Source organism: Salmonella sp. 3C (genome assembly GCF_025426275.1).
Classification (GTDB): domain Bacteria; phylum Pseudomonadota; class Gammaproteobacteria; order Enterobacterales; family Enterobacteriaceae; genus Salmonella; species Salmonella enterica.
On the sequence record NZ_CP104858.1, the window covers coordinates 2,248,270 to 2,362,202 of the forward strand.

General features: G+C 52.9%; 113 protein-coding genes, 3 tRNA genes and 1 pseudogene. 76 read left to right on the plus strand and 41 right to left on the minus strand.

The features are described 5' to 3' along the window. Nucleotides 1–62: 62 nt before the first annotated feature. Both dcuA and aspA read right to left on the minus strand, forming a co-directional pair. Nucleotides 63–1,364, minus strand: a complete 1,302-nt coding sequence (gene dcuA, locus N7E69_RS10600; protein ID WP_000637595.1) for an anaerobic C4-dicarboxylate transporter DcuA — start codon at nt 1,362–1,364, stop codon at nt 63–65. Nucleotides 1,365–1,478: 114 nt separating this feature from the next. Continuing rightward, nucleotides 1,479–2,915: an aspartate ammonia-lyase gene (gene aspA / locus N7E69_RS10605; RefSeq protein WP_000069440.1), complete on the minus strand. Its 1,437-nt coding sequence runs from the start codon at nt 2,913–2,915 to the stop codon at nt 1,479–1,481. A gap of 340 nt (nt 2,916–3,255) precedes the next feature. On the opposite strand from aspA, the gene N7E69_RS10610 reads away from it, so the two are divergent. Then, nucleotides 3,256–3,732 (plus strand): FxsA family protein, encoded by a 477-nt coding sequence (locus N7E69_RS10610; protein WP_001267291.1) that lies wholly within the window; start codon nt 3,256–3,258, stop codon nt 3,730–3,732. Between the two features lie 58 nt (nt 3,733–3,790). On the opposite strand, the gene yjeH is transcribed toward N7E69_RS10610, so the two are convergent. After that, complete coding sequence (yjeH, locus tag N7E69_RS10615; RefSeq protein WP_001670701.1) at nt 3,791–5,032, minus strand: L-methionine/branched-chain amino acid transporter; 1,242 nt, start codon at nt 5,030–5,032, stop codon at nt 3,791–3,793. Between the two features lie 275 nt (nt 5,033–5,307). Between yjeH and N7E69_RS10620 the strand changes: the two genes are divergently transcribed. The 3 genes from N7E69_RS10620 to N7E69_RS10630 all read left to right on the plus strand — a co-directional run bounded on the left by N7E69_RS10620 (nt 5,308) and on the right by N7E69_RS10630 (nt 7,888). Then, on the plus strand, nt 5,308–5,601 hold the full coding sequence (locus tag N7E69_RS10620; RefSeq protein WP_024139196.1) for a co-chaperone GroES: 294 nt from the start codon (nt 5,308–5,310) through the stop codon (nt 5,599–5,601). Nucleotides 5,602–5,644: 43 nt separating this feature from the next. Next, nucleotides 5,645–7,291, plus strand: a complete 1,647-nt coding sequence (gene groL / locus N7E69_RS10625; RefSeq protein ID WP_000729126.1) for a chaperonin GroEL — start codon at nt 5,645–5,647, stop codon at nt 7,289–7,291. Nucleotides 7,292–7,534: 243 nt separating this feature from the next. After that, the gene (locus N7E69_RS10630) at nt 7,535–7,888 is read left to right on the plus strand and encodes a DUF4156 domain-containing protein (protein ID WP_000558210.1); all 354 of its coding nucleotides are present in this window, start codon (nt 7,535–7,537) and stop codon (nt 7,886–7,888) included. Nucleotides 7,889–7,935: 47 nt separating this feature from the next. On the opposite strand, the gene N7E69_RS10635 is transcribed toward N7E69_RS10630, so the two are convergent. Together N7E69_RS10635 and epmB are read right to left on the minus strand one after the other, a co-directional pair. Then, nucleotides 7,936–8,793: a YjeJ family protein gene (locus N7E69_RS10635; RefSeq protein WP_001229230.1), complete on the minus strand. Its 858-nt coding sequence runs from the start codon at nt 8,791–8,793 to the stop codon at nt 7,936–7,938. A gap of 281 nt (nt 8,794–9,074) precedes the next feature. After that, the gene (epmB, locus tag N7E69_RS10640; RefSeq protein WP_000940471.1) at nt 9,075–10,103 is read right to left on the minus strand and encodes an EF-P beta-lysylation protein EpmB; all 1,029 of its coding nucleotides are present in this window, start codon (nt 10,101–10,103) and stop codon (nt 9,075–9,077) included. A gap of 40 nt (nt 10,104–10,143) precedes the next feature. Between epmB and efp the strand changes: the two genes are divergently transcribed. From efp to ecnB, 3 genes are all read left to right on the plus strand, one after another. Next, nucleotides 10,144–10,710 carry an elongation factor P gene (gene efp / locus N7E69_RS10645; protein WP_000257282.1) on the plus strand — a complete coding sequence of 189 codons (567 nt, stop codon included), beginning with the start codon at nt 10,144–10,146 and terminating at the stop codon, nt 10,708–10,710. A 60-nt stretch (nt 10,711–10,770) separates the two neighbouring features. Beyond that, the gene (locus N7E69_RS10650; RefSeq protein ID WP_001595192.1) at nt 10,771–10,905 is read left to right on the plus strand and encodes an entericidin A/B family lipoprotein; all 135 of its coding nucleotides are present in this window, start codon (nt 10,771–10,773) and stop codon (nt 10,903–10,905) included. A 107-nt stretch (nt 10,906–11,012) separates the two neighbouring features. Next, the gene (ecnB, locus tag N7E69_RS10655; protein WP_000239598.1) at nt 11,013–11,159 is read left to right on the plus strand and encodes a lipoprotein toxin entericidin B; all 147 of its coding nucleotides are present in this window, start codon (nt 11,013–11,015) and stop codon (nt 11,157–11,159) included. Between the two features lie 30 nt (nt 11,160–11,189). Here ecnB and N7E69_RS10660 read toward each other — a convergent pair whose 3' ends face one another. Next, nucleotides 11,190–11,777 carry a helix-turn-helix transcriptional regulator gene (locus N7E69_RS10660; protein ID WP_000912957.1) on the minus strand — a complete coding sequence of 196 codons (588 nt, stop codon included), beginning with the start codon at nt 11,775–11,777 and terminating at the stop codon, nt 11,190–11,192. Between the two features lie 256 nt (nt 11,778–12,033). Here N7E69_RS10660 and sugE point away from each other — a divergent pair, with 256 nt between their 5' ends. After that, entirely contained in the window at nt 12,034–12,351 is a 318-nt protein-coding gene (gene sugE / locus N7E69_RS10665) for a quaternary ammonium compound efflux SMR transporter SugE (protein WP_000118469.1), read from the plus strand. Nucleotides 12,352–12,367: 16 nt separating this feature from the next. Here the strand turns inward: sugE and N7E69_RS10670 are convergent, their stop codons facing one another. The 5 genes from N7E69_RS10670 to frdA all read right to left on the minus strand — a co-directional run bounded on the left by N7E69_RS10670 (nt 12,368) and on the right by frdA (nt 16,306). Continuing rightward, nucleotides 12,368–12,901 carry a lipocalin family protein gene (locus N7E69_RS10670; protein WP_001221671.1) on the minus strand — a complete coding sequence of 178 codons (534 nt, stop codon included), beginning with the start codon at nt 12,899–12,901 and terminating at the stop codon, nt 12,368–12,370. Nucleotides 12,902–13,012: 111 nt separating this feature from the next. Next, the gene (frdD, locus tag N7E69_RS10675; RefSeq protein ID WP_000609650.1) at nt 13,013–13,372 is read right to left on the minus strand and encodes a fumarate reductase subunit FrdD; all 360 of its coding nucleotides are present in this window, start codon (nt 13,370–13,372) and stop codon (nt 13,013–13,015) included. Nucleotides 13,373–13,382: 10 nt separating this feature from the next. Continuing rightward, entirely contained in the window at nt 13,383–13,778 is a 396-nt protein-coding gene (gene frdC / locus N7E69_RS10680; protein WP_000208766.1) for a fumarate reductase subunit FrdC, read from the minus strand. 10 nt (nt 13,779–13,788) lie between these two features. Beyond that, nucleotides 13,789–14,523 carry a fumarate reductase iron-sulfur protein gene (frdB, locus tag N7E69_RS10685; RefSeq protein WP_000829509.1) on the minus strand — a complete coding sequence of 245 codons (735 nt, stop codon included), beginning with the start codon at nt 14,521–14,523 and terminating at the stop codon, nt 13,789–13,791. Then, nucleotides 14,516–16,306 carry a fumarate reductase (quinol) flavoprotein subunit gene (gene frdA / locus N7E69_RS10690; protein ID WP_001192957.1) on the minus strand — a complete coding sequence of 597 codons (1,791 nt, stop codon included), beginning with the start codon at nt 16,304–16,306 and terminating at the stop codon, nt 14,516–14,518. Before frdA ends, frdB begins: the two co-directional genes overlap by 8 nt. A gap of 322 nt (nt 16,307–16,628) precedes the next feature. Between frdA and epmA the strand changes: the two genes are divergently transcribed. The 3 genes from epmA (at nt 16,629) to N7E69_RS10705 (ending at nt 19,700) form a co-directional block, all read left to right on the plus strand. Continuing rightward, nucleotides 16,629–17,606 (plus strand): elongation factor P--(R)-beta-lysine ligase, encoded by a 978-nt coding sequence (epmA, locus tag N7E69_RS10695; RefSeq protein WP_000004793.1) that lies wholly within the window; start codon nt 16,629–16,631, stop codon nt 17,604–17,606. A 225-nt stretch (nt 17,607–17,831) separates the two neighbouring features. Next, nucleotides 17,832–19,334: a glutamate/gamma-aminobutyrate family transporter YjeM gene (yjeM, locus tag N7E69_RS10700; protein WP_000149872.1), complete on the plus strand. Its 1,503-nt coding sequence runs from the start codon at nt 17,832–17,834 to the stop codon at nt 19,332–19,334. A gap of 51 nt (nt 19,335–19,385) precedes the next feature. After that, nucleotides 19,386–19,700, plus strand: a complete 315-nt coding sequence (locus N7E69_RS10705) for a YjeO family protein (RefSeq protein WP_000074660.1) — start codon at nt 19,386–19,388, stop codon at nt 19,698–19,700. A gap of 66 nt (nt 19,701–19,766) precedes the next feature. On the opposite strand, the gene mscM is transcribed toward N7E69_RS10705, so the two are convergent. From mscM to rsgA, 3 genes are all read right to left on the minus strand, one after another. After that, nucleotides 19,767–23,093, minus strand: a complete 3,327-nt coding sequence (gene mscM / locus N7E69_RS10710; RefSeq protein WP_001236755.1) for a miniconductance mechanosensitive channel MscM — start codon at nt 23,091–23,093, stop codon at nt 19,767–19,769. An 18-nt stretch (nt 23,094–23,111) separates the two neighbouring features. Next, nucleotides 23,112–24,080, minus strand: coding sequence for an archaetidylserine decarboxylase (gene asd / locus N7E69_RS10715; RefSeq protein ID WP_000934949.1), 969 nt, complete (start codon nt 24,078–24,080; stop codon nt 23,112–23,114). Nucleotides 24,081–24,171: 91 nt separating this feature from the next. Beyond that, nucleotides 24,172–25,224 (minus strand): small ribosomal subunit biogenesis GTPase RsgA, encoded by a 1,053-nt coding sequence (gene rsgA / locus N7E69_RS10720; RefSeq protein WP_000041953.1) that lies wholly within the window; start codon nt 25,222–25,224, stop codon nt 24,172–24,174. Nucleotides 25,225–25,330: 106 nt separating this feature from the next. Between rsgA and orn the strand changes: the two genes are divergently transcribed. After that, entirely contained in the window at nt 25,331–25,876 is a 546-nt protein-coding gene (gene orn / locus N7E69_RS10725) for an oligoribonuclease (protein ID WP_001271546.1), read from the plus strand. 61 nt (nt 25,877–25,937) lie between these two features. Here orn and N7E69_RS10730 read toward each other — a convergent pair whose 3' ends face one another. Further along, nucleotides 25,938–26,678, minus strand: a complete 741-nt coding sequence (locus N7E69_RS10730; protein ID WP_000727897.1) for an arginine ABC transporter substrate-binding protein — start codon at nt 26,676–26,678, stop codon at nt 25,938–25,940. A gap of 275 nt (nt 26,679–26,953) precedes the next feature. Here N7E69_RS10730 and N7E69_RS10735 point away from each other — a divergent pair. The 3 genes from N7E69_RS10735 (at nt 26,954) to N7E69_RS10745 (ending at nt 27,493) form a co-directional block, all read left to right on the plus strand. Continuing rightward, nucleotides 26,954–27,029, plus strand: a tRNA-Gly gene (locus tag N7E69_RS10735). Between the two features lie 156 nt (nt 27,030–27,185). After that, a tRNA-Gly gene (locus tag N7E69_RS10740) sits at nt 27,186–27,261 on the plus strand. Between the two features lie 156 nt (nt 27,262–27,417). After that, nucleotides 27,418–27,493, plus strand: a tRNA-Gly gene (locus N7E69_RS10745). 269 nt (nt 27,494–27,762) lie between these two features. On the opposite strand, the gene queG is transcribed toward N7E69_RS10745, so the two are convergent. Next, nucleotides 27,763–28,902 (minus strand): tRNA epoxyqueuosine(34) reductase QueG, encoded by a 1,140-nt coding sequence (gene queG, locus N7E69_RS10750; RefSeq protein WP_001615111.1) that lies wholly within the window; start codon nt 28,900–28,902, stop codon nt 27,763–27,765. Here queG and nnr point away from each other — a divergent pair. From nnr to N7E69_RS10860, 22 genes are all read left to right on the plus strand, one after another. After that, nucleotides 28,901–30,448, plus strand: coding sequence for a bifunctional ADP-dependent NAD(P)H-hydrate dehydratase/NAD(P)H-hydrate epimerase (nnr, locus tag N7E69_RS10755; protein ID WP_000968672.1), 1,548 nt, complete (start codon nt 28,901–28,903; stop codon nt 30,446–30,448). The genes queG and nnr overlap by 2 nt on opposite strands. Next, entirely contained in the window at nt 30,420–30,881 is a 462-nt protein-coding gene (gene tsaE, locus N7E69_RS10760; RefSeq protein ID WP_000981984.1) for a tRNA (adenosine(37)-N6)-threonylcarbamoyltransferase complex ATPase subunit type 1 TsaE, read from the plus strand. Before nnr ends, tsaE begins: the two co-directional genes overlap by 29 nt. 16 nt (nt 30,882–30,897) lie before the next feature. Beyond that, nucleotides 30,898–32,220 carry an N-acetylmuramoyl-L-alanine amidase AmiB gene (gene amiB / locus N7E69_RS10765; protein ID WP_000640354.1) on the plus strand — a complete coding sequence of 441 codons (1,323 nt, stop codon included), beginning with the start codon at nt 30,898–30,900 and terminating at the stop codon, nt 32,218–32,220. 9 nt (nt 32,221–32,229) lie between these two features. Continuing rightward, nucleotides 32,230–34,086, plus strand: coding sequence for a DNA mismatch repair endonuclease MutL (gene mutL, locus N7E69_RS10770; protein ID WP_001122550.1), 1,857 nt, complete (start codon nt 32,230–32,232; stop codon nt 34,084–34,086). Next, nucleotides 34,079–35,029, plus strand: a complete 951-nt coding sequence (miaA, locus tag N7E69_RS10775; protein ID WP_001000734.1) for a tRNA (adenosine(37)-N6)-dimethylallyltransferase MiaA — start codon at nt 34,079–34,081, stop codon at nt 35,027–35,029. Before mutL ends, miaA begins: the two co-directional genes overlap by 8 nt. A gap of 82 nt (nt 35,030–35,111) precedes the next feature. After that, on the plus strand, nt 35,112–35,420 hold the full coding sequence (hfq, locus tag N7E69_RS10780; RefSeq protein WP_001051875.1) for an RNA chaperone Hfq: 309 nt from the start codon (nt 35,112–35,114) through the stop codon (nt 35,418–35,420). 71 nt (nt 35,421–35,491) lie between these two features. Next, nucleotides 35,492–36,772, plus strand: coding sequence for a ribosome rescue GTPase HflX (gene hflX, locus N7E69_RS10785; protein WP_000460340.1), 1,281 nt, complete (start codon nt 35,492–35,494; stop codon nt 36,770–36,772). 214 nt (nt 36,773–36,986) lie between these two features. Further along, nucleotides 36,987–38,246, plus strand: coding sequence for an FtsH protease activity modulator HflK (hflK, locus tag N7E69_RS10790; protein ID WP_000312508.1), 1,260 nt, complete (start codon nt 36,987–36,989; stop codon nt 38,244–38,246). 2 nt (nt 38,247–38,248) lie between these two features. After that, nucleotides 38,249–39,253 carry a protease modulator HflC gene (hflC, locus tag N7E69_RS10795; RefSeq protein ID WP_001232417.1) on the plus strand — a complete coding sequence of 335 codons (1,005 nt, stop codon included), beginning with the start codon at nt 38,249–38,251 and terminating at the stop codon, nt 39,251–39,253. 78 nt (nt 39,254–39,331) lie between these two features. After that, nucleotides 39,332–39,529, plus strand: a complete 198-nt coding sequence (locus N7E69_RS10800) for a DUF2065 domain-containing protein (RefSeq protein WP_001089290.1) — start codon at nt 39,332–39,334, stop codon at nt 39,527–39,529. 102 nt (nt 39,530–39,631) lie between these two features. Continuing rightward, on the plus strand, nt 39,632–40,930 hold the full coding sequence (purA, locus tag N7E69_RS10805; RefSeq protein ID WP_000527976.1) for an adenylosuccinate synthase: 1,299 nt from the start codon (nt 39,632–39,634) through the stop codon (nt 40,928–40,930). A gap of 206 nt (nt 40,931–41,136) precedes the next feature. Next, nucleotides 41,137–41,562: a nitric oxide-sensing transcriptional repressor NsrR gene (gene nsrR, locus N7E69_RS10810; protein ID WP_001177632.1), complete on the plus strand. Its 426-nt coding sequence runs from the start codon at nt 41,137–41,139 to the stop codon at nt 41,560–41,562. 37 nt (nt 41,563–41,599) lie between these two features. Beyond that, nucleotides 41,600–44,038 (plus strand): ribonuclease R, encoded by a 2,439-nt coding sequence (rnr, locus tag N7E69_RS10815; RefSeq protein WP_000076361.1) that lies wholly within the window; start codon nt 41,600–41,602, stop codon nt 44,036–44,038. Nucleotides 44,039–44,128: 90 nt separating this feature from the next. After that, nucleotides 44,129–44,860, plus strand: coding sequence for a 23S rRNA (guanosine(2251)-2'-O)-methyltransferase RlmB (gene rlmB / locus N7E69_RS10820; protein WP_001293277.1), 732 nt, complete (start codon nt 44,129–44,131; stop codon nt 44,858–44,860). A 132-nt stretch (nt 44,861–44,992) separates the two neighbouring features. After that, on the plus strand, nt 44,993–45,397 hold the full coding sequence (locus tag N7E69_RS10825; protein ID WP_000312605.1) for a YjfI family protein: 405 nt from the start codon (nt 44,993–44,995) through the stop codon (nt 45,395–45,397). Nucleotides 45,398–45,411: 14 nt separating this feature from the next. Next, on the plus strand, nt 45,412–46,110 hold the full coding sequence (locus N7E69_RS10830; RefSeq protein WP_000511974.1) for a PspA/IM30 family protein: 699 nt from the start codon (nt 45,412–45,414) through the stop codon (nt 46,108–46,110). Then, nucleotides 46,110–47,180 (plus strand): potassium channel family protein, encoded by a 1,071-nt coding sequence (locus N7E69_RS10835; RefSeq protein ID WP_000899676.1) that lies wholly within the window; start codon nt 46,110–46,112, stop codon nt 47,178–47,180. Before N7E69_RS10830 ends, N7E69_RS10835 begins: the two co-directional genes overlap by 1 nt. Next, nucleotides 47,153–47,836: a YjfK family protein gene (locus tag N7E69_RS10840; protein WP_000090288.1), complete on the plus strand. Its 684-nt coding sequence runs from the start codon at nt 47,153–47,155 to the stop codon at nt 47,834–47,836. Before N7E69_RS10835 ends, N7E69_RS10840 begins: the two co-directional genes overlap by 28 nt. Before the next feature lie 17 nt (nt 47,837–47,853). Further along, nucleotides 47,854–48,252 carry a DUF350 domain-containing protein gene (locus tag N7E69_RS10845; protein WP_000547737.1) on the plus strand — a complete coding sequence of 133 codons (399 nt, stop codon included), beginning with the start codon at nt 47,854–47,856 and terminating at the stop codon, nt 48,250–48,252. A gap of 9 nt (nt 48,253–48,261) precedes the next feature. Then, nucleotides 48,262–48,900 (plus strand): DUF1190 domain-containing protein, encoded by a 639-nt coding sequence (locus N7E69_RS10850; protein ID WP_001085596.1) that lies wholly within the window; start codon nt 48,262–48,264, stop codon nt 48,898–48,900. A 2-nt stretch (nt 48,901–48,902) separates the two neighbouring features. Continuing rightward, nucleotides 48,903–50,066, plus strand: coding sequence for a glutathionylspermidine synthase family protein (locus N7E69_RS10855; RefSeq protein ID WP_000943931.1), 1,164 nt, complete (start codon nt 48,903–48,905; stop codon nt 50,064–50,066). A gap of 84 nt (nt 50,067–50,150) precedes the next feature. Next, nucleotides 50,151–51,773: an isovaleryl-CoA dehydrogenase gene (locus N7E69_RS10860; RefSeq protein ID WP_000118973.1), complete on the plus strand. Its 1,623-nt coding sequence runs from the start codon at nt 50,151–50,153 to the stop codon at nt 51,771–51,773. Between the two features lie 77 nt (nt 51,774–51,850). On the opposite strand, the gene yjfN is transcribed toward N7E69_RS10860, so the two are convergent. Next, nucleotides 51,851–52,126, minus strand: coding sequence for a DUF1471 family protease activator YjfN (gene yjfN / locus N7E69_RS10865; RefSeq protein WP_001518964.1), 276 nt, complete (start codon nt 52,124–52,126; stop codon nt 51,851–51,853). A gap of 130 nt (nt 52,127–52,256) precedes the next feature. Then, on the minus strand, nt 52,257–52,586 hold the full coding sequence (gene bsmA, locus N7E69_RS10870; RefSeq protein WP_000586835.1) for a biofilm peroxide resistance protein BsmA: 330 nt from the start codon (nt 52,584–52,586) through the stop codon (nt 52,257–52,259). A 183-nt stretch (nt 52,587–52,769) separates the two neighbouring features. Between bsmA and yjfP the strand changes: the two genes are divergently transcribed. Next, nucleotides 52,770–53,519: an esterase gene (gene yjfP / locus N7E69_RS10875; protein WP_000560304.1), complete on the plus strand. Its 750-nt coding sequence runs from the start codon at nt 52,770–52,772 to the stop codon at nt 53,517–53,519. On the opposite strand, the gene ulaR is transcribed toward yjfP, so the two are convergent. Together ulaR and ulaG are read right to left on the minus strand one after the other, a co-directional pair. After that, nucleotides 53,516–54,271 (minus strand): HTH-type transcriptional regulator UlaR, encoded by a 756-nt coding sequence (ulaR, locus tag N7E69_RS10880; protein ID WP_000133618.1) that lies wholly within the window; start codon nt 54,269–54,271, stop codon nt 53,516–53,518. The genes yjfP and ulaR overlap by 4 nt on opposite strands. Before the next feature lie 104 nt (nt 54,272–54,375). After that, nucleotides 54,376–55,440 carry an L-ascorbate 6-phosphate lactonase gene (ulaG, locus tag N7E69_RS10885; protein WP_000049161.1) on the minus strand — a complete coding sequence of 355 codons (1,065 nt, stop codon included), beginning with the start codon at nt 55,438–55,440 and terminating at the stop codon, nt 54,376–54,378. A 362-nt stretch (nt 55,441–55,802) separates the two neighbouring features. On the opposite strand from ulaG, the gene ulaA reads away from it, so the two are divergent. Genes ulaA through N7E69_RS10915 form a run of 6 tightly spaced genes read left to right on the plus strand, consistent with a single transcriptional unit; the run spans nt 55,803 to nt 60,209 of the window. After that, the gene (gene ulaA / locus N7E69_RS10890) at nt 55,803–57,200 is read left to right on the plus strand and encodes a PTS ascorbate transporter subunit IIC (protein WP_000404873.1); all 1,398 of its coding nucleotides are present in this window, start codon (nt 55,803–55,805) and stop codon (nt 57,198–57,200) included. Nucleotides 57,201–57,215: 15 nt separating this feature from the next. Next, a complete protein-coding gene (ulaB, locus tag N7E69_RS10895) occupies nt 57,216–57,521 on the plus strand; it encodes a PTS ascorbate transporter subunit IIB (protein WP_000218362.1) in 306 nt (101 codons plus the stop codon). 9 nt (nt 57,522–57,530) lie between these two features. Further along, nucleotides 57,531–57,995, plus strand: a complete 465-nt coding sequence (gene ulaC, locus N7E69_RS10900; RefSeq protein WP_000776531.1) for a PTS ascorbate transporter subunit IIA — start codon at nt 57,531–57,533, stop codon at nt 57,993–57,995. 13 nt (nt 57,996–58,008) lie between these two features. Further along, nucleotides 58,009–58,659, plus strand: coding sequence for a 3-keto-L-gulonate-6-phosphate decarboxylase UlaD (ulaD, locus tag N7E69_RS10905; RefSeq protein ID WP_000056761.1), 651 nt, complete (start codon nt 58,009–58,011; stop codon nt 58,657–58,659). A 9-nt stretch (nt 58,660–58,668) separates the two neighbouring features. Beyond that, complete coding sequence (gene ulaE / locus N7E69_RS10910; RefSeq protein WP_000949530.1) at nt 58,669–59,523, plus strand: L-ribulose-5-phosphate 3-epimerase UlaE; 855 nt, start codon at nt 58,669–58,671, stop codon at nt 59,521–59,523. Continuing rightward, a complete protein-coding gene (locus N7E69_RS10915; protein ID WP_001170769.1) occupies nt 59,523–60,209 on the plus strand; it encodes an L-ribulose-5-phosphate 4-epimerase in 687 nt (228 codons plus the stop codon). The genes ulaE and N7E69_RS10915 overlap by 1 nt, the downstream gene beginning before the upstream one ends. A gap of 128 nt (nt 60,210–60,337) precedes the next feature. Here the strand turns inward: N7E69_RS10915 and yjfY are convergent, their stop codons facing one another. Further along, the gene (gene yjfY, locus N7E69_RS10920; protein ID WP_001675399.1) at nt 60,338–60,613 is read right to left on the minus strand and encodes a DUF1471 family protein YjfY; all 276 of its coding nucleotides are present in this window, start codon (nt 60,611–60,613) and stop codon (nt 60,338–60,340) included. A 193-nt stretch (nt 60,614–60,806) separates the two neighbouring features. Here yjfY and N7E69_RS10925 point away from each other — a divergent pair. From N7E69_RS10925 to N7E69_RS10950, 6 genes and pseudogenes are all read left to right on the plus strand, one after another. Continuing rightward, nucleotides 60,807–61,012 (plus strand): annotated as a pseudogene (locus N7E69_RS10925) (hypothetical protein). Nucleotides 61,013–61,082: 70 nt separating this feature from the next. Continuing rightward, the gene (gene rpsF / locus N7E69_RS10930; RefSeq protein WP_001216671.1) at nt 61,083–61,478 is read left to right on the plus strand and encodes a 30S ribosomal protein S6; all 396 of its coding nucleotides are present in this window, start codon (nt 61,083–61,085) and stop codon (nt 61,476–61,478) included. Nucleotides 61,479–61,484: 6 nt separating this feature from the next. Continuing rightward, the gene (gene priB, locus N7E69_RS10935; protein ID WP_001519453.1) at nt 61,485–61,799 is read left to right on the plus strand and encodes a primosomal replication protein N; all 315 of its coding nucleotides are present in this window, start codon (nt 61,485–61,487) and stop codon (nt 61,797–61,799) included. A 4-nt stretch (nt 61,800–61,803) separates the two neighbouring features. Beyond that, complete coding sequence (gene rpsR, locus N7E69_RS10940) at nt 61,804–62,031, plus strand: 30S ribosomal protein S18 (protein WP_000135199.1); 228 nt, start codon at nt 61,804–61,806, stop codon at nt 62,029–62,031. A gap of 41 nt (nt 62,032–62,072) precedes the next feature. Further along, nucleotides 62,073–62,522 carry a 50S ribosomal protein L9 gene (gene rplI / locus N7E69_RS10945; protein WP_108610912.1) on the plus strand — a complete coding sequence of 150 codons (450 nt, stop codon included), beginning with the start codon at nt 62,073–62,075 and terminating at the stop codon, nt 62,520–62,522. Between the two features lie 147 nt (nt 62,523–62,669). Next, the gene (locus N7E69_RS10950; RefSeq protein WP_000381075.1) at nt 62,670–63,596 is read left to right on the plus strand and encodes a DMT family transporter; all 927 of its coding nucleotides are present in this window, start codon (nt 62,670–62,672) and stop codon (nt 63,594–63,596) included. A 49-nt stretch (nt 63,597–63,645) separates the two neighbouring features. Here N7E69_RS10950 and N7E69_RS10955 read toward each other — a convergent pair whose 3' ends face one another. After that, entirely contained in the window at nt 63,646–64,281 is a 636-nt protein-coding gene (locus N7E69_RS10955) for an OapA family protein (RefSeq protein WP_001119448.1), read from the minus strand. Between the two features lie 219 nt (nt 64,282–64,500). On the opposite strand from N7E69_RS10955, the gene fklB reads away from it, so the two are divergent. The 4 genes from fklB to N7E69_RS10975 all read left to right on the plus strand — a co-directional run bounded on the left by fklB (nt 64,501) and on the right by N7E69_RS10975 (nt 69,700). After that, nucleotides 64,501–65,121 (plus strand): FKBP-type peptidyl-prolyl cis-trans isomerase, encoded by a 621-nt coding sequence (gene fklB, locus N7E69_RS10960; protein ID WP_000235161.1) that lies wholly within the window; start codon nt 64,501–64,503, stop codon nt 65,119–65,121. A gap of 295 nt (nt 65,122–65,416) precedes the next feature. Continuing rightward, nucleotides 65,417–66,820, plus strand: coding sequence for a D-serine/D-alanine/glycine transporter (cycA, locus tag N7E69_RS10965; protein WP_000228321.1), 1,404 nt, complete (start codon nt 65,417–65,419; stop codon nt 66,818–66,820). Between the two features lie 337 nt (nt 66,821–67,157). Continuing rightward, nucleotides 67,158–68,297 (plus strand): DKNYY domain-containing protein, encoded by a 1,140-nt coding sequence (locus tag N7E69_RS10970; protein ID WP_000155543.1) that lies wholly within the window; start codon nt 67,158–67,160, stop codon nt 68,295–68,297. Nucleotides 68,298–68,311: 14 nt separating this feature from the next. After that, nucleotides 68,312–69,700, plus strand: a complete 1,389-nt coding sequence (locus N7E69_RS10975; RefSeq protein ID WP_000944340.1) for a hypothetical protein — start codon at nt 68,312–68,314, stop codon at nt 69,698–69,700. Between the two features lie 66 nt (nt 69,701–69,766). Here N7E69_RS10975 and ytfE read toward each other — a convergent pair whose 3' ends face one another. The 3 genes from ytfE to N7E69_RS10990 all read right to left on the minus strand — a co-directional run bounded on the left by ytfE (nt 69,767) and on the right by N7E69_RS10990 (nt 72,426). Then, on the minus strand, nt 69,767–70,429 hold the full coding sequence (gene ytfE / locus N7E69_RS10980) for an iron-sulfur cluster repair protein YtfE (RefSeq protein WP_000331471.1): 663 nt from the start codon (nt 70,427–70,429) through the stop codon (nt 69,767–69,769). 102 nt (nt 70,430–70,531) lie between these two features. Further along, the gene (locus N7E69_RS10985) at nt 70,532–71,497 is read right to left on the minus strand and encodes a DMT family transporter (RefSeq protein ID WP_000623274.1); all 966 of its coding nucleotides are present in this window, start codon (nt 71,495–71,497) and stop codon (nt 70,532–70,534) included. 80 nt (nt 71,498–71,577) lie between these two features. Further along, nucleotides 71,578–72,426, minus strand: coding sequence for an SDR family oxidoreductase (locus N7E69_RS10990; protein ID WP_261743245.1), 849 nt, complete (start codon nt 72,424–72,426; stop codon nt 71,578–71,580). Between the two features lie 87 nt (nt 72,427–72,513). On the opposite strand from N7E69_RS10990, the gene N7E69_RS10995 reads away from it, so the two are divergent. After that, the gene (locus N7E69_RS10995) at nt 72,514–72,900 is read left to right on the plus strand and encodes a winged helix-turn-helix transcriptional regulator (RefSeq protein ID WP_001201297.1); all 387 of its coding nucleotides are present in this window, start codon (nt 72,514–72,516) and stop codon (nt 72,898–72,900) included. A gap of 57 nt (nt 72,901–72,957) precedes the next feature. On the opposite strand, the gene N7E69_RS11000 is transcribed toward N7E69_RS10995, so the two are convergent. Then, nucleotides 72,958–74,901, minus strand: coding sequence for a bifunctional 2',3'-cyclic-nucleotide 2'-phosphodiesterase/3'-nucleotidase (locus tag N7E69_RS11000; RefSeq protein WP_000589384.1), 1,944 nt, complete (start codon nt 74,899–74,901; stop codon nt 72,958–72,960). 267 nt (nt 74,902–75,168) lie between these two features. On the opposite strand from N7E69_RS11000, the gene cysQ reads away from it, so the two are divergent. Next, a complete protein-coding gene (cysQ, locus tag N7E69_RS11005; RefSeq protein WP_000893398.1) occupies nt 75,169–75,909 on the plus strand; it encodes a 3'(2'),5'-bisphosphate nucleotidase CysQ in 741 nt (246 codons plus the stop codon). On the opposite strand, the gene N7E69_RS11010 is transcribed toward cysQ, so the two are convergent. Next, a complete protein-coding gene (locus N7E69_RS11010; RefSeq protein WP_000175300.1) occupies nt 75,899–76,456 on the minus strand; it encodes a YtfJ family protein in 558 nt (185 codons plus the stop codon). The genes cysQ and N7E69_RS11010 overlap by 11 nt on opposite strands. A gap of 326 nt (nt 76,457–76,782) precedes the next feature. On the opposite strand from N7E69_RS11010, the gene N7E69_RS11015 reads away from it, so the two are divergent. Continuing rightward, nucleotides 76,783–76,989 (plus strand): DUF1107 domain-containing protein, encoded by a 207-nt coding sequence (locus tag N7E69_RS11015; RefSeq protein WP_000689229.1) that lies wholly within the window; start codon nt 76,783–76,785, stop codon nt 76,987–76,989. Nucleotides 76,990–77,074: 85 nt separating this feature from the next. On the opposite strand, the gene N7E69_RS11020 is transcribed toward N7E69_RS11015, so the two are convergent. Then, nucleotides 77,075–78,418, minus strand: coding sequence for a hemolysin family protein (locus N7E69_RS11020; protein ID WP_000934974.1), 1,344 nt, complete (start codon nt 78,416–78,418; stop codon nt 77,075–77,077). 182 nt (nt 78,419–78,600) lie between these two features. Continuing rightward, entirely contained in the window at nt 78,601–79,239 is a 639-nt protein-coding gene (msrA, locus tag N7E69_RS11025) for a peptide-methionine (S)-S-oxide reductase MsrA (RefSeq protein ID WP_000051467.1), read from the minus strand. Between the two features lie 212 nt (nt 79,240–79,451). On the opposite strand from msrA, the gene tamA reads away from it, so the two are divergent. Genes tamA through N7E69_RS11040 form a run of 3 tightly spaced genes read left to right on the plus strand, consistent with a single transcriptional unit; the run spans nt 79,452 to nt 85,308 of the window. Then, entirely contained in the window at nt 79,452–81,185 is a 1,734-nt protein-coding gene (gene tamA, locus N7E69_RS11030; protein WP_001120230.1) for an autotransporter assembly complex protein TamA, read from the plus strand. Next, complete coding sequence (gene tamB / locus N7E69_RS11035) at nt 81,182–84,961, plus strand: autotransporter assembly complex protein TamB (RefSeq protein ID WP_000060818.1); 3,780 nt, start codon at nt 81,182–81,184, stop codon at nt 84,959–84,961. Before tamA ends, tamB begins: the two co-directional genes overlap by 4 nt. Before the next feature lie 2 nt (nt 84,962–84,963). Beyond that, nucleotides 84,964–85,308: a gamma-glutamylcyclotransferase gene (locus N7E69_RS11040; protein WP_001219167.1), complete on the plus strand. Its 345-nt coding sequence runs from the start codon at nt 84,964–84,966 to the stop codon at nt 85,306–85,308. 53 nt (nt 85,309–85,361) lie between these two features. On the opposite strand, the gene N7E69_RS11045 is transcribed toward N7E69_RS11040, so the two are convergent. The 4 genes from N7E69_RS11045 to fbp all read right to left on the minus strand — a co-directional run bounded on the left by N7E69_RS11045 (nt 85,362) and on the right by fbp (nt 89,889). After that, nucleotides 85,362–86,564, minus strand: coding sequence for an MFS transporter (locus tag N7E69_RS11045; protein ID WP_108610911.1), 1,203 nt, complete (start codon nt 86,562–86,564; stop codon nt 85,362–85,364). Continuing rightward, entirely contained in the window at nt 86,561–87,724 is a 1,164-nt protein-coding gene (locus tag N7E69_RS11050; protein ID WP_000977207.1) for a metallo-dependent hydrolase, read from the minus strand. The genes N7E69_RS11045 and N7E69_RS11050 overlap by 4 nt, the downstream gene beginning before the upstream one ends. Before the next feature lie 409 nt (nt 87,725–88,133). Next, a complete protein-coding gene (ppa, locus tag N7E69_RS11055; RefSeq protein ID WP_000055079.1) occupies nt 88,134–88,664 on the minus strand; it encodes an inorganic diphosphatase in 531 nt (176 codons plus the stop codon). 226 nt (nt 88,665–88,890) lie between these two features. Further along, a complete protein-coding gene (fbp, locus tag N7E69_RS11060) occupies nt 88,891–89,889 on the minus strand; it encodes a class 1 fructose-bisphosphatase (RefSeq protein WP_000853764.1) in 999 nt (332 codons plus the stop codon). A gap of 174 nt (nt 89,890–90,063) precedes the next feature. Between fbp and mpl the strand changes: the two genes are divergently transcribed. Then, the gene (mpl, locus tag N7E69_RS11065; protein ID WP_001219850.1) at nt 90,064–91,437 is read left to right on the plus strand and encodes a UDP-N-acetylmuramate:L-alanyl-gamma-D-glutamyl-meso-diaminopimelate ligase; all 1,374 of its coding nucleotides are present in this window, start codon (nt 90,064–90,066) and stop codon (nt 91,435–91,437) included. Between the two features lie 106 nt (nt 91,438–91,543). Here the strand turns inward: mpl and yjgA are convergent, their stop codons facing one another. Next, entirely contained in the window at nt 91,544–92,095 is a 552-nt protein-coding gene (gene yjgA, locus N7E69_RS11070; RefSeq protein WP_000166287.1) for a ribosome biogenesis factor YjgA, read from the minus strand. Between the two features lie 95 nt (nt 92,096–92,190). On the opposite strand from yjgA, the gene pmbA reads away from it, so the two are divergent. The 13 genes from pmbA to N7E69_RS11135 all read left to right on the plus strand — a co-directional run bounded on the left by pmbA (nt 92,191) and on the right by N7E69_RS11135 (nt 102,329). Further along, nucleotides 92,191–93,543, plus strand: a complete 1,353-nt coding sequence (pmbA, locus tag N7E69_RS11075; RefSeq protein WP_000852994.1) for a metalloprotease PmbA — start codon at nt 92,191–92,193, stop codon at nt 93,541–93,543. 98 nt (nt 93,544–93,641) lie between these two features. Further along, complete coding sequence (cybC, locus tag N7E69_RS11080) at nt 93,642–94,028, plus strand: cytochrome b562 (RefSeq protein ID WP_001232231.1); 387 nt, start codon at nt 93,642–93,644, stop codon at nt 94,026–94,028. A gap of 277 nt (nt 94,029–94,305) precedes the next feature. After that, the gene (locus N7E69_RS11085; RefSeq protein ID WP_001255104.1) at nt 94,306–94,644 is read left to right on the plus strand and encodes a glycine dehydrogenase; all 339 of its coding nucleotides are present in this window, start codon (nt 94,306–94,308) and stop codon (nt 94,642–94,644) included. 10 nt (nt 94,645–94,654) lie between these two features. Then, nucleotides 94,655–95,017, plus strand: a complete 363-nt coding sequence (locus N7E69_RS11090) for an SFCGS family glycine-rich protein (RefSeq protein ID WP_000435389.1) — start codon at nt 94,655–94,657, stop codon at nt 95,015–95,017. Next, complete coding sequence (locus N7E69_RS11095; RefSeq protein ID WP_000975187.1) at nt 95,017–95,319, plus strand: DUF4312 family protein; 303 nt, start codon at nt 95,017–95,019, stop codon at nt 95,317–95,319. The genes N7E69_RS11090 and N7E69_RS11095 overlap by 1 nt, the downstream gene beginning before the upstream one ends. Before the next feature lie 22 nt (nt 95,320–95,341). After that, nucleotides 95,342–96,118, plus strand: coding sequence for a DUF4311 domain-containing protein (locus N7E69_RS11100; RefSeq protein ID WP_000478578.1), 777 nt, complete (start codon nt 95,342–95,344; stop codon nt 96,116–96,118). Nucleotides 96,119–96,129: 11 nt separating this feature from the next. After that, entirely contained in the window at nt 96,130–96,774 is a 645-nt protein-coding gene (locus tag N7E69_RS11105; protein WP_000392127.1) for a DUF4310 family protein, read from the plus strand. Between the two features lie 58 nt (nt 96,775–96,832). Next, nucleotides 96,833–97,966 carry an amidohydrolase/deacetylase family metallohydrolase gene (locus N7E69_RS11110; RefSeq protein ID WP_000459958.1) on the plus strand — a complete coding sequence of 378 codons (1,134 nt, stop codon included), beginning with the start codon at nt 96,833–96,835 and terminating at the stop codon, nt 97,964–97,966. Beyond that, complete coding sequence (locus N7E69_RS11115; protein ID WP_001139169.1) at nt 97,950–99,068, plus strand: DgaE family pyridoxal phosphate-dependent ammonia lyase; 1,119 nt, start codon at nt 97,950–97,952, stop codon at nt 99,066–99,068. Before N7E69_RS11110 ends, N7E69_RS11115 begins: the two co-directional genes overlap by 17 nt. Further along, nucleotides 99,065–99,805, plus strand: coding sequence for a 2-dehydro-3-deoxy-phosphogluconate aldolase (dagF, locus tag N7E69_RS11120; RefSeq protein ID WP_261743246.1), 741 nt, complete (start codon nt 99,065–99,067; stop codon nt 99,803–99,805). Before N7E69_RS11115 ends, dagF begins: the two co-directional genes overlap by 4 nt. Before the next feature lie 16 nt (nt 99,806–99,821). Next, a complete protein-coding gene (locus tag N7E69_RS11125; protein ID WP_001212138.1) occupies nt 99,822–101,735 on the plus strand; it encodes a BglG family transcription antiterminator in 1,914 nt (637 codons plus the stop codon). 77 nt (nt 101,736–101,812) lie between these two features. After that, nucleotides 101,813–102,055, plus strand: coding sequence for a type II toxin-antitoxin system RelB/DinJ family antitoxin (locus N7E69_RS11130; protein WP_000212724.1), 243 nt, complete (start codon nt 101,813–101,815; stop codon nt 102,053–102,055). Further along, on the plus strand, nt 102,045–102,329 hold the full coding sequence (locus N7E69_RS11135; RefSeq protein WP_000220574.1) for a type II toxin-antitoxin system RelE family toxin: 285 nt from the start codon (nt 102,045–102,047) through the stop codon (nt 102,327–102,329). Before N7E69_RS11130 ends, N7E69_RS11135 begins: the two co-directional genes overlap by 11 nt. Before the next feature lie 3 nt (nt 102,330–102,332). Here N7E69_RS11135 and nrdG read toward each other — a convergent pair whose 3' ends face one another. From nrdG to treR, 5 genes are all read right to left on the minus strand, one after another. Beyond that, nucleotides 102,333–102,797: an anaerobic ribonucleoside-triphosphate reductase-activating protein gene (gene nrdG / locus N7E69_RS11140; RefSeq protein WP_001009173.1), complete on the minus strand. Its 465-nt coding sequence runs from the start codon at nt 102,795–102,797 to the stop codon at nt 102,333–102,335. Nucleotides 102,798–103,013: 216 nt separating this feature from the next. Then, entirely contained in the window at nt 103,014–105,152 is a 2,139-nt protein-coding gene (gene nrdD / locus N7E69_RS11145; protein ID WP_000187818.1) for an anaerobic ribonucleoside-triphosphate reductase, read from the minus strand. A gap of 408 nt (nt 105,153–105,560) precedes the next feature. Further along, nucleotides 105,561–107,213, minus strand: a complete 1,653-nt coding sequence (treC, locus tag N7E69_RS11150; RefSeq protein ID WP_000155053.1) for an alpha,alpha-phosphotrehalase — start codon at nt 107,211–107,213, stop codon at nt 105,561–105,563. 49 nt (nt 107,214–107,262) lie between these two features. Then, nucleotides 107,263–108,681, minus strand: a complete 1,419-nt coding sequence (treB, locus tag N7E69_RS11155; RefSeq protein ID WP_000048833.1) for a PTS trehalose transporter subunit IIBC — start codon at nt 108,679–108,681, stop codon at nt 107,263–107,265. A gap of 137 nt (nt 108,682–108,818) precedes the next feature. Continuing rightward, nucleotides 108,819–109,766 (minus strand): trehalose operon repressor TreR, encoded by a 948-nt coding sequence (gene treR, locus N7E69_RS11160; RefSeq protein ID WP_001181297.1) that lies wholly within the window; start codon nt 109,764–109,766, stop codon nt 108,819–108,821. Between the two features lie 189 nt (nt 109,767–109,955). Between treR and mgtL the strand changes: the two genes are divergently transcribed. Then, nucleotides 109,956–110,009 carry a mgtA regulatory leader peptide MgtL gene (gene mgtL / locus N7E69_RS24545; RefSeq protein WP_099374030.1) on the plus strand — a complete coding sequence of 18 codons (54 nt, stop codon included), beginning with the start codon at nt 109,956–109,958 and terminating at the stop codon, nt 110,007–110,009. Nucleotides 110,010–110,149: 140 nt separating this feature from the next. Continuing rightward, nucleotides 110,150–112,858: a magnesium-translocating P-type ATPase gene (mgtA, locus tag N7E69_RS11165; RefSeq protein WP_000920870.1), complete on the plus strand. Its 2,709-nt coding sequence runs from the start codon at nt 110,150–110,152 to the stop codon at nt 112,856–112,858. Nucleotides 112,859–112,973: 115 nt separating this feature from the next. Here mgtA and N7E69_RS11170 read toward each other — a convergent pair whose 3' ends face one another. Then, complete coding sequence (locus N7E69_RS11170; RefSeq protein ID WP_000252560.1) at nt 112,974–113,420, minus strand: transposase; 447 nt, start codon at nt 113,418–113,420, stop codon at nt 112,974–112,976. A 74-nt stretch (nt 113,421–113,494) separates the two neighbouring features. Beyond that, nucleotides 113,495–113,881, minus strand: a complete 387-nt coding sequence (gene ridA, locus N7E69_RS11175; RefSeq protein ID WP_000047544.1) for a 2-iminobutanoate/2-iminopropanoate deaminase — start codon at nt 113,879–113,881, stop codon at nt 113,495–113,497. Between the last annotated feature and the right edge of the window lie 52 nt (nt 113,882–113,933).

Here is a 113,933-nt window from a genome sequence, read left to right on the forward strand (position 1 = left end):
GGCAGGATGTTAGTCAAAGGGCGGGAGAATGCGGGGCGTGATACGCCCCGCGGGTGAAACACTTACAGCATAAAGCTGCCCAGCAGGAAGCCGAAGCAGACAGCCAGAACGACGCCCAGGGTGCCTGGGATGAAGAACGGGTGGTTAAAGACGAATTTACCGATACGGGTTGTACCGGTGTCATCCATCTGTACCGCCGCAACCAGAGTCGGGTAGGTCGGCAAAATGAACAGGCCGGAAACGGCGGCGAAGGAAGCGACTGCCGTCAGCGGAGAGACGTTCAGCGCCAGCGCCATCGGCATCAGCGCTTTCGCCGTTGCCGCCTGAGAGTAGAGCAGCGCGGAAGCAAAGAAGAAGATGACGGCCAGCAGCCACGGATGCCCCTGGATGACGCTACCCGCAGTGTCTTTGATCCAGTCGATGTTAGCGGATACGAAAGTATCGCCCAGCCACGCCACGCCCAGAATACAGATACAGGCGCTCATCCCTGCTTTAAAGGTACTGGAGTTGAGGATGGCGTCAGTTTCCACTTTACACAGGATGGTGGTCAGCGTTGCGACGCTCAACATGATGATCAAAATAGCGTTGGTGGTGTTCATCAGCGGTTTCTCAACCAGGCCGAGGCTCGGACTGTTAACAATCGCATAAACAACCACGCAAATAACGCCCAGCAGGAACAGCCAGACGGAATTTTTTGCCATCGGTTTGATTTCAATCTGCTTTTCACCACGCAGTTCAATCAGCCCTTCTTCCAGACGCTTGCGGTAAATCGGGTCGTCCGACAGTTTGGAGTTGAACAGCATCGTGACCAGGAAGGACATCACCAGCACCGCCAGCAGCGTAGAGGGGATAACCACGGACAGCAGGTGAATGTAGCTAATGCCATGACCTTCCATAACAGAAGACATATACACCACGGCCGCAGAAATCGGCGAGGCGGTAATCGCAATCTGCGCGGATACCACGGCGGTCGAGAGCGGACGGCAAGGTTTGATTCCCTGCTCCTTCGCGACTTCAGCAATAACCGGCAGCGTTGCCAGGGAAATGTTCCCGGTACCAGCAAAAATAGTCAGGAAATAGGTCACAATCGGTGCGAGGATAGTGATGTATTTCGGGTTCTTACGCAGCAGTTTTTCCGTCTGGTTTACCAAATAATCCAGACCGCCCGCGACCTGCATAGCAGAGATCGCGGCGATAACCGCCATGATGATGGAAATGACATCGAATGGAATTGTCCCTGGCTTCACGCCGATGGCGGCAAGTACCAGAACACCCAGCCCACCTGCGAATCCAATACCGATGCCCCCAAGTCTGGCGCCTAAAAAGATTGCCAGCAAAACAATGATAAGTTCGACAACTATCATATTAGCCTTCCTTGTTGTTTAACAAGTTGATATTAAATTGTTGTTATTTGGTAACTTCTTGTAAGAAAAAAGGCACGTCATCGTGACGTGCCTCTTTGGTACTACCCTGTACGATTACTGTTCGCTTTCATCAGTATAACGTTTAGCTTTATAAGCCGGGTGCATCAAGTTCTGTACGGAGAAAATATCGTCCAGCTCGGCTTCCGTTAACAGGCCGCGCTCCAGCACAACTTCACGTACGCTCTTACCGGTTTCAGCACAGATTTTACCGACGATGTCGCCGTTGTGGTGGCCGATGAACGGGTTGAGGTAAGTGACGATACCGATGGAGTTATAAACGTACCCTTCGCACACTTCTTTATTCGCGGTAATGCCGTTAACGCATTTTTCCAGCAGGTTGTAGCACGCGTTGCTCAGAATGTGGATGGATTCGAACATCGCCTGACCGATAACCGGCTCCATAACGTTCAACTGCAACTGACCGGCTTCCGCCGCCATCGTAACGGTGGTGTCGTTACCGATGACTTTAAAGCATACCTGGTTTACGACTTCCGGTACAACCGGGTTCACTTTGGCTGGCATGATGGAAGAGCCCGCCTGCAGTTCCGGCAGGTTGATCTCGTTCAGGCCGGCACGAGGACCAGAAGAGAGCAAGCGCAGGTCGTTACAGATTTTGGACATCTTCACTGCCAGACGTTTCAGCGCGCTGTGAACCATAACATACGCGCCACAGTCAGATGTCGCCTCAATCAGATCTTCAGCCGGAACACAGGCGAAACCAGTGACTTCAGCCAGTTTTTTCACCGCCAGCGGAGAGTATTCTTTCGGCGTGTTCAGACCAGTACCGATTGCCGTTGCGCCAAGGTTGACTTCCAGCAGCAGCTCAGCAGTACGCTCGATGCTTTTCACTTCTTCTTTCAGCAGGATGCTGAACGCACGGAATTCTTGACCAAGCGTCATCGGTACGGCGTCCTGCAACTGGGTACGACCCATTTTCAGGATGTCCTGGAATTCAACCGCTTTACGTTCGAAACCTTCACGCAACTGGTTGATGGCATCGATCAGTTTGACGATAGAGGCGTAAACCGCTACACGGAAGCCTGTCGGATAGGCGTCGTTAGTGGATTGACATTTATTCACGTGGTCGTTCGGGTTCAGGTACTGATATTCACCTTTCTGATGACCCATCAGTTCCAGCCCGATGTTGGCCAGCACTTCGTTGGTATTCATGTTGACGGAAGTGCCCGCGCCGCCCTGGTAGACATCTACCGGGAACTGGTCCATGCACTTACCGTTGTTAAGGACTTCATCACATGCGGCAATGATGGCATTCGCCACACTCTTAGGAATGGTTTGCAGCTCTTTGTTGGCCAGCGCCGCCGCTTTTTTTACCATAACCATGCCACGCACAAATTCAGGGATGTCGCTGATTTTGTTATTGCTAATGTAGAAGTTTTCAATCGCTCTCAGAGTGTGAACACCATAGTAGGCTTCAGCTGGAACTTCCCTGGTACCCAACAGATCTTCTTCGATACGAATGTTGTTTGACATGTGAACCTTCTTTTTCAAGCTGCCAATGATTTTTACTTTAAAACACACAGGATATATGTGATTTCGAATGTTTTCTGACCGACGATTATCCCCTCCATCGGCCTGATAAACGAGATCATATGCTGGTTCAGAATTCCTACCGTAATCTGGATCACTTAAAGTGTGGGAATTTACCCCTTATTTATTATTTTGTGAAATAGGTCACCGCTTTAGTATTACTACCTAAAATAGGTGTACAAACCACTTGAAATTTTGCTACGCACCACCATATCGAATCGATGCGAATCGCAACCCCATTCAAATGGTCGTCGCAGACGGCCATGACTTACAGGAGAGTCCTTTGCGCTGGATACCCTTTTTAGCTGTCTTTCTCTATGTTTACATTGAGATTTCTATCTTTATCCAGGTCGCCCATGTGCTTGGCGTCCTGATGACGTTAATCTTGGTGATTTTTACGTCTGTTATCGGTATGTCGCTGGTACGTAACCAGGGTTTTAAAAACTTTTTGCTGATGCAACAAAAAATGGCGGCCGGTGAGAGCCCGGCGGCAGAAATGATTAAGAGTGTATCGCTGATCATCGCTGGCTTACTGCTCCTGTTGCCGGGATTTTTCACCGATTTTCTCGGCCTTCTCCTTTTGTTACCGCCAGTGCAAAAACATTTGACGCTGAAGTTGCTGCCGCATTTACGTTTTTCCCGGATGCCGGGCGGCGGGTTTAGCGCGGGTACTGGCGGTGGCGAAACATTTGACGGCGAGTATCAGCGTAAAGATGACGATCGCGATCGTATTGAACATAAAGACGATCGTCGGGATTAAAGGTAGAGATGCTGGCCGGATAAGTCGCGTGAGGCGTTATCCGGCCAACAGATACGTCTTACGCCATGCGTTTTCGCTTCGGTAAAAACAGCCATAATGCTGCCAGCATGATAATGGCATATAAGCTTTTCCACCCCAGCATTACCAGCAATAACAGGCACAGTAGACAACCCGTCACCGCCAGTGCATAGCAGCGCCCTTTCAATAGTCGACAGCCCGCCAGCATACAAAGCAGATAGAGCATAATAAAAATACCGTTAGCATAGACGATCAGCGCATTGAGGTTAATCTTCAGGGCGTAGACGACCAGGGAACTCACGCAACAACAGGCCAGAATAACGTTTAACGCGTGCAAGGGAAGGCGCCCGGGAGAGAGTTGAGCCAGATAGTGATCGGGCTGATATTGCATTTGCGTCCATATCAGACGCGCAAAACTCTGAGCATACACATTCAGGCTGGCAAAGCAGGTGAGATAACCAATAATGCAGGCTATCCACAACGCCTGGATACCGAAGAGATGAACAATAATAAGCGGTAGCGATGCTGTTGCCGCTATCTTGTCGCTATAGACGCCAAAATGCAGCACCACGGCGGTACAGGTCCAATAAATGGAGCCGGCCAGCATCAGGCCAATGATCAATGCGCGCGGAAAATCACGTTCAGGATTTTTAAATTCAGACGACAAATGCGTAAACGCCTCAATTCCCACAAATCCCCAGAACATGATCGCCAGGGCGGTACACAGCCGGGAAAAGGTGATTTCGTTTGCGGCTGGGAAGGTGATATCCGCAGGTTTAATCGCGCCTTTCCACAGAATGGCGGCAATAAGCGCGATAATTAATCCAGCGATAATGGCTTGCAGGTTGGCGCTGGAGCTGGCGCCGCGCGATCCCATAAACCATAGCAAACCTAGAGTACCCAGCTCCCCAAATAAGAGCTGTTCGCTTTGCCAGCCAAACAGCGCCTGGCCGAAACCCACCGCAATATGCAAGGCTGCGGGAAAACTAACAGGAATGACTGATAAAAACAGCCAACTGATCACCCGTTGCAGACGCGGGCCAAATGCCATCCCGACAAAATGCGCTACGCCGCCAGCGTGTGGAAAATGGCGCCCCAGCACAGCAAAGACAATCGCAATAGGGAAAATCAAAATAATGAGCAGCGGCCATGCCCAAAGGCTGATGTCGCCTGCCGCCAGCGCAGCCAGCTCCGGAAGCGCAAAAACGCCAGTCCCTAATAATGATGTGGTTAACAAGATAACGCCCTGAACCAACCCAAGCTCTTTTTTTAGTTCATTCATCAGCTCATTATCCGGCGGCATTGTAACGTCAGGTGACGACAGGCATTTTTAAGCGTATCACACACGCCTTTTCTTATAGCAGGATGTTCTAAACCTTGGGTAAACGTGAGATAAGTAGCGTTTTTACCGCTTTTTTCGCTCAGAAGAATTTTTTTTCATCTCCCCCCTTGAAGGGGCAAAACCCCATCCCCATCTCTCTGGTCACCAGCCGGGAAACCGTTTACGGGCCGGCGTCACCCATAACTGATAATGACTTTCTCAAAGGAGAGCTATCAATGAGTATTCGTCCGTTACATGATCGTGTGATCATCAAACGTAAAGAAGTTGAGTCCAAATCTGCTGGCGGCATCGTACTGACCGGTTCCGCAGCGGGTAAATCAACTCGTGGCGAAATCATCGCTGTCGGTAAGGGTCGCATCCTGGACAACGGTACTGTACAGCCGCTGGACGTGAAAGTTGGCGACATCGTTATTTTTAACGATGGCTACGGTGTGAAATCTGAAAAGATCGACAATGAAGAAGTGTTGATCATGTCTGAAAGCGACATTCTGGCAATTGTTGAAGCGTAATCCGCGAACGACACTGAACATACGAATTTAAGGGAAAGAGAAAATGGCAGCTAAAGACGTAAAATTCGGTAACGACGCTCGTGTGAAAATGCTGCGCGGCGTAAACGTACTGGCAGATGCAGTGAAAGTAACCCTCGGTCCGAAAGGCCGTAACGTGGTTCTGGATAAATCTTTCGGTGCGCCGACTATCACTAAAGATGGTGTTTCCGTAGCGCGTGAAATCGAACTGGAAGACAAGTTTGAAAACATGGGCGCGCAGATGGTGAAAGAAGTTGCCTCTAAAGCGAACGACGCTGCAGGCGACGGTACCACCACCGCGACCGTACTGGCGCAGTCCATCATTACCGAAGGCCTGAAAGCCGTTGCTGCGGGCATGAACCCGATGGACCTGAAACGTGGTATCGACAAAGCGGTTGCTGCTGCGGTTGAAGAGCTGAAGGCGCTGTCCGTACCGTGCTCCGACTCTAAAGCGATTGCTCAGGTAGGTACTATCTCCGCTAACTCCGACGAAACCGTAGGTAAACTGATCGCGGAAGCGATGGATAAAGTCGGTAAAGAAGGCGTCATCACCGTTGAAGACGGTACCGGTCTGCAGGATGAACTGGACGTGGTTGAAGGTATGCAGTTTGACCGCGGCTACCTGTCTCCTTACTTCATCAACAAGCCGGAAACTGGCGCAGTAGAGCTGGAAAGCCCGTTCATCCTGCTGGCTGATAAGAAAATCTCCAACATCCGCGAAATGCTGCCGGTTCTGGAAGCCGTTGCAAAAGCAGGCAAACCGCTGCTGATCATCGCTGAAGATGTTGAAGGCGAAGCGCTGGCTACCCTGGTTGTTAACACCATGCGTGGCATCGTGAAAGTGGCTGCTGTTAAGGCACCGGGCTTCGGCGATCGTCGTAAGGCGATGCTGCAGGATATCGCTACCCTGACCGGCGGTACCGTAATCTCTGAAGAGATCGGTATGGAGCTGGAAAAAGCAACCCTGGAAGACCTGGGTCAGGCGAAACGCGTTGTGATCAACAAAGACACCACCACCATCATTGATGGCGTGGGTGAAGAAGCTGCCATCCAGGGCCGTGTTGCTCAGATTCGTCAGCAGATTGAAGAAGCGACCTCCGACTACGATCGTGAAAAACTGCAGGAGCGCGTAGCGAAACTGGCAGGCGGCGTTGCGGTTATCAAAGTTGGCGCTGCGACCGAAGTTGAAATGAAAGAGAAGAAAGCCCGCGTTGAAGATGCCCTGCACGCGACCCGTGCTGCGGTAGAAGAAGGCGTGGTTGCTGGTGGTGGCGTTGCGCTGATCCGCGTTGCTTCTAAAATTGCTGACCTGAAAGGCCAGAACGAAGACCAGAACGTGGGTATCAAAGTTGCGCTGCGCGCAATGGAAGCTCCGCTGCGTCAGATCGTGCTGAACTGCGGCGAAGAGCCGTCTGTTGTCGCTAACACCGTTAAAGGCGGCGACGGTAACTACGGTTACAACGCAGCAACTGAAGAATACGGCAACATGATCGATATGGGTATCCTGGACCCAACCAAAGTTACCCGTTCTGCGCTGCAGTACGCGGCTTCTGTGGCTGGTCTGATGATCACTACCGAGTGCATGGTGACCGACCTGCCGAAAAGCGATGCTCCTGATTTAGGCGCTGCTGGTGGCATGGGTGGTATGGGTGGTATGGGCGGCATGATGTAATTGCCCACACCCTGCATCCTTCAGGCTGCAGATGCGTTGGCTAACCCCAGTCACTTACTTGAGTAAGTGACTGGGGATTAACAAACTGGCCGCCTTCCTGCAACCAGAATGATTTGGATGTTTATCTCCCAGAATTGAGAAACCCCCGGGCAGAAATGACCGGGGGTTTTTCTTTTAGTCATCTTTTTAGTATAAGATTCAGATACGGACAAAACGTCCAGCTCATTGATTATGGGGAATAACATGCACGTGAAATATTTAGCAGGGATCGTTGGCGCCGCGCTGCTGATGGCGGGTTGTAGCTCCAGCAACGAACTCACCGCTGCCGGCCAAAATGTACGCTTTGTCGAAGATAAGCCAGGCGCGGAATGCCAGCTAATTGGTACGGCAACCGGTAAACAGAGTAACTGGTTTTCAGGCCAGCACGGCGAAGAGGGTGGCTCAATGCGTGGCGCAGCGAACGATCTGCGTAATCAGGCAGCCGCGATGGGTGGAAACGTGCTGTATGGCGTAAGTAGTCCGTCACAGGGCATGTTGTCCAGTTTTGTCCCGACGGCCAGCGAGATGAACGGCCAGGTTTATAAATGTCCGAATTGATATGTCTGGATCGTAACGCCCTCTGAAAGATTCAGAGGGCGATATGGTTAGCGTTTTCCCTGCGATGATGCCATGCGTAGATTATGCAACGCGCGCATGCATTGATCTTGCGTCAGACGCGCTGCTTTACCGGTTCCAGGCGTTCTGACAAAAACCTTACACGGTTTTCCTTCCAGCTTTTTAAGACGCGGGCTGAAATTCAGCAAGCGGCGTGATATTGCTTCAGCTTCTTTAGAGCCTGACTGACTACGGGTCTTAATGATGGTGCCGCAATCATGCGATTGTCCTGCCTCATCCGTATAACGATAAACGAGCGCTAAATAATGGTTATACAGATTATGTTTCCAGTCAGGCTGGTTATAGGTATCGAATTCGATATTACCGTTTTCCAGGCAGTCAGCATCGTATAATGGTAAAAAGTCCAGCATTGAAGAAATACGCAATGCGAGCTCACGCATTTCGGCATTATTAATGGCGTGAATAATAGCCATCACCAGAACTTCAACCTGCCACTCACCGACCTGTAAATCAAGATGGCTACCATTGTGCAGCTTTAACGTAAAAGTTAATACTTTTTCTGTATTATCGCTCAACGCTAAAGATTCAACACGCTGATTAACATCGGCGTTTTCCAGCTCTTCACGGAGTATTGCCGGAATATTCTCATGCATTTTAAGCACATGACTGCTTTTGGCTTTCTGGCGTTTTTCCTGCTCTTGTTCCGGAAGCGAGTGTTGTAAATAAAGCCGGTGTTCAAGGCCGATCAACAAGTCTCGCAGCGCGAGTACAGGAAAGAAAAGCAGTGTTTCTTTATTTCTCAGTGACTTCACCTTAAGCGCCAGCGCGATAAACTTATCATTGTGACGAATAACGCCGGTATTTAGTCCCTTAATCGTTAAGGCCATGTCAATTCTCCACAAATATAAAATAATTAAATGTTTTACTGCAATGTATTTGATATATAAATTGTTTATGCCGTCCTATAAAAAGGAGAACCAGTATAATTCGAAAATGCAGTACACGCTAAGCGAGTCCTAAAACGGACTTTATTGAAAAGAGAGGACCGGAAAGGTGTATTTAACGAAGGTTAGTTTATCCTCGCCAGAGGGTGAGGAGAATCGCGGGGGAATCTCCTCGTAATATTGCGCGCTAATATTTTTCGTCGTCCCTGACGCGCCCGCGAGGATTAGCACTGCCGAAGCTGTAAATCCAGCGGTGTTTTGCTCGGTTCGCCGCCGATTTCACGCGCCAGTCTTGGCACCATATAGCCGGATACCAGCGTGAGCAGTTCGCGCATGATTTGCCGGGCTTCGTCATCGGTGACCATAAAATGCGCGGCGCCCTGCACTTTATCCAGCACATGCAGGTAATAGGGCATCACGCCAGCGTCAAATAGCGCGTTGCTCAGATTCGCCAGCGTTCGCGCGTTATCATTCACGCCACGCAGCAGGACACTCTGGTTGAGAAGCGTGACGCCCACGTGGCGCAGTTTCTTCATCGCCAGGCAGAACGCCTCGTCCACTTCATTAGCGTGGTTGATATGGTTCACCAACAAAATTTGCAGACGTGACTGGTCAAAGCGGGCGACCAGTTCGTCAGTAATGCGTGCCGGGATGACGATAGGCAACCGACTGTGGATGCGTAGCCGCTTGACGTGCTTAATGGCTTCCAGTTGCGTGAGCAGCCAGTCCAGCTCATGATCTTTCGCCATCAGCGGATCGCCGCCGGAAAAGATGATCTCATCCAGTTCCGGGTGTGCGGCGATATACTCCAGCGCGACTGTCCAGTTGCGCTTATTGCCTTGATTCTCCGCATACGGGAAGTGACGACGGAAACAGTAGCGGCAATTTACCGCACATCCGCCTTTTACCAGCAATAGCGCCCGGTTTTGGTATTTATGCAATAATCCTGGCACCACGCTGTGTTGCTCTTCCAGCGGGTCGGTGGAGAAACCGGGGGCGACAATAAATTCATCCCGGGACGTCAGTACTTGACGTAAAAGAGGATCGTCAGGGTTGCCCTTCTCCATGCGCGCAATAAAAGCGCGCGGCACGCGGAGGGCAAACAAGCGCCTGGCGTCCTGTCCTGCCCGGAGGTTTTCATCAGCTTCAATCTGTAAAAGATGCAGCAGTTCGTCGGGATTGGTCACAACATCGGCAAGTTGCGCTAACCAATCTTCTCGCAATGGGATATTTAGGGTTACAATATGCGCCATTTTGTGGCTTAGCTACCAGTTAACAATTTCAGAGGGCCTTATGGCGACTTACTATAGCAACGATTTTCGTTCCGGTCTTAAAATCATGTTGGATGGCGAACCTTATGCGGTTGAATCCAGTGAATTCGTGAAACCGGGTAAAGGCCAGGCGTTTGCCCGCGTTAAGCTGCGCCGTCTGCTGACCGGCACGCGCGTTGAGAAAACCTTCAAATCGACCGATTCCGCTGAAGGCGCGGATGTAGTCGATATGAACCTGACTTACCTGTACAACGACGGTGAGTTCTGGCATTTCATGAACAACGAAACCTTCGAGCAGCTGTCTGCAGATGCCAAGGCTATCGGCGACAACGCAAAATGGCTGTTGGATCAGGCGGAATGCATCGTAACCCTGTGGAACGGTCAGCCTATCTCTGTCACTCCGCCGAACTTTGTTGAACTGGAAATTGTTGATACCGACCCAGGTCTGAAGGGCGATACCGCAGGTACTGGCGGCAAACCAGCCACGCTGTCTACTGGCGCAGTGGTTAAAGTTCCGCTGTTCGTGCAGATTGGCGAAGTGATCAAAGTCGATACCCGTTCCGGCGAATACGTATCCCGCGTAAAATAATTTACGTTATCGGGAAAAATGGTGCAGCGTATGCTGCGCCATCCTTTTTTTCGCGCCTCAATGATGAAACGCTTTATCAGCCTTGTCGCGCTGGTTCTTCTTACCAGCACATTATTAACGGCATGTAATACCGCCCGCGGCTTCGGCGAAGATATTCAGCATCTTGGCCACGCCATCTCCCGCGCAGCCAGCTAATCGCTTCTCGTCTTCCTAAAATTAGTCGATCGCCCGTCATTTTCTGGGATGTTGTCTATTATTAAGTTGCTATACACAAACAACATTGGCTAGAAAAGGAAGACATTATGGTTAAAAAGACAATTGCAGCGATCTTTTCTGTTTTGGTACTTTCCACTGTATTAACTGCTTGTAATACCACGCGCGGCGTGGGCGAGGACATCTCGGACGGTGGTAGTGCGATCTCTGGCGCTGCAACCAGAGCTCAGCAGTAATCATCAACGGTACGGCATGGCGTCGTACCGTTAATCGATTTTCTCCGGAAGCATAAGAAAGGGAGAATACCGATTATCCATATGAAGTTTCATACGGATATTACGCTTATAGGTGTAAACCGTTTTCCCGTGAATGCCAAGCGCATACGCAATCTCTTTATTGCTGGTGCCTTCCGTCCACATCGCGAGCACTTTTTCCTCCTGCGGAGAGAGCAATGGCGTGGCGCTTTCCGGCGCTTCCTGCAGTGGATGAGTATGTAGCGCTCCTTTAATTCGTTGTGCAAGCTCATGTAAAGGCGTGTGTTTAGATAACACCGCATGACTGGCATATTGCGGTCTGTACGGCATATTCCCTGACTGTAATAATACCAACGGCGTCATCCTGCAGGCGGCAAAAAATGCATTGATAGGCTGTTCGGGTAAGGCATCGTTGAGAAAACCATATAAATCAGCGATAACCAGGTGGGGCTTCCATTGCAGAATATGTTCTTTCGCCAGTATAAGGTTATTCATCCCGGATACCAGCAGTGAAGAACTGAGCACATCAGTGTGATTAAGCCAGGCCTCCATGCCCGTACGGGTAAAGTGGCATCGGTCTATCACTAAAATTTTCAACATAGTTTTTTGCACCCGGAAGTAGATAAAGCACTTTCTTTCCCAGAAGGCGTTCCATCATAGAGAACTCCTGTGGGCGCTAAATGCGAAAACTACGCGTCTTAAAAGGGCCAATTCCCGCCTTTAGACGGAAAAAAATAAAAAGGTTGAAATTCATTTTCTCTCAGGCAAGAATGGCTTTTCATCCGTATACGTTACAGGACGACCTGTAAACGCTATTCTCACCGGGGACGGCCCCATTAATTATCTGGAGCCTGCTATGTCCTGGATCATTCTATTAATCGCTGGTTTACTTGAAGTGGTATGGGCTGTCGGCCTGAAGTATACCCACGGTTTTTCTCGTCTGACCCCCAGTATTATCACCATTACGGCCATGGTTATCAGTATGGCGTTACTTTCCTGGGCAATGAAAACGCTGCCTGTTGGAACGGCGTACGCCATCTGGACCGGCATCGGCGCCGTTGGGGCGGCAATCACCGGTATCCTTCTGCTGGGCGAGTCTGCCTCACCGGCGCGTTTGCTCAGTCTTGGCTTGATCGTCGCGGGTATCATTGGGCTAAAACTCAGTGCGCATTAATTCGTCGCTGATATTGCTACGAACCTGATTGTTTTACCCAAATTAATTTATTGACGTCAAACCCCTCCCGGGTCGCGACGGCCAGCATTTGCTGTTTTATTTCCTCAGAAAGCGTTGGCGTGCGAGAGAGTATCCACAGATAGTCGCGATTCGGGCCGCACACCAGCGCATGACGGTATTCCCGGTCAAGCGCAATCACGTTATAGCCGCCGTAGAACGGGCCGAAAAAAGAGACCTTGAGCGCGGCGCGGTTTGGACTACCGGTAAAATACGCTTTGCCTTCTGTTTTTTGCCACATTCCCCGATCCGGGTTATAGCCTTTATTGATGACATTAATCCCGCCATCGTCACGCAGACTATAGGTGGCCGTGACTTGTTCCAGCCCACGTTCAAATCGATGATCGAGGCGTGCGATCTCATACCAGGTGCCGAGGTAACGTTTGGCATCAAAGTTATTTACCACGGTAACGCCTTTAGGCGGAGTAGGCGAACTACAGGCGACAACCAGAAATGCAGCCGTAACTGCAGCAACGACGGGCAGAATGCGCATAAAATTTTCCTTCCAGTGTTTTTTTCTAAGTGTAGAACCTGGCGGGAAAATGAGAGGCAGGAAAAGAAAAAACGCCCTCTTATCGGGTAGATAAGAGGGCGTCGTGGCAACTTAGAGAGTGATAACGCCAATCGCCGTCACAACGGTCAGGATTGCCGCCAGACCGTAAAAGACCCATTTGCCCGCAGGCACGTGGATTTTCAGGTCATGCATCGCGTGGTGCATACGGTGTAGGCCACACCATAGCGGCAGCACGATCATCAGGAACAGAAAAACGCGACCAATAAAGCTTTGGGCGAACGTCAGTACGCGCTCAAAACTCAGGGCATCGCCCGGAAATAGCCCCAGCGGCAGCATGATGCCAACCAGTAGCACGATCACCGGCGCGATGATCGCGCCCCACATACCGCCTGCGCCAAACAGTCCCCAGAATACGGGTTCATCAGAACGTTTTGGGTTTGGATTAATCATCCGGGACTCCTTACCAGAACAGGGCAACATACAGAATGACTACGGTGACTACCGCAGTGACCACCCAAAGCCCTTTGATGATTGGCTCTGGCCCCATTTTTTCGTCTTTTACAATGATATTGGCCGCCTTCGGCGCCAGTTCAAACCAGGTTTTGGTGTGCAGCAGCGCGGCCGCCAGGGTGATCAGGTTTAAGATCACTACCACCGGGTTTTGTAAAAAGCCGACGAATCCCATCCAGGATTCCGCGCCGTGTTTGAGCGCAAACAGACCGAAAATCAGTTCAATACTGAACCAGACTGTCGGCACCGCTGTGCCTTCGCGCAGCATATAAAAGCGATAAAACGGCAGTTTTTTCCACCAGGTGGACGTCATCGGCCGCACATAGGGTTTGCGTTTAGTCGTCATGTTGCACTCCTTAGCGTGGTTTCAGGGTAGCGATAAGAAAGTCTTTCGAGCTTTCCACTTTACCCTGCTGAATGGCCGCAGCCGGATCGACATGTTTTGGACAGACTTCGGAGCAGTAGCCCACGAAAGTACAGGTCCATACGCCGTTCGGACTGTTCAACTGCGCCATACGCTCCTTCTTACCGTGATCGCGGCTATCTTCGTTATAGCGATGCGCCAGCGTAATCGCAGCCGGTCCGATAAATTCAGGATTCAGACCGAACTGCGGGCACGCGGCGTAGCACAGACCACAGTTGATGCAACCGGAGAACTGGTGATACTTCGCCATTTGCGCCGGGGTCTGGACATTCGGCCCCTGATCTGGCGTGCGAGAGTTGCCAATAATGTACGGTTTGATCGCTTCCAGGCTTTCGATAAAGTGCGTCATATCGACAACCAGATCGCGCTCAATCGGGAAATTCGCCAGCGCTTCCACCTTCATACCATTGGTGTAATCGCGCAGGAAGGTTTTACACGCCAGTTTAGGGACGTTGTTGACCATCATGCCGCAAGAGCCGCAGATCGCCATACGGCAGGACCAGCGGTAGCTCAGGTCTGGCGACAGGTTATCTTTGATGTAGCCCAACGCGTCCAGTAGCGATGTTGTTTCATCATAAGGAACTTCATAGAAAGCACTGTGCGGCGCGGTATCGGTTTCCGGGTTATAGCGCACCACCTCAACTTTCAGGTTTTTCATCTCAGCCATTCGCCTTCTCCTTCTTATCGGCTGCTTCCGCTTCACCGCCGTAAACACGTTTGGCTGGCGGCAGGGTGGTGATTTTCACGTCGCTGTATTCCAGACGGGTCGTGCCATCAGCATCGCGGAAGGCGAGGGTGTGCTTGAGGAAGCTCACATCGTCGCGCTCGGTACAGCCTTCATCCAGACGCTGATGCGCGCCGCGGGACTCTTTACGCGCCAGCGCAGAGTGCGCCATACATTCCGCCACGTTCAGACCATGACCCAGTTCGATGGTATACAGCAGGTCAGTGTTGAACACGCTGGAAGTATCGGAGATACGTACGCGCTTGAAACGTTCCTGAAGCTCGGCCAGTTTATCAACGGTTTTCTGCATCAGTTCCGGGGTACGGTAAATACCGCAACCTTCTTCCATAGACAGACCCATCTCATCGCGGATCTTCGACCAGTTTTCGTTGCCTTCCTGGTTCACCAGATTTTTCAGACGCTGTTCAATATCGGCAACCTGGGCGTCGAGCGCGGCGCTATTTGCGGCGCCTGCCGTAGCAGCGCGTTCCATTGCTTGTTCGCCAGCCAGACGACCAAACACCACCAGTTCCGCCAGCGAGTTGGAACCGAGGCGGTTCGCGCCATGCAGGCCAACAGAGGAGCATTCGCCAACGGCAAACAGCCCTTTGACACGGCTTTCACAGTTCTGGTCGGTTTCAATGCCGCCCATGGTGTAGTGCGCGGTCGGACGTACTGGAATCGGTTCTTTAACCGGATCGACGCCGACATAGGCTTTCGCCAGTTCGCAAATGAACGGCAGACGTTCATGCAGTTTCTTCTCGCCGAGATGACGCAGATCGAGGTGAACCACATCGCCGCGCGGCGTGGAGATGGTGTTGCCTTTACGCCATTCGTGCCAGAAAGCCTGGGATACTTTGTCGCGCGGCCCCAGTTCCATATATTTGTTTTTCGGCTCGCCCAGCGGCGTTTCGGGGCCCATGCCGTAGTCTTGCAGGTAACGGTAGCCATTTTTATTGACCAGAATACCGCCTTCGCCGCGGCAACCTTCAGTCATCAGGATACCGGAACCTGGCAGGCCGGTCGGGTGATACTGAACGAATTCCATATCACGCAGCGGAACGCCGTGGCTCAGCGCCATGCCCATCCCGTCGCCGGTGACGATGCCGCCGTTGGTGTTATAGCGGTATACGCGGCCTGCGCCGCCTGTCGCCATGACCACGGCGTTGGCGCGGATTTGCACCAGCGTGCCTTCCATCATGTTCATTGCCACCAGGCCGCGCGCATGGTTGTCATCAACCAGAATATCCAGCACGAAATGTTCGTCAAAGCGCTGGATTTGTGGGAACTGCAGGGAAGTCTGGAACAGGGTATGCAGCATATGGAAGCCGGTTTTATCCGCGGCGAACCAGGTACGCTCGATTTTCATACCACCGAAGCGACGCACGTTAACGCTACCGTCCGGACGGCGGCTCCACGGGCAGCCCCATTGCTCCAGCTGCGTCATCTCAGTGGGACAATGGTGGACAAAGTAATCCACGACATCCTGCTCACACAGCCAGTCTCCGCCTGCTACCGTATCGTGAAAATGGTAGTCAAAGCTGTCATGATCCTGGGCGACAGCGGCTGAACCCCCTTCGGCAGCGACGGTGTGGCTGCGCATCGGGTACACTTTTGAGATCAGTGCGATTTTAGCATTGGGATTCGCCTGTGCGGCAGCAATTGCAGCACGTAATCCCGCGCCACCGGCGCCTATAATGGCAAGATCGGCTTGAAAGGTTTGCACGACATTCCTCCAGATTATTGTAATTTCACCCTCGCGCAGCCAGATAAAGCCTCTGGGTTCTGCGAAGTATGAATGCGTTTCCACTGCTCCTTTATGGGTACAACAGTATAGTCTCAGGGATGTGAGGGAAATTTGACGTGTTCGATTTTTTTAGCGTATCAGAGGGATGAATTATCATTGATTTTGATTAATTTAATTACTAAACCATCTGAAATCACTTTTTTTACCCTCCAGAAGGCGCCCGATACGCCAGTGCAAAATTTGTTTCGCCCGCGCGTTGCGAGTAGACTTCGTGACCTTGTCTTAAACTGGAGAAAGAATCATGAGCGAAACGGCAACCTGGCAGCCGAGCGCGTCCATCCCCAATTTATTAAAACGTGCGGCGATTATGGCGGAAATCCGTCGTTTCTTTGCCGATCGTGGAGTGCTTGAGGTTGAGACGCCCTGCATGAGTCAGGCGACGGTCACAGACATTCATCTGTTCCCGTTCGAAACGCGTTTCGTCGGACCTGGCCATTCCCAGGGGATCAACCTCTATTTAATGACCAGTCCGGAATACCATATGAAACGCCTGCTGGCGGCAGGGTGCGGCCCGGTTTTCCAGCTATGCCGCAGTTTCCGTAATGAAGAGATGGGACGACATCATAATCCGGAATTCACTATGCTGGAGTGGTATCGCCCGCATTACGATATGTACCGCCTGATGAATGAAGTGGATGATTTGCTTCAGCAAGTGCTGGATTGTCAACCTGCGGAAAGTCTCTCCTATCAACAGGCGTTTCAGCGCCATCTGGAGATTGACCCGTTATCAGCAGATAAAACGCAACTGCGTGAGGCGGCGGCAAAGCTTGATTTAAGCAATATCGCCGATACGGAAGAAGACCGTGATACGTTGCTGCAACTGTTGTTCACGATGGGGGTTGAGCCGCATATAGGTAAAGAAAAGCCGACCTTTATTTATCACTTTCCGGCAAGTCAGGCATCGCTGGCACAAATCAGTACCGAGGATCATCGCGTCGCCGAGCGCTTTGAGGTGTACTACAAAGGTATTGAGCTGGCGAATGGTTTCCACGAACTGACGGACGCACGTGAGCAACAACAGCGCTTTGAACAGGACAATCGTAAGCGCGCCGCTCGCGGTCTGCCGCAGCAGCCGATTGACCAAAATCTACTGGATGCGCTGGCCGCCGGTCTACCGGATTGTTCCGGCGTGGCGCTGGGTATTGATCGTCTGGTGATGCTGGCGCTGGGAGCAGAAAGCCTGGCGGACGTGATTGCTTTTACGGTCGATCGGGCGTAAATCTGAAATTCACTCTTTCGCGAGATAAAATGGCGCAATAAGCGCCATTTTATAGCATATTTTTTCAATTATCCTCTGTTTGCCACAACATAAGGCTGGAACTTTGATGCCATTTAGGTATCAATCCTGTGTTGATTTTTTTATCGCTGACCTTCGTAAAAAAGAAGGCGGCGTCAATCGGTGAGCGGCGTCTGGCAAACGCGCTCGAGCGTAAGGGATGGTTGAATGACCCACACGATAAAAAAGATGAGCCTTATTGGGCTTATCCTGATGATTTTTACTTCTGTTTTTGGTTTTGCGAATAGCCCGTCGGCGTTTTATTTAATGGGGTATAGCGCAATCCCGTGGTATATATTTTCTGCCTTGCTGTTTTTTATTCCATTCGCCTTAATGATGGCTGAAATGGGTTCCGCTTATCGCAAAGAAGAGGGCGGGATCTATTCGTGGATGAATAATAGCGTGGGGCCACGTTACGCGTTTATTGGCACGTTTATGTGGTTTTCATCGTATGTCATATGGATGGTAAGTACGGCGGCAAAAATTTGGGTACCGTTTTCTACTTTTGTTTTTGGCGCCGATATGACGCAGCACTGGCGTATTGCAGGGCTTGAGCCTACGCAGGTTGTCGGGCTGCTCGCCGTCGGCTGGATGATTCTGGTGACGTGTGTCGCCGCCAGAGGGATCAATAAAATTGCGCGAATTACGGCGGTCGGAGGTATTGCCGTAATGTGTCTTAATTTAGTTTTATTGTTAGTGAGTGTCGCTATTTTGTTATTAAATGGTGGGCATTTTGCACAAGAAATTAATTTTACCTCGTCACCGAATCCGGGTTATCACTCCGGCCTGGCAATGTTGTCATTTGTGGTATTTGCTATTTTTGCGTACGGCGGTATTGAGGCTGTCGGCGGACTGGTGGATAAAACCGAGAAACCGGAAAAGAATTTTGCGAAAGGTATTGTTTTCGCGGCTATTGTGATTTCAATTGGTTATTCTTTGGCGATCTTTTTATGGGGCGTCAGCACTAACTGGCAACAGATATTAAGTAATAGCGCCGTTAACTTAGGGAATATTACCTACATTTTGATGTCGAGTTTAGGCACGACATTAGGTAACGCGTTAAACCTTTCTCCGGACGCAGCGATGACGGTGGGCGTCTGGTTTGCGCGTATCACCGGCCTTTCTATGTTTCTGGCTTATACCGGCGCGTTTTTTACGTTGAGCTATTCACCGCTGAAAGCCATTATTCAGGGGACGCCAAAAGCGTTGTGGCCCGCGCCGATGACGACACTGAACGCTAACGGTATGCCGGCGACCGCTATGTGGCTACAGTGCGTGCTGGTGAGTCTGTTTATTTTGCTGGTCTCTTTTGGCGGTGACACCGCATCGGCGTTTTATAACAAACTCACGCTGATGGCGAACGTCTCAATGACCTTGCCATACCTGTTCCTTGCGCTGGCATTTCCCTTCTTTAAAGCGCGTCAGGATCTGGAGCGGCCATTTGTTCTCTTTAAAACCAAAGCCTCTACCCTGGTCGCGACGGGTGTTGTGGTGCTGGTGGTGACGTTTGCCAACGTCTTTACCATCATCCAGCCGGTGATTGAAGCTGGGGATTGGGACAGCGCCTTGTGGATGATCGGTGGGCCGATCTTCTTCTCGCTGCTGGCGATGGCGATTTATCAGAATTACAGCAGCCGCATGAGCGCTGATCCGGAGTGGGCGGCGGAGTAATCTTTGTCCGGATAGCGTTAGCTCATCGGCTTTATGAAAAGGATATTTATAATGAGTCCGAAAATGTTTGCATTGTGCGCTATCTGGCTTTTACTGGCTATCCCACTCATCGCTGTATTTTCAGTCCTGGATAAAGAGTGGATGATTGGCGAGAGTGGGATAAACAACATTTGTGATGTGATGAGAACTGTCGAAAATGATGATTCCAGAGGTTTTGGCGCGATGATGACGCTGCCCCTGTTTTTCCCGTTTTTTTACGTTATTGTGTATAAGAAAATACGTAGTTGGTTTTTGTACTGTGTCGCGTTGGTGATATTTGCTTACTGGTCCTGGCAATTCTTCCTGCGCTATCAGTTTTGTGTGTGATCTATGCTAAAAGACCTGATAAGCCTATGTCATCGAGTCTTTTAGCGTCATCCGGCGCCATTGCGTTTACAAACTCCCCGCCGGGCGGCTGGTTTTACCCGCTGACGTTAACGTTCTCCCCGTTTGTTTACCGCCGAGGCTCTCCAGACGCATCTGGAACGGCGGGAACGGCATATCAATACCGTGCTCGCGGAAGCCCGCCAGAATCAATTGGTGGATCTCATGGCGTAATGGCATACGGTGTCCCATTTCCGCGGCATAGATACGCAGTTCGAAAATCTGAATACCCTGCTGGAGATCCACCAGAAAGATTTCAGGCGGCGGGTTATCAAGCACCAAAGAACAGCGCTGCGCCGCCGTCAGCAGAATTTGCGTCACCTCTTCGCTATTGGCATCTGCTGGCGCCGGGATGGTTAACACCACGCGCGTAACGGAGTCAGACAGCGACCAGTTGATAAACTGTTCGGTGATAAAGGCTTTATTCGGCACGATAATCTCTTTACGATCCCAGTCACTGATAGTGGTGGCGCGGGTATTGATTTTGGTCACGCTGCCGGTGAGATCGCGAATGGTCACCGTATCGCCGATACGAATCGGCTTTTCAAACAAAATAATCAGGCCGGAGATAAAGTTAGCGAAAATTTCTTGCAGGCCAAAACCAAGCCCAACGCCGAGCGCGGCCACCAGCCATTGTAGCTTCGACCACTCAATGCCGATCATCGAGAAACCGACCAGCCCGCCAATCAGCATTAACAGATATTTGGTGATGGTCGTGATGGCGTAACCGGTACCAGGCGTTAAATCGAGATGCTGTAATAACGCCAGTTCCAGCAGCGCAGGCAGATTACGCACCAACTGCGTGGTGATGATAAAGACCAGAATCGCAATGAGCACCGCCCCCAGAGTAATCGGCTCCAGGCTTTCCACGCCTTGCACCGTAGAGGTGACATCCCACAGCGAAATATTCTCCAGGAAGCCGAATGCCGAGTGGATTTCCGACCACAGTACAATTACCGATAGCAGGGCGATAAGCATCAGAATTGAGCGGACCAGACGCAGCGACTGAGCGCTAATAGCGTCAAGATCGATTTCACTTTCATCGATGTCGACCGCGCCTTCCAGGCTGGAGGAGTGCGCCGGCTCTTCTTCGCCGCGCGCGCGCTGCGCCAGCATTTCCGCCCGACGATGTTTGGCGCGGTCAAAAGCCAGTCGGCGTCGTTGGATCAGCATCCAGCGGCGAATGACGTGATAGATGACCAGCAACAGGAACCAGATGGCGACCGAGGTTTCCAGTCTCGCCAGTAGCGCCTGCGCCGTGGCCAGATAACCCACCGCCGCCGCCAGAATCGCGATAAGCGGCGCGCCCATCAGCATATTCCACAGCAGGCTGTTGACCATGTTGTCGCCGTTGCCTTCTTTATCAAGATAGAGCGGGATGCCCGCTTTTTTCAGACTCAGCGTGACCAGCGCCAGCGCGCCGCATATCAGGATGAAGCAAAGGCGGCCCAACGAGCCGGAAAACTCCCGATCGTTAAGATTATCAAACATGATCACTGCCATGATGAGCGGCACGATCAGCCCAATGCTCATCAGGTAGTAGCGCATCGCTTTCGCTACCCGGTTTCGCGGCCAGCCGAAATGCGCCACAAACAGACCATTAGGACGGGCAAAAGCGGCGCAAATCATGACTACCCACAACAGCGGTACTGTCGCCGTCACGCCATCACCGATGGCGACGGCCAGCGGATACGGCCAGGCTTCCTGTAGACCATAGCCGAGCGTCGCCCACAAGACCGGCAGCGGCGAGGCGACCAGAATCGACCAGAACACCGTTCGCAGCGTCAGCGAGAAGTGATCCTGGGTGACTTTCCCGACGCGCGAGGCCGAGCGCTCAAGGAACCGGTTGAAGTGTTGACGTGAATAGAGGCTAAACCCGACCAGCGCCAGCGCGCCGAATAACGGCAGTAGCGTCTCTTTGCTGGTCAGCATCATGATGCTGGCTTTACCTAACTGATTAAACGTATCTAATGAGATAAGCCGGCGTAAATCCTGAACCAAATCAACAGGCCAGGAGAGCGATAGCGGGCTAACGTCAGCGGTCCAGAACAGATAACGGTGGGTCGCTTCATTAACCTCTTTAAGCGCATCCTCCAGTTGGCTGTTGGAGACTTTCAGTTTGGTCAGCTCCAGGATCAGCGTATCGCCGCCCTGTAACAAAGAGTTGAGCAGCTCGCGCTGAGTGCGAAGCTGGGCGTCAAGAATCTGGTTTTGCTCGGCGGTCAGCGGCTGTCCATTGGCCTGACGTATTTGCCGTAGCTGCGGCTGTTTATTGAGTAATTCTTCATAGCGCATACGGTGAACGCGTAGCTGCGCCATTTCCGTATCAAGCTGCTGCGGTTTAGGCATCTCTGGCAGACGGGCGACCTGCGCGCGCAGCGCTTCGCCAAGCATGTTGGACACGCCAAGCCATTGCGACTGCTCCCGCAGCGTATTGAGCGCCTGACGCACCTGTAACGTTTGGCTGGTGGCCTGTCGCTGCTGCGAGGCGACCAGATCCATCCGCTGCGCTTGTTGATTAAGCGCCTGTGACAGCTCGCGGTTGACTTTAAATTGTTCGACGATACCTTCCGGCAAACCGGCGCTGTTTTCCGCCAGCAGCTCAGTGCTTTCCAGCGCGCGTTCCGCTTCACGTTGACGCAGGCTGTTGAGCTGATTGCGCAGCGCCTGAAGATACGCATCCAATTGCTGACTCTGTTTTTCCGCCAGCTCGGAACGCAGACGAGCCAGTTCCTGCCGGTTGTTGGCGGACAGTTGCGCCAACTCCAGTTCGTCGACTAACGCTTTTAGTTTGGCGGACTCCGCCTGCATACTGAGACTTTGCGCCTGGCTAAGCGCGGCACTTCCGCCTGCGGCGCCGAGTCGTCGCTCAATCTCATTAAGCTGGCGGCGGGCGTCGTTTTGCTGTTGGGGAAGCTGGCTGAGCGAGTCGGCGATCTCCCTGACGCGCTCCTGCTCCTGTTGCGCCTCGCGGGTTTTATCCAGTAGCTGGCTGCTAACCTGCAAGATCTCCTGATTTAACGCTTCGGTGGACATCTCTGGCGGTACGCTGCGAGGTTCATCGCGCAGATTATTCAACTGGGCGCGCAAGGTGGCGGATAGCTTAGGGAAATTATCAATAACGTGTTGATATTGTTTCGCGCGCTCAAGCGAGCCTTTTCGCTCTTCAAGCGCGTTTAACGCAGTCTGGAGCGCCTCAACGGCTTCCGGCTGAGCGGGCTTCGCCGCTTTTGCCTGCTCCAGTTCCTGCGTGATTTGTTTGGCGTCGGGGGCCGTTGCGGCAAACGCCCCCGTGCTGAGGCACCAGGCCATCAGAAAAGCGATAATCAGGCGCACGTCAGCATTCTCTCTTGATTAGGTGTCGTCTTTTTTATTGTCAACCAGCGGGCTGGCGTCGTGTTCGGCTTTAATTTCTTCTGCCGGCAGCGGAGCAGGTTCTACCTCCGGCGCGACGAATGTTTCGGTCGACGTCGCCAGCGGTTGGCCAATTTTGGTAACGGACAGGCTTGCCAGCGACGCGATCAGATTCACTTTCCCCGGCGCAAATAAGTTGATAACCGTGGAACCCAGTTTAAAGCGCCCCATCTCCTGGCCTTTCAACAAGGCGACAGACCCTTCATGTTCGCCTTCTGGCCAGGTCCAGCGCTTGATGATGCCTTCGCGCGGCGGGGTAATGGTCCCCGCCCAGACGGTTTCGATACTGCCGACAATAGTTGCGCCGACCAGAATCTGCGCCATAGGGCCGAACTCGGTATCAAACAGACAGATAACGCGCTCGTTGCGGGCAAACAGGTTGGGGACGTTTTGCGCGGTCAGATGGTTAACGGAGAACAGATCGCCCGGTACGTAGATCATTTCGCGCAGGATGCCGTTGCATGGCATATGCACGCGATGGTAGTCGCGAGGGGAGAGGTAAGTGGTCACAAACGTGCCGTTGCGGAACTTATCCGCCATCAGGTAGTTACCCGCCAGCAACGCTTCAAGGCTGTAATTATGGCCTTTGGCCTGCAAAATTTTATCTTCTTCGATACGACCCAACTGGCTTATCACGCCGTCGGCAGGCATAACCAGGATGTTAGGATCGGTATTGAGCGGACGCACGTCATCACGCAGCGGACGAACAAAGAAATCATTGAACGTACGATAGCTGGCGGTATCCGGTTTTTGCGCCTCGGTCATATCGACTTTGTAATACTTTACGAAGAGATCGATAACCAGTTTTGTCAGCCATCCTGCTCGTTTGCTTGCGCCCCAGCCCGCCAGGCGAGTGAGCCATAGTTTCGGCAGAATGTATTGTAGCGAAAGTTTAAATGAGTTTAACAAGGTAGCCTCCAGGCCATTGTTGTTCCTGAACCGGCAGTTATACCGGTATCCTGAAAAAAGGGGACGATTCTAACGACGCCTAGCGTATCTGTCAGTCGTCCGTATCAGAAAAGTTTTTACGCGTTTTTACCTGCGCCATACTTTCAAGAATTCGGTGATAATTTTCGAAACGGGTTTCCGCAATAGCGCCGTTCTCTACCGCCTCGCGAATGGCGCAGCCTGGATCGGCGTCATGCTTGCAGTCCCGGTATTTACAATGTCCCAAATAGTCATGAAATTCGACAAAGCCCTGGGTGATTTGTTCCGGCTCCAGATGCCATAAGCCGAACTCGCGCACGCCGGGGGAATCAATGACATCGCCGCCATGCGGGAAATGATACAGACGAGCAGCGGTAGTGGTATGTTGACCCAGACCGGAGACATTCGACACATCGTTCGTCAGAATCTCGTTCTGTAAGCCGAGCAGAGCGTTTAGCAGACTGGATTTTCCGACGCCGGACTGCCCGGCAAAAATACTGATGCGACCGGTTAACGCTTCTTCCAGCGGTTTCAGACCATCCTGCGTATGGCTGGAGACCATCAGCACGCGATAGCCGATATTGCGGTAGATATCCATCTGCTCATTAACGAAGTCCATACCTTCGTCGTCCAGCAGATCAATTTTATTGAGTACGATAAGCGGCTCAACCTGTAGGGTTTCACAGCCGACCAGATAGCGATCGATGATATTCAGCGACAGCTCCGGCAAAATCGCGGAGACGATAACGATTTGGTCAATGTTGGCGGCAATAGGCTTCACGCCGTCGTAGAAGTCCGGGCGCGTCAATACCGAGGTGCGCTCATGCACCGCTTCAACGATGCCTTTTACGTTGACGCCCTCTGCGGCGGCTTTGCCCGGACGCCAGACGACGCGATCGCCCGTCACCAGCGAACGGATAGTGCGGCGGATATTGCAACGGTGAACCTCGCCGTCAGCAGACTCCACATCGGCATGCATACCAAGACGGCTAATGACGATACCTTCTGCAGGCTCGCCAAACAGGTTGTCATCGTAGTCGGCTTTCTCCGCGGACGTTTTTAAACGACGCTGGTGATTGGCGTTCACACGGCGCTGCTGGCCTTTGGAGAGTTTATTTTTGCTCAATCGTACTGGCTCCTGGTCGCCCATAGTGGGCAAAACATCTATGATACACGCAATTGTAGATGAATATAGTCACAGTGAATGTGACCTCTGAAGGGTGGAAAATAGCATGAGTGCCGATGAAAACAACCTGATTTGGATCGATCTGGAGATGACAGGTCTGGACCCCGAGCGCGATCGCATTATTGAGATAGCCACGCTGGTAACGGATGCCAGCCTGAATATTCTGGCGGAAGGGCCGACGATTGCGGTACATCAATCCGATGCGCAACTGGCGTTAATGGATGACTGGAACGTGCGCACCCATACCGGCAGCGGCCTGGTAGATCGCGTTAAGGCAAGTACGATGGGCGAACGAGACGCTGAACTGGCGACGATTGAATTTCTGAAAACGTGGGTGCCTGCGGGTAAGTCGCCGATTTGCGGTAACAGCATCGGTCAGGATCGTCGTTTTCTGTTTAAATATATGCCGGAACTGGAGGCCTACTTCCACTATCGCTATCTGGATGTCAGTACGCTCAAGGAACTGGCGCGCCGCTGGAAGCCGGAGATTCTGGCCGGCTTTACCAAGCAGGGCACGCACCAAGCGATGGATGATATTCGCGAGTCGGTGGCGGAGCTGGCTTACTACCGCGAGCATTTCATTAAGCTGTGAGGCGTAACATGCCGGATGGCAACGCCAGAGCGTCTCATCCGGCAGCTCTCCCGCCACTGAATTACTGCGTAAACCATTTCTCCTGCATCTGCGCATATTCCGGCGACGCTTTCACCTTGTCGAGCGCGGCATTAATTTCTTGCAATAGCGCGTCGTTGCCTTTGCGTACCGCAATGCCTAACCCTTTTCCGTAGTAGTCAGGATCGCTGGCGCGTTCATCCATGATGGCGTAATCCGGATTGTTTTTTAGCCACTTACCAATCGCGGCGACATCGCCAAACACGCCCTCAAGACGGTTATTTTTCAGATCGGTAAAAGCGTTTAGATAGCTGTCATAGGCGACAGGCGTGATGGCTTGTTGTTTATCCTGCAAATAGCGCTGATGCGTTGTACCGTTTTCCAGACCGACTTTTTTGCCTTTCAGATCGGCAAAAGTGTGATAAGCCCCTTTACGCGTGACGACTACCGCCGATAGACCTTCGTAATAGGGTTGGCTAAAGGAGACCTGCTGCTCACGTTTGGGCGTCATATCCATACCGGCGATCACCGCATCAAACTTTTTGAAGCGTAGGCTGGGGATCAGACTATCAAAGCTCTGGTTAGTGAATGAGCACTCCGCTTGCATCTCTTTGCAGACCGCGTTGGCGACATCAATATCGAAACCAACAATTTTATTATCGGCATCGACAAACTCATAGGGCGCATAGGTGGCGGAGGTGCCAAAATGTAATGTTCTGGCGGAAACGGAAGCGGCGTGAACGGAGAGGCTGGCTAACAGCATGACAATAAGTTTTTTTTTCATCTTGATCCCTGATATCAATTGGATGTTGTGGTCACCGTGCTATTCTTTTTTTGGCGCAGGGTGCTATTCTGATTCTGTGCCTTTAGGCGTGGCGTGAAAAGTTTTTTGTTGCATAGCGCACGCTTTGCTCGTTTTTTGTCTTGTTTGGTGATTTAATCAGCATTCAAACAAAAATCGCGAAAAAATGCGTTCAGGGGCTTGCAGCTAAATGGATTTCTCGTATAATACGCCTCCCGTAACGACGCAGAAATGCGAATTACGACAGCAACAAATTTGCGGGAATAGCTCAGTTGGTAGAGCACGACCTTGCCAAGGTCGGGGTCGCGAGTTCGAGTCTCGTTTCCCGCTCCAAAATTTGAAAGTACTTGTTAAGTACAGACCACCAATCGCAGGATTTCGAGTTGCGACAAGGCGGCAACTGAATGAGTCCTCAGGAGCTTACTGAAGTAAGTGACTGAGGCGAATGAAGGCAGCCAACGCAGTAGCGGTTCGAAAGACGAAGATTATGCGGGAATAGCTCAGTTGGTAGAGCACGACCTTGCCAAGGTCGGGGTCGCGAGTTCGAGTCTCGTTTCCCGCTCCAAAATTTGAAAGTGCTTGTTAAGCACAGACCACCAATCGCAGGATTTCGAATTGCGACAAGGCGGCAACTGAATGAGTTCTCAGGAGCTTACTGAAGTAAGTGACTCAGGCGAGTGAAGGCAGCCAACGCAGTAGCGGTTCGAAAGACGAAGATTATGCGGGAATAGCTCAGTTGGTAGAGCACGACCTTGCCAAGGTCGGGGTCGCGAGTTCGAGTCTCGTTTCCCGCTCCAATTCTTATCTACAGTAAAATTATCCACAACGAATATCGCGTTGGGGCACGTTTTGTTCCGCTTTCGTCAGATCCTTGTAAACAGACTTATCCACAGGGCGGCCCATTACTCTTGGAATGCAAAAAATTATACCTGACGCGTAGAATTTCTATAATTTACTGAAAAATATAGAAAAAATAAGATTTCAAAACGTTAGCTTTATTGACTATTCCTTTTTTCCCTCTTGAATCGCAATGTGTTTTTATTTTTATACACAGCCTGTGAATAATTCAGGCATCGCGCACCAGCCCTTTTTCAATCACCCTGACCAGACGCTGTTTTTTCGGTAGCTGCACTTCAATGATGCAGGCGTTGCGCTTTTCAATTTGTTGCGCAATCGCCCATTCGATATGCTCATCGAGAAGTGGATGCTCACCCTTGCGGCTTTCCAGCGCCGTAATGACGGCATTACTCCACGGCGCATTCCCCAGCGCGACGGCAACATTGCGCAGCCAGCGTAAATGACCAATGCGCCGAATCGCAGAACCTTCAGTGACTTTCAGAAACTGCGCTTCGCTCCAGCTAAACAACTCAACCAAATCTGGGTTATGCAGCGCCTTGCGTGGGCTAAAATCTGCTTCGTCGGTCAACTGAGAGTAACGATTCCACGGACAGATAAGCTGGCAGTCATCGCAGCCGTAAATACGGTTGCCTATCAGTGGGCGAAATGCTTCCGGAATAGCGCCTTCCAGCTCAATGGTGAGATAAGAAATACAGCGCCGCGCGTCCACCGTATACGGTTCGACAATCGCCCCGGTCGGGCAAATGGTCATACAGGCGACGCATTTGCCGCAACCTTCCTCGACCGGCTGGTCGACCGGCAGCGGTAAATCAATCAGCAATTCCCCTAGGAAAAAGAATGAGCCCGCCTCCCGATTAAGGATAAGTGAGTGCTTACCCGTCCAGCCAAGTCCGGCTTTTTCCGCTAATGGGCGTTCAAGAATAGGCGCAGAGTCGACAAACGGTCTAAAATTCAGCGAACCGCAGTACTGCTGGATCTGCTCGCCCAGTTTTTTAAGGCGGCTGCGTAATAGCTTGTGATAATCACGCCCCAGCGCATATCGGCTAACGTAGCCCAGCGTGGGATCCTTCAACGTACTGGCAAACGCGGCGTTGGCGGGCAGATAGTTCATGCGCACGCTGATGACACGTAGCGTACCGGGTAAGAGTTCATGAGGCCGGGCGCGCATCATACCGTGGCGCGCCATCCATGCCATCTCGCCGTGGTATTGTTTGTCCAGCCACGCCTGCAGCGCAGGTTCGGATGCGCGCAGATCGGTATCAGTAATACCGACCTGCTGAAAGCCCAGCTCCAGCCCCCACTGCTTAATATTTTGCGCTAACTGATTGAGATCGAGGGGCTTTGACATGATGGACCATAACATGAAGAAAAACCCTGTAAGTATACCACACTCCATTTGGCCCGCCGATGACATCAAACGGCTGGAACGCGATGCGGCGGATGCCTTCGGACTCACACTCTATGAATTGATGCTGCGCGCTGGCGACGCGGCATTTCGGGTAGCCCGTGACAGTTATCCTGACACCCGACACTGGCTGGTGTTGTGTGGTCATGGCAACAACGGCGGCGATGGTTACGTTGTGGCGCGACTAGCGCAAGCGGCGGGCATTAGCGTAACGTTGCTGGCGCAGGAGAGCGACAAACCGTTGCCTGAAGAAGCGGCGCAGGCGCGCGATGCCTGGCTGAATGCTGGCGGCATTATCCATGCTGCCGATATTATCTGGCCGGAAGCGACGGATCTGATTATCGACGCGCTGCTTGGCACCGGCATAGCCCAGGCGCCGCGCGACCCGGTAGCCGGTCTGATTGAACAGGCGAACGCTCATCCTGCGCCGGTTGTCGCCGTCGATATCCCGTCAGGTCTGCTGGCGCAAACGGGCGCCACGCCTGGCGCGGTGATAAGCGCCGCGCATACGGTCACGTTTATCGCCCTGAAACCAGGCCTGCTGACCGGCAAAGCGCGTGACGTTATCGGCATACTGCATTATGACGCGTTGGGACTGGAAGGCTGGCTGGCAAGCCAGACGCCGCCGCTCCGGCGTTTTGACGCGACGCAGTTGGGGCAATGGTTAACGCCGCGTCGACCGACCTCGCATAAGGGCGATCATGGTCGTCTGGCGATCATCGGCGGCGACCAGGGAACAGCGGGCGCAATTCGGATGGCTGGCGAGGCGGCGCTGCGTACGGGGGCTGGGTTGGTCAGAGTACTGACCCGCGGTGAAAACATCGCGCCGTTGCTGACGGCCCGCCCGGAACTGATGGTACATGAACTCACGCCTCAGTCGCTGGAAGAGAGCCTGACCTGGGCTGACGTTGTGGTGATCGGCCCGGGGCTTGGGCAGCAGGAATGGGGCAAAAAAGCCTTACAGAAAGTAGAAAACGTCCGTAAACCTATGCTGTGGGATGCGGATGCGTTGAACCTACTGGCAATCAATCCTGATAAACGTCACAATCGCGTGATTACGCCGCATCCGGGAGAAGCTGCCCGCCTGTTAGGATGTTCTGTGGCAGAAATTGAAAGTGATCGCTTACTTTCAGCACAGCGTCTGGTAAAACGGTACGGAGGCGTGGTCGTGTTAAAAGGCGCAGGAACGATTATCGCCGCTGAACACCACCCTCTGGCTATCATTGACGCTGGTAATGCAGGGATGGCGAGCGGCGGGATGGGCGATGTCCTGTCCGGCATCATCGGCGCATTGCTCGGACAGAAGTTTACCCCGTATGATGCGGCATGTGTGGGATGTGTGGCTCACGGCGCGGCGGCGGACTTACTGGCAGCGCGTTATGGCGCTCGCGGCATGTTGGCGACCGATCTTTTTACTACGCTGCGGCGTATTGTTAACCCTGATGTGATTGACGTAAACCATGATGAATCGAGTAATTCCGCTACCTGACGAACAGGCGACGCTAGACCTGGGGCAACGGGTAGCCAACGCCTGCGATGGCGCGACCGTTATTTATCTGTATGGCGATTTAGGTGCCGGTAAAACGACGTTTAGCCGGGGATTTTTACAGGCGTTAGGCCATAACGGTAATGTAAAAAGCCCCACCTATACGCTGGTAGAGCCTTATGCGCTTGATAACATGATGGTATATCACTTCGACTTATACCGTCTTGCGGACCCGGAGGAGCTGGAGTTTATGGGCATTCGCGATTATTTCGCCAACGACGCCATTTGTCTGGTGGAGTGGCCGCAACAAGGTAAAGGCGTTCTCCCCGACCCGGACGTCGAAATCCATATTGATTACCAGGCGCAGGGGCGTGAGGCTCGCGTAAGCGCGGTATCCTCATCGGGTCATTCGTTACTGGCGCGTTTAGCCGATTAGCTATAAAGGTGGCGGGATGATTTATCGCATCAAAAATGCCGTAATAGCAGCCTTAATCCTGCTGTGCGCGCAGGCGGGCGCCGCCAGTCTCTCTGATATTCAGGTGTCCAACGGCGAGCAGCAGGCGCGCATTACGCTGAGTTTTATCGGCGAGCCGGAATATGCTTACTCACAGGACGGTAAACGTACCGTGGCGCTGGATATCAGGCAGACCGGCGTGATTCAGGGGCTGCCGCTTCAGTTTAGCGGTAACAATCTGGTAAAAACGATCCGTGCCGGAACGCCGAAAGATGCGCAATCTTTACGGTTGCTTGTCGATCTGACGGAAAATGGTAAAACCGAGGCGGTGAAGCGGCAAAACGGCGGCAACTATACGGTCATTTTCACCATTAATGCCGATGTTCCGCCGCCGCCACCACCGCCTGTCGTCGCGAAACGGGTTGAAAGCGCACCCCGCCCGACGGAGCCTGCCCGTAATCCGTTTAAATCTTCTGATGATCGCCTGACCGGCGTAACCAGCAGCAATACCGTTACGCGGCCTGCGGCGCGCGCGTCGGCAGGCGCTGGCGATAAAGTGGTGATTGCTATTGATGCCGGACATGGAGGCCAGGACCCCGGCGCGATAGGCCCGGGCGGTACGCGCGAGAAAAATGTCACCATCGCTATCGCGCGTAAGTTACGCACATTGCTGAATAACGATCCGATGTTTAAAGGCGTGCTGACGCGTGACGGCGACTATTTTATTTCGGTGATGGGGCGGTCTGACGTGGCGCGTAAGCAAAACGCCAACTTCCTTGTCTCTATTCATGCGGATGCCGCGCCAAATCGTGACGCCACCGGCGCCTCCGTCTGGGTATTGTCCAATCGTCGCGCGAACAGCGAAATGGCAAACTGGCTTGAGCAGCATGAGAAGCAATCCGAACTGTTAGGCGGCGCTGGCGATGTGCTGGCGAACAGTCAGTCAGACCCTTATCTGAGCCAGGCGGTACTGGATTTGCAATTCGGTCATTCGCAGCGGGTAGGGTATGATGTGGCGACGAACGTGCTAAGCCAACTCGACGGCGTGGGGTCGCTGCATAAACGTCGCCCGGAACACGCTAGCCTGGGCGTGTTGCGTTCGCCGGATATCCCGTCCATTTTGGTGGAGACGGGCTTTATCAGTAATCACGGCGAAGAGCGATTGCTGGCGAGCGACCGCTATCAGCAGCAGATTGCTGACGCTATATACCGGGGGTTGCGTAAGTACTTTGCAGCGCATCCGATCCAGTCTGCGCCGCAGGGCGGCCCAGGCCAGACGGCCAGTACCAACCAGCCTGGCGCCATAACCGCCGCGAATTAAGGAGATTTCATGCCGATTCAGGTTCTGCCGCCGCAGCTTGCGAACCAAATCGCCGCTGGCGAAGTGGTGGAACGCCCTGCGTCGGTTGTTAAAGAGCTGGTAGAGAATAGTCTGGATGCAGGCGCCACCCGCGTTGATATCGACATTGAGCGTGGCGGCGCGAAGCTTATTCGTATTCGCGACAATGGCTGCGGCATTAAAAAAGAGGAGCTGGCGCTGGCGCTGGCCCGTCATGCCACCAGTAAAATCGCCTCGCTTGACGATCTGGAAGCGATTATCAGTCTGGGATTTCGCGGCGAAGCGCTGGCGAGTATCAGTTCGGTCTCGCGTTTGACGCTAACGTCGCGCACGGCGGAGCAGGCGGAAGCCTGGCAGGCGTATGCGGAAGGGCGTGACATGGACGTGACGGTAAAACCCGCCGCGCACCCGGTCGGCACCACCCTGGAAGTTCTGGATCTCTTTTACAATACGCCCGCCCGGCGCAAATTCATGCGTACCGAAAAAACGGAATTTAATCATATCGATGAGATCATCCGTCGTATTGCATTGGCCCGTTTTGACGTCACGCTTAACCTGTCGCACAACGGCAAATTGGTACGGCAGTATCGCGCTGTCGCAAAGGACGGGCAAAAAGAGCGCCGGTTAGGCGCCATCTGCGGCACGCCGTTTCTCGAACAGGCACTGGCGATCGAGTGGCAGCATGGCGATCTGACCCTGCGCGGCTGGGTCGCCGATCCGAATCACACCACCACGGCGTTAACGGAGATCCAGTACTGCTATGTGAATGGCCGCATGATGCGCGACCGCTTGATCAACCATGCCATTCGCCAGGCCTGTGAAGATAAGCTGGGCGCGGACCAACAGCCTGCGTTTGTGTTGTATCTGGAGATTGACCCGCATCAGGTGGATGTCAATGTTCATCCCGCCAAGCACGAAGTGCGTTTTCATCAATCCCGGCTGGTGCACGACTTCATCTATCAAGGGGTGCTGAGCGTCCTGCAACAGCAGACGGAAACGACGCTGCCGCTGGAGGAGATTGCGCCAGCGCCGCGGCATGTCCCGGAAAACCGTATCGCCGCCGGGCGCAACCATTTTGCTGTACCCGCCGAGCCAACTGCGGCGCGCGAGCCCGCGACACCGCGTTATTCCGGCGGCGCATCGGGCGGCAACGGCGGGCGTCAGTCCGCGGGTGGTTGGCCGCACGCTCAGCCAGGTTATCAGAAGCAGCAGGGCGAGGTTTATCGCGCGCTTTTACAGACGCCGGCGACGAGCCCCGCGCCGGAGCCGGTTGCGCCTGCGCTTGACGGACATAGCCAGAGTTTTGGTCGCGTACTGACGATAGTCGGCGGTGACTGTGCGTTGCTGGAACACGCGGGGACTATCCAGCTCTTGTCGCTGCCGGTTGCGGAGCGTTGGCTGCGTCAGGCGCAGCTTACACCGGGTCAAAGTCCGGTTTGCGCGCAGCCGTTGCTGATTCCGCTGCGTTTAAAAGTGAGCGCCGATGAAAAAGCCGCGCTGCAAAAAGCCCAATCTTTGTTGGGAGAATTGGGTATTGAATTTCAGTCAGATGCGCAGCATGTGACCATTCGGGCAGTGCCTTTACCCTTACGACAACAAAATTTACAAATCTTGATTCCTGAACTGATAGGCTACCTGGCGCAACAGACCACATTTGCAACGGTCAATATTGCACAATGGATAGCGCGTAATGTGCAGAGCGAACATCCGCAGTGGTCGATGGCGCAGGCCATATCGCTGCTGGCGGATGTTGAGCGGCTATGTCCGCAGCTGGTAAAAGCGCCGCCGGGTGGCCTGTTACAACCTGTTGATTTACATTCGGCGATGAACGCCCTGAAGCATGAATGATGTAAGCAAGGCGAGCCTGCCTAAGGCGATATTTTTGATGGGGCCGACGGCCTCCGGCAAAACGGCGCTGGCGATAGAACTGCGTAAAGTTTTGCCAGTAGAGTTGATAAGCGTTGATTCCGCCCTCATTTATCGGGGAATGGATATTGGCACGGCTAAGCCGAATGCCGATGAGCTGAAAGCGGCGCCGCATCGACTGCTGGATATACGCGACCCGTCGCAGGCGTATTCGGCGGCGGATTTTCGCCGCGACGCGTTAGCGCAAATGGCGGAGATCACCGCTGCGGGGCGTATCCCGCTGTTAGTGGGCGGTACCATGCTGTATTTTAAGGCATTGCTGGAAGGGTTATCGCCGCTGCCTTCAGCAGATCCGGAAGTCAGATCCCGGATAGAGCAGCAAGCAGCGGAGCTTGGATGGGAGGCGTTGCATCAGCAACTTCAGGAGATAGATCCGGTTGCCGCCGCGCGAATTCATCCAAATGATCCGCAAAGACTTTCCCGGGCACTGGAAGTTTTTTTCATTTCGGGTAAAACTTTAACGGAGCTAACGCAAACGTCAGGAGACGCGCTACCGTACCAGGTGCATCAGTTCGCTATCGCCCCGGCGAGCCGTGAACTGCTCCATCAGCGCATTGAACTGCGTTTTCATCAGATGTTGGCTTCAGGTTTTGAAGCAGAAGTCCGGGCGCTTTTTGCCCGAGGAGATTTGCATACGGACTTGCCTTCCATCCGTTGTGTGGGATACCGCCAGATGTGGTCATACATTGAGGGCGAAATCTCATATGATGAAATGGTTTATAGAGGTGTTTGCGCCACGAGACAGTTGGCGAAGCGCCAGATGACCTGGTTGCGCGGTTGGGAGGGGGTGCGCTGGCTTGACAGTGAGAATCCCGATCGGGCGCGAAAAGAAGTATTACAGGTTGTTGGTGCTATCGCAGACTGAATGTGTACAATTGAGACGTATCGTGCGCAATTTTTCAGAATCGAAAGGTTCAAAGTACAAATAAGCATATAAGGAAAAGAGAATGGCTAAGGGGCAATCTTTACAAGATCCGTTCCTGAACGCATTGCGTCGGGAACGTGTTCCAGTTTCTATTTATTTGGTGAATGGTATTAAGCTGCAAGGTCAAATCGAGTCCTTTGATCAGTTCGTGATCCTGTTGAAGAACACGGTCAGCCAGATGGTTTATAAGCACGCGATTTCTACTGTTGTCCCGTCTCGCCCGGTTTCCCATCACAGCAACAATGCCGGTGGCGGCGCCAGCAATAACTACCATCACGGTAGCAACGCGCAGGGTTCTACTGCGCAACAGGACAGCGAAGAGACTGAATAAGTTCACGCGCTGTTTATCCATGTCGGGGGCGTCGGATAATCGCCCCCGCTGGTTATTAAGAGGGTTTACGCTTGTTTGACCGTTATGATGCCGGTGAGCAGGCGGTACTGGTACACATCTATTTTTCGCAAGACAAAGATATGGAAGACCTCCAGGAGTTTGAATCTCTGGTCTCTTCCGCCGGTGTCGAAGCAATGCAGGTGATTACCGGTAGCCGTAAAGCACCGCACCCGAAGTACTTTGTAGGTGAAGGTAAGGCAGTTGAAATTGCGGAAGCCGTGAAAGCGACTGGCGCAGCGGTCGTATTGTTTGATCATGCATTGAGTCCAGCCCAGGAGCGAAACCTGGAGCGTTTGTGCGAGTGCCGGGTTATCGATCGCACCGGTCTTATCTTAGATATTTTTGCCCAACGTGCGCGTACCCATGAAGGTAAGTTGCAGGTTGAGCTGGCGCAGCTACGCCATCTGGCTACGCGTCTGGTGCGTGGCTGGACCCACCTTGAACGTCAGAAAGGCGGGATTGGTTTGCGCGGTCCGGGTGAAACCCAGCTCGAAACCGACCGTCGTTTACTGCGTAATCGCATTGTGCAGATTCAGTCGCGCCTGGAGAAAGTTGAGAAGCAACGTGAGCAGGGGCGGCAGTCGCGCATCAAGGCCGACGTTCCGACGGTATCGCTGGTGGGCTATACCAACGCCGGAAAATCCACCCTTTTTAATCAGATCACTGAAGCGCGGGTCTATGCGGCAGATCAGCTATTTGCGACGCTGGACCCGACCTTACGTCGTATTGATGTAGCGGATGTCGGTGAAACCGTTCTGGCGGATACGGTAGGCTTTATCCGCCATTTACCGCACGATCTGGTGGCTGCCTTTAAAGCTACCCTGCAAGAGACGCGTCAGGCGACGCTGCTGCTGCATGTGGTCGATGCGGCGGATGTTCGTGTGCAGGAAAACATCGAGGCGGTAAACACCGTTCTTGAAGAGATTGATGCTCACGAAATCCCCACCTTAATGGTGATGAACAAAATCGATATGCTGGACGACTTTGAACCGCGTATCGACAGAGATGAAGAGAATAAACCCATCCGCGTTTGGCTTTCAGCGCGAAGCGGCGTGGGAATACCACAGCTTTTTCAGGCTTTGACGGAGCGTCTTTCCGGCGAGGTGGCGCAGCATACGCTGCGTTTGCCGCCGCAGGAAGGGCGTCTGAGAAGCCGGTTTTATCAGCTTCAGGCAATAGAAAAAGAGTGGATGGAGGAAGACGGTAGCGTCAGTCTGCAGGTACGAATGCCGATTGTCGACTGGCGTCGCCTCTGTAAACAAGAACCGGCGTTGATCGAATACGTGATCTAGACGCGAAGTCATTCAGGTCGTATTGAAGCGGTAGCTGAGAGAATTTCAGGAGCTCACAACGAAGTGACCTGGGGTAAAAAAGCCGCCACTCAGGACGTAGCCTGAAAGATGATGTCTGTAACGGCGGTTCGTCTGAAGCATGGAGTAATTTCGCCTTATCCTCTGAGGTCGAAAGACAACGGGGATCACCGCATAACAAATATGGAGCACAAACATGGCGTGGAATCAGCCCGGTAATAACGGACAGGACCGCGACCCGTGGGGAAGCAGCAAACCTGGCAGCAACTCTGGGGGAAATGGAAACAAAGGTGGCCGCGATCAGGGACCTCCCGATCTGGATGATATCTTCCGTAAGCTGAGTAAAAAACTCGGTGGTTTTGGGGGCGGTAAAGGCACCGGTTCCGGCGGCGGTAGCTCATCGCAAGGCCCGCGTCCGCAACTGGGAGGCCGTATTGTCGCCATCGCCGCGGCGGCAGTAGTCATTATCTGGGCGGCCAGTGGTTTTTATACCATTAAAGAAGCCGAGCGCGGCGTTGTGACGCGTTTTGGTAAATTCAGCCATCTGGTAGAGCCAGGTCTGAACTGGAAGCCGACATTTATTGACGACGTCACGCCGGTGAACGTTGAAGCGGTGCGCGAACTGGCGGCGTCAGGCGTGATGCTGACGTCTGATGAAAACGTCGTGCGCGTTGAAATGAACGTGCAATACCGCGTCACCGATCCGCAGAAATATCTGTTTAGCGTGACCAGCCCGGACGATAGCCTGCGTCAGGCCACCGACAGCGCGCTGCGTGGCGTCATTGGTAAATACACGATGGATCGCATCCTGACCGAAGGCCGTACCGTTATTCGTAGCGATACCCAACGCGAGCTGGAAGAGACTATCAAACCGTACAACATGGGGATTACCCTGCTGGACGTGAACTTCCAGGCTGCGCGTCCGCCGGAAGAGGTGAAAGCCGCCTTTGACGACGCGATTGCCGCACGTGAAAACGAGCAGCAGTACATTCGTGAAGCGGAAGCGTATACCAACGAAGTTCAGCCGCGCGCCAACGGTCAGGCGCAGCGTATTCTGGAAGAGGCACGCGCCTATAAAACCCAGACTATCTTGGAAGCGCAGGGTGAAGTCGCCCGGTTTGCGAAGATTTTGCCGGAATATAAAGCCGCGCCGCAGATTACACGCGAGCGTCTGTATATTGAAACGATGGAAAAAGTGCTGAGCCATACCCGTAAAGTACTGGTTAACGACAAGAGCGGTAATTTAATGGTGCTGCCGTTAGATCAGATGCTGAAAGGCGGGAATGTGCCGGCGGCAAAGAGCGACAATAGCGCCAGCAACCTGCTGCGCCTGCCGCCGTCCACAAAGTCTAACGCCAGCGGAGCAAGCAACACGTCGTCCTCAAATCAGGGCGATATTATGGACCAACGCCGCGCGAATGCGCAGCGTAACGACTACCAGCGTCAGGGGGAATAACGATGCGTAAGTCAGTTATTGCGATTATCATCATCGTGCTGGTAGTGCTCTACATGTCCGTCTTTGTGGTCAAAGAGGGCGAGCGCGGCATTACGCTGCGTTTTGGTAAAGTTCTGCGTGACGATGAGAACAAACCGCTGGTTTACGCGCCGGGTCTGCACTTTAAGATCCCGTTTATTGAATCAGTGAAAATGCTTGATGCGCGTATCCAGACGATGGATAACCAGGCCGATCGCTTTGTGACTAAAGAGAAGAAAGACCTGATTGTCGACTCCTACATCAAATGGCGTATCAGCGACTTTAGCCGTTACTATCTGGCGACCGGCGGCGGCGATATTTCGCAAGCCGAAGTGCTGTTAAAACGTAAGTTCTCGGACCGTTTGCGTTCTGAGATTGGTCGCCTGGACGTAAAAGACATCGTGACCGATTCTCGTGGTCGTCTGACTCTGGAGGTGCGCGACGCGCTGAACTCCGGTTCAGCCGGTACCGATGATGAAGTAGCGACCCCGGCGGCGGATGATGCGATTGCCGAAGCGGCGGAACGCGTCACGGCGGAAACCAAAGGTAAAGTACCGGTCATCAACCCGAACAGTATGGCGGCGTTGGGTATCGAAGTGGTCGATGTGCGTATTAAGCAAATCAACCTGCCGACCGAGGTTTCTGAGGCGATTTACAACCGTATGCGCGCCGAGCGTGAAGCGGTCGCGCGTCGTCATCGTTCACAAGGTCAGGAAGAAGCGGAAAAACTGCGTGCGGCTGCTGACTATGAGGTGACGAAAACTCTGGCGGAAGCCGAGCGTCAGGGGCGTATCATGCGTGGTGAAGGTGATGCTGAAGCCGCGAAGCTGTTTGCCGACGCGTTCAGCCAGGACCCTGATTTCTACGCGTTCATTCGTAGTCTGCGCGCTTACGAGAAGAGCTTCGAAGGTAATCAGGACGTGATGGTACTGAGCCCGGACAGCGATTTCTTCCGCTACATGAAGACACCGAGTTCGACGACACGCTAAAATAGCGTCAGCGGTTTTAGACCAGCAAAACCACCGCATCCAAAGGATGCCGGTGGTTTTCTTTTATAAGGGCGATAAATGAATTCAACAATCTGGTTGGCGCTTGCTCTGGTATTAGTCCTCGAAGGGCTGGGACCGATGCTGTATCCCGGCGCATGGAAAAAAATGGTTTCGGCACTGGCGCAACTGCCGGAAAATGTTTTACGCCGTTTTGGCGGCGGACTTGTGGTTGCGGGAGTTGTGGTCTACTACATGTTGAGGAAAACGATTGGCTGAACAAAAAGTGGTCGGATTTGCCGCAGATTGAGTGCAAAAAGTGCTGTATATCTGAAAAAGCGATGGTAGAATCCATTTTTAAGCAAACGGTGATTTTGAAAAATGGGTAACAACGTCGTCGTACTGGGCACCCAATGGGGTGACGAAGGTAAAGGAAAGATCGTCGATCTTCTGACTGAACGGGCTAAATATGTTGTACGCTACCAGGGCGGTCACAACGCAGGCCATACTCTCGTAATCAACGGTGAAAAAACCGTTCTCCATCTTATTCCATCAGGTATTCTTCGCGAGAATGTAACCAGCATCATCGGTAACGGTGTTGTGCTGTCTCCGAGCGCGCTGATGAAAGAGATGAAAGAACTGGAAGACCGTGGCATCCCCGTTCGTGAGCGTCTGCTGCTGTCTGAAGCCTGTCCGCTGATCCTTGATTATCACGTTGCGCTGGATAACGCGCGTGAGAAAGCGCGTGGCGCGAAAGCGATCGGCACCACCGGGCGTGGAATCGGGCCTGCTTATGAAGATAAAGTGGCACGTCGCGGTCTGCGTGTTGGTGACCTTTTCGACAAAGAAACCTTCGCTGAAAAACTGAAAGAAGTGATGGAATATCACAACTTCCAGTTGGTTAACTACTACAAAGTTGAAGCGGTTGATTACCAGAAAGTTCTGGATGATACGATGGCTGTTGCCGACATCCTGACTTCTATGGTTGTTGACGTTTCAGACCTGCTCGACCAGGCGCGTCAGCGTGGCGATTTCGTCATGTTTGAAGGTGCGCAGGGTACCCTGCTGGATATCGACCACGGTACTTATCCGTACGTAACTTCTTCTAACACCACTGCAGGTGGCGTGGCGACCGGTTCCGGCCTGGGCCCGCGTTATGTTGATTACGTTCTGGGTATCCTCAAAGCTTACTCCACTCGTGTAGGTGCAGGTCCGTTCCCGACCGAACTGTTTGATGAAACCGGCGAGTTCCTCTGCAAGCAGGGTAACGAATACGGCGCCACTACCGGCCGTCGTCGTCGTACCGGCTGGCTGGACACCGTTGCCGTTCGTCGTGCGGTACAGCTGAACTCCCTGTCTGGCTTCTGCCTGACCAAACTGGACGTGCTGGATGGCCTGAAAGAGGTGAAACTCTGCGTGGCTTATCGTATGCCGGATGGTCGCGAAGTGACTACCACTCCGCTGGCAGCTGACGACTGGAAAGGTGTAGAGCCGATTTACGAAACCATGCCGGGCTGGTCTGAATCCACCTTCGGCGTGAAAGATCGTAGCGGCCTGCCGCAGGCGGCGCTGAACTACATCAAACGTATCGAAGAACTGACCGGCGTGCCGATTGATATTATTTCTACCGGCCCCGATCGTACTGAGACGATGATTCTGCGCGACCCGTTCGACGCGTAAATCTGGTACGCCTGGCAGATATTTTGCTTGCCGGGCTAACAGTGTGATACATTGCTGTGTCGGGTAAGCCATTACGCTATCCGACACAGTGTTAAATCCTCGCTTTTTTCCTTCCCCGAACTGAAATAAATTAGCGACACAGCTTGTGGCTGGTTTATCATCAATATAAATGTATTTTTCCCGTTTTCCCTTTTCCTGAGGTTGATGTGCAGTTAACGAGTTTCACCGATTACGGCTTACGTGCGCTAATCTATATGGCGTCGTTACCAGATGGACGAATGACCAGCATTTCTGAGGTGACAGAAGTCTACGGCGTGTCCCGTAATCATATGGTCAAAATTATCAATCAGCTTAGCCGGGCGGGCTTTGTCACCGCCGTTCGGGGAAAAAATGGCGGTATCCGCCTGGGTAAACCGGCTAATACTATTTGTATTGGCGATGTGGTGCGTGAGCTGGAACCCTTATCACTGGTCAACTGTAGCAGCGAATTTTGCCACATCACCCCTGCCTGTCGTCTGAAACAGGCGCTTTCTAAGGCCGTGCAGAGTTTTCTCAAGGAGCTGGATAACTACACGCTTGCCGATTTGGTTGAAGAGAATCAACCGCTTTATAAATTATTACTGGTGGAGTGAAGTAAACTTCATTAGAGATGACAATGGAGGAACCTCAATGTCACAAGATCCTTTCCAGGAACGCGAAGCAGAAAAATACGCGAATCCTATCCCGAGCCGGGAATTTATCCTCGAACATTTAACGAAACGTGAAAAACCGGCCAGTCGCGAAGAACTGGCCGTAGAACTGAATATTGAAGGCGAAGAGCAGCTTGAAGCCTTGCGTCGCCGCCTGCGCGCGATGGAGCGCGATGGACAACTGGTCTTTACTCGCCGCCAGTGCTATGCGCTGCCGGAACGCCTCGACCTGCTGAAAGGCACCGTGATCGGTCATCGTGATGGTTACGGTTTCTTACGTGTCGAAGGCCGCAAAGACGATCTGTATCTTTCCAGCGAGCAGATGAAAACCTGTATTCATGGCGATCAGGTGCTGGCGCAGCCGCTGGGCGCCGATCGTAAAGGTCGCCGCGAAGCGCGTATCGTCCGTGTACTGGTACCGAAAACCAGTCAGATAGTCGGGCGTTATTTCACCGATGCGGGCGTCGGCTTTGTGGTGCCGGACGACAGCCGTCTCAGCTTCGACATTCTTATCCCGCCAGAAGACGTCATGGGCGCGCGGATGGGGTTCGTGGTCGTGGTTGAACTGACCCAACGTCCAACTCGCCGTACTAAAGCGGTAGGGAAAATCGTCGAAGTGCTGGGCGACAATATGGGCACCGGTATGGCGGTTGATATGGCGCTGCGTACCCATGAAATACCCTACATCTGGCCGCAGGCGGTAGAGCAGCAGGTCACCGGGCTGAAAGAAGAGGTGCCGGAAGAGGCGAAAGTCGGTCGTGTCGATCTGCGCGATTTGCCGCTGGTCACTATTGATGGCGAAGATGCCCGTGACTTTGACGACGCGGTTTACTGTGAGAAAAAACGCGGCGGCGGCTGGCGTTTGTGGGTCGCTATTGCTGACGTGAGCTATTATGTACGGCCGCCAACGCCGTTGGATCGCGAGGCGCGCAATCGCGGCACGTCGGTTTACTTCCCGTCACAGGTTGTCCCAATGTTGCCGGAGGTGCTCTCCAACGGTCTGTGTTCGCTAAACCCGCAGGTTGACAGGCTGTGTATGGTCTGTGAAATGACCATCTCGGCGAAAGGTCGGCTGACCGGCTACAAATTCTATGAAGCGGTGATGAGCTCCCATGCGCGTCTGACCTATACCAAAGTCTGGCATATGCTGCAGGGCGATCAGGATCTGCGTGAACAATATGCGCCGCTGGTGAAGCATATTGAAGAGCTGCACAACCTCTACAAAGTGCTGGATAAAGCGCGTGAAGAGCGCGGGGGGATCTCGTTTGAGAGCGAAGAGGCGAAGTTTATCTTTAACGCCGATCGTCGCATTGAGCGTATCGAACAGACCCAGCGTAATGACGCGCATAAGCTTATCGAAGAGTGCATGATCATGGCGAATATCTCGGCGGCGCGCTTTGTCGAAAAAGCTAAAGAGCCGGCGCTATTCCGTATTCATGATAAGCCCACCACCGAAGCGATCACCTCATTCCGCTCCGTACTGGCGGAGCTGGGGTTGGAGCTGCCGGGCGGAAATAAACCGGAACCGCGCGATTATGCCGAACTGCTTGAATCGATTGCCGACCGGCCGGACGCCGAAATGCTGCAAACTATGCTGCTGCGTTCAATGAAGCAGGCGATTTACGATCCGGAAAACCGCGGGCACTTTGGCCTGGCGTTGCAGTCTTATGCGCACTTTACCTCGCCGATTCGCCGCTATCCGGATCTTTCTTTGCACCGCGCCATTAAGTACCTGCTGGCTAAAGAGCAAGGGAACAAGGGCAACACCACAGAAACGGGCGGTTATCACTACTCGATGGAAGAGATGTTGCAGCTCGGCCAGCACTGTTCGATGGCGGAACGCCGCGCTGATGAAGCGACGCGTGATGTCTCCGACTGGCTGAAATGTGACTTTATGCTGGATCAGGTAGGCAACGTCTTTAAGGGCGTGATTGCCAGCGTCACCGGTTTCGGCTTCTTTGTCCGTCTTGATGAACTGTTTATCGATGGGCTGGTACACGTTTCCTCACTGGATAACGATTACTATCGCTTCGATCAGGTAGGGCAACGCCTGATTGGCGAGTCCGGCGGGCAGACATATCGCCTGGGCGACCGGGTCGAGGTACGCGTCGAAGCGGTGAATATGGACGAACGGAAAATTGACTTTAGCCTGATCTCCAGCGAGCGCGCACCGCGTAACGTCGGCAAAACGGCGCGTGAAAAAGCGAAAAAAGGTGAAAGTAAAAACGCCGGTAAACGTCGTCAGGTAGGTAAAAAAGTTAACTTCGAGCCTGATAGCGCCTTCCGCGGCGAGAAAAAAGCGAAGCCGAAAGCAGCGAAGAAAGACGCGAGAAAAGCAAAAAAGCCATCGGCTAAAACGCAGAAAATAGCCGCAGCGACCAAAGCGAAGCGTGCGGCGAAGAAAAAAGCGGCAGAGTGAGCAATACCCTCTTCAAACAGAAGAGGGTGAATTATCTGTAGGCCGGGCAAGCGTAGCGCCCCCGGCAAAACGTAAACAACGAGTACATTAATGAGCGAAATGATTTACGGCATCCACGCAGTGCAGGCCCTGCTGGAGCGCGCCCCTGAACGTTTTCAGGAAGTCTTTATTTTAAAAGGCCGTGAAGATAAACGTCTGTTGCCGCTGATTCACGCCCTTGAGTCCCAGGGCGTTGTTATCCAGCTGGCAAACCGCCAATATCTCGACGAGAAAAGCGACGGTGCCGTGCATCAGGGTATTATCGCTCGCGTGAAACCAGGCCGGCAGTATCAGGAAAACGATCTGCCGGATCTGATCGCATTACACGAACGCCCCTTTTTGTTGATCCTCGATGGCGTCACCGATCCGCATAATCTTGGCGCCTGTCTGCGCAGCGCCGATGCCGCTGGCGTACATGCGGTAATCGTGCCGAAAGACCGCTCCGCGCAACTTAACGCGACGGCGAAGAAAGTCGCCTGCGGCGCAGCGGAAAGCGTGCCGTTGATCCGCGTCACCAACCTGGCGCGCACGATGCGCATGTTGCAGGAAGAGAATATCTGGATTGTCGGGACGGCGGGCGAGGCTGACCATACGCTGTATCAGAGCAAAATGCCTGGCCGCATGGCGCTGGTCATGGGCGCAGAAGGTGAAGGTATGCGTCGTCTGACCCGTGAGCACTGCGATGAGCTGATCAGCATTCCTATGGCTGGTAGCGTGTCGTCGCTGAATGTCTCTGTGGCGACCGGGATTTGTCTGTTTGAAGCCGTTCGCCAGCGAACCTGACGCTAATAGTATTTTTTAAGAAAATAACCATCCATAATCGGATGGTTTTTTTTTATCTTTGGCTGGTAATATAAAAAGCAAAACCTACCCTGTAACTCCCTTTATTTATAAAAAAGAGATAGAGATAATAATATGGCATGGACTCCACGGACGCTGGCGGATGCGTTAAACAACATCGCCGAATTAGATATTGATATAGAAAATAATGAGTCTTCATTAATAATAAAAATGAATGATTATGGCGATTTACCACTGGCGGTTTTATTTACCTCGCAACAAATAGTTATCGAGACTTATATCTGTCCGGTAAATACGATTAGAGATACCGCGGAATTTAATCTTTTCTTACTGAGAAATCAGAAGGTTTTACCGCTGTCTTCGGTCGGTATTACTCAGGTAAAACAGGAGGAATATTATGTTGCTTTTGGCGCGCTGTCGTTAAATTCGTCGCTTGCCGACGTGACGCTGGAAATCACCACGCTTGTAGAAAATGCGTTGGATATCGCTGAAATAACACAAGTCTATTCACAGGAATAATACAGGCGGCTTACATGGGAATTTTAAAAAGTTTGTTCACGTTAGGTAAATCATTCGTTGCTCAGGCAGAAGACGCCATTGATGAAGCGCAGGGTGTACGTATGCTGGAGCAGCATATTCGCGACGCAAAAGCCGAGCTGGATAAAGCGGGTAAATCCAGAGTGGATTTATTGGCGCGGGTGAAGTTAAGCCATGACAAGCTGAATGATTTACGTGAGCGTAAAGCCAGCCTTGAAACACGGGCGTTGGCGGCAATGAGTAAGAATGTCGACGCCGCTTTACTCAACGAAGTGGCGGAAGAAATAGCCCGTCTGGAAAATGCCATTCTTGCCGAAGAACAGGTGCTGACTAATCTGGAAGCCTCTCGCGATGCGGTGGAGAAGGCCGTAACGGCGACAGGCCAGCGGATTGCGCAGTTTGAGCAGCAACTTGAAGTGGTTAAGGCGACAGAAGCCATGCAGCGCGCGCAGCAGGCGGTGACGACCTCGACCGTCGGAGCCGCGTCGAATGTGTCTACGGCGGCGGAGTCGCTTAAACGTTTACAAACGCGTCAGGCTGAACGCCAGGCCCGGCTGGATGCCGCCGCGCAGCTGGAAAAAGTCGCCGATGGACGCGACCTGGATGAAAAACTGGCGCAGGCGGGTATTGGCGCAACCAATAAAAGCAATGCTCAGGATGTGTTGGCGCGTTTACAGCGTCAACAAGGCGAATAATGCTCTTTACGTGGATTGTCAAAACCTGCCAGCGTCATTTGTCCAGACTGACCTGGCCCGCTTTGCTGGGCCTGTTTATCGGGCAGTATCTGCTTTGTTATCTGGTGCTGCGCCTGTTGCGCGAAAGCGCGTTGGTGAGCCAGTTAAGCGATTTTATCTATTACTGCTCGGTGGTGGGTTCCACATTAGGTTTTGGCGATCTTAGCCCGCAGACGGCGCCAGGACGTCTGTTCACCGCGCTGTGGCAAATTCCGGTTAGCGTCGGGTTGTTCGGCGCGTTAATGGGAAAAGTGATTGCGCAGGTACAGGGAATGTTAGCGAAAGGAATAACGGGCATGGGCGATTATCGCCATTTACACCATCATATGCTGGTGATTGGCTGGCGGGGTCATCAAACCGAAAAGATGATCTCATTGCTGCTATATGACAAGCGGCGTGCCTTTGAACGGGTTCTGCTGTGCGAACTGGAAGATATTCAGCATCCGCTGCCGGGTAATAACTGGGTGGATTTTATCCGCATCAGCAACTTTAACGATCCGCAGGAACACCAGCGCATGGGGCTGGAGCAGTGCCAGAGCGTGATTATTTTCGCTCGTACCGATGAGCAGACCTTCACGGCGGCGCTCTCGCTGGCAGACTATGTACCCGCGCAGTGCCATATTGTGGTTTATCTGGAAGACGAGCGTTATGCCGGATTACTGGAAACCCACTGCCCGCGCATGGAGATAGTCCGTAACCTTTCCGCTGAACAACTTTCCCGTTCCATTCAGGACCCAGGATCATCGCAATCTGTCGCTTCCATTATGAATCCGATGCTGGGCGATACCGGATTCGCGCTGTCTGTCCCGGCTTCTGTCGCGCCTATGCGATACGGCGCGCTAATGCGTTATATGAAGCTTCATCATGACGCGACGGTGCTGGGGATCAGTCACTGCAAGAATGGTCGTGGTATGGAATTGAATCCGGTGATTTCAACTGAAGTCAGAGGCGGTATGTGGCTACATCTGGTCGGTAATAATCGCATTCTGGCTGAAGAGGTCGCATGGCAAGAGATAGAGGTTCCCCTATGATGCAATTTTTTCAGCGTTTGCTCGGTAAAACAAGCGCGCCAGCGCCGATTCGCGGACCATTAGGATTACATCTTAACGCCGGTTTCACGCTGGATACGCTGGCATTTCGGCTACTGGAGTCGTCGTTGCTGGTGGCGCTACCGGGTGAAAAATACACTGTCGCGGCAGCGAGTCGCATAGATTTAGGCGGCGGCAGTCAGATTTTTCGCTACTACACCTCTGGCGATGAGTTTCTACAAATTAACACCACTGGCGGCACGGATGTTGACGACATTGATGACATCAAACTTTTTGTATATGAGGAAAGTTTCGGTATTAACGAGGAACGTCACTGGCGTTCAGCCATTGCGCCAGCGGCAATAGGGCCGATGACGCTCAACTGGCAAGAACGGCGCTGGCAGCGCTTTTTTAACCATGAAGAGCCGGGCAATATTGAACCTGTCTACATGCTGGAAAAGGTTGAAAATCAGCAGGCAGAGAAATGGGACGTTCACAATTTTACGATGGGCTTCCAGCGCCAGGTGACGGATGACGCCTGGGAGTATCTTCTATTGAACGGGGAAGAATCATTTAATGAGTGCGGTGAGCCTGAATGGGTGTTTTCACGCGCCCTCGGCGTGGATATCCCGCTCACTTCACTGACGGTTATTGGTTAAGCACATACAGGGAAATTATGCATATACTGGACGCATTACTGGCTTTCTGCGCCTATTTTTTTATTGGCGCGGCAATGGTCATTGTATTTCTTTTTATTTACTCAAAGATAACGCCGCATAATGAATGGCAGCTGATAAAAAATAACAATACTGCGGCATCGCTGGCCTTTAGTGGTACGTTGCTGGGCTATGTCATCCCCTTATCCAGCGCGGCGATAAACTCGGTCAGTATCCCGGACTATTTTGCCTGGGGCGGCATTGCGCTGGTGATTCAACTGCTGATTTATGGTTGCGTAAGGTTATACATGCCTACGCTGAGCGAAAAAATTATTCATCACAACGTGGCGGCGGGGCTATTTATGGGAACCGCAGCGCTGGCTGGCGGTATTTTTAACGCTGCCTGTATGACATGGTAACGGAAGATCATGGCAAAAAAACGAAAATCCAGAAGCACATCCGGCGTAGGCCATTCGGCAATAAGACGAATAGCCGAACCGGTTAATCCCTTTGAGCGGCAACGAAATCGCTACACGCCAAAATGCCTGACGCTGGCGATTATGGGTGGAGCGGCCTTTTTTCTCCTGAAAGGGTGCGGTGATGGCGGCAATACTGACAACGACGGCGATGGGACGTTTTACGCCACGGTGAACGACTGTATCGACGATGGCAACAGCGCCAGCGTTTGCGCTGACGGCTGGAATAATGCGAAAACAGAATTTTACGCTAATGTGCCTAAGCAATTGACGCAGGAGCGCTGTCAGTCGCAGTTTGGCGATTGTTACTTTGATATCACCGAGCGGAGCTGGGTTCCGGTATTAAGCGGCTTTTTACTCAGCCGCGCGATTCGTCAGAACCGTGATGAACAATACATCTATAGCAGCGGCGGTTCATCTTACGTCTCCCGTCCCGTCTGGCGCACCACATCCGGCGATTATGCGTGGCGCAGCGGCACAGGGAAAAGCGATACCGTGACCAGCCCTGGTTATATCACACGGAAAGCGTCCACCGTCTCCCGCGGCGGCTATGGCCGTTCTTCCAGCGCTCGCGGGCACTGGGGAGGCTAACCATGCTACGACACAACGTACCGATACGCCGGGATCTGGATAAGATCGCCTGCGATCACGGTTTTGACTTTCATGTTATCGATAACGAAATTTACTGGGATGAAAGCCGGGCCTACCGTTTTACATTACGGCAAATTGAAGAACAGATCGAAAAACCGACCGCAGAGCTTCATCAGATGTGTCTGGAGATTGTCGAGCGGGCCGTCCGGGATGAGCAGATCATGCAGCAGCTGGCGATCCCGCCATTGTACTGGGATGTCATCACCGAAAGTTGGCGCAGCCGCGATCCTTCGCTTTACGGGCGGATGGATTTCGTCTGGTGCGGCAAAGATCCGGTTAAATTGCTGGAATACAATGCGGATACGCCGACGTCGCTCTATGAGTCCTCCTACTTTCAATGGCTATGGCTGGAGGATGCTCGTCGTAGCGGCGCCATCCCGCGTGATGCCGATCAATACAACGCGATACAGGAGCGGCTGATCGCCCGCTTCAGCGAGCTGTACAGTCGGGAACCGCTCTACTTTTGCTGTTGTGAAGATACCGACGAAGATCGCACGACGGTGCTGTACCTTCAGGATTGCGCGCAGCAGGCGGGCCAGGAAACGCGATTTATCTATATTGAAGAACTGGGACTTGGCGTAGGCGGTGTGCTGACCGATCTGGACGATAACGTGATTCGCCGCGCCTTTAAGCTCTACCCGCTGGAATGGATGATGCGCGATGACAACGGCCCGCTGTTGCGAAAACGTCGTGAGCAATGGATTGAGCCATTGTGGAAAAGTATTCTGAGTAACAAAGGGCTGTTGCCGTTATTGTGGCGCTTTTTCCCTGGCCATCCGAATCTTCTGCCGGCCTGGTTTGAGGGCGAAAAATCGCTCGCAGCGCCAGGCGAAAGCAGCGTACGGAAGCCGATTTATTCACGTGAAGGCGGCAACGTCACGATTTTCGACGAGCGGCAAAATGTTATCGATCATGCCGACGGCGACTACGCTGACGAGCCGATGATTTACCAGGCGTTTCAGCCTTTGCCGCGCTTTGGCGATAGCTATACGCTGATTGGCAGTTGGATCATTGACGATGAAGCCTCCGGGATGGGGATTCGCGAGGACAATACGCTAATTACCAAAGACACTTCCCGTTTCATCCCACATTATATTGCCGGTTAATCATACTTTTGTGATCTTGCTCCGGCGTCAATGGCGCAGTCATGACCATACTTGACTTCAGCGCCATTGAAGGAGGGAGACACCATGTCCTGGCAAACACATACCGTCTTTAATCAACCTGCTCCGCTCAATAACAGTAACTTATTCCTGTCTGATGGCGCGCTGTGTGAAGCGGTTTCCCGGGAAGGCGCGGGATGGGATAGCGATCTTCTCGCCAGCATTGGCCAACAACTGGGAACGGCGGAATCACTGGAGCTGGGTCGTCTGGCGAACGCGCATCCTCCTGAGTTGCTGCGTTACGATCCCCAGGGACAGCGTCTGGATGACGTTCGCTTTCATCCCGCCTGGCACCTGTTGATGCAGGGGCTTTGCGCTAATCGGGTACATAACCTGGCCTGGGAGGAGGAGGCAAGGGCGGGAAGTTTTGTCGCCCGGGCGGCGCGTTTTGTATTACATGCTCAGGTAGAAGCGGGAACACTCTGTCCTGTCACGATGACCTTTGCCGCGACACCGTTGCTATTGCAGATGCTTCCCGCCACTTTCCATGACTGGCTGGTGCCGCTGCGCAGCGATCGCTACGATTCGCATTTGCTGCCGGGCGGGCAAAAGCGGGGTCTGCTCATCGGCATGGGAATGACGGAAAAGCAGGGCGGATCTGACGTACTCAGTAATACGACCCACGCGGAGCGGCTGGCGGATGATTCATATCGGCTGGTGGGACATAAATGGTTTTTCTCTGTGCCGCAAAGTGATGCGCACCTCGTGTTGGCGCAGGCAAAAGGAGGACTATCCTGTTTCTTTGTGCCGCGTTTCCTGCCAGACGGGCAACGGAACTCTGTTCGTCTTGAACGCCTGAAAGATAAACTCGGTAATCGATCTAATGCCAGCGCCGAAGTCGAGTTTCAGGATGCCGTCGGCTGGCGGCTGGGAGAAGAGGGCGAAGGGATTCGGCATATCTTAAAGATGGGCGGTATGACGCGTCTTGATTGCGCGCTCGGGAGTCATGGCTTAATGCGGCGCGCATTTTCAGTCGCGATTTACCATGCTCATCAGCGTCAGGCTTTTGGTAAGCCGCTGATCGAACAACCGTTGATGCGACAAACCTTAAGTCGTATGGCGCTATGCCTGGAGGGGCAGACGGCGCTTTTGTTTCGGCTGGCGCGCGCCTGGGAGCAACGTCGCGAGGCGAAAGAGGCATTATGGGCGCGATTATTCACGCCAGCGGCGAAATTCGCCATCTGTAAGCAGGGAATCCCTTTTGTGGCTGAGGCGATGGAGGTTCTCGGCGGGATGGGGTATTGCGAAGAGAGCGAACTCCCGCGCCTGTACCGTGAAATGCCGGTGAACAGTATCTGGGAAGGGTCCGGCAATATCATGTGTCTGGATGTACTTCGGGTGCTGACAAAACAACACGGCGTCTATGACGTATTGAGTGAGGCTTTTGCGGAAGTCAAAGGCCAGGATCGCCATTACGACCGCGCGGTACGTCAGCTACAGCAACGTTTACGCAAACCGGACGAAGCAATGGGCAGAGAGATTACGCAGCAGCTTTTCTTGCTGGGATGCGGAGCGGAAATGCTGCGTCATGCCTCGCCGCCGCTGGCGCAAGCGTGGTGTCAGATGATGCTGGATACACGCGGCGAAATGCCGCTGTCTGCCCAGGTACAAAATGATTTACTGTTAAGGGCGACCGGGGGACTGCGGTAACGTTTGGCCTGTAGTACATGCCATCCTTCAGGCCGGATAAGACGCTGGCGTCGCCATCCGGCGCGAGCCACGCGGCATCAGGCATAGAGTATCGCCTGTACGCGCCAGTTATCCGACTGTTGTTCTTCATACATTTGAATAATTCTGTACCAGGACGCACCCTGTTCATCGGCTTTGAGGGCGATAATCCGCTCTACATCCTGTGGGTTTCCTGCAACATTACTGACCGAGATCAGGCCGATTTCATTCAGACCCGTTACGCAGTCAGCACTGGCGAATTCGGCAGACTGTGCCGTCGTACTCACCAGTCCGGCAGAAAGCAGCAGTGAGGATAAGGCAAGTTCTTGTTTCATCGTCAGCTCCTTATTACATACCCCGCATTTAACAGGACGCTCCATCACGGTAAACCTGTTTGTTTATTGTGCACAGGTAAACGCATAGGGACGCAAAGCAATGTAAAACTGACTAAAAATCAATCTACTGTTATTGACGATACAAAATGGCTTGTGAATACCACTGGCCGGTTACAACCGTTTCATCAACCATTAAGATAACGTAATAATCGGCTTTCGCAGCGGCGGCTTTCGCTCTGATTTCATCTATTGCATCATCCGGGGAGCCCCGAACCAGCGCGCTTACGGTCCCCATCCGCTGTAGTCCTTGCGTTTGATCGCGACGGATTTCCTGCGGGTGATCGGCGACAGGCGGCGCAGGTTGCGGCGTACCCTGCAGCACGCTACACGCGCTTAATAACAGCGCTGCTATCAATGAAGCAAACCGACGCATAACTCTATCTCGTTTCCTGATAATCATAGTGTAATGCCTTATTGATTTCCCTTTAGGGGGAATGTTCCCGAAGTGTTACCTGTCACGCGATTTTCGAATGAAAACGTTGCGAAAGCGTAACCCAGTTCTCAAACATTATGAATTATTGCGCAATCCATAAACTTGCGTTAAGTATTTCTCCGTGGCATACCGGATAAAAAGGAGAGAATAATGATAGCGATTGAAACACGGCAATTAGCCGGAGGCGTCGTACTACATGCCTTCCCGGAAGGGAAACGCGCCGTGCCGCTTCCCTGTGTGGTGTTCTATCATGGCTTCACCTCCTCCAGCCTGGTTTATAGTTATTTTGCCGTTGCCCTGGCACAGGCAGGATTCCGGGTAGTCATGCCGGATGCGCCGGAGCATGGCGCTCGCTTCGGCGGCGACTCACAGGGACGGATACACCGATTCTGGCAGATTCTGCACCAAAACATGCAGGAATTTACGACGTTACGTGCGGCGATTCAGGCGGAAAACTGGCTACTTGACGGGCGGTTGGCGGTGGGCGGCGCATCCATGGGCGGTATGACGGCGCTGGGCATTATGACGCGTCACCGTGAGGTAAAATGCGGGGCCAGTTTAATGGGGTCGGGCTATTTTACCGGGCTCGCCCGGACGCTTTTCCCGCCGTTATCCCCGCAGAACCCGGCACAGCAGGCGGAATTCGACAATATCATTGCGCCGCTACGTGAATGGGAAGTCACACACCAGTTAGAGCGACTGGCCGACAGGCCGCTTCTGTTGTGGCATGGTCAGGAGGATGACGTGGTGCCTGCTATCGAAACCTTCCGGCTCCAGCAGGCACTCGCCGGGGCGAAGCTGGATAAGCATGTGACCTGTTTATGGGCCGCAGGCGTGCGGCATCGCATTACGCCAGAAGCGTTGTCGGCGACGGTAGCGTTTTTCCGACAGCATCTTTAAACGCGGAGTATGCTTACACCCTGGGCTTCAAGCTGTTGCAAAACCTGCGGATTGGCATTTTTGCCGGTAATCAGCATAGCGATCTGATCGGCGCGGCTGAACAGCATTCCCGCGCGCTCGCCAATTTTACTGCTATCGACCAGCGCGACCAGTTTCCCGACGACGCTGAGCATTTTTTGTTCCGCCATGGCGGTTAGCATATCGGTCTTGTACAGGCCATCCGCGGTTAAGCCCTTTCCGCTGGTAAACATCCAGTGGCCAGCATAGAGACTGTTTTCACTTCCCTGCGGGCTCAGGGTAATCGACTGGCTTTTATTATACTGACCACCCATGATAATCACGCTGTCATGCTCTTGATCGATCAGATAATTCGCCAGCGGCAGATAGTTGGTAATGATCTGTACCGGCTTCCCGCACATTTCACGCCCCAGCAGGAAAGCGGTGGAGCCGCAGTTAATCACTACGCTTTCACCCGGGTTTACCAGCTGCGACGCCGCTTTCGCGATGCGTACTTTTTCATCGTGGTTTTGCGCCTGGTGCAGATTCATCGGCGTCCAGCGGGGCCGCTGTTGGGTAATGGCCTCTGCGCCGTTGCGCACTTTTTTAAGTTTCCCGCTTTCGTCGAGCTTGTTGATGTCGCGGCGCGCTGTCGCCGGGGAGATCCCCAGACGCTCAATCACGTTTTCGACGGTAACAAAGCCCAACTGTGCCAGCATATCCAGCAGTATTTGATGTCTTTGTGCTTCAGTCATGAGCTATTCCGATACAAATTGATTTGAAAAGATGATATTTGAAATAGCCTGGAAATACTAAAGTAAATGGAAAAAATGCCGGGTAATCCCGGCATGATATCGACTCACAGGAAGGATTTGAACGGTAGATCGGGTTCAATGGTAAAGCAATCGTCAAACCCACGCGGATAGTGGTATTCGAAATTGTCTTTATCCAGCGGCCAGGTAAACTTGCCGCCAACCTGCCAGATAAACGGTTTAAAACCATACTTCAGGCGATCTTTCTTCATTTCCCATAGCACGCGGATCTCTTGCGGATCGGCCTGGAAGTTCGACCAGATATCGTGATGGAACGGGATCACCACTTTGGTATTCAGCGATTCCGCCATGCGTAAAATATCCGCGCTGGTCATTTTGTCCGTAATACCGCGCGGGTTTTCACCGTAAGAACCGAGCGCGACATCAATTTGATGTTCGTTGCCGTGTTTCGCGTAGTAGTTGGAATAGTGAGAATCGCCGCTGTGATAGAGATTGCCGCCCGGCGTTTTAAACAGATAGTTAACCGCGCGTACATCCATGCCGTCCGGCAGTACGCCAGCAGCTTTCTGATCGGCAGGCAGGGTGATTAATGCAGTGCGGTCAAAGGCATCAAGCGCATGAATTTCAATATCTTTCACTTTCACGACATCGCCCGGTTTTACCACGATGCAGCGTTCTTTCGGCACGCCCCAGCCAACCCACAAATCCACGCAGGTCTGCGGGCCGATAAACGGAACATCATCGGCGCAATTCTGCATTACGGCAGCCGCGACATTGACGTCAATGTGATCGTTATGGTCGTGGGTCGCCAGTACGGCGTCAATCTGACGGATAGCGAAAGGATCGAGAACAAACGGCGTGGTGCGCAGGTTAGGCTGTAATTTTTTGACGCCAGCCATACGCTGCATCTGATGGCCGGTTTTCATCAACGGATTACCGTGGCTCTGTTTACCGGTACCGCACCAGAAATCGACGCATACGTTAGTGCCGCCTTCAGATTTTAGCCAGATACCGGTACAGCCCAGCCACCACATAGCGAACGTACCCGGCGCGACCTGCTCTTGCTCAATCTCTTCGTTCAGCCAGCTTCCCCACTCCGGAAACGTGCTCAGAATCCATGATTCACGCGTGATGCTTTGTACTTTACTCATCGCATTTACCTTCATGTTTGTTCAAAATAGTTCAAAATGTGATTTGTTTTGATTAATCCTGACACTATTTTCTCAAGAAGGCAATGGGCTATTTTTTGACTTTTGGGTAGAGGAGAACGCAGCCAGAAGAAAATTTAATCTTTTCTGGCGTCATGGGGATGTATTCATCTTTATGATTTTACTTATTTTAATGAAGAAATGAGTTATTTATAAGTAAACCATGTATTAAGTGTGCTAATTATTTGCGCGCTACGTCACATTTAATCAAATTCAATCTTGTTGTGATTACTTTTGAAAATTACAGTGGAGGGACATTATTCTGAGCGCCTGTGACTCAGCAACCTTGTCTACCGGAGATCGTTATGGAGATCCTCTACAACATCTTTACCATTTTTTTTAATCAGGTAATGACCAATGCCCCGCTATTACTGGGTATTGTGACCTGCCTGGGCTATATCCTGCTGCGTAAAAGCGTCAGCGTGATCATCAAAGGGACGATCAAAACCATCATTGGCTTCATGCTGCTACAGGCCGGGTCCGGCATTCTGACCAGCACCTTTAAACCGGTGGTGGCGAAAATGTCTGAGGTCTACGGCATCAACGGCGCGATTTCCGATACCTATGCTTCGATGATGGCAACGATCGAACGGATGGGTGATGCGTATAGTTGGGTAGGCTACGCGGTGTTGCTCGCGCTGGCGCTGAATATTTGTTACGTCTTGTTGCGACGCATTACCGGTATTCGCACCATCATGTTGACCGGGCACATCATGTTCCAGCAGGCGGGGCTGATTGCGGTCTCTTTCTATATCTTCGGCTATTCCATGTGGACCACCATTATCTGCACGGCGATACTGGTTTCCCTGTACTGGGGTATTACCTCCAACATGATGTACAAGCCGACTCAGGAAGTGACCGATGGCTGTGGTTTCTCCATCGGTCACCAGCAGCAGTTTGCTTCCTGGATTGCCTATAAAGTCGCGCCGTTCCTGGGCAAAAAAGAGGAAAGCGTTGAAGACCTCAAACTGCCGGGCTGGCTGAACATTTTCCATGACAACATCGTCTCCACGGCGATTGTAATGACCATCTTCTTTGGTGCCATTCTGCTCTCCTTTGGTATCGATACCGTACAGGCGATGGCGGGTAAAACCCACTGGACAATCTATATCCTGCAAACCGGTTTCTCCTTTGCGGTGGCGATCTTCATCATCACCCAGGGCGTGCGTATGTTTGTCGCCGAGCTCTCTGAGGCCTTTAACGGTATCTCCCAGCGTCTGATTCCGGGCGCAGTACTGGCGATTGACTGCGCCGCTATTTATAGCTTCGCGCCGAACGCGGTGGTCTGGGGCTTTATGTGGGGCACCATCGGTCAGCTGATTGCGGTTGGCATCCTGGTTGCCTGCGGCTCCTCGATCCTGATTATTCCTGGCTTTATCCCGATGTTCTTCTCTAACGCCACTATCGGCGTGTTCGCTAACCACTTCGGCGGCTGGCGTGCGGCGCTGAAGATTTGTCTGGTGATGGGGATGATCGAAATCTTTGGTTGCGTCTGGGCGGTGAAACTCACGGGGATGAGCGCCTGGATGGGTATGGCGGACTGGTCGATTCTGGCACCTCCGATGATGCAGGGCTTCTTCTCCCTCGGTATCGCCTTTATGGCCGTCATCATTGTAATTGCACTGGCTTATATGTTCTTCGCTGGCCGCGCACTGCGCGCAGAAGAAGATGCAGAAAAACAACTGGCAGAACAGTCTGCTTAATAAGGAGTTTTGATTATGACCGTACGTATTCTGGCTGTGTGTGGCAACGGACAGGGTAGTTCCATGATCATGAAAATGAAAGTGGACCAGTTTTTAACCCAATCAAACATTGACCACACGGTAAACAGCTGCGCGGTTGGCGAGTACAAAAGCGAGTTGAGCGGCGCGGATATCATCATCGCTTCTACCCATATTGCGGGCGAAATCACCGTGACCGGCAACAAATATGTGGTTGGCGTGCGTAACATGCTCTCTCCTGCTGACTTCGGCCCGAAACTGCTGGAAGTGATCAAAGAACATTTCCCGCAAGACGTGAAGTAAGGATGCAACATGAAATTACGTGATTCACTGGCGGAGAATAATTCTATCCGCCTGCAGGCTGAAGCGAATACCTGGCAGGAAGCCGTCAAGATCGGCGTCGATTTACTGGTGGCTGCCGACGTGGTGGAGCCGCGCTATTACCAGGCCATTCTCGATGGCGTTGAGCAGTTTGGCCCCTATTTTGTGATTGCCCCCGGCCTGGCGATGCCGCATGGCCGCCCGGAAGAAGGGGTGAAGAAAACCGGTTTTTCGCTGGTGACGCTGAAAAAGCCGCTGGAGTTCAACCACGAAGATAACGACCCGGTCGATATTCTGATCACCATGGCGGCGGTTGATGCCAACACTCACCAGGAAGTGGGCATCATGCAGATCGTCAACCTGTTTGAAGACGAAGCTAATTTTGACCGTTTACGCGCCTGCCGCACCGCGCAGGAAGTCCTGGATCTCATTGACCGCACCAACGCGGCAGCTTAAGAAGGAATTGAAAATGTCATTACCAATGTTGCAGGTCGCGCTGGACAACCAGACTATGGATAGCGCCTATGAAACCACTCGCCTGATTGCCGAAGAAGTCGACATTATCGAAGTGGGCACCATTCTGTGCGTGGGCGAAGGCGTGCGTGCGGTTCGCGATCTGAAAGCGCTTTACCCGCACAAAATCGTGCTGGCGGACGCCAAAATTGCCGATGCCGGTAAAATCCTCTCCCGTATGTGTTTCGAAGCCAACGCGGACTGGGTGACGGTCATTTGCTGCGCCGACATCAACACCGCGAAAGGCGCGCTGGATGTGGCGAAAGAGTTCAACGGCGACGTGCAGATCGAACTGACCGGTTACTGGACCTGGGAACAGGCGCAGCAGTGGCGCGATGCGGGCATTCAGCAAGTGGTTTATCACCGCAGCCGTGACGCGCAGGCCGCAGGCGTGGCGTGGGGCGAGGCGGATATTACCGCGATTAAGCGGCTCTCCGATATGGGCTTTAAAGTGACCGTGACCGGCGGACTGGCGCTGGAAGACCTGCCGCTGTTCAAAGGCATTCCGATCCATGTCTTTATCGCGGGGCGCAGCATTCGCGATGCCGAATCGCCGGTAGAAGCCGCACGGCAGTTCAAACGCTCCATTGCCCAACTGTGGGGCTAAGGAGTGGCTATGCTGTCGAAACAAATTCCGCTCGGCATCTATGAAAAAGCGCTCCCTGCCGGGGAGTGCTGGCTGGAGCGCCTGCGGCTGGCGAAAACGCTGGGTTTTGACTTTGTTGAAATGTCGGTGGACGAGACCGACGCCCGACTGGCGCGGCTCGACTGGAGTCGCGAGCAGCGCCTGGCGCTGGTGAGCGCGGTTGCTGAAACCGGCGTGCGCGTGCCGTCCATGTGTCTGAGCGCGCATCGTCGTTTTCCGCTCGGTAGCGAAGATGACGCGGTACGGGCGCAGGGGCTGGAGATTATGCGTAAAGCGATTCAGTTTGCGCAGGACGTCGGGATTCGCGTCATTCAACTGGCGGGGTACGACGTTTACTATCAGCAGGCCAATGACGAAACGCGTTGCCGCTTCCGCGATGGGTTAAAAGAGAGCGTTGATATGGCTAGCCGCGCCCAGGTGACGCTGGCGATGGAGATCATGGATTATCCATTGATGAATTCCATCAGTAAAGCGCTGGGCTATGCTCACTACCTCAATAACCCGTGGTTCCAGCTCTATCCGGATATCGGCAATCTGTCTGCCTGGGATAACGACGTACAGATGGAGCTACAGGCGGGAATCGGGCATATCGTCGCGGTACACGTCAAAGATACTAAACCCGGCGTGTTCAAAAATGTGCCGTTTGGCGAAGGCGTTGTCGATTTCGAACGCTGCTTCGAAACGCTCAAACAGAGTGGCTATTGCGGGCCCTATCTGATTGAGATGTGGAGTGAAACAGCAGAGAACCCGGCGGCAGAGGTAGCGAAAGCGCGTGACTGGGTGAAAGCGCGCATGGCCAGCGCCGGTCTGGTGGAGGCAGCCTAATGCAAAAGCTCAAGCAGCAGGTATTTGACGCTAACATGGATTTGCCCCGTTATGGACTGGTGACGTTTACCTGGGGCAACGTCAGCGCTATCGATCGCGAACGCGGGCTGGTGGTGATTAAGCCAAGCGGTGTCGCCTATGAAACCATGAAGGTAGATGACATGGTGGTGGTGGATATGGATGGCAAAGTGGTGGAGGGAGGTTATCGTCCTTCTTCCGATACCGCTACCCATCTGGCGCTGTATCAACGCTATCCGTCGCTTGGCGGCGTCGTTCATACCCACTCCACCCACGCCACGGCATGGGCGCAGGCGGGGATGGCTATTCCGGCGCTCGGTACCACGCACGCGGACTATTTCTTTGGCGATATTCCTTGTACCAGGGCGTTAAGCGAAGAAGAAGTGCAGGGCGAGTACGAGCTGAACACCGGTAAGGTGATCATCGAAACGCTGGGCGAGGTGGAACCGCTGCATACGCCAGGCATTGTGGTGTATCAACACGGGCCGTTCGCCTGGGGGAAAGATGCGCACGATGCGGTACATAACGCGGTCGTCATGGAGGAAGTGGCGCGAATGGCGTGGATTGCGCGCGGTATTAACCCTGGCCTCAACCCCATCGACGATTATCTGATGAATAAACACTTCATGCGTAAGCATGGCCCGAATGCGTATTACGGGCAGAAGTGAAGTATGAGCTCCGGAATGTGAATATTATCGGGATGTCACAGGTCTAATTCCAGAGCCATCTTTCCGCGAAAAAAAGCCCCCTGTTCAGGGGGCAAATCAACTATGATTTTTCGTTGGTTTTCCTGATGCTAGCGATAAATATTCGCGCTGGCGTGTATGTTGCCGTTGCTACCCGGTTCCCGGATAAGTATGACGTGATAATACATTGCGTTTCGCGCGTCGGCCTCGTCATTCAGCGCCAGATTGGCTTCGCTTTCCGTGGCGAAGTTATGGTTGATGTAGATCACGCCTAAGCTGCGCACATCATCCATATTTCTGGCCTGGTGATTATTTAACTCGATGGCTGCCGTTGCCGTTACGCCAGGCAAAAGCGCAGCCAGAAATAACATTATCCGGGCTCGCATCATGTACCTCCTCAGCAGCGCGGTCTGGTTGGCGATATCCCCCTTTAGTGAATCGCTTCTGGTTTAATTTTAACCATAACCCGCCGCAGAGATGGCGACCTTTTCTGATGCTGTTGTTCAAAAAATTATCGCATTGTCGTTTTTTACCTGATTAACAACCCGTTGATGTATGCCGCTATGTTTAAGAAACCCTGTGTGGCAAAAAAGCGCGCTGACCACAGTGTCAATTCTCTGCCGGAACAGGCCGTTTATAGTGGCGCGCGATATAACGTTAATATCTCAGCAGCAAAATGCGACGGGACAGGCGTTACGTTCGGCACGATAAATAATTGTACAATCACCTTGAGTTTGCCCGCAGGCGCCAGTATTATAACGCGTCATTTTTCAGCCGACCTTTAACACGTTCCTTGCCTCCATGGGCTGCGGCTGACCCAGACAGGAGGCTGAATAATCCGTAAGGAGCAATTCGATGCGTCATTACGAAATCGTTTTTATGGTCCATCCTGACCAGAGCGAACAGGTTCCGTGCATGATCGAGCGTTACTCTGCTGCCATCACTGGCGCAGAAGGCAAGATCCACCGTCTGGAAGACTGGGGCCGCCGTCAGCTGGCTTACCCGATCAACAAACTGCACAAAGCGCACTACGTTCTGATGAACGTTGAAGCGCCGCAGGAAGTGATCGATGAGCTGGAAACTACCTTCCGCTTCAACGATGCCGTTATCCGCAGCATGGTTATGCGTACTAAGCACGCTGTTACCGAAGCTTCTCCGATGGTTAAAGCGAAAGACGAGCGCCGTGAGCGTCGCGATGATTTCGCTAACGAAACCGCAGATGATGCTGAAGCTGGGGATTCTGAAGAGTAATTTCTGATGACCAACCGTCTGGCGTTGTCCGGCACCGTGTGCAGGGCCCCCCTTCGAAAGGTCAGTCCATCAGGAATTCCGCATTGCCAGTTCGTGCTTGAGCATCGTTCTGTGCAAGAGGAAGCCGGCTTTCACCGGCAGGCGTGGTGCCAAATGCCCGTTATTGTTAGCGGACACGAAAACCAGGCCATTACTCACAGTATAACGGTCGGCAGCCGCATAACCGTTCAGGGGTTTATTTCTTGCCACAAGGCAAAGAACGGTCTGAGCAAAATGGTTCTGCATGCCGAGCAGATTGAATTGATAGATTCTGGAGACTAGCCATATGGCACGTTATTTCCGTCGTCGCAAGTTCTGCCGTTTCACCGCGGAAGGCGTTCAAGAGATCGACTATAAAGATATCGCTACGCTGAAAAACTACATCACCGAAAGCGGTAAGATTGTCCCAAGCCGTATCACCGGTACCCGTGCAAAATACCAGCGTCAGCTGGCTCGCGCTATCAAACGCGCTCGCTACCTGTCTCTGCTGCCGTACACTGATCGCCATCAGTAATCGGTCACGGTCCATTAATACGACTTTGAGAGGATAAGGTAATGCAAGTTATTCTGCTTGATAAAGTAGCAAACCTGGGTAGCCTGGGTGATCAGGTTAACGTTAAAGCGGGCTATGCTCGTAACTTCTTGATACCAAAGGGTAAAGCTGTTCCGGCTACCAAGAAAAACGTTGAATACTTCGAAGCACGTCGCGCTGAACTGGAAGCTAAACTGGCTGACGTTCTGGCTGCTGCAAATGCACGCGCAGAGAAAATCAACGCCCTGGAAACCGTTACTATCGCGTCTAAAGCAGGCGACGAAGGTAAACTGTTCGGTTCCATCGGTACTCGCGACATCGCTGACGCTGTGACTGCGGCTGGCGTTGACGTGGCTAAGAGCGAAGTTCGTCTGCCGAACGGCGTTCTGCGTACCACTGGCGAACACGAAGTGAACTTCCAGGTTCACAGCGAAGTATTCGCAAAAGTTATCATCAACGTGGTTGCTGAGTAATCAGGCATTCTCGTTTTTGCTAGCAACGAAACGTCGGCCCAGCGCCGACGTTTTGCTTTTTTAACCCCATCGCTTTTCGACTGGCTATCTCCCCCTCTTTTCGCGATAATCAAAAATAAAACATTATTTTAATTTCTTGGTGAAAGAATGGATACCCAACGCCAGGCCTCCCCGTTTGCCCGCAAAAACGTCGTTTATGTGTGTGCCGCATTTTGTTGCTTGCTATGGGGCAGCGCTTATCCAGCCATCAAAAGCGGTTATGACCTCTTTCAGATAGCCACCGATGATATCCCTTCTAAAATTGTTTTTGCTGGTTATCGTTTTTTGTTTGCGGGTGGGTTGCTACTACTGTTCGCGCTGCTTCAGCGTAAACCGATTGGTCGGTTTCGTCCGCGCCAGTTTGCTCAGTTGACGTTACTGGGGCTGACTCAGACGTCGCTGCAATATCTCTTTTTCTATATCGGCCTTGCGTTCACCTCCGGCGTGAAAGGCTCAATCATGAACGCGACAGGCACATTCTTCAGCGTATTGCTGGCGCACTTTATTTATCAGAACGACCGATTGAGCTACAACAAAACGCTCGGCTGTATTCTGGGCTTTGCGGGCGTCATGGTGGTGAACGTCAGCAACGGCCTGGATTTCAGCTTTAATCTGCCGGGAGAAGGCTCCGTGGTGCTGGCGGCGTTTATTCTTTCTGCGGCCACATTGTATGGCAAACGTCTCTCGCAGACGGTCGATCCGATGGTCATGACTGGCTATCAATTGGGGATTGGCGGTCTGGTACTGGTCATTGGCGGTTACGTTTTTGGCGGTACGCTGACGATACATGGCTTCTCGTCGGTGGCGATTTTAGTCTACCTGACGCTGCTCTCGTCGGTCGCTTTTGCGCTATGGAGCATTTTACTCAAATATAATCGCGTGGGGATGATTGCGCCGTTTAACTTTCTGATCCCGGTTTCTGGCGCGGCTCTTTCGGCTATTTTTCTCGGCGAGAATATATTGGAGTGGAAATACATGATTGCGCTGGTGCTGGTGTGTTCGGGGATTTGGTGGGTGAATAAGGTGAAGCGGTAATGCTTCACCTGAACGAATAGGGTATAGACGGGGTAAGGCGCAGCCGGCGTTACTGTGCGCGAATAAAACTGCCGTCAGGCTGACGCGTAAACAGCACCTGTTGACCGTTATCGCCATCTATCGTTAAACCTGTCACCACCCCGCTGGCATTCTGGCGAATTTTAATCATTTGACCATTTTTGAGATTACTCAGCGGTTTGCCAGCGCCTTCTACCTGCGCCATTGCATAAACGTCTGTCGGGGGCAGCCCGTGGTCACGGAACAGTTGCGCCAGAGTTTTACCAGACTCTACCCGGTACGAGCGCCACTGTTGACCGATGCCGCTATCCTGCTGGAAAGGCTGCGTCTGCGGCTGGTTTTGTTCTTCCGGCTGGCCTTCCTGGATAGGTTCCGGCGCAACGGGCGCCACCTGATCCGGATCGTTTTGCGGCGCGACCAGCTGCGCCTGAAGCTGGGCCTCCGTCGGCGGCTGTGATTGCGATTGCAGATCCAATTGCGCTTCCCGCGTGACGACAGGTGAGTCGCTGGTCTCGCTGGCGGGCAGCAGGAAACCGATCACCAGCACGATAGCGGCAATGATAATGCCACGACGATGCATAGGCGGCAGCGGTTCCATGATGCGAAAATTATCCGGCGCGTGCCAGATTTTCGCCAGGGTTGGTTTTAATTCAAAGCGCCCGGGCATGGTTTACCTCCTGCTCCGCATCTCGTTCCTTAATCATAGAGTATAGATGGCTAACGCTATGATACTGGTAGTGCTATCCGCTTTCGTGACATCAATACGGATAATCTATTGTTTCTTTTTCCCTGCGATTTGTCATCCTCCCTGAGACAAAGTTTTACCAGAAGAAGCGTGGCTGTTATGCTGCCCGCTACTTTTTTGATATCCGATGAAGAAAAAATAATGGCCACCCCGACTTTTGACACTATTGAAGCGCAAGCGAGCTACGGCATTGGTTTGCAGGTAGGGCAGCAGCTCAGCGAATCCGGTCTTGAAGGGCTGTTGCCTGAAGCGCTGGTTGCAGGCATTGCTGATGCGCTGGAAGGTAAACACCCGGCGGTTCCTGTTGATGTGGTGCATCGTGCGCTGCGTGAAATTCATGAGCGTGCGGACGCGGTGCGTCGTGAGCGTTTCAAAGCGATGGCGGCCGAAGGCGTGAAATACCTGGAAGAAAACCGCGAAAAAGACGGTGTGAACAGTACTGAATCTGGTTTACAGTTCCGCGTTCTGACGCAGGGCGAAGGCGCGATTCCGGCGCGTACCGACCGCGTACGCGTGCATTACACCGGTAAGCTTATTGATGGCACCGTATTTGACAGCTCCGTCGCGCGCGGCGAACCGGCTGAATTCCCGGTAAATGGCGTGATCGCCGGCTGGATTGAAGCTCTGACTCTGATGCCGGTAGGTTCCAAATGGGAACTGACTATCCCACAGGAGCTGGCCTATGGCGAGCGTGGGGCCGGGGCCTCTATTCCGCCATTCAGCACCCTGGTGTTTGAGGTGGAACTGCTGGAAATTCTGTAAGCGCCCCGGGTTTGCCGGATGATGGCGTAAACGCCTTATCCGGCAACCCTGACTTCAGCAGATGCCAATATTTTATTTTGCAAATGGCGTCGTTACGTGTATTTTTGTGAGCTAATTCGCATTATCAAAGTGATATAACACTCATTTTAAACATAAAATTAACATTGTATTTGAATCTTAGTATTCATCCCGCCGATTCTTACCTAATATCGATGAGTCCTGATAACAGGATCGTCGTATCATAGACCAAAGGCCGTAGAGCCCGCACAACACAGACAGGTACAGGAAGAAAAACATGGTAGATCAGGTAAAAGTCGCAGCCGACGAACAGGCTCCGGCTGAACAGTCGCTACGGCGCAATCTTACAAACCGTCATATACAGCTTATCGCTATTGGCGGCGCTATTGGTACCGGTCTGTTTATGGGATCGGGTAAAACGATCAGTCTCGCCGGACCGTCGATCATTTTTGTGTATATGATCATCGGTTTTATGCTTTTTTTCGTGATGCGCGCCATGGGGGAATTGCTGCTCTCGAATCTGGAATATAAATCGTTTAGCGATTTTGCTTCCGACCTGCTTGGCCCCTGGGCGGGATATTTCACCGGCTGGACGTACTGGTTTTGCTGGGTAGTGACCGGTATGGCTGACGTGGTGGCGATTACTGCCTACGCGCAGTTCTGGTTTCCCGGCCTTTCCGATTGGGTCGCCTCGCTGGCGGTAGTGATCCTGCTGCTAAGCCTCAACCTCGCCACCGTTAAAATGTTTGGTGAAATGGAATTTTGGTTTGCTATGGTCAAAATCGTCGCCATTGTGGCGTTGATTGTGGTCGGGCTGGTGATGATTGCGATGCACTTTAAATCGCCGACAGGCGTTGAAGCGTCTTTCGCGCATCTGTGGAATGACGGCGGCTGGTTCCCGAAAGGTATTAGCGGGTTCTTTGCCGGTTTCCAGATTGCAGTGTTCGCTTTCGTGGGCATTGAGCTGGTTGGTACTACCGCCGCAGAAACTAAAGATCCGGAAAAATCGCTGCCGCGCGCGATTAACTCAATACCGATCCGTATCATCATGTTCTACGTCTTTGCGCTGATTGTCATTATGTCGGTGACGCCGTGGAGTTCCGTGGTGCCGGATAAGAGCCCGTTCGTTGAGCTGTTTGTACTGGTGGGTCTGCCTGCCGCCGCGAGCGTGATCAACTTTGTTGTGCTGACCTCGGCGGCGTCTTCCGCCAACAGCGGCGTCTTCTCGACCAGCCGTATGCTGTTTGGCCTGGCGCAAGAAGGCGTGGCGCCAAAAGCGTTCGCTAAGCTATCGAAACGCGCGGTACCGGCGAAAGGCCTGACCTTCTCCTGTATCTGCCTGCTGGGCGGCGTGGTTATGCTGATGGTCAACCCGAGCGTGATTGGCGCATTCACCATGATCACTACGGTTTCGGCTATCCTGTTTATGTTTGTCTGGACCATCATTCTGTGTTCATACCTGGTGTACCGCAAAAAGCGTCCCCACCTGCATGAAAAATCCATCTATAAGATGCCGCTCGGTAAGCTGATGTGCTGGGTCTGCATGGCGTTCTTTGCGTTCGTGCTGGTATTACTGACGCTGGAAGACGATACGCGCCAGGCGCTGATCGTGACGCCGCTGTGGTTTATCGCGTTGGGTCTGGGCTGGCTGTTCCTGCGTAAGAACAAACTGGCTAAATGACGGATTTATCCCTCTCGCTTAGGCGAGGGGGTATGCGCATAACGTACCCGCCGGGGCGCTTTCTTCATTTTTACGCCCCATTTTGTCGCTTCCCGCTCCTTAACGAGCTATTTTTCTCGCCACATTTGATAGCGTATGGAGATGAAAAGCTCAGGAAATGAGTGTTTGTCCGCTGATGCAATGACGCGAAAAACGTTTCTTCAGGAAGGGCAGCTGTAAATTGCAGGCTGACGGTAAGTGCCGCCTTGATGAATTCCTATAATGGCGGCTCGCGCTGGATAATACGTTGAAAAAGTGGTTTAAGTAACAAATTAATCTCCTATTTCAAACTGTAATTATGACCATTCGACGCTGGATTTTAAGCGCTACGCTTTTGCTGCTGCCTGTTCCTGCGTTCGCAGATTTTCAGTATCAGCAGGATAAGGACGGCGTTTTTTATACCGCCGACGACGAACCGCAAATTCTCTCCCGACTGCCTGACGTTAGCTATTCGCATTTACGGCGTATTGCCGATTTATCTCACCCGCAAGACCCTCGCCCGTTAATAGAAATCAATCCCGACAGCCATAACTGCGACGACAATCATATTTGTCAGCACGCTTATCTCAGCGATGGGCGCTTTATCCTGTGGGCAGGCAAAATCGTCCAGAATACCGGGGATGAGCCTGCCGTTGATGTTGCCAGCTTTCAGTCTTTTGGCGCCTTTGCCGCCGATAAACACGGTCTCTATTTTGATGGTAAACGTCGTGATAGCAATGCGGGTGAAAAACGTGTGGATATGGCGACTCTGGCAGAGACGAAAATCTGGAATCTGCTGCGGGATAAAAATAATCTCTATTATGAAGGCCGCTGGCTGGGGCGGGCCGATGGGTTTCGCGTGTTGAGGCTGGATTCCACTTCGGCAAGGGAGTTTATTGTGACGACGGCGCAACGGGTGATTGTGAACGGCATACCCATTACCGCTGATGCTAATACGTTTCAAATCATTCGCTGGATGCCTGGCGAGGTACTAATTTATCGTGATAAAACCGGTAAGCATGACTATGAGATTGATAATTCCAGTCGGTACTGCGGCTATTTTAATATTGGCCTGCGTGAGGTGACATGGCTGAAACATGAGGCAACCAACGCCGGGAGCAGTTGTAAAGTGGAAACCCTGCCGGGTGTCGATCCGGAGTATTTTTTTCGTCTGAACGGGAACACCGGTTGGTATAAGGATCGTATTTATCAGGTGAGCACGAATGCGTTGGGCGAGGGGGTACTGCGCATTTTTACGTCGCAGGAAAAACTTCCGGCGCTGAAAATAGATAGAGTTACCTATAATTACTACCATCTGGCTTTGTCCGCGGATGGGCAATTATATCGCCAGATCTCACGTGATCAATGGCAGCGCTATAACCCGATATTAACAGAGTGGACGACGGTATCACCAGCGCCCACTGACGTTATCTCTTTGCTTCCCTCTGATTACCACTAGCGCAGGATGGCGCAATGTTGAGAATAAAACAGTTCTGTTTATCGATTTTATTAATGCTGGCACCAGTGTTAGCTCTGGCCTGTTCCGGCATTCCATATGCTTTGTTTCACTATCAGCCGTGGGGGCAGGGAACGAAATATGTAGTTGAAGAAGATTATGATTATGGTATTAATTTTAAAGATATTGAAATTCGAGAGGTAAAATTTAGTCAACTACGGCACGTTCCTGACCGCATTGTTAATGAATATAATGACCGTGGAAAAATGAGTAATGATTTTGTTCATGTCGCCGCTTTTTCATCGCTAATAAAAAATGATTTCTGGCAGTTTTATTGGCTAACCGACGGCCAGCATATTTTATGGGTTGGGAAAATCGTACAAAATCCACCGGGTAAGCCGCCAGTGGATGCAGCGACTTTTCGGGCGTATGGACGCTTTGCCGCTGATAAAGATAGTCTTTACTTCGACGGCGAGCGCACAGATGATAATCATGGTGAAAAAAGGGTCGATATAGATTCGTTGCAGCAGGTCGGCGGCAACATCAAATTAAACGACTCCGGCGATGTGCTTAAAGACAGGCGCAACCTCTACTTTCAGGGACGCTGGCTGGCTAGTGCGCAGGGATATTCCATCCTGGGCGTTAAATCCTGGGAGCAGCGTAATATTCTGTTTTCGCCGACCAGCTGCGATACTACATCTAATCCTGGCCCGTGGGACACTATTCTACGTACCGCCACGCAGGTTTTTGTTAATGGTGTGGCAATTGATGCCGATCCGAACTCTTTTCATGTTGTGCGCTGGGTCGCTGGCGTGCAGTTACTCTATCGCGACAAAGCAGGCGTAAAACGCTATTACTTCGGCAAAGACTGTCTCAATACGTTTAATGTACAGCGGGATAAGGTGACATGGATGACGCGAGAGGCATCGCGCCGAGGCGATGACTGCCGAATAGCGACTATTCCCAATGTTGATCCAGAATATTTCCATCCCATTCATTACAATTGGACGGTAGCACAGTACAAAGATCTATTGTACCAGGTGAAGTATGTCTCTCCGGTCGACAGGGTATTAACCATCACCCGCTTGCCTGATCCGCAGGTACAGCTGAAAGCTGGCGCTAATTTGGTGGGTAAACAGATCTATTTTATCGGCGATGGGGGCGTGCAGATTATCGACCCTATTGGACCATTGGTGTGGTTTAAAAATCCCGATGGTTCATTTTCTGATGTTTTTGCTCATGACGATCGTTATCTCTATTTCTTCGGTGATACGCTGGTGGATAGCGGGCAACGGCGTAACGTAACGCGGACGCTGGATACTGCGCATATCGACAAGAGCGGTTATTATCTGGTCACTGAGGAGGGGAAATATGAGGTTATTAATAATGCATTCACCTCTCGCTAAAAAGCGTTAGTCGATTCAGAATAAACGATCCTGTCTATACGTTCAGGATCGTTTATTGGCGGTGGATTATTCCCCGGCCAGCGCGCGTGGGAACAGCACGTTATTCTCCAGGCTGATGTGCTCCATCAGATCATCAATCATCTCATTAATGCCGTTATACATCGCTTTCCAGGTGGTGCAGGCTTCTGGCGGCGGCGTTACATTTTGGGTGACGTGTTTGATGACGTCTACCAGCTCTCCCGCCTCGTCATGCTCGCTTTCCATTACGCTTATCGGGCCCGTTGCCTGGCGACCCATACCCTGTTTGATCATGGGGAACAGGATCTGTTCTTCTTTCATCATATGGCTGGAAAGCTCTTCATGCAGCGCGGTGAGATATTTTGTCAGGCCGCGTGGGACGTTTGGCTTATCCGCGTGAACGCGTTCCACTTTGGTTGCCTGCAGAATAAGCTCCGGCAGTTGTTCGCGATGTCGGTCATGATAGCGAACAACGATATGGTCAATAATGTCCGCCAGCGGAACGGCGCGCCAGTCTTTTTCGATGGGCTGTTCAGCCAATTGCGCCAGTTGCGCTTCAATGATGTCAATATCGACGTCGTGACGCGCGGCGGCGCGTGCCAGCGTCTGTTTTCCACCGCAGCAGTAATCCATATCGTACTGGCGAAACAGCGCCGATGCGCGGGGAATAGAGAGCGCCAGTTCGCCTAAAGGTTGATCGCGATAAGCCATAGCCGTTACCTCATTTGCAATAATATAAGTTGTATTCTAAATGCATCTTTAAGGCGAGGCTATAACACTTTCGGGGTGCGTATAATTTAAGCGAGTATGAAATTAGCGTTCCGTGACCGGAACGACGGTCGCTTTTTCCGGTTTCGCTCTCACGGCAATGACCACGCCCGCCACCAGGAGCGCAATGGCGCTTAACGTCAGGAATGGCGGGATTTCTTGGCGCAGAATGAAGGTATAGAGCAGTCCCGCCAGCGTTTCAAAAACAATCAGCGGCCCTAAAATAACGGTTGGCAATTTTTGGCTGGCGATATTCCAGCACAGCGCGCCCACCCAGGAACACAGCACCGCGATGGCGATCATCAGACCGATAAACAGCGCGGGATGCGGGCCAAAGGGCAGGGTAAACAACGGTTTCTGGATACTCAGCCACAGACAGACCGCCGCATAGCCGATTAACGAGACCGGCAGCGTAACCAGCGCCTGCGCCGTTGCCCACATCATGGGATGTTTGTCGGGATTTTCCCGCAGCCAGCGGGCGTTGCGCAGCGCATACCATGCCCAGCACGCTACGGAAATCAGCGCCAGCACAATGCCTGAACCATAGCGCCAGCCGCTAACATCGGACAATCCCTGACTAAGTTCAGCAATATTGACGCACAGCAGGCCAAAACCGATAAGCGCCAGCGCGGGCGCTAAACGCCGCCAGGATAATCTGCCGTCTCGTTGGCTATAGAGAACGTTAGCGAAAAGCGGAATGACGACCGGCAATGTCCCGATGATCATCGTCGAAACCGGCGCGCCGGTTCGCTGAATAGCGCTGGCGAGGCAGGCGTAATAGATTACATTGCCCATCAGAGTCAGCGACAGGGCGGTGAACCAGTCTTTGCGCGTCAACTGGCGTAACCGCGTGCGGCCTAACCAGGCAATCGGCAGGGCAATCAGCCCCAGCGCCAGGTAGCGTCCCATTGACTGTAAGAGGGCCGGGTAATCCGGCACGATTAACGGGCCGACGAAAATCAATCCCCACATTAGCCCTGCCAGCAGGGCGTATAGCACGCCGCTAATCATCAGATTCTCCTCATAAACCGTTCCGTCATTATCAGAGAAGGTCTATGAGGATGCCACATAAATTAACTAAATTTTAACACTTACAGTACGGAGCGAAGGCTTTCTGTGAGCGTCGTCGTCGGGCGACCGATGAGTTTACGCAGCGTATGGCTGTCATCAAACAAGCCGCCTTTCGCCGCGCCAGCGTCAGAATTGGCCAACATATCCGCCAGTCCGTCAGGCAGGCCTGCGCCTTTTAACGCGGCGGCAAAATCGACTTCGCTCAGGTTCTGGTAGACGATTTTTTTTCCGCTCTGATGAGTAAGTTCATCCGCCAACTGGCGTAATGTCCAGGCGTCATCACCCGCCAGCTCGTAGACATTCCCGGCGTGACCCTCTTCACTGATGACGCGCGCGGCGGCGGCGGCATAGTCAGCGCGCATTGCGGAGGCGATTTTCCCTTGTCCCGCTGCGCCAATAAAGACGCCATGCTTCAGCGCGGCAGGGACGCTCGCCAGGTAGTTTTCCGTATACCAGCCGTTACGTAATAGCGTGTGAGGAATACCTGACTCAGCCAGCATCTTTTCCGTTTCAATATGTTCATCGGCGAGCGCCAGCGGCGATTTATCCGCATGTAGCAGGCTGGTATAGGCGATGAATTTCACCTTCGCGGCAATGGCGGCCTGAATAACGTTGCGGTGCTGCGTGGTGCGTTGTCCCACTTCGCTGGATGATATAAGCAGCAGTTTATCAACGCCCTGTAAGGCGGTGGTCAGCGCGGCTTCGTTAGCGTAATCCGCCTGGCGAACGGCGATCCCGCGCTGACTGAGCGGGGCGGCTTTTTTCGGGTTACGGGCGATCGCGACGAGGTGACTGGCGGGCGTCGTTTTTAGCAGGTTTTCAATAACGTGTTGGCCCAGTTGGCCTGTTGCGCCAGTGATAGCAATCATGGTGAACTCCTCAGTGTTGGTCTTGTGTTTTATTACGCTACCACCTAAACTTACTTTTAGTAAGTACGTACAAAAAGGTAAGTATCAATGCGCGCTCATACTCTTTCCCGGCAGTTGCGTGAAGGTAATCTCTTTGCTGAACAGTGCCCGTCCCGTGAGGTGTTAAAACATGTCACCAGTCGCTGGGGCGTACTGATTCTGGTCGCGTTACGCGACGGTACACACCGTTTTAGCGACCTGCGCCGCAAGATGGGAGGCGTGAGTGAAAAGATGCTGGCGCAGTCGTTACAGGCGCTTGAACAGGACGGATTTCTTAACCGGGTGTCATATCCAGTTGTTCCGCCGCATGTGGAGTACAGCCTGACGCCGCTTGGCGAGCAGGTGAGCGATAAAGTCGCCGCGCTGGCGGACTGGATAGAACTGAATTTGCCGCAGGTATTGGCGCAGCGGGAGCGTTTATCAGATGGCGGCTAGCGCTTTATTCGGCCTGCCAGTCAGGCCGAATAAACGCAGCGCCATACGGGACTCACGTTACTTGCTCAAATCCACCTGATAAATGGCAAAACCGATATCATCGACGGCAACCTTCTTCATCGGATACTGCCCTTTCGCTTTAATGAAGGCAGCGGCTTTATCGCCTGGCGATGTTTCAAAGCGGATATCCAGCGCCGTATCGCTGTGGATTGGCGCCAGACGCCAGTTATTATCCGCCGCCGGATGGATTTCGCCCGCGCGTTTTGATTCTGCGCCAATCCATGCCGCCAGCACGGCGCGATTTTCATCGGGAGACGCAAAGGCGATATGGCTGTCGCCCGTGCCGGCAAACTTGCCGCCGTAAGCGCGATAGTTATTCGTGGCGACCAGGAACGTAGCGTTCGGGTCGACAGGCTTACCGTTAAAGGTCAGGTTTTTAATACGTTCCGCCTGCGGATTCACCATCTGGCATTCGCCATCATAGCGGGCGGGCTGTGACACATCGATTTGATAATTCACGCCGTCAATGACATCGAAATTATAGGTGCGAAAGCCATCCCAATTGATCAACGATTGCGGTTTGTTGCTGTGAATATCAATCTGATTAAACTGTCCGGCAGAACATTCCAGCCACTCTTTTACCTCCTTGCCGCTGGCTTTCACCACCACCAGCGTATTCGGATAGAGATAAAGATCCGCGGCGTTACGGAAGGTCAGCTGGCCTTTTTCCACCTCGACAAAGCTGGCAGGATCGTTCTTACGCCCGCCAACTTTAAACGGCGCGGCGGCGGACAGCACCGGCAGTTTCGCCAGATCCGGATCGCCCTGAATAAAGTGTTCCACATACGCTTTTTGCGCGTTATTCACCACCTGTACGGTAGGATCGTCCTGCACCAGAGCAAGATAACTGTACATATTATCGGCGGATTTACCGATGGGCTTGCTGACAAACTCGCGGGTGGCATCGTGATCGGCTTTCAGAATACCGACCAGCTTACTGTCTTCCGCCGCCAGCGACTTTTTAGCGGCGGCGTCGTAAATAGGCCGCGCTTCCGCTTTCGCCTGCGTAACCTGCCATTTGCCGCTGTCGTTATTGAGCACCAGATCGACCACTCCCAGATGGTCGCCCCACATGCCAGGCATTACCGCAGGAATGCCGTTAAGCGTACCTTTGGCGATATCCGCGCCTTTGATGTCGGCAAAATCTTTACCGGGGAAGACGGCGTGGGCGTGGCCAAACATAATCGCGTCGACGCCGGGAACTTCGCTGAGGTAATAAACCGAGTTTTCCGCCATGCTGTGGTACGGATCGGCAGAAAGGCCTGAGTGAGCAATGACTACCACGATATCAGCGCCTTTCTCGCGCATTTCGGGCACATATTTCCGGGCGGTTTCCGTAATGTCATTGACGGTAACTTTGCCGCTCAGATTCGCTTTATCCCAAATCATGATTTGCGGCGGAACAAAGCCGATATAGCCGATTTTCAGAGTTTGCGGGTGGCCGTCTTTATCAATAACGCTCGTCTCTTTAATCAGATAAGGCGTAAAGAGCGGCTTTTGGGTTTTAACGTCGATAATATTGGCGTTAACATAAGGGAATTTCGCGCCGGCCAGCGCGTTATGCAGATAGTCCAGACCATAATTAAACTCATGGTTGCCGAGGTTTCCAACCGCGTAATCCAGAGTGTTGAGCGCTTTATAGACCGGGTGAACATCACCGTCTTTGAGCCCTTTTGCCGCCATATAATCGCCCAGAGGGCTCCCCTGAATCAGGTCGCCGTTATCCACCAGCACGCTGTTTTTGACTTCATTTCGGGCGGCATGAATCAAACTTGCGGTACGTACCAATCCGAATTTTTCGGTTGCGGTATCCTTGTAATAATCGAAATCCATCATGTTGCTATGTAAATCAGTAGTTTCCATGATACGGAGATCGACGGTGGCCGCATTCACGCTGGCGGCGATCAGCGTAGCCAGAAGCGTTGCACTAAACTTAATCATCAGAGGCACCTTTTAAGAACGCAATAGAAAAGCCGGATAGTGAAAAATAGCGATGATAAACAGTGAAACCCGATATCGTTCCGACCGTCGCCAGAAGAAGGCGAAACTGCCTCATCCGGCCGATTTTTTGCGAGTGTTCACAGAAAGGTGAATCATGCCATGAAAGCTATTATCAAAACCGCTGACGGTATCACAGTTGGCGGAACCCTTAACGATCGGGTATAAGTAAAACAACGAGTTAACGCCCCTGTCATAAAGAGGTGGAGAATGTTAGAACAAGTATGCCAGCTTGCACGGAACGCGGGCGATGCCATTATGCAGGTTTATGATGGAGCCAAACCGATGGAGTACGCCCGCAAGCAGGACGATTCTCCAGTCACTGCGGCGGATATCGCCGCACATACCGTGATTCTCGAAGGGTTACGCACGCTCACGCCGGATATTCCGGTGCTTTCAGAAGAAGATCCGCCCGCCTGGGAAGTGCGCCAGCACTGGCAGCGCTACTGGCTGGTCGATCCGCTCGACGGCACCAAAGAGTTCATCAAGCGCAATGGCGAATTCACGGTCAATATTGCGCTGATTGAGCAGGGCAAGCCGGTGTTGGGCGTTGTCTATGCGCCGGTGCTGAAAGTGATGTACTACGCGGCGGAAGGTAAGGCCTGGAAAGAGGAGTGCGGGGTGCGTAAGCAGATTCAGGTGCGGGATGCCCGCCCGCCGCTGGTGGTGATTAGCCGTTCGCATACGGATGATGAACTCACCGAATATCTCCAACAGCTCGGCGAACATCAGACCACCTCTATTGGTTCCTCGCTGAAATTCTGTCTTGTGGCGGAAGGCCAGGCGCAGCTTTACCCCAGATTTGGGCCGACCAGCGTCTGGGACACTGCCGCAGGTCATGCCATTGCCGTTGCAGCCGGGGCGCACGTTCACGACTGGCAGGGAAAAACGCTGGACTATACCCCTCGTGAATCGTTCCTTAACCCCGGCTTCCGGGTGACTATTTACTGAGGAGCTTATGCAGCAGGTCGACCACCTGCTGTACCTCTTGCTGGGTTAACGCGCCATCTTTCACCCATTGAACCCGACCGTCTTTGTCAAGCACGATGACGGCGGACCCCTCTTCTTTTAATTGCCAGGCGTTACGCGCCACGCCATTGCTGTCGACAATAAATTGCGACCACGGGTAGAGCTTTTTATTACTTTCTATACTGCTACGCACGAACATACCGGAGCCTGGGATTGCATCATCGGTGTTCACAATTGTGGTCGTCTGGTATCTGTCATGCGGAAGCCCGGCGGATTTAATCGCTTCAATCAGCGTGGCGTTTTTTTCCTTCGCTGACGTTCGACCCGCAATGTGCAGCAGGACGCGCACTTTTCCCGCCAGCTGCGCGCTATTCCAGTTTTTATAACTAAACTCATCTTTATTCAACGTCAGTTCGCCACGGTCGGCAATGCCTACCGGCGGCACCCGTTGGTTATCTTCAAGGTTATGCGCACAAGCCATTATGGGGAGTAGCAGACACGACATCGCCAGAATTTTACGTAGGGTCATGGTCATTCCTTCTTTATTTTTTTGCAGGTGATCCGACCACTTTGGGCCGATAGTTAATCATATGTGCGATTGATGCTTTTTCCCGCAAAGGGGATGCCAGTTTGCGGGCGGGCGCACACTTCCTGTGAAAAATGAAGGCATATACTGAGAAAAATGAGCTGATGTTTAGATAATTCTGAATAACTGTAATCAAAAGGTAAATATACTTATGCACACTGGAAACGACGTAGATATGGTCTATAGTCATATGGCATTAAAATTTGCGCCTTAAAACTGTTGGGCCGATTGTGGCACCGCAAGGGCGTAATACTCTGCAGGAGACAACAATGAAAATTTTCCAACGCTACAACCCGCTACAGGTGGCGAAGTACGTGAAGATCCTGTTCCGTGGACGGTTATATATCAAGGATGTTGGCGCTTTTGAGTTCGATAAGGGTAAGATTCTTATCCCAAAAGTGAGAGACAAGCAGCACTTGTCTGTGATGTCTGAAGTTAACCGTCAGGTTATGCGTCTGCAAACTGAGATGGCGTAACCAAAAGTGCTATGCAGTAGGTTAAAAAAGTAAAAAAAAAACGGCTCCTGAATCAGGAGCCGTTGATGTTTCTGGCAAACGGATTTCAGGCCGCGCTGTCTTCTTTACCTTGCGCATCGGGCAGTTTCGGCGCCGGTACGTTGCTTTTATTGTCGAGACGCGTCACCAGCAACTGATCGATACGGTAGTTGTCGATATCCACCACTTCAAATTTGTAGCCGGAAAACTTCACCGAATCAGTACGTTTTGGGATCTTGCGCAGCATAAACATCATAAAGCCGCCAATGGTTTCATAGTTGCCGGATTGCGGAAACTCATCGATATCCAGCACGCGCATGACGTCGTCAATCGGCGTGCCGCCGTCAACCAGCCAGGAATTTTCATCGCGCGCCACAATTTGCTCTTCCAGTCCCTGGCCGACCAGGTCACCCATTAGCGTGGTCATCACATCGTTCAGCGTAATGATACCGACGACCAGTGCGTATTCATTCATAATGACCGCGAAATCTTCGCCCGCCGTTTTGAAACTTTCCAGCGCCTCAGAAAGGGTCAGCGTATCCGGCACAATCAAGGTATTGCGAATTTGCACGCCGCTATTCAGCGCCATACTTTGGTTCGCCAGCACGCGATTCAGCAGATCTTTGGAGTCTACATAGCCGATGATGTGGTCGATATCTTCATTACACACCAAAAATTTTGAGTGCGGATGTTCGGCGACCTTTTTCTTCAGGCTTTGTTCGTCTTCGTGCAGATCAAACCAGATGATACTTTCGCGCGACGTCATAGAAGACGGTACGGTGCGGGATTCAAGTTCAAACACATTTTCAATCAGTTCGTGCTCTTGCTTGCGCAAGACGCCCGCCAGCGCGCCGGCTTCCACCACTGCGTAAATATCATCAGAAGTAATGTCGTCTTTCCGCACCATTGGAATTTTGAACAGGCGGAAGATGTTGTTTGCCATGCCGTTAAACAGCCACACCAGCGGGCGAAAAACGAACAGGCAGAAGCGCATCGGGTTGATGATACGCAAAGCCACAGCTTCTGGCGCAATCATACCGATGCGTTTCGGGGTTAAATCCGCGAACAGGATAAACAGCCCCGTCACCAGCGAGAAGGAGAGAATAAAGCTCAGCTGCTCGGAGAGTTCTGGCGACATATAGTGCGAGAAAAGGGCGGAAAAGGCGGGCGAAAATGCCGCATCGCCGACGATACCGCCAAGAATAGCGACGGCGTTCAGGCCAATTTGCACAACGGTGAAAAACATGCCGGGATTTTCCTGCATTTTCAATACGCGTTGTGCGTTGATACTGCCTTCATCAGCTAATAACTTAAGTTTAATCTTACGTGATGCGGCAAGCGAGATCTCGGAGATGGAGAAGAACGCACTTACAGCGATCAGGCAGAATATAATGAATATACTGTTTAACATATCTTATCCGGCGAAACGCCAGATCCTCGGAAGGGAAGTTTATAAATCCGTGTGGTAACGTTTAATGAAAACCGGCTCGTAGCAGTGAGCCGATAAGTTCAGGGCTAGTATAGCGTAAGCTACTGTAAAGTCGCCAGAGGGTTCATTTTCAACTCCGACAAGTTCCCCCTACGCCTGCGTCGTCACGCGTCAGGCGGCAGGCAAACGCCGATCCCGCCAATCCCGCAGTAACCGTATGGATTTTTGTGCAGATACTGTTGGTGTTCATCCTCGGCGTAGTAAAACGGCGTCGCATGGGCGATTTCCGTGGTAATAGGGCGATGGTCTCCGGCGGCGGCCATTGCCGACTGAAAGCGCTCGCGACTGGCGTGAGCGGCGGCATTCTGTTCCGGCGTTAAGGGATAAATCGCAGAACGGTATTGCGTACCGTGATCGTTACCCTGTTGCATCCCCTGCGTCGGATCGTGATTTTCCCAGAAGGTCTGTAAAAGCTGCTCATAACGGATAACGGCAGGATCGTACACTATCCGTACCGCTTCGGCATGACCGGTCTGCCCGGAACAGACTTCCCGGTAGGTTGGATTAGGCGTGTAACCGCCTGCATACCCTGCCGCGGTGCTATATACGCCGGGCAATTGCCAGAATAAACGTTCTACGCCCCAGAAACAGCCCATAGCGAAGTAGGCGATCTCCATCCCGGCAGGGACATTGGTCATAGAGTGTTCATTTACCGCATGCAGAGTGGCGATCGGCATCGGGGTGTTGCGTCCTGGTAACGCATCTGCTTGAGTAACCAGATGTTTTTTATCAAATAAACTCATGAGCTATTCTCCCGAAAGCGTTAATTGGCGTTAAGGTTGTAACGAGACGCATCTTTGCACACAATAACAACATTAATGTATCTGGATTTAACCATAAGAAATATTTGGGCAGTCGTCTGCTTTTCAATCGAAATTGTTGATTTTATGTTAAGCCGCGGAGCGGTAGTGTGATTTTTTCCAGGGGTGGGAATAGGGGATATTCAGGAGAAAATGTGCCACATATCCGTCAGTTATGTTGGGTTAGCTTACTGTGCCTGAGCAGTTCTGCGGTAGCCGCAAATGTTCGTCTGAAAGTCGAAGGGCTATCCGGAGAGCTGGAAAAAAACGTTCGCGCACAGCTCTCTACGATTCAGAGCGATGAGGTGACGCCGGATCGGCGCTTTCGCGCCCGAGTTGATGATGCGATTCGCGAAGGGCTTAAAGCGTTAGGCTATTACGAACCCACTATCAAATTCGACTTGCTTCCACCGCCTGCGAAAGGACGGCAGGTATTAATCGCCAGGGTTACGCCCGGCCAGCCGGTGTTGATTGGCGGTACAGAAGTCATTTTACGCGGCGGCGCGCGTACGGACAAAGATTATCTGGCCTTACTGAAAACGCGTCCGGCAATCGGCACGGTGCTCAACCAGGGGGACTATGACAATTTTAAAAAGTCGTTAACCAGCGTGTCGCTACGCAAAGGCTATTTCGACAGCGAATTCATTAAAAGTCAGTTGGGAATTGCTCTGGGCCGTCATCAGGCGTTTTGGGATATTGATTATGATAGCGGTGAGCGCTATCGCTTCGGACCTGTCACCTTCGAAGGTTCGCAGATTCGTGATGAATATTTACAAAATCTGTTGCCGTTTAAAGAGGGCGATGAGTACGAATCGAAAGATTTGGCGGAACTAAACCGCCGACTTTCCGCTACCGGATGGTTTAATTCTGTCGTGGTGGCGCCGGAATTTGAGAAATCGCGTAAAACAAAAATTCTGCCGTTAAAAGGCGTGGTATCGCCGCGAACCGAAAATACGATTGAAACCGGGGTGGGGTACTCCACCGACGTCGGGCCGCGCGTGAAAGCGTCGTGGAAAAAACCGTGGATGAACTCTTACGGTCATAGTCTGACCACCAGCACCAGTATTTCTGCGCCGGAACAGGTGCTGGATTTTAGTTATAAAATGCCGCTGCTGAAAAACCCGCTGGAGCAATACTATCTGGTACAGGGCGGTTTTAAACGTACCGATTTGAATGATACGGAGCAGGACTCGACCACGCTTGCCGTGTCGCGTTACTGGGACCTTTCCAGCGGTTGGCAGCGGGCGATTAACCTGCGCTGGAGTTTCGACCACTTTACCCAGGGGAACGTCACCAATACCACCATGCTGTTCTACCCGGGCGTGATGATCAGCCGAACCCGCTCGCGAGGGGGACTGATGCCAACCTGGGGCGATTCGCAGCGCTATTCAGTAGACTATTCGAATACGGCCTGGGGCTCCGACGTGGATTTCTCCGTGCTGCAGGCGCAAAACGTCTGGATTCGGACTTTGTACGATCGCCACCGTTTTGTGATGCGCGCCAATTTAGGCTGGATAGAAACCGGTGATTTCGACAAAGTTCCGCCGGATTTACGTTTCTTCGCCGGGGGCGACCGCAGTATTCGCGGCTATAAATACAAATCTATTTCGCCTAAAGACAGCGACGGCAATCTTAAAGGCGCCTCAAAACTGGCAACCGGATCGCTGGAGTACCAGTATAACGTCACCGGCAAATGGTGGGGGGCAGTGTTTGTCGATAGCGGCGAGGCGGTGAGTGATATTCGCCGTAGCGATTTCAAAACCGGGACCGGGGTCGGCGTGCGCTGGGCGTCGCCGGTTGGGCCTATCAAACTCGATTTTGCCGTACCGGTCGGCGACAAAGACGAACACGGTTTACAGTTTTATATCGGTCTGGGGCCTGAATTATGAGTTTATGGAAGAAAATAAGCCTCGGCGTGTTGATTTTCATTGTGGTGTTACTGGCGAGCGTTGCGTTTCTGGTCGGGACGACGACGGGGCTGCATCTGGTATTCAGTGCGGCGAACCGCTGGGTGCCGGGGCTGGAGATTGGGCAGGTCACCGGCGGCTGGCGGGACTTATCGTTAAAAAATATCCGCTATGAGCAGCCGGGCGTTGCGGTAAATGCGGGCGAAATTCATCTGGCCGTCGGGCTTGATTGCCTGTGGCACAGTAGCCTGTGCGTCAATGATCTGGCGCTAAAAGACATTAATGTCGCTATCGACAGCAAAAAAATGCCGCCTTCCGAACCGGCGCAAGAAGAGGAAGAAAGCGGACCGCTGAACCTCTCCACGCCCTGGCCCATCACGCTGTCGCGCGTGGCGTTGAATAACATCAATATCAAGATTGATGACACTACCGTTTCGGTGCTGGATTTTACCTCCGGGCTGGCATGGCAGGAGAAAAACCTGACCCTGAAACCGACGCGGCTTCAGGGATTGCTGATCGCGCTGCCGAAGGTCGCTGACGTGGCGCAGGAAGAGGTGGTTGAACCCAAAATCGAGAAACCTCAACCGGATGAAAAGCCGCTTGGCGAAACGCTAAAAGATCTGTTTGCAAAACCAGTAATGCCGGAGATGACCGATGTTCACCTGCCGCTCAATCTGAATATCGAGTCATTTCGCGGCGAGCAGCTACGCATCACCGGCGATACCGATCTGACGGTGCGCACGATGCTGCTTAAAGTCAGCAGTATCGACGGTAATATGAAGCTGGATACTCTGGATATCGACGCCAACCAGGGCACGGTGAAAGCCTCCGGTACGGCGCAGCTCGCCAATAACTGGCCGGTTGATATTACGCTCAACAGTACGCTGAATATCGATCCGCTAAAGGGTGAAAAGATAAAACTCAAGGTCGGCGGCGCGTTACGCGAACAACTGGAGGTCGGGGTGAACCTTTCCGGGCCGATGGATGTCGCGCTTCGCGCCCAGACGCGGCTGGCGGAGGCCGGTTTACCGCTCAATCTTGAAGTCGTCAGCCAACGCATTGCCTGGCCATTGACGGGTGATACCCAGTTTCAGGCTGACGATCTGAAGCTCAAACTGAGCGGTAAGATGACCGACTATACGTTGTCGATGCGAACCGCCGTGAAAGGACAAGATATTCCGCCGGCGACCATCACGCTGGATGCCAAAGGGAATGAGCGGCAGATTAATCTCGATAAACTCACCGTCGCCGCTCTGGAGGGAAAAACCGAACTGAAAGCGCTGGTGGACTGGCAGCAGGCGATTAGCTGGCGTGGCGAACTGACGCTGAATGGCATCAATACCGCTAAAGAGATCCCGGATTGGCCCGCGAAGCTTAACGGCGTCATGAAAACCAAAGGCAGCCTCTACGGCGGCACCTGGCAGATGGATGTTCCGGAGCTCAAGCTGACCGGCAATGTGAAGCAGAACAGCGTTAACGTCAACGGGACGCTAAAGGGCAACAGCTACATGCAGTGGACGATCCCGGGGCTGCACCTTGCGCTGGGCCCAAACAGCGCCGATATAAAAGGCGAGCTTGGCGTTAAGGAGCTGAATCTTGACGCCGCCATCGATGCGCCAGGGCTGGATAATGCGCTGCCAGGACTGGGCGGCATGGCAAAAGGAATCGTTAAAGTCCGCGGTACGGTAGAAGCGCCGCAGCTGTTGGCGGATATCACCGCCCGCGGTCTGCGCTGGCAGGATCTGTCTGTCGCCCAGGCGCGCATTGAGGGCGATATTAAATCCACCGATCAGATAGCGGGCCATCTCAACGTTCGCGTAGAGCGGATTTCGCAACCCGACGTTAACATCAATCTGGTGACGCTTGACGCCAAAGGCAGCGAGAAGCAGCATCAGCTACAGCTCCGTGTTCAGGGAGAACCGGTATCCGGTCAACTCTCCCTGACAGGCAGTTTTGATCGCGAGGCGGCGCGCTGGAAAGGGACGTTAAGCGACACCCGTTTCCAGACGCCAGTGGGGCCATGGTCGTTGACCCGCGCGATTGCGCTGGACTACCGTAATAAAGAACAGAAAATCAGTATCGGGCCGCATTGTTGGCTGAACCCGAACGCCGAGCTGTGCATCCCGCGAACCATTGATGCGGGCGCCGCAGGACGGGCGGTGGTCAATCTCAACCGCTTTGATCTGGCGATGCTGAAACCATTTATGCCTGATACCACTCAGGCCAGTGGGATCTTTAGCGGGAAAGCGGATGTGTCGTGGGATACCACCCAGGAGGGATTGCCGCAGGGGAAGGTCACGCTTTCCGGTCGTAATGTGAAGGTCACGCAGACCGTCAATGACGCGCCGTTACCGGTCGCGTTTGAGACGCTGAACCTCAGCGCCGATCTGCACAATAATCGCGCCGAGCTGGGATGGCTGATTCGCCTGACGAACAATGGTCAATTCGATGGCCAGGTGCAGGTAACCGATCCTCAGGGGCGGCGCAATCTCGGCGGTAACGTCAACATGCGCAATCTCAATCTGGCGATGGTCAACCCTGTCTTTTCGCGCGGCGAAAAAGCGGCGGGAATGTTAAACGCCAGGCTACGTCTGGGCGGCGATGTGCAAAGCCCGCAGTTGTTTGGTCAGTTGCAGCTTAGCGCGCTGGATATTGACGGTAATTTTATGCCGTTTGAGATGCAGCCGAGCCAGCTCACCATGAACTTTAGCGGTACGCGCTCGACGCTCGCTGGTATCGTGCGAACACAACAAGGGCAAATTAACCTGAACGGTAACGCCGACTGGAGCCAGATTGACAACTGGCGCGCGCGGGTGACGGCGAAAGGCAGTCGGGTGCGGATCACCGTTCCGCCGATGGTGCGCCTGGATGTCTCGCCGGATGTGGTCTTTGACGCGACGCCCTCGCTGTTCACGTTGGATGGGCGTGTGGACGTTCCGTGGGCACGAATTGTGGTGCACGACCTGCCGGAGAGCGCGGTCGGCGTCTCCAGCGATGTGGTTATGCTCAATAATGACCTGCAACCAGAAACGCCGCAGACAGCGTCTATTCCCATCAACAGTAATCTGACGGTCCACGTCGGCAACAACGTGCGCATCGACGCCTTCGGGCTTAAAGCGCGTTTGACCGGCGATTTGAAAGTCGCGCAGGATAAGCAGGGACTGGGGCTGAATGGTCAAATCAATATTCCTGACGGCCGATTCCGCGCCTACGGCCAGGACCTGCTTGTCCGTAAAGGCGAGCTGCTGTTCTCCGGCCCGCCGGATCAGCCGCTGCTCAATATCGAAGCGATCCGTAACCCTGACGCCACCGAAGACGATGTCATTGCGGGCGTGCGTGTCACAGGCACTGCTGATGAACCCAAAGCGGAAATCTTCTCCGATCCGGCGATGCCGCAGGCTGAAGCGCTTTCTTATCTGCTGCGTGGGCAGGGGTTGGACAGCAATCAGAGTGATAGCGCAGCAATGACCTCCATACTTATTGGTCTGGGGGTTGCGCAAAGTGGTCAGGTTGTGGGTAAAATCGGAGAGACATTCGGTGTAAGTAATCTGGCGCTGGACACGCAAGGGGTGGGCGATTCGTCCCAGGTTGTGGTCAGCGGCTATGTACTGCCGGGTCTACAGGTGAAGTATGGTGTAGGGATATTTGACTCTCTGGCGACGCTCACGTTACGTTATCGCCTGATGCCTAAGCTATATCTGGAAGCAGTGTCTGGCGTAGATCAGGCACTTGATTTGCTCTATCAGTTTGAGTTTTAGCAATGCGAATATTTGTCTATGGCAGTTTACGACAGAAACAAGGCAACAGTCACTGGATGACCAATGCCCAATTGCTTGGCGATTACCGTATCGATAACTACCAGTTGTATAGTCTGGGCCACTATCCAGGCGCAGTTCCGGGAAACGGAGCGGTATACGGTGAAGTTTATCGAATTGATAACGCCACGCTGGCCGAACTTGATGCTTTGCGCACCAGGGGCGGTGAATACGCACGCCAGTTAATCCAGACGCCTTACGGCAGCGCATGGATGTATGTATATCAACGTCCTGTTGATGGGTTAACTCTGATTGAAAGCGGTGACTGGTTAGACAGAAACCAGCCCTGAACTGAACACGCCACCCTCGGGTGGCGTTGTTTTTTACATTCTGGCTGATGGCGCTAGCGCCGGGCACGATGAGCTCTTATTCTGCCGTAGATCAATAATGACGCGCCGCCCAGGATAACAATGCATCCGAGAACCATAAATCCCTGCATATAGCTGCCGGTTGTCCGGTAAAAATAGCCGACCATTAGGCCTGCCAGCGTACCGCCGCCGCCGATGCCATTAATAATACCGGAGGCTGGGCCAATCGCATGGGGTTTAACGTTCGACTGGATAATCGACCAGATATTGGGGGTAAAGCTGGCGGCATAATAGCCCATCGCCAGGGTAATGAGCGTGATTTTAAAGCCCGGCGCATCGACAAATGGCAGGAGAAATAACATCACGCCGGGGATTAGTAGGCCCAGTGAAGCAATAAGTACACGTTTTTGTGTCTTATCACTGATCCATGAGATAGGGATTGCCAGTATAACCGCAGTCAGATAAGGCAGAGAACTGACCAATGCTTTACTGAATCCGGTATAGCCGAGAGAATTGACAACCATGGGTATCCATAACGTAATTCCCCAGAACAACATCCCTTGAGTGATGTAGGTAAAAATAAGGAGTAGGAAGGGGGTTCCGCCCAGCGATTCCAGGGTAAGTTTAGTTTTCTCTGTTGGCGCCGGCGCACGATAATAAGGCGCTTCTTCCTGTTTTTTCAGCATTGTTATATAAAGTGGAACTACAACAACAATGCCGATCACACCAGTAATAATAAAAACATTTCGCCAACCGAAGGCAGCATCCAGCGGGGACAAAATCATAAACCCCAGGCCTAATGCCAGGAACTGTCCATAATACTGGATAATACTGTTCGCCTGCGTCCGTTCTTTGTCTGAAAACCAGTCGCTGGCGAAGCGGGACTGCTGCGGCCAATAAATGCCTTCGGTAATGCCAAGCACTAGCCGACAAATCAAAATAACATACACTGACGAGGTAAATCCGACAAAAACGGTCGCAATCGACCAGATTAGCACCATCAGAATGACTATTTTTTTCGGATCGTATCGCTGGGTAAATACGCCGCCAAAAATATTTGAAAAGGCATAGCCAATAAGAAATATGGTTAATACAATGCTGGCCGTTGCGCCATCAATATTCAGGTCGTGTGTAATCGTAGGTAACGTAACGGAAAGATTAGAACGGTCAAGATAAGCAACAAAAAGGCCGAACATTAATGTCGCGCCGATCCGTAGCCATTTTTGCATTGAGGTCATTTTTCAACTCCGTTTGGCCGCGCGCCAAAATCAATTTGACGAAATAATATCTCACCGGATTTTATGGTCATTTGTGGTACCAGCACATGCGTCCCCGTGAGCGTTTCACCATGAATATCGGCAAATTCAACATGCCTGTTTTTTAATTTAAAGATGGCGATATCGGCAAATGCCCCAGGGGCCAGCGTACCAATTTCTGCTGCCATGCCCAATAAAACTGCTGGGGTATGGGTACAGGCGTTAATGACATCGGTAAGCGCGACGCCGAGTGCTAAATATTTCGATAAAATCCATGGTAAGGCGTAAACAGGCCAGGCGAGTTTAGTGATGGTTGAGAGATCGCTACTGATGATATCCGGAAGAAAGCCATTGGCGATGGCTCGGCGTGCCGTGTTCATTGAAAAATGGCTGCGACCATTGGCGGCATCAAATATAACGCCTCTTTCCCTTGCCTGACGGACTTCGGCTAAGACCGCGCCTTCATCAGTAAGAATGGTGCTACCTTTGCCGTGAAACGCATGAGCGATAATATCGCCGCGGCGTAGCAAGGAGACAAGTTCTTTCATGGGAACGACGGGATGAGTCGAGTGTATTGCCACGGGGCACCTTAAATCGTTGGCAATACGAAGGGATTCAGTCAGCGGTTTTAATCCATATTCAGCAATGTCCTCAGTCTGAACCTTGAGTTTTAATCCCTGAAGAACGTTGCGATACTGACGAAACAGCGCGTGGATCTTATTTTCATCAATATTGTCAGGATCATAATTTTCTTGTGACCAGGTTTGGCCCGGCGGCGACACGGTCAGAAACGCTTTGATTCGAACTTTGCTGGCGCAAATCACCGTTCGGTAGAAGGCATCAAAGTTTGCCGTACCGGCAGAACCTGCATCCACGACGGTGGTGACGCCATTCGGCGGCATGTACATATCAGGCCTGACGCCGCCTTCCGTCGCGTCATAAAAAACATGCGCGTGATAATCGATAAGACCGGGAGTGACGATCATACCGTCGGCATGGATAATCCGGGTCTCCGAAGTTACAGGATATTTATCGGCATCAACGATAATATCGTTAATGATGCGTAAATTGTTAATCTCATTAATATTACGAGCGGGATCGATGATATGTCCACCGGTAATTAATATATCATTTTTCATCATAATCTCTTAAAATAGTAAATAATTATGGCAGCCCTTAAAAATATATTAAAAAGTGTGTTTTGAGCGGATATTATGTTGGATTAAAAATACGGTTATTGGTAGGGAGAGCTTAGGATACCTTATTAAAAAGGTAATCGGGCCTATGCACTAAATAAGAATTTGGCGCTTGCTAATATTTAGGGCGTAAGTCCAGAGGAGTCTGCGGGCATTCACAAAACAATTATTATCTTAAGCTTTTTAGAGAAAATGTGAGCGTATTCAACCCTTTTTAATAAAAAATAAGGTAAAGTCTTATTCATTCCGTGAATGTTAAACTAATAATGATAAAAATTGTGTTCTATTCATTAGCCAATAAAAAGGCCCTCATTACTATGAGAGCCTTTATCTTGACGCTTATGTAAAAGCGAACTTATTTCTTCGCTGCGCGCTCGAAGGAGGCAACGATTTCCGCTTTAGCCGCTTCGGCGTTGTCCCAACCGTCAACTTTCACCCATTTGCCTTTTTCGAGATCTTTATAATGCTCGAAGAAATGAGTGATCTGCGCTTTCAGCAGTTCCGGCAGATCGTTCACATCTTTAATGTGATCGTACTCTTTGCTCAGTTTGGTGTGCGGTACGGCAACCAGTTTCGCATCTTCACCGGATTCGTCGGTCATTTTCAGTACGCCAACCGGACGGCAACGGATGACGGCGCCTGGCTGCAGCGGGTACGGCGTCGGGACCAGAACGTCTACCGGGTCGCCGTCCAGAGACAGGGTATGGTTGATGTAACCGTAGTTGCACGGATAGAACATCGCGGTGGACATGAAGCGGTCAACGAACAGCGCGCCGCTCTCTTTGTCAACTTCGTATTTGATCGGATCTGCGTTAGCCGGGATCTCGATAACGACGTAGATATCTTCCGGCAGTTCTTTACCCGCCGGGACGTTGAGTAAGCTCATGTCTGTTTCCTTTGAATTTATGACAAACAAGTGGCGAGTATTATAGCCAACTCACGCCGAAAGTCTTCGCTTGTTTTCGTTTCCGCCTCATCTGGCGCGTCGTTGCGGAGCATAAACGACAAAGGTTAAGAACCGGAAAAATCACGGGCCTGATAAGGCAACGCCGCCATCGGACATGTTATTGCCCAATGGCGGCTTCATGCGTTAGTCCGCATGGTGGTAAAGATTACGCGTCCGGGTATTCGCGGATAAAGCGTTCCACATCGTCAACCATATGGCGGTTGCCAACGAAGAACGAGCGGCGCTGGTGCAGGCTTTCCGGAATGATATCCAGAATACGTTCTTTACCATCGCTTGCTTTGCCGCCGGCCTGTTCCGCGAGGAACGCCATCGGGTTGCATTCATACAGCAGACGCAGTTTTCCCTGCGGATGGCTGGCGGTGCTGGGGTAGAGATAGATGCCGCCTTTCAGCAGGTTGCGATGGAAATCGGCCACCAGAGAGCCAATGTAACGTGAGGTATAAGGGCGACTTGTTGAACTATCCTCTTCCTGGCAGAATTTGATGTACTTCTTCACGCCATTCGGGAATTTAATGTAGTTGCCTTCGTTAATGGAGTAGGTTTTACCCTTTTCCGGGAAACGCATACGTTCCTGGCACAGACAGAACACGCCTAACGACGGATCGTAGGTGAAAGCGTGTACGCCGCAGCCGGTGGTGTAAACCAGCATGGTGGACGAGCCATACACGACATATCCCGCAGCGACCTGTTTGTTGCCGGGTTGCAGGAAATCTTCTTCGGTGACTGGCGTGCCGACGGGCGTCACGCGGCGATAAATCGAGAAAATCGTACCGACAGAGACGTTAACGTCGATGTTAGAAGAGCCATCCAGAGGGTCCATCAGCACCACATATTTCGCGTGTTCGCAGCCTTCAAAGACGACAATTTCGTCCTCTTCTTCCGATGCGATGCCCGCTACAATATCGCGCGCTTTTAGTGCAGCTTTCAGTTTCTCGTTCGCGAACAGATCGAGTTTCTGCTGAACCTCGCCCTGTACGTTCTCAGCACCGCTGGCACCCAGGATATCGACCAGACCGGCCTTGTTGATATCGCGGTGGATGATCTTGGCGCCCAATTTTATTGCCGACAGCAAAGCAGTGAGCTCACCGGTAGCCTGAGAGAACTCGTGCTGCTTTTCGACAATAAATTCACCTAACGTTTTCATAACACTTTCCCTGCAATTGATTGGAGTAAAGCGACCGTAACAATCTTAACAAACATTTCAGATGATGCGCTCAGGTGAATCGCGCCAGCAAAGTACAGATTTACCTGAAATGCGTTTCTCACTTGCCAGACATGTGCGTAAAATGGCTCGCAGATAAAAAAAGGATAGTGACGTATGCGCATTCATATTTTGGGAATTTGTGGCACTTTCATGGGGGGGCTGGCGATGCTGGCTCGCTCGCTTGGTCATGAAGTAACGGGTTCGGACGCCAATGTGTATCCGCCGATGAGTACCTTACTTGAGAAGCAAGGCATTGATCTGATCCAGGGGTATGACGCCAGCCAGCTCGATCCGCAGCCGGATCTGGTGATTATCAGCAATGCGATGACGCGTGGGAATCCGTGCGTGGAAGCGGTGCTGGAAAAAAACATTCCCTTTATGTCTGGTCCACAGTGGCTGCATGACTTTGTGTTGCGCGACCGCTGGGTACTGGCGGTCTCCGGTACCCACGGCAAAACCACGACCGCAGGCATGGCGACCTGGATACTGGAAGCGTGCGGGTACAAACCGGGCTTCGTGATTGGCGGCGTACCGGGCAACTTTGAGGTTTCCGCGCGCCTGGGCGAGAGCCCATTTTTTGTTATCGAAGCGGATGAGTACGACTGCGCGTTCTTTGATAAACGTTCTAAATTTGTGCATTACTGCCCGCGGACGTTGATCCTCAACAACCTTGAGTTTGATCATGCCGACATCTTCGACGATCTGAAAGCGATCCAGAAGCAGTTCCACCATCTGGTGCGCATCGTGCCGGGGCAGGGGCGCATCATCTGGCCGGAAAACGACATCAACCTGAAACAGACCATGGCGCTGGGCTGCTGGAGCGAGCAGGAGCTGGTGGGCGAGCAGGGACACTGGCAGGCGAAGAAGCTGACTACGGATGCTTCCGAGTGGGAAGTGTGGCTGGACGGCGAAAAAGTCGGCGATGTGAAATGGGGCCTGGTCGGCGAACATAACATGCACAACGGTCTGATGGCGATTGCCGCCGCGCGCCACGTGGGCGTCGCGCCCGCAGAAGCGGCCAGCGCGCTGGGGTCATTTATTAACGCCCGCCGCCGTCTGGAGCTACGCGGTGAAGCGAACGGCGTGACGGTGTATGACGATTTTGCTCACCATCCGACGGCAATTCTGGCCACGCTGGCGGCGCTGCGCGGTAAAGTGGGCGGCACCGCGCGCATTATCGCAGTGCTGGAGCCGCGTTCTAACACGATGAAGATGGGGTTATGCAAGGATGACCTGGCGCCGTCGTTAGGGCGTGCGGATGAAGTGTTCCTGCTGCAGCCGCCGCATATTCCGTGGCAGGTTTCAGAAGTGGCGGACGCCTGCGTACAGCCTGCTCACTGGAGTGGAGATGTCGATACGCTGGCGGAAATGGTGGTGAAAACCGCACAGCCTGGCGATCACATCCTGGTGATGAGCAACGGCGGTTTCGGCGGCATCCATCAGAAATTGCTGGATGGGCTGGCGAAAAAAGCACTGGTTGTGGAGTAAAAAATGCCCGGTGGCGCTGCGCTTACCGGGCCTACAATACGTACATTCCCGTAGGCCGGATAAGGCGCCAGCGCCGCCATCCGGCAGACGCTATCAACGTGTAAAATTACCCTTCGTTTTCCGCCAGCTCGCGCAGATACTGGAAGATCTGACGCGCTGATTTCGGCGGTTTGTTGCCTTCTTTCTCTTTCTTCGCATTGCGGATCAATGAACGAAGCTGTTGACGATCGGCGTGCGGCCACAGGGTCAGTACTTCGGCTACCGCGTCATCGCCTTCGACGATCAGACGATCGCGCAGATGCTCAAGCTTGTGAAACAGCACCACCTGCTGATTATGGCGGTTTTTCAGCTTGTCCAGCGCCTGGCGAATAGGTTCAACGTCGCGTTGGCGCAGCATTTTTCCGATAAGCTGCAACTGGCGGCGGCGTCCTTCCATTTTGATACGCTGGGCCAGTTCAATGGCGTCGCGCAGATCGGCGTCCAGCGGGATCTTATCCAGCGCGTTTTTCCCCAGATCCACCAGTTCCGCGCCCAGGCGTTTTAATTCCTCGGCATCGCGTTTAATTTCACTTTTACTGACCCAGATAATTTCATCGTCTTCGTCTTCGATGTCATCACCGGGAACGTCGTCGAGCCAGTCTTCGGGCTGCTTTGTCATGTCAGGCTCCTTAAAAAAAGAGGCTAATGTTACCAGTTAAGATGCGTACTGAAAAACGGTTCTCTGTTAGACTTCAGAGAAACTCTCTCTACATTATGGCATTTGCAATGAAAGTAATCTCACAAGTTGAAGCGCAGCGTAAGATTCTGGAAGAAGCAGTTTCGACAGCGCTGGAGTTAGCCTCAGGCAAATCGGATGGGGCGGAAGTCGCCGTCAGCAAGACCACCGGCATTAGCGTCAGCACCCGTTATGGTGAAGTAGAGAATGTCGAATTTAATAGCGACGGCGCGCTGGGAATTACGGTGTATCACCAGAACCGCAAAGGCAGCGCCTCTTCGACGGATTTAAGCCCGCAGGCGATTGCCCGTACCGTGCAGGCCGCGCTGGATATCGCGCGTTACACGTCGCCGGACCCGTGCGCAGGCGTGGCGGACAAAGAACTGCTGGCGTTTGACGCGCCGGATCTGGACTTGTTCCACCCGGCAGAGGTTACGCCAGACGAAGCCATTGAACTGGCCGCGCGTGCGGAACAGGCTTCTCTAAAGGCGGATAAACGCATCACCAATACCGAAGGCGGGAGCTTTAACAGCCATTACGGCATTAAAGTGTTCGGCAACAGCCACGGCATGTTGCAGGGATATTGCTCCACGCGCCATTCGCTCTCAAGCTGCGTCATCGCCGAAGAGAACGGCGATATGGAGCGTGATTACGCTTACACCATCGGTCGGGCAATGGCGGATCTGCAAGCGCCGGAATGGGTCGGGGCCGAGTGCGCGCGCCGTACCTTATCCCGCCTGTCGCCGCGCAAGCTCTCCACCATGAAAGCGCCGGTCATTTTCGCCAATGAAGTGGCGACAGGGCTATTTGGTCATCTGGTCGGGGCGATTGCCGGCGGCGCGGTATACCGTAAATCCACTTTTCTGCTCGACTCGCTGGGCAAACAAATTCTGCCTGAATGGTTAACCATCGAAGAACACCCGCATCTGCTAAAAGGGCTGGCGTCTTCACCGTTCGACAGCGAAGGCGTGCGTACGGAGCGCCGGGACATTGTGAAGGATGGCGTACTGACGCAATGGTTGCTGACCAACTATTCCGCCCGCAAACTGGGGCTGAAAAGTACCGGTCATGCCGGCGGCATTCATAACTGGCGTATCGCCGGGCAGGGGCTGAACTTTGAGCAATTGCTAAAAGAGATGGGCACCGGCCTGGTGGTGACGGAACTGATGGGCCAGGGCGTCAGCGGTATTACCGGCGACTACTCCCGCGGCGCTGCGGGATTCTGGGTTGAAAATGGTGAAATCCAGTACCCGGTAAGTGAAATTACCATTGCCGGTAATTTAAAAGAGATGTGGCGTAATATTGTCACCGTGGGTGATGATATTGAAACGCGCAGTAATATACAGTGTGGTTCGGTATTGTTACCGGAGATGAAAATCGCCGGACAATAATACCCGTCATACTTCAGGCTGCAGGCGCGTTGGCTGCCTGCGACCCGAATTATTCAGGGTATTACACTTATCGTTAATAATAAAAAAGGAAGTGAGCAATGCGTAAAAGCCTGTTAGCTATTCTTGCTGTGTCATCGCTGGTATTCGGTTCGGCTGTTTTTGCTGCCGATCTTGAAGATAATATGGATATTCTCAATGATAACCTGAAAGTTGTTGAGAAAACGGATAGTGCCCCTGAACTGAAAGCGGCATTAACCAAAATGCGCGCGGCCGCGCTGGATGCTCAAAAAGCTACGCCGCCAAAGCTGGAAGATAAAGCGCCGGATAGCCCGGAAATGAAGGATTTTCGTCACGGTTTTGACATTCTGGTCGGCCAAATTGATGGCGCGCTGAAGCTGGCGAACGAAGGTAACGTTAAAGAAGCGAAAGCGGCGGCGGAAGCGCTAAAAACCACCCGCAATACGTATCATAAGAAGTATCGTTAATTTTTGTGGGATGGCGGCTTCGCTTTATCCGTAGGTCGCCATCCGGCAAAATGTAATACCCATCACACTTTCTCACTTTATACGACAACGTCATTGTTTCGCCATTTCCTCTTTATGCCGCGATAGATCTCACACTTTCCCGGCGATAATTCATTAATGCCGCCTTTTCTGTGGCGCAGATCACCTATCCCACTCGCGTTTCCACTTCGAGGTGGAAAATAACTCGCTACAAACTTTTAACCCTTACCGCTAGTTTTATCTCATTGCCATTAACGGGGTGAGACGCGTGGATAACGGAGCAGTAAAACACGATGCTGGTGAGCGAATTAACGAACTGGCTGAACAGGTGTTAACGCAGGTGGATAGCCTGCTGGGGCGGCATCACATTGTCCCCAATGCGGTACAGACGCAAATGCTGACCTCGCACGTTCGCGCGATGGCGCACCGGTCAATTACCGGCGAGCCTTTACCGGAAGTCGATGCCAGCTTGTTTGATGAAATCTCAGCCGAATCAATGGCGCTCGCCCGCGAAATCGTGGCGGCGTTTGGCAACCTTCCTGACGAAGAAGCCTGGCTATTATCGGTACATTTTGAAGTCGCGAAAGACAACCTCTAAGGAGCAAAAAATGGAACAGATTACCGTCGTGATTGGCGATCGCCTGGGTAAAGGCCAGAAAGTAGCGGCAGGCGTGGAAAAAGCGGGCGGTCGCGCGGTCGTCGTACCGGGCGTCGCGGCAGACATGAAGCTGGGCGATGTGATGAAAGCGGAAAACGCCACCTTCGGCATTTCATTTTGCGGCAGCGGCGGCGCGGGCGCTATCACCGCGCAAAACAAGCATGGCTACAAAGCCAAATATGGAATGCGGTCAGTGGATGAAGGCGTCACCGCTATCAATGAAGGCTGCAACGTGTTGGGTTTCGGCTTTATGGATAAAGAAGAGCTCGGCGAGCGCCTGGTGCAGGCGTGGCAAAAGAAATACGGCGCCTGATGATGAAAGAGCAATTCACCACCACGGTGAGAGTAAAAGGCAAGGGCGACGCCAAAGCACGCGCCTTTGCCGATGCGCTGAACCATGTTCAGTCGGCGGTGATGAGAGAGTCGCCGTATATCTTACTGCGTATTGAGCCACAGGATGTGCGGATTGTTCAGGCGCATGAGTCGGTGCGTAAAGAGGCCTTTCTGTTTTTCTTTTTGCGCCGGGAACGACGCACTTACAGCGTGGAGCTGGATGTGACCGTCAACGTGACCGCCATCAATCTCGACAGGGTGGATTTCGTCGCGAAACGCTGATTTTTATTAAAAAGGCATAGTTATGTTCCTGATAATACTAATTAAATCGCTCATTATCGGCGCGCTGGTCGGCGTAGGGGTGGGCGCTGGGGCTGCACGCATGTTTCACGCGCCAACCACGCAGGGGATGGGCGCGTTCCGTACGTTGGGCGAACTCAACTCTTGTGAAGGCGACCCGGCATCTCACTTCTCCTTTGGGCTGGGTTTCTTCTTTAACGCCTGGGCGTCGTCTGTGGCGGCCGGATCGTTCACCCAGGATGTCGATCACCGCATCATCCCTAACTGGGGCGCGGCGGCGCTAATGATCAAAAACCGTAACGTCGGCGAGACGCTGCACGACCCGAAAAAAATGGCGATCGCCTGCGCCGTCATCGGCATGATTGTCGTAACGTTCCTTAACCTGACCGCCTCATCCGTGCCAGAAGCGCTACAGGTGACGGCGGTTAAGGTGCTGGTACCGGCGGCAAACCTGCTGGTCAATATCGTCATGCCTGTGATCTTCTGGTTAGCGGCGATCGACGCTGGTAAAAAATCGGGCTTCTGGGCCACCGTTTTCGGCGGCGCGGCGCAGCTCATCATGGGGAACGCCGTACCGGGGCTGGTGCTGGGTATTTTGATCGGCAAAGGCGTAGAAGAGAGCGGCTGGAACCATGTCACCAAAGTGATGATGGTCGCCATCGTTTTGCTGTTTGTGTTGAGCGGCTTCTTCCGCGGCTTCGACATGAAAATGATCGAGTCTTTCAACATGACGGTACCGAACTGGCTTGAACTGATCCACAACTCGCTCAGCGGCAAATAACGGAGGCCACAATGGAAGAGAATAAAGGTTTTTGGTATGCCGACTGGTCGTTCCCGATCTTTGTTGGCCTGCTCTCCTCCGGCGTTTTCGCCGGGACGCATATGTACTATCTGTACGGCATCGGCGCATTTAACGAAGTCGCTTTTGTGGCGATGTTGAAAGCGGGGATGGATACCGGCGTCTACGGCGCGGTCGCCGCTTTCGGCGCCAGCTTTTTATTTGCCCGCATTATCGAAGGTTCGCTGGTCGGAATTCTGGATATCGGCGGGGCAATTCAGACCGGCGTGGGCTTAGGGGTTCCGGCGTTATTGCTGGGAGCCGGCTTTGTCTTCCCGGTGGCGAACTTTATCGCTTCGCTGATAACCGGTCTGGTGATTGGCCTGGCGATTGGCTACATCATTATTCTGGCGCGTAAGTTCACCATTAATCAGAGCGACTCCACGTACGGAGCGGACGTCATGATGGGGGCCGGTAACACTTCAGGCCGTTTTCTGGGGCCGTTAATTATCCTCAGCGCCATGACGGCATCGATTCCCATTGGTCTGGGCTCTCTGGTGGGCGCGCTGCTGTTTTATATCTGGCAGAAGCCGATTACCGGCGGCGCGATTTTAGGCGCGATGATCCTCGGTTCCATCTTCCCGATTGCGATTAGCTAACTGTTGATTTGTAGGCCGGATAAGGCGGTTGCGCCGCCATCCGGCAAAGGAGAGAGCGATGTTTGATTTACTCCTGCGCCATGCGCGTCTGGTCGATGACACGCTGACTAATATTGCCCTACAAGATGGCAAAATCGCGGTGTTGGGTGACGTTGATGGTCCGGCGGTGAAAACCATTGACCTGCGCGGCGAGTGTTACGTTAGCGCGGGTTGGATTGATTCTCACGTCCACTGCTACCCGACATCGCCGATTTACCATGACGAACCGGACAGCGTGGGTATTGCCACTGGCGTTACCACAGTGGTGGATGCAGGCAGCACTGGCGCAGATGATATTGACGATTTTTACACCCTGACTCGTCAGGCGACCACCGACGTTTATGCGCTGCTGAATGTTTCACGCGTCGGGCTTATTGCCCAAAACGAGCTGGCTAACATGGCCAATATTGACGCTGATGCGGTTCGGCAGGCGGTAAAACGCCATCCGGATTTTATCGTCGGCCTCAAGGCGCGGATGAGCAGCAGCGTGGTAGGCGTTAACGGCATCACGCCGCTGGAACGCGCTAAAGCCATGCAGCAAGAAAACGGCAACCTGCCGCTGATGGTACATATTGGCAATAACCCGCCGGATCTGGACGAAATCGCGGAGCGTCTGACGGCGGGCGATATCATTACCCACTGTTACAACGGTAAGCCGAACCGTATTCTTCGGCCTGACGGCGAGCTGCGCGCCTCGGTGACACGAGCGCTGGCGCGCGGCGTGCGTCTGGATGTCGGGCATGGTACCGCCAGCCTGAGCTTTGCGGTGGCGAAACGCGCTATTAGCCTGGGGATTTTACCGCATACCATCAGTTCCGATATCTACTGCCGTAACCGCATCAACGGCCCGGTACATTCGCTGGCTAATGTGATGTCGAAATTCCTCGCCATCGGCATGTCGCTGCCGCAGGTCATTGCGTGCGTGACGGCCAATGCCGCCGATAGCCTGAATCTGAAAACCAAAGGGCGTCTTCAGCCAGGTCTGGATGCCGACCTGACCCTCTTTACGCTTAAACGCCAGCCCACCGTGTTGGTAGACGCGGAAAACGACAGCTTACAGGCTGAAGAATTGCTGACGCCGCTTGCCGCGATACGCGCAGGCAAGGGCTATATGACCGAACAAGGGAGCGCGGAACATGCCTTCGATTTTTGAGAAGTATCAATTAAAACAGGTGATTAACGCCTCCGGACGTATGACGGCGCTCGGCGTCTCTACGCCGCGCCCGGAAGTGATAGACGCGGCGATGGCCGGAATGAATCAGTATTTCGAGATGAAAGATCTGGTGAATAAAACCGGCGAGTACATTGCGAAATTGCTGGAGGTGGAAGGGGCGACGGTAGTCTCCTGCGCCAGTGCGGGTCTTGCCCAGTCGGTTGCCGCGGTACTGGTTCAGGACAGCGACTGGCTGCTGGAAAACCTGCACGTTACACCGATTGAAAATAACGAAATCGTCCTGCCAAAGGGCCACAACGTCAACTTTGGCGCGCCGGTGGGAACGATGGTGGCGCTGGGCGGCGGCAAACTGGTGGAAGCCGGTTACGCCAACGAATGTTCCGCCGCGCAGTTGGCGGCGGCCATTACGCCGCGCACGGCGGCTATTCTCTATATCAAATCTCACCACTGCGTACAGAAAAGTATGCTCAACGTGGAGCAGGCTGCGGTGGTGGCGCGTACGCATAATCTCCCGCTGATTGTGGACGCGGCGGCGGAAGAAGATTTGCAGTGCTACTACCGCGTGGGCGCAGATCTCGTTATCTATAGCGGCGCGAAAGCGATTGAAGGGCCGACCAGCGGGCTGGTGATTGGCAAAACGCAGTATGTTGAGTGGGTAAAACGTCAGTCAGCGGGCATTGGCCGGGCGATGAAGGTCGGCAAAGAGGGAATTGTTGGCCTGACCTGCGCCATTGAATTGTACCTGCGGGCGCAAAAAGAGAGCGGCGCGGAGATGGTAGAAAAAATGGCGCCCTTTATCGACACGTTGAACACGTTTAACGGCGTCAGCGCCCGCGTGGTGTGGGACAGCGCCGGACGCGACATCGCGCGCACGGAAATTAAGTTTGATGAAGCCGTTACCGGCATCGCCACAGGCGAACTGGTCGACGCGCTGAAGCAAGGAGAATACGCGATTTACTTTCGCGGATACAAAGCCAACGAAGGGATTATTGAAGCGGATGTCCGCAGCGTCGATCGCGCGCAGTTAGCGATTGTGGCGCGTCGTATTGGCGAGGTGATTAATCAGGAGAAACAAGCATGAAACTGACCCCTAACTTTTACCGCGATCGCGTTTGCCTGAACGTACTGGCCGGTTCGAAAGATAACGCCCGGGAAATCTACGCGGCGGCGGAAGGTCATGTGCTGGTTGGCGTGCTCTCCAAAAACTATCCGGATGTGGCAAGCGCAGTCGCGGATATCCGTGAATATGCGGCGCTTATCGATAATGCGCTCTCCGTCGGACTGGGGGCAGGCGATCCTAACCAGTCGGCGATGGTGAGCGAAATCTCGCGTCAGGTACAGCCGCAGCATGTCAACCAGGTGTTTACCGGCGTAGGGGCCAGCCGGGCGCTGCTGGGGCAAAACGAGACGGTGGTGAACGGTCTTGTCTCGCCGACCGGCACGCCGGGACGGGTGAAAATTTCCACCGGCCCGCTAAGCAGCCGCGCGCCGGACGGCATCGTACCCATAGAAACGGCGATTGCGCTGCTCAAAGATATGGGCGGCAGCTCCGTTAAATACTTTCCGATGGGAGGACTCACCTGTCGCGACGAGTATAAAGCGGTGGCTGACGCCTGCGCTCGCCATGATTTCTGGCTGGAACCGACGGGCGGCATCGATCTGGAAAACTTCGCCGAGATTCTGCACATCGCCCTTGATGCAGGTGTAAGCAAAATCATTCCTCACATTTATAGTTCGATTATTGATAAGGTGAGCGGCAACACCCGTGCGGACGATGTACGTCAGTTACTCGCTATCGTCCGGTCGCGTGTCGGCTAATCATGAGGAGAGAGACGTGCGATTCCCCAACCAACGTTTAGCGCAGCTATTTGCGATGCTGCAAAACGAGACGCTGCCGCAGGATGAGCTGGCGCAGCGGTTGTCGGTCTCCACGCGTACCGTTCGGGCGGATATCGCCGCGCTGAACATGTTGCTGACGCCGCATGGCGCGCAATTTACTCTCAGCCGCGGCAACGGGTATCAGCTCAAAATTGATGATCCGGCACGTTATCAATCCCTGCAAACGCAGCAATCTCCCGCCCTGGCGCGCGGTCCGCGCACCAGCCAGGAGCGGATACACTATTTGCTGGCGCGTTTTTTAACCTCCGCCTTCTCGCTGAAGCTGGAGGATTTAGCAGATGAATGGTTTGTCAGCCGTGCGACGTTGCAGAACGACATGGCGGACGTGCGCGAGCATTTGCTGCGTTATCATCTGACGCTGGAAACGCGTCCGCGTCATGGCATGAAATTGTTTGGCGGAGAGATGGCGATTCGCGCCTGTCTGACCGACCTTTTATGGACGCTGGCGCAGCAGGAGCCCTCTCATCCGTTAATTGTTAGTACCACGCTGAACACCGAGGTGTCTCAACGGCTGCGGTCTCTTTTGCCGGATATTTTCTCTCATTGTCAAATCCGCCTGACCGATGAGGGCGAGCTGTTTCTACGTTTATACTGCGCGGTGGCGGTACGGCGTATTCGCGAGGGGTATCCGTTATCGGAATGTGTGGCGGAGGAGGTTGATGAAAAGGTGCGCCATGCGGCGCATGAGATTGCGGAGCTACTACAACAGCTGGCCGACAAGCCGCTGTCGGAGCCGGAAGTAAGCTGGCTGAAGGTGCATATTGCCGCCCGCCAGGTACAGGAGATTGCCCCCAGCGCCATTAATGCCGATGATGAAGAGGCGCTGGTGCGCTATATCCTCAATTTTATTAATACCCAGTACAACTATAACCTGTTGAATGATAAACAGCTTCACGCGGACTTGCTGACCCACATCAAAACGATGATCACCCGCGTGCGCTACCAGATCATGATCCCCAACCCACTACTGGAAAATATTAAGCAGCACTATCCGATGGCGTGGGATATGACGTTGGCGGCGATATCGAGTTGGGGAAAATACACGCCGTATACCATTAGCGAAAACGAAATCGGTTTTCTGGTGCTGCATATTGGCGTTGGGCTGGAACGTAGTTACAACATTGGCTACCAGCGGCAGCCGCAGGTACTGTTGGTGTGCGATGCTGGTAATGCGATGGTGCGGATGATTGAAGCGGTACTGGCGCGGAAATACCCGCAGATTGAGATTGCCCGCACTCTGACGCTACGCGACTATGAGGCGCGGGACAGTATTGTGGAGGATTTTGTGATTTCCACGGCGCGGATCGGTGAAAAAGATAAGCCGGTCATCATGATCGCACCCTTTCCTACCGACTATCAATTGGAGCAGATCGGTAAGCTGGTGCTGGTGGACAGAACGCGCCCGTGGATGCTGGATAAATATTTCGATGCCTCGCATTTTCGCATCGTGGAGGGGGAAATAGATCAACAGACGCTGTTTAAAACGCTGTGCGATCAGTTGCATGAGGAAGGCTTTGTTGATGCGGCGTTTCTCGATTCGGTTATTGAACGTGAAGCTATCGTCAGTACGTTATTAGGCGACGGGATTGCCTTGCCACACGCGCTGGGGCTGCTGGCGAAGAAAACGGTGGTTTATACGGTGCTCGCGCCACAGGGGATTGCCTGGGGTGACGAAACGGCGCACGTTATTTTTTTACTCGCCATCAGCAAAAGTGAATATGAAGAGGCGATGGCCATCTACGATATTTTCGTCACTTTCCTGCGCGAACGCGCCATGACGCGCCTCTGCGCATGTCAGAATTTTACGCAATTTAAAACGGTCGCGATGGAGTGCGTGAGTCGTTTTTGAGAGGCGTTATCCAGAATTCGATGTAATGCGAATGTAATGCTAAACTGCATTACACATTCGATTCTCCTGGAGGCATAATGGCCACGCTGAACGTCCGTCTGGATGACAAACTCAAAAATGAGGCTTATGCCGTGCTGGAAAAACTGAACATTACTCCAACGGAAGCCGTGCGATTACTGTTCCAGTACGTCGCGGAAACGGGGCGCATGCCAGTGAAAACCGTCACTCTTAGCGACAGTGAAGATGCACTGATTCAGACAGTTCGGGAGAGGCTGTCTAGTCCGCAAAAGGGAATCAAGGTTAGTCTGGATGACTTATGAACTGGAATTCGACCCGAGGGCCTTAAAAGAGTGGCATAAGCTGGGCGATACGGTGAAGGCTCAGATTAAGAAAAAGTTGGCTGATGTGCTATTGGACCCCAGAATCGACTCTGCCCGTTTAAACGGTCTTCCTGACTGCTATAAAATTAAGCTTAAATCGTCCGGTTATCGTCTGGTGTACCAGGTTCGGGATGAAGTTGTGATTGTGTTTGTTGTCGCGGTCGGCAAGCGAGAACATTCAGCCGTCTATCACGATGCAAACAAACGGCTTTAGCGATCAACGCAAATGATGCACTACCTGGTTGCTGCTACCGCGCCAGATAAGCGCCGGGTCTTTCAGATCCTGCACAAATTTGCCATCGACCAGCACGTTAATGAGATCGACCACCTGCATCTGTGCGGCGTTGAGTTCATCGAGCTTGTAGCCGGTCCACACCCAGATATCTTTCCCCGGGCACTCCGCGTGGATGCGTTGTACCAGTGCCAGGATATCCGGTACGTTTTGCGGATGCAGCGGATCGCCGCCCGACAGCGAGATCCCCTGACGGTGAATGCGCGTGTCGTTCAGATCGGCAATGATCTTATCTTCCATCTCTTTGGTAAACGGCTGGCCGGAATTGAGCCGCCAGGTGCTTTTGTTATAGCAGCCAGGGCATTCGTGCACGCACCCTGACACAAACAGGGTGCAGCGGGTGCCGGGGCCGTTAACGATGTCTACGGGGTAGTATTGGTGAAAGTTCATGTTTCCTCGTTGCATTTGGCGCTGTAGCGGCGTTGGCCGCTCTCACTTACCCAGGTCACTTACTTATGTAAGCTCCCTGGGATTCGTTCGTTTGCCGCCTTGCTACAACACCAACTGCTTAGAGGAAACTCATGAAATTGGAACTATAGCCAGCGGTTGTAGGCCGGATAAGGTGTTTACACCGCCATCCGGCATTTACGCATTGCAAACGGAGGATTAACCTATCTGCCCGTTGCCTAAATGCTTCACGCGGCGCTTCACTTCTTCCTGCTTGCCTGCGTTAAACGGACGCGCGTCCGGGCTGCCTAAATAACCGCACACGCGGCGGGTGACCGAGACGCGCGCGGCGTCGTGGTTGCCGCATTTCGGGCAGGTAAAACCTTTACTGGTACATTCGAACTCGCCGGTAAAGCCGCACTCGTAGCATTCATCGATCGGCGTGTTGGTGCCGTAATACGGTACATGCTGATAGCTGTAATCCCAGACATCTTCCAGCGCTTTCAGGTTGTGCTGAATGTTCGGGTATTCGCCGTAGCAAATGAAACCCCCGTTCGCCAGCGGCGGATACGGCGCTTCGAAATCGATTTTGTCGTACGGGTTGACCTTCTTCTCCACGTCGAGGTGGAAGCTGTTGGTGTAGTAACCTTTATCGGTTACGCCCGGCACCACGCCGAACTCGGCGGTATCCAGACGGCAGAAGCGGTCACAGAGGTTTTCACTTGGCGTGCTGTACAGACTAAAGCCGTAGCCGGTCTCGTCTTTCCACTGATCCACGGCCTGGCGCAGACGCTCCACAATCGCGATGCCTTTAGCGCGAAGTTGCTCGCTGTCGTACAGGTGTTCGCCGCCAAACAGCGCGTTAATGGTTTCATGGATACCAATGTAGCCCAGAGAGATGGACGCACGACCATTTTTAAATATTTCAGACACGTCGTCGTCCGCTTTCAGCCGCACGCCGCAGGCGCCTTCCATATACAGGATAGGCGCGACGCGGGCTTTCACGCCTTCAAGGCGGGCGATACGGGTCATCAGCGCCTTCCGCGCCAGCGCCAGACGTTCATCCAGCAGTTTCCAGAATGCGGTTTCGTCGCCTTTTGCTTCCAGCGCGATGCGCGGCAGGTTAAGGCTAATCACGCCCAGGTTGTTACGCCCGTCGTGGATCTGCTCGCCGTTTTCGTTCTCCCACACGCCGAGGAAGCTGCGGCAGCCCATTGGCGTTTTGAACGAACCGGTGACTTTGACCACCTGATCGTAGTTGAGAATGTCCGGATACATGCGCTTGCTCGCGCACTCCAGCGCCAGTTGTTTAATGTCGTAGTTCGGATCGCCAAACTTGTGGTTCAAACCGTCGCGGATAGCGAAGACCAGTTTCGGGAACACGGCGGTTTTGCGATTTTTACCCAGACCGGCGATACGGTTACGCAAAATAGACGCCTGGATCAGACGCGACTCCCAACTGGTGCCGAGGCCAAAACCAAAGGTCACGAAAGGCGTCTGGCCGTTAGCGGTGTGCAGCGTGTTAACTTCGTATTCCAGCGACTGGAAGGCGTCGTAGCACTCTTTTTCGGTGCGAGAACGCGCATACCCTTCGGCATCCGGGATCTGCCACTCATCGGCGGTTTTGCGGTGCTTGTTATAGCTTTCGGTGACAAACGGCGCCAACACTTCGTCGATACGGTTAATGGTGGTGCCGCCATAAATATGGCTGGCGACCTGCGCGATAATCTGCGCGGTAACGGCAGTGGCGGTAGAGATAGATTTTGGCGGTTCGATCTCGGCGTTACCCATCTTAAAGCCCTGGGTCAACATGCCTTTCAGGTCGATCAACATACAGTTGAACATCGGGAAGAACGGCGAATAGTCGAGATCGTGATAGTGGATATCGCCGCGCTCATGCGCTTGTACTACGTCACGCGGCAACAGGTGCTGGCGGGCATAGTGTTTGGCGACAATCCCGGCCAGCAAATCGCGCTGGGTGGGAATGACTTTACTGTCTTTGTTGGCGTTTTCATTGAGCAACGCGGAGTTGGTTTGCTCTACCAGGCCGCGAATTTCCTGGTTCAGACGACCACGCTTTTCACGCTGAATGTCGCGATCGTGACGGTATTCGATGTAGGCGCGGGCAAGCTGTTTGTACGGGCCGGACATCAGTTGGTTTTCAACCGCAGTTTGGATCTCGTTAATATCCACCTGACTGCGTGCGTTCATTTGGCTGCTAACGACTTCTGCGACGGTGGCACAGTAATCTGCGTCATCGACTCCCGCTGCTTTAGCTGCACGTAGAATGGCTTCCTTAATGCGCTCTGATTTGAATGGCACTTTACAGCCATCTCGTTTCATCACATGCGGTGTCATGATCACTCCATATTTGTAAGAACAGGTTATCCACAGAGGCCGGGGAAGCCATAACAGGTTTATTCATCTCTTTTCCAACGACTTCCCGCAATCCTGACCCAGGTTATCCACAATTCACCTTGTGTCGAGTGAACAGGTGTTGTAGCAATTGTAGTCAATTAATACAACATATTGGGTCGGTGTGCATTTTAAAGTCTATATGTAGTGATTTGCATCAAGGATGTTTGCAATTTTATTGATGTAGAACAAGGTAAAAATCAGAGCGTACAGATGGCGGGCGCTGTAGCGTTTGTAAAAGATAGCAAGAAAAATCTGATTAATTATTCAACAAAAACAGTCAGTAACCTGGAGCAACGCCACAGCCCGTGTCAATAGGTTTGTGGCGTTTATCCGTATAAGGACGTCGCGTTAGCGTTGTAACCACCAGATGGCTTCAAATGGGCGGAGCGTCATCGCGGCTGGCTGGCTGGCGACCTCGCCATAATTATGCAGTAGCGCCTGCCACTGTCCTTTGATATGCGGCGGATGCCACTCCTGGCACTGGTCGCTCAGATTGGCGACAACCAGCAGGGTTTGCCCCTGCCACTGGCGGCGATAACACCATACTGATGGGCTATCCGGGAGGAGATCCTGATAATCGCCCCAGATCAGTACAGGCTGGGTTTTACGTAGCGCAATCAGCTTTTGATAGGTGTAAAACACCGAGTTTTCATCGCGTAATGCTGCCTCGACGTTAACCTCCGTATAGTTATCGCACAGGCTTATCCACGGCTCGCCTTGGGTGAAACCGGCGTTTTTACCGTTGTCCCATTGCATCGGCGTGCGGCTGTTGTCGCGGGATTTACTGGCCAGAATAGCCAGCAGTTCGTCGGGGTCGCGCCCGGCGGCGCGTAGCGCGGCAAACATGTTATGGCTTTCCACGTCGCGATAATCGGTGATGTGGGTAAAGTGTGGGTTGGTCATGCCGATTTCTTCGCCCTGATAGATATAAGGCGTCCCTTGCATACCGTGCAGCGCCATCGCCAACATTTTCGCGGCTGGAACCCGGTATTCACCCTCGTCGCCAAAGCGGGAAACGATGCGCGGCTGATCGTGATTACACCAGAATAACGCGTTCCAGGCGACGTTATGCATCCCCTGTTGCCAGTGGCGGAACAACGCTTTCAGCGCCACATAATCAGGTTTTGCCAGCGTCCACTTTTCGCCATTGGGGTAATCCACCTTCAGATGATGAAAATTGAAGGTCATCGAGAGTTCGTCGCCGCTAAGCGCGGCATATTGCTGGCAGTTTTCCAGCGTGGTAGAGGACATTTCGCCTACCGTCATCAGATTACGCGGCGTAAAAACGTCACGGTTCATTTCGCGTAAAAACGTATGCGCGCGCGGCCCGTCGGTATAAAAGCGGCGTCCGTCGCCCGTCGGATCGTCAGGAAAATTCTGATCTTTGGCGATCAGGTTCACCACGTCCAGACGCAGGCCATCCACGCCGCGATCGGCCCAGAATTCGCAGACCTTTTTCAGCTCGGCGCGTACGGCGGGGTTTTCCCAGTTCAGGTCGGCCTGTTCAGGCGCGAAAAGGTGTAAATAATATTGTTCGCTCTGGCTATGCCAGCGCCAGGCGCTGCCGCCAAATTTGGATTGCCAGTTATTCGGGCAGACATCCGGCGTGCCATCGCGCCAGATATAAAACTGACGGTATGGACTCTCTTTGTTCAGCGCTTCGCGAAACCAGGCGTGCTGGGTAGAAGTATGGTTAAACACCATATCCAGGATGATACGAATACCGCGTGCTTTCGCCTGCGCGACCAGCTCGTCAAAATCATCCAGCGTGCCGTAGGTCGGGTCGATAGCCGTATAATTTGCGACGTCATAACCGTTATCCACCTGCGGCGAGATATAAAACGGCGTGAGCCAGATGGCGTCCACGCCGAGTCGCTGTAGATAGTCAAGGCGCTGCGTGACGCCGCGTAAATCGCCAGTGCCGCTGCCGGTCGTGTCCTGAAAACTTTTCGGGTAGATCTGATAAATAACGCCGTTTTGCCACCAGAGGGGAATAGTCATTGTTGTTTCCTGCAAGTGCGTTGGGACGCAACTGCGCCCCGAAGAAGTATTAGACAATTTGTAATGTGCCCTGACGATGCTTACGCTGATAGATAAAGGTGGTCAGAATCACCGGGATCACGATCGCGATAACCATCGCCATGCCGTACACCTGCCAGTAGCGCGGCGGTATAGACAGGATGCCCGGCAGGCCGCCCACGCCGATACCGTTGGCGATGACGCCGTTCAGACCGCAGAGCAGTCCCGCCAGACCAGAGCCGATCATCGCGCACAGCATCGGAAAACGATACTTCAGGTTGATACCGTACATCGCCGGTTCAGTTACCCCAAGGTAAGCGGAAATGGCGGCAGGAACGGAGATCTCGCGTTCATTGTGTTTACGGCTGGAGATGATGATGCCCACCACGGCAGAGGCCTGTGCGATATTCGACAGCGCAATCAGCGGCCAGACTGGCGTACCGCCCATGCTCTGGATCATCTGCATATCGATAGCGAGCGTTGTCTGGTGGACACCGGTAATGACCAGCGGGGCATACAGGAAGCCGAACAGCGCCGCGCCTATCGGGGCGAAACTGCCGGTCATCAGATAACGTACCGCAAAGGCCACGCCGTCGCCGATCATACGACCAAAGGGGCCGATAAAGGTGTGGGCGAGAAAGACGGCCAGTATTAACGAACACACCGGGACGACGACCAGGTAGAGATAATCCGGCACGATGCGTTTCAACCGCGTTTCAATAAATCCAAGCGCCAGCCCTGCCAGTAGCGCCGGGATAACCTGCGCCTGGTAGCCCACTTTCTCAATGCTAAATAAGCCGAAGTTCCAGACGTCCGGCGTTTGCTGGCCCAGCAGATACGCATTCATCAACTGCGGCGACACCAGCGTCACGCCGAGCACGATACCAAGAATCGGCGTGCCGCCCATTTTTTTCACCGCCGACCAGCAGATCCCCACCGGCAGATAGAAAAAGATCGCTTCGCCGATCAACCATAAAAAATCATAAAGCGTTTTTAGCGCCGGATGCATCTGCGCCAGCGTTTGGCCGTTGCTCATCGGCACATCGCCGATCACGTTACGAAAGCCTAAGATCAAACCGCCGCTGATCAACGCCGGTAGTAGCGGAAAGAAGATCTCCGCAAAGTGGGAAATTAACTGCTCATGCCACTTCATGTTCTGGCGAGCGGCTTTTTTGGCCTGCTCTTTATCAGCATACGCTTTGCCGGTGGTCTCCAGCAGCGCGTTATAGTAATCGCCAACGTCGGTGCCAATCACCACCTGAAACTGCCCGGCGTTGGTGAAACAGCCTTTAACCATCGGTAATTGTTCGAGCTCTTTTGGCCTGGCGTTCGCGGGCTGGTGGAGCACAAAGCGCAGGCGAGTAATGCAGTGGCTCACCGTGGCGATGTTGTCGCGCCCGCCGACCAGGTCAATCAGCCGGTCGATATCGGCTTGTTTTACTTTGCTCATCGTAAAGCCTCATGGCAGAGGAGGTATGTTATGGGTTGGCGCAAGAGTATCTCTTCAACGTTGGTTTAAAAATGGGAACGTTCCCGAAACGCAGCGACGATCACAAATTACTCGTGGTATTTCGTTTAATCAGTCACTCAGGCGAGGGTAGAAGGAATGACGATCCGGCGCGGATCGCAGCGGCCATTGATCTGTTCGATCAGCTGCGAAGCCGCCTGTCGTCCGGCTTCAGCATAGCCAGGATCGACAGTGACGATCTCCGGGTGCAGGAATTTTATCAGCGGCGTGTTCCCGACGCTTGCCAGTTGCAGCGTCTCAATACGTTGCTCCTGTAAATACTTACTGGCGCCCAACGCCAGCGTATCGGTGGCGCAGACTAACGCGGTGGTATCCGGCATGATGACGCTTGCCGTATGCTCATAGCCCTGCTTCATGGCAAGACCGGGCAGGGCGGCGACGGGATGAAGTTTATGTTTTTTGCAAAACGCCAGGTATGCGTCATGCCGACGTTTGCCGGTGGTAATATCGCTATGGGGAACGCCCAGAAAGCTAATGTTGCGGTGTCCCTGCTCATACAGCCGCTGCATAAGGATATGAATCGCGCCCTCGTCGTCGTAACAGACGGAGGCAAAACCTTGCGCATCTCTTGCCAGCAGCACCAGCGAGGCTTTCCAGGGGGCGATCAACTCTTCTGTGATGCCGGTAAAGCCAAACAGCACCACGCCATCAATGTTACGTCGTCTGAGCATGCCCAGATGTTCCATTACCAGCGTCGGCGAGAACTGACTTTCCATCATAATAGGGTCGTAGCCCTGTTCATAAAACGCAGGCAGCATGGTCTGAACCGCGAGGTTTTCAGACAACGAATCAAGGCGAGTGACGATAATAGCGACCACTTTATCGCTTTGTCCCCGCATCGCGCGGGCAGAGCGGGACGGGGAGAAACCGTGTTGATTCATCACCGCTTCGACACGCTCGCGGGTACGTTCGCTTACGCCGCTTTCATTGTTAAGCACGCGGGAAACGGTTGATTTCCCTACGCCGCTCAGGCGGGCGATGTCTTTGATAGTGAGCCGGTTTTGCATCCTGTTTTCCCGTGGCGTGACGCTGATGGTGATAAAAAGAGTAACTTTACTCAAGCGAAGGGCAATGGGCAAAGTCTGGTTTATCGTTGGTTTAATTACGTAACGGTATGATACCGCCATAATTGCCACAAAACTTATGGATTTATGCGTATAATCCGCGGCGCAAATTATTTACTTACCGGAGGCGACATGGACCCTGAACCCACCCCTCTCCCGCGATGGAGAATTTTCCTTTTCCGGTAAGCCTGCCTCTGCTGTCTTACCGGTGTGTAAGACAGTGACACAATAACGTCCCTGTTTTTATTTAAAAATTGCTCATCGGGCAAGGCTTTGCCGCGCCTGAAGAATTTTCTGCGCCTGACTTCGGCGCGGAGGGATTACCTATGCTAAAAACCATTACCCGCCAGCTTTTTGCCCGGCTTAATCGCCATTTGCCTTATCGTCTGGTTCACCGCGATCCGCTGCCCGGCGCGCAGACCGCGGTAAATGCGACTATCCCGCCTTCGCTGAGCGAGCGCTGTCTGAAAGTCGCGGCAATGGAGCAGGAGACGCTCTGGCGCGTTTTTGATACGCACCCGGAGGGATTAAACGCCGCCGAGGTGACGCGCGCGCGTGAAAAGCATGGCGAAAACCGCCTTCCGGCACAGAAACCCTCGCCGTGGTGGGTGCATCTGTGGGTATGTTATCGCAATCCTTTCAATATCTTACTCACGATTCTTGGCGGCATTTCTTATGCCACGGAGGATCTGTTTGCCGCAGGCGTTATCGCCCTGATGGTCGGTATCTCAACGCTGCTGAATTTTGTGCAGGAAGCACGCTCGACGAAAGCGGCGGACGCGCTAAAAGCGATGGTGAGCAATACCGCTACCGTACTGCGGGTTATTAATGAAAATGGCGAAAACGCCTGGCTGGAATTACCCATCGATCAACTGGTGCCCGGCGATATTATTAAGCTGGCGGCGGGGGATATGATCCCGGCGGATTTACGGATTATCCAGGCGCGCGATCTGTTTGTCGCCCAGGCGTCGCTGACCGGCGAATCTCTGCCGGTCGAGAAAGTCGCTGCGACGCGTGAGCCCCGGCAAAATAACCCGCTTGAGTGCGACACGCTGTGCTTTATGGGGACGAACGTCGTGAGCGGAACGGCGCAGGCCGTGGTGATGGCGACCGGCGCCGGCACCTGGTTTGGTCAATTGGCGGGGCGCGTTTCGGAACAAGATAACGAGCAGAACGCTTTCCAGAAAGGAATTAGCCGCGTCAGTATGTTGCTGATCCGCTTTATGCTGGTCATGGCGCCGGTAGTACTGATTATTAATGGTTACACGAAAGGTGACTGGTGGGAAGCGGCGCTATTTGCGCTCTCGGTCGCGGTAGGGCTCACCCCGGAAATGTTGCCGATGATCGTCACCTCTACCCTCGCGCGCGGGGCGGTGAAACTCTCGAAACAGAAAGTTATCGTGAAGCACCTTGATGCGATTCAGAACTTCGGCGCGATGGATATTCTGTGCACCGATAAAACCGGCACACTGACGCAGGACAAAATTGTGCTGGAGAATCATACAGATATTTCTGGTAAGCCCAGCGAGCATGTACTGCATTGCGCCTGGCTGAACAGCCATTATCAGACCGGTCTAAAAAATTTACTGGATACGGCAGTCCTGGAGGGAGTAGACGAAACCGCCGCGCGCCAGCTCTCCGGACGCTGGCAGAAAATCGATGAGATTCCGTTTGATTTTGAGCGTCGCCGGATGTCGGTGGTGGTGGCCGAAGATTCGAGCGTGCATCAACTGGTCTGCAAAGGCGCGTTACAGGAGATCCTGAACGTGTGTACTCAGGTGCGCCACAACGGCGATATTGTGCCGCTGGACGACAATATGCTGCGCCGGGTGAAACGCGTTACCGACACGCTGAACCGTCAGGGGCTACGCGTGGTCGCCGTCGCGACCAAATACCTGCCTGCGCGTGAGGGCGATTACCAGCGTATCGATGAATCTGACCTGATCCTGGAAGGGTATATTGCTTTTCTCGATCCGCCGAAAGAGACCACCGCGCCGGCGCTGAAAGCGCTGAAGGCGAGCGGAATTACGGTGAAAATTCTCACCGGCGACAGCGAGCTGGTAGCGGCGAAAGTTTGCCATGAGGTTGGGCTGGATGCGGGCGATGTCGTTATTGGCAGTGATATTGAAGGGTTAAGCGACGACGCGTTGGCGGCGCTGGCCGCCCGTACGACGTTGTTTGCGCGTCTGACGCCGATGCATAAAGAGCGCATTGTCACTTTACTCAAACGCGAGGGGCATGTGGTCGGTTTTATGGGCGACGGGATTAACGATGCCCCGGCGTTGCGGGCGGCGGATATTGGTATCTCGGTAGATGGCGCGGTGGACATCGCCCGTGAAGCCGCCGATATTATTCTGCTGGAAAAGAGCCTGATGGTGCTGGAAGAAGGCGTCATTGAAGGTCGTCGTACTTTTTCTAATATGTTGAAATATATCAAGATGACGGCCAGCTCAAATTTCGGTAACGTGTTTAGCGTACTGGTGGCGAGCGCCTTTTTGCCGTTCCTGCCAATGCTGCCGCTGCACTTGCTGATTCAAAACCTGCTGTACGATGTATCCCAGGTAGCGATTCCGTTTGATAATGTCGATGAAGAACAAATTCAAAAGCCGCAGCGCTGGAATCCGGCGGATTTGGGGCGCTTTATGGTCTTTTTCGGTCCGATCAGCTCGATTTTCGACATTTTGACCTTTTGTCTGATGTGGTGGGTATTTCATGCGAATACGCCAGAAACGCAAACTTTGTTCCAGTCCGGCTGGTTTGTGGTGGGATTACTGTCGCAAACGCTGATTGTGCATATGATCCGTACCCGTCGTCTGCCGTTTATTCAAAGTCGCGCCGCCTGGCCGCTGATGGCGATGACGTTGTTGGTGATGGTGGTGGGAGTCTCGTTGCCGTTTTCGCCGCTGGCGTCTTACCTGCAGTTGCAGGCGCTGCCGTTAAGCTATTTCCCGTGGCTGATTGCCATTCTGGCGGGCTATATGACGTTAACCCAGTTAGTGAAAGGGTTTTACAGCCGACGTTATGGCTGGCAGTAAACACTTTCGTCGGGGATTCGCCAGCGTGCTTAATCCCCGATATCGCTAACCAGGTCAGATGCCCGTAAAGCTCGACAAGTTTAACGCGATCGGCTTTATCTTTAAATTTCAGGGCTTATTCAAGCAACTGTAGAATGCTATATGCAGGCATAAAAAAGAGGAATGTCCAGCTAAGTTTGTAAAATACATTCTCTGCCCCCAATCCGGAACGAGAGGAGGAGATGTCCCACCGCCGGATATGTTTTGCGGATATGCGACGAAAGCGGCGAATATAGCTAATGCAATAAACTAAGTAAGGAGGAATCGCTAAGGCGGCAGTGGGTTTAGGAAACATAAGGGTAAGCAATATGGCTGCGACAATGAAGCATAAAAAGACTATCTTCGCGGTAGATTCTATCTGTTTTAATTCCTGGCGTATGCTTTCGGCATGTTTCTCCTGCCAGCGACGGAGCGTGCTGTTGCTAAATCCATATTCTTCGCACAACACCTTATTCGGTACGCCGTTTTTCGACTGTTGCAGAAAATCGGCGATTTGTTCCTCGGTAAAACGCGATCTTACCATTGCCGCCTCTCCATGGCTGTTGGTGCCCCGAACCGGGCAAACTTGCGCCGCCCGGCGGGGATAACGTCCGGCGCTTAGCGACGAACAGCGATCGCTTCAATCTCAATTTTCACGTCTTTCGGCAGACGGGCAACTTCCACGCAGGAACGCGCCGGGAAGGTGGCGTTGTGCTCGGTGAAGAAGGCTTCGTAGGTGGCGTTGACGGTCGCGAAATCGTTCAGGTCTTTCACGAATACGGTCGTTTTCACAATGTCGCCTACTTTCAGGCCAGCGGCTTCCACGATAGCTTTAACGTTTTCCAGCGACTGACGTGCCTGAGCGGATACGTCTTCCGCTACGGCACCGGTTTTCGGATCGACCGGGATCTGACCGGAAGTGATTACCATGCTACCCAGGTCAACGCCCTGTACGTATGGGCCGATTGCTGCTGGTGCATTTTCCGTCGCAATAGTTTTGCTCATGATTTCTCCTGAATTACAGCGGTAATAGAATGTCCCCGCTCATTATAGGGAG

Bases quoted from the DNA above. Each gene is read 5' to 3' on its own strand.
- N7E69_RS10845 (WP_000547737.1), top strand. From the start codon at position 47,854: ATGCATATACTGGACGCATTACTGGCTTTCTGCGCCTATTTTTTTATT.
- tsaE (WP_000981984.1), top strand. From the start codon at position 30,420: ATGATGAATCGAGTAATTCCGCTACCTGACGAACAGGCGACGCTAGAC.
- rplI (WP_108610912.1), top strand. From the start codon at position 62,073: ATGCAAGTTATTCTGCTTGATAAAGTAGCAAACCTGGGTAGCCTGGGT.
- ulaR (WP_000133618.1), bottom strand. From the start codon at position 54,271: ATGACTGAAGCACAAAGACATCAAATACTGCTGGATATGCTGGCACAG.
- N7E69_RS11015 (WP_000689229.1), top strand. From the start codon at position 76,783: ATGAAAATTTTCCAACGCTACAACCCGCTACAGGTGGCGAAGTACGTG.
- rlmB (WP_001293277.1), top strand. From the start codon at position 44,129: ATGAGCGAAATGATTTACGGCATCCACGCAGTGCAGGCCCTGCTGGAG.
- N7E69_RS11115 (WP_001139169.1), top strand. From the start codon at position 97,950: ATGCCTTCGATTTTTGAGAAGTATCAATTAAAACAGGTGATTAACGCC.
- N7E69_RS10855 (WP_000943931.1), top strand. From the start codon at position 48,903: ATGCTACGACACAACGTACCGATACGCCGGGATCTGGATAAGATCGCC.
- N7E69_RS10990 (WP_261743245.1), bottom strand. From the start codon at position 72,426: ATGATTGCTATCACTGGCGCAACAGGCCAACTGGGCCAACACGTTATT.
- N7E69_RS11110 (WP_000459958.1), top strand. From the start codon at position 96,833: ATGTTTGATTTACTCCTGCGCCATGCGCGTCTGGTCGATGACACGCTG.
- N7E69_RS11050 (WP_000977207.1), bottom strand. From the start codon at position 87,724: ATGATGAAAAATGATATATTAATTACCGGTGGACATATCATCGATCCC.
- rpsR (WP_000135199.1), top strand. From the start codon at position 61,804: ATGGCACGTTATTTCCGTCGTCGCAAGTTCTGCCGTTTCACCGCGGAA.
- yjfN (WP_001518964.1), bottom strand. From the start codon at position 52,126: ATGAAACAAGAACTTGCCTTATCCTCACTGCTGCTTTCTGCCGGACTG.
- N7E69_RS10630 (WP_000558210.1), top strand. From the start codon at position 7,535: ATGCACGTGAAATATTTAGCAGGGATCGTTGGCGCCGCGCTGCTGATG.
- mpl (WP_001219850.1), top strand. From the start codon at position 90,064: ATGCGCATTCATATTTTGGGAATTTGTGGCACTTTCATGGGGGGGCTG.
- hflC (WP_001232417.1), top strand. From the start codon at position 38,249: ATGCGTAAGTCAGTTATTGCGATTATCATCATCGTGCTGGTAGTGCTC.
- queG (WP_001615111.1), bottom strand. From the start codon at position 28,902: ATGTCAAAGCCCCTCGATCTCAATCAGTTAGCGCAAAATATTAAGCAG.
- ulaG (WP_000049161.1), bottom strand. From the start codon at position 55,440: ATGAGTAAAGTACAAAGCATCACGCGTGAATCATGGATTCTGAGCACG.
- ulaE (WP_000949530.1), top strand. From the start codon at position 58,669: ATGCTGTCGAAACAAATTCCGCTCGGCATCTATGAAAAAGCGCTCCCT.
- N7E69_RS11010 (WP_000175300.1), bottom strand. From the start codon at position 76,456: ATGACCCTACGTAAAATTCTGGCGATGTCGTGTCTGCTACTCCCCATA.
- hfq (WP_001051875.1), top strand. From the start codon at position 35,112: ATGGCTAAGGGGCAATCTTTACAAGATCCGTTCCTGAACGCATTGCGT.
- treB (WP_000048833.1), bottom strand. From the start codon at position 108,681: ATGAGCAAAGTAAAACAAGCCGATATCGACCGGCTGATTGACCTGGTC.
- ytfE (WP_000331471.1), bottom strand. From the start codon at position 70,429: ATGGCTTATCGCGATCAACCTTTAGGCGAACTGGCGCTCTCTATTCCC.
- N7E69_RS10850 (WP_001085596.1), top strand. From the start codon at position 48,262: ATGGCAAAAAAACGAAAATCCAGAAGCACATCCGGCGTAGGCCATTCG.
- N7E69_RS11045 (WP_108610911.1), bottom strand. From the start codon at position 86,564: ATGACCTCAATGCAAAAATGGCTACGGATCGGCGCGACATTAATGTTC.
- pmbA (WP_000852994.1), top strand. From the start codon at position 92,191: ATGGCATTTGCAATGAAAGTAATCTCACAAGTTGAAGCGCAGCGTAAG.
- msrA (WP_000051467.1), bottom strand. From the start codon at position 79,239: ATGAGTTTATTTGATAAAAAACATCTGGTTACTCAAGCAGATGCGTTA.
- fklB (WP_000235161.1), top strand. From the start codon at position 64,501: ATGGCCACCCCGACTTTTGACACTATTGAAGCGCAAGCGAGCTACGGC.
- priB (WP_001519453.1), top strand. From the start codon at position 61,485: ATGACCAACCGTCTGGCGTTGTCCGGCACCGTGTGCAGGGCCCCCCTT.
- frdB (WP_000829509.1), bottom strand. From the start codon at position 14,523: ATGGCTGAGATGAAAAACCTGAAAGTTGAGGTGGTGCGCTATAACCCG.
- N7E69_RS10705 (WP_000074660.1), top strand. From the start codon at position 19,386: ATGAGTCCGAAAATGTTTGCATTGTGCGCTATCTGGCTTTTACTGGCT.
- rnr (WP_000076361.1), top strand. From the start codon at position 41,600: ATGTCACAAGATCCTTTCCAGGAACGCGAAGCAGAAAAATACGCGAAT.
- nrdG (WP_001009173.1), bottom strand. From the start codon at position 102,797: ATGAACTTTCACCAATACTACCCCGTAGACATCGTTAACGGCCCCGGC.
- N7E69_RS10835 (WP_000899676.1), top strand. From the start codon at position 46,110: ATGCTCTTTACGTGGATTGTCAAAACCTGCCAGCGTCATTTGTCCAGA.
- ulaC (WP_000776531.1), top strand. From the start codon at position 57,531: ATGAAATTACGTGATTCACTGGCGGAGAATAATTCTATCCGCCTGCAG.
- N7E69_RS10840 (WP_000090288.1), top strand. From the start codon at position 47,153: ATGGCAAGAGATAGAGGTTCCCCTATGATGCAATTTTTTCAGCGTTTG.
- orn (WP_001271546.1), top strand. From the start codon at position 25,331: ATGAGTGCCGATGAAAACAACCTGATTTGGATCGATCTGGAGATGACA.
- ulaD (WP_000056761.1), top strand. From the start codon at position 58,009: ATGTCATTACCAATGTTGCAGGTCGCGCTGGACAACCAGACTATGGAT.
- N7E69_RS10800 (WP_001089290.1), top strand. From the start codon at position 39,332: ATGAATTCAACAATCTGGTTGGCGCTTGCTCTGGTATTAGTCCTCGAA.
- epmB (WP_000940471.1), bottom strand. From the start codon at position 10,103: ATGGCGCATATTGTAACCCTAAATATCCCATTGCGAGAAGATTGGTTA.
- yjfY (WP_001675399.1), bottom strand. From the start codon at position 60,613: ATGCGAGCCCGGATAATGTTATTTCTGGCTGCGCTTTTGCCTGGCGTA.
- yjeH (WP_001670701.1), bottom strand. From the start codon at position 5,032: ATGAATGAACTAAAAAAAGAGCTTGGGTTGGTTCAGGGCGTTATCTTG.
- mgtA (WP_000920870.1), top strand. From the start codon at position 110,150: ATGCTAAAAACCATTACCCGCCAGCTTTTTGCCCGGCTTAATCGCCAT.
- frdD (WP_000609650.1), bottom strand. From the start codon at position 13,372: ATGATTAATCCAAACCCAAAACGTTCTGATGAACCCGTATTCTGGGGA.
- treR (WP_001181297.1), bottom strand. From the start codon at position 109,766: ATGCAAAACCGGCTCACTATCAAAGACATCGCCCGCCTGAGCGGCGTA.
- tamB (WP_000060818.1), top strand. From the start codon at position 81,182: ATGAGTTTATGGAAGAAAATAAGCCTCGGCGTGTTGATTTTCATTGTG.
- dagF (WP_261743246.1), top strand. From the start codon at position 99,065: ATGAAACTGACCCCTAACTTTTACCGCGATCGCGTTTGCCTGAACGTA.
- miaA (WP_001000734.1), top strand. From the start codon at position 34,079: ATGAATGATGTAAGCAAGGCGAGCCTGCCTAAGGCGATATTTTTGATG.
- yjgA (WP_000166287.1), bottom strand. From the start codon at position 92,095: ATGACAAAGCAGCCCGAAGACTGGCTCGACGACGTTCCCGGTGATGAC.
- N7E69_RS10975 (WP_000944340.1), top strand. From the start codon at position 68,312: ATGTTGAGAATAAAACAGTTCTGTTTATCGATTTTATTAATGCTGGCA.
- frdC (WP_000208766.1), bottom strand. From the start codon at position 13,778: ATGACGACTAAACGCAAACCCTATGTGCGGCCGATGACGTCCACCTGG.
- N7E69_RS10830 (WP_000511974.1), top strand. From the start codon at position 45,412: ATGGGAATTTTAAAAAGTTTGTTCACGTTAGGTAAATCATTCGTTGCT.
- ecnB (WP_000239598.1), top strand. From the start codon at position 11,013: ATGGTTAAAAAGACAATTGCAGCGATCTTTTCTGTTTTGGTACTTTCC.
- N7E69_RS11090 (WP_000435389.1), top strand. From the start codon at position 94,655: ATGGAACAGATTACCGTCGTGATTGGCGATCGCCTGGGTAAAGGCCAG.
- efp (WP_000257282.1), top strand. From the start codon at position 10,144: ATGGCGACTTACTATAGCAACGATTTTCGTTCCGGTCTTAAAATCATG.
- mutL (WP_001122550.1), top strand. From the start codon at position 32,230: ATGCCGATTCAGGTTCTGCCGCCGCAGCTTGCGAACCAAATCGCCGCT.
- amiB (WP_000640354.1), top strand. From the start codon at position 30,898: ATGATTTATCGCATCAAAAATGCCGTAATAGCAGCCTTAATCCTGCTG.
- N7E69_RS11020 (WP_000934974.1), bottom strand. From the start codon at position 78,418: ATGTTAAACAGTATATTCATTATATTCTGCCTGATCGCTGTAAGTGCG.
- N7E69_RS10650 (WP_001595192.1), top strand. From the start codon at position 10,771: ATGATGAAACGCTTTATCAGCCTTGTCGCGCTGGTTCTTCTTACCAGC.
- N7E69_RS10955 (WP_001119448.1), bottom strand. From the start codon at position 64,281: ATGCCCGGGCGCTTTGAATTAAAACCAACCCTGGCGAAAATCTGGCAC.
- ulaB (WP_000218362.1), top strand. From the start codon at position 57,216: ATGACCGTACGTATTCTGGCTGTGTGTGGCAACGGACAGGGTAGTTCC.
- hflK (WP_000312508.1), top strand. From the start codon at position 36,987: ATGGCGTGGAATCAGCCCGGTAATAACGGACAGGACCGCGACCCGTGG.
- N7E69_RS10635 (WP_001229230.1), bottom strand. From the start codon at position 8,793: ATGGCCTTAACGATTAAGGGACTAAATACCGGCGTTATTCGTCACAAT.
- N7E69_RS11135 (WP_000220574.1), top strand. From the start codon at position 102,045: ATGACTTATGAACTGGAATTCGACCCGAGGGCCTTAAAAGAGTGGCAT.
- N7E69_RS11100 (WP_000478578.1), top strand. From the start codon at position 95,342: ATGTTCCTGATAATACTAATTAAATCGCTCATTATCGGCGCGCTGGTC.
- yjfP (WP_000560304.1), top strand. From the start codon at position 52,770: ATGATAGCGATTGAAACACGGCAATTAGCCGGAGGCGTCGTACTACAT.
- N7E69_RS11000 (WP_000589384.1), bottom strand. From the start codon at position 74,901: ATGATTAAGTTTAGTGCAACGCTTCTGGCTACGCTGATCGCCGCCAGC.
- N7E69_RS10995 (WP_001201297.1), top strand. From the start codon at position 72,514: ATGCGCGCTCATACTCTTTCCCGGCAGTTGCGTGAAGGTAATCTCTTT.
- dcuA (WP_000637595.1), bottom strand. From the start codon at position 1,364: ATGATAGTTGTCGAACTTATCATTGTTTTGCTGGCAATCTTTTTAGGC.
- bsmA (WP_000586835.1), bottom strand. From the start codon at position 52,586: ATGATTATCAGGAAACGAGATAGAGTTATGCGTCGGTTTGCTTCATTG.
- cybC (WP_001232231.1), top strand. From the start codon at position 93,642: ATGCGTAAAAGCCTGTTAGCTATTCTTGCTGTGTCATCGCTGGTATTC.
- N7E69_RS11130 (WP_000212724.1), top strand. From the start codon at position 101,813: ATGGCCACGCTGAACGTCCGTCTGGATGACAAACTCAAAAATGAGGCT.
- nrdD (WP_000187818.1), bottom strand. From the start codon at position 105,152: ATGACACCGCATGTGATGAAACGAGATGGCTGTAAAGTGCCATTCAAA.
- N7E69_RS10730 (WP_000727897.1), bottom strand. From the start codon at position 26,678: ATGAAAAAAAAACTTATTGTCATGCTGTTAGCCAGCCTCTCCGTTCAC.
- sugE (WP_000118469.1), top strand. From the start codon at position 12,034: ATGTCCTGGATCATTCTATTAATCGCTGGTTTACTTGAAGTGGTATGG.
- cysQ (WP_000893398.1), top strand. From the start codon at position 75,169: ATGTTAGAACAAGTATGCCAGCTTGCACGGAACGCGGGCGATGCCATT.
- yjeM (WP_000149872.1), top strand. From the start codon at position 17,832: ATGACCCACACGATAAAAAAGATGAGCCTTATTGGGCTTATCCTGATG.
- N7E69_RS11095 (WP_000975187.1), top strand. From the start codon at position 95,017: ATGATGAAAGAGCAATTCACCACCACGGTGAGAGTAAAAGGCAAGGGC.
- N7E69_RS11105 (WP_000392127.1), top strand. From the start codon at position 96,130: ATGGAAGAGAATAAAGGTTTTTGGTATGCCGACTGGTCGTTCCCGATC.
- N7E69_RS11040 (WP_001219167.1), top strand. From the start codon at position 84,964: ATGCGAATATTTGTCTATGGCAGTTTACGACAGAAACAAGGCAACAGT.
- cycA (WP_000228321.1), top strand. From the start codon at position 65,417: ATGGTAGATCAGGTAAAAGTCGCAGCCGACGAACAGGCTCCGGCTGAA.
- epmA (WP_000004793.1), top strand. From the start codon at position 16,629: ATGAGCGAAACGGCAACCTGGCAGCCGAGCGCGTCCATCCCCAATTTA.
- nnr (WP_000968672.1), top strand. From the start codon at position 28,901: ATGATGGACCATAACATGAAGAAAAACCCTGTAAGTATACCACACTCC.
- N7E69_RS10950 (WP_000381075.1), top strand. From the start codon at position 62,670: ATGGATACCCAACGCCAGGCCTCCCCGTTTGCCCGCAAAAACGTCGTT.
- ulaA (WP_000404873.1), top strand. From the start codon at position 55,803: ATGGAGATCCTCTACAACATCTTTACCATTTTTTTTAATCAGGTAATG.
- N7E69_RS10985 (WP_000623274.1), bottom strand. From the start codon at position 71,497: ATGATTAGCGGCGTGCTATACGCCCTGCTGGCAGGGCTAATGTGGGGA.
- N7E69_RS10670 (WP_001221671.1), bottom strand. From the start codon at position 12,901: ATGCGCATTCTGCCCGTCGTTGCTGCAGTTACGGCTGCATTTCTGGTT.
- N7E69_RS10660 (WP_000912957.1), bottom strand. From the start codon at position 11,777: ATGTTGAAAATTTTAGTGATAGACCGATGCCACTTTACCCGTACGGGC.
- rpsF (WP_001216671.1), top strand. From the start codon at position 61,083: ATGCGTCATTACGAAATCGTTTTTATGGTCCATCCTGACCAGAGCGAA.
- ppa (WP_000055079.1), bottom strand. From the start codon at position 88,664: ATGAGCTTACTCAACGTCCCGGCGGGTAAAGAACTGCCGGAAGATATC.
- N7E69_RS10825 (WP_000312605.1), top strand. From the start codon at position 44,993: ATGGCATGGACTCCACGGACGCTGGCGGATGCGTTAAACAACATCGCC.
- aspA (WP_000069440.1), bottom strand. From the start codon at position 2,915: ATGTCAAACAACATTCGTATCGAAGAAGATCTGTTGGGTACCAGGGAA.
- fbp (WP_000853764.1), bottom strand. From the start codon at position 89,889: ATGAAAACGTTAGGTGAATTTATTGTCGAAAAGCAGCACGAGTTCTCT.
- N7E69_RS10620 (WP_024139196.1), top strand. From the start codon at position 5,308: ATGAGTATTCGTCCGTTACATGATCGTGTGATCATCAAACGTAAAGAA.
- ridA (WP_000047544.1), bottom strand. From the start codon at position 113,881: ATGAGCAAAACTATTGCGACGGAAAATGCACCAGCAGCAATCGGCCCA.
- N7E69_RS10970 (WP_000155543.1), top strand. From the start codon at position 67,158: ATGACCATTCGACGCTGGATTTTAAGCGCTACGCTTTTGCTGCTGCCT.
- purA (WP_000527976.1), top strand. From the start codon at position 39,632: ATGGGTAACAACGTCGTCGTACTGGGCACCCAATGGGGTGACGAAGGT.
- N7E69_RS11170 (WP_000252560.1), bottom strand. From the start codon at position 113,420: ATGGTAAGATCGCGTTTTACCGAGGAACAAATCGCCGATTTTCTGCAA.
- N7E69_RS10915 (WP_001170769.1), top strand. From the start codon at position 59,523: ATGCAAAAGCTCAAGCAGCAGGTATTTGACGCTAACATGGATTTGCCC.
- treC (WP_000155053.1), bottom strand. From the start codon at position 107,213: ATGACTATTCCCCTCTGGTGGCAAAACGGCGTTATTTATCAGATCTAC.
- groL (WP_000729126.1), top strand. From the start codon at position 5,645: ATGGCAGCTAAAGACGTAAAATTCGGTAACGACGCTCGTGTGAAAATG.
- N7E69_RS10860 (WP_000118973.1), top strand. From the start codon at position 50,151: ATGTCCTGGCAAACACATACCGTCTTTAATCAACCTGCTCCGCTCAAT.